The following is a 115,343-nucleotide window of genomic DNA, read 5'->3' as shown; positions in this document are numbered from 1 at the left end:
CTCGACTCGCAATACGCGAATGCAAGTTCAGCGCCATAGCAGCAGATAGCGGCGCAGCAAGACCAACACCGCCAGTAGGGCTAGTGGGGGTTGGGTCGATCACCCACGCTCCTAAGGCCTTACATTCTGGGCGCCCAGCAATCTCTGCAAGCTCCTGGGCAAGCGGTACTTCTAAGCCACCTGGGCAAACAACAAAAAATCTCATGGGGCTAACAGTCTAAAAAGATATTAAAAAAATAGGTTGTGCTTTATGGCTTGAAGAGCACCAAAGCCACAATGATGATTAGCAAGATCACTGGCACTTCGTTAAACCAACGAAACCAAACACTGGAACGCTTATTCACGCCAGCACGAAATTTCTTGAGCAAGCTAAAGCAGGCATGGTGATAACCAATCACCAGAATCACAAAAAACAATTTGGCATGCATCCACACATCTCCAGCACCAATGCCAAAATAAAGCCATAGGGTCAGACCTAGCAATACAGCTGGCACAGCCAAGATCGTCATAAATCGAAAGAGGCGATCAGCCATACCTAAAAGGCGGGCATACGCTTCGGTGTTTTTCTCTTCTGCTAGATTCACAAAAATTCTAGGCAAGTAAAACAAACCCGCAAACCACGAGGTAATAAATACGATGTGAAAGGTTTTCACCCAGAGGTAGGAATTGCTCATATGTAGTGTGCTCTATATAACTATTAACTTTAGGTGCGAATCTCGCCGTGACCCATCACTACGTATTTCAATGAAGTCAAACCGTCTAAACCAACTGGACCGCGAGCATGTAGCTTGTCATTTGAAATACCGATTTCAGCACCAAGGCCATATTCAAAGCCATCTGCAAAGCGGGTACTAGCGTTGACCATGACGCTAGCACTATCTACTTCACGCAAGAAGCGATCGGCCTGCGCTTTGTTGTTGGTGATGATGGCATCAGTATGTTTGCTACCGTATTGCTCAATATGATTCATGGCCTCATCGATATTTGCCACAGTCTTAATCGACAAAATTGGTGCCAAATATTCGGTCTGCCAATCTTCTTCCCTGGCATCCACTAAGTTCTGAAAACCATTTGCCTCAAGGGTCTTGCGAGTCAAACTGTCAACCCGCAGCTCTACACCTTTATCTTGATAAATCTTGCAGAGGGTTGGCAATACTTTCTGTGCGATCTCTTGATTGACCAACAAAGTCTCCATCGCATTACAAGGCGCATAGCGTTGAGTTTTAGCGTTATCACACACCTTCACAGCCATCGCTACATCAGCGTCGGCGTCGATATAGGTATGACAAATGCCATCTAAGTGCTTAATCATAGGCACGCGTGCTTCAGCCATGAGACGTGCTATCAAACTCTTGCCGCCGCGTGGCACGATCACATCAATATATTGAGTCATCGTGATCATCTCGCCTACAGCGCTACGATCCGTAGTTATCACGACTTGGACTGCATCCTTAGGCAGGCCTGCAGCAGCCAGCCCATCCTGAATAATTTGAGCTAACAAGGTATTAGAATCAATTGCCTCGGAACCGCCACGTAGAATCACCGCATTGCCTGACTTTAAGCACAAAGCAGCAGCATCAATAGTGACGTTCGGACGGGATTCATAAATGATGCCAATCACACCTAGCGGCACACGCATCTGACCCAGCTCAATTCCCGATGCTTGCTTTTGCAAAGCAGATATTTTTCCAATCGGATCCTCTAAGGAAACGATCTGCTCCAAACCCAATGCCATGGTTTCAATGGTTTTAGGCGTCATGGTTAAGCGATCAACAAAGGCCGCGTCTTGGCCATTGGCTTTGGCACGCTCAACATCCACCTGATTAATCTTCTGGATCTCTTCTGACTTTTGACGAACAACTTTTGCTATATGCAATAAAGCCTGATTTTTTTGCTCGCTAGATGCACGTGCCATGGCCCGCGATGCAGCGCGCGCTCGCATCCCAATGTCTTGCATCATTTCTTTAATCGCTGAACTCATTTCTTAATCTCTTATTTCCCGTTACTTCTTCATATTTAGCGTAATAAATTTCCAACCAAACGCAGCCCATCCCAAGGATCCGCTGGCAATTCGGCTGCATACAATCCTTTAACCTGACGATCCAAGCCTGCAGCCACCTGCATTGCTCTTCGCAACTTCAAAGGCTGAACCCTTCTTAATGCTGCTGGGTACAAACGTTCTTTGTTGCCCCAAATCCGGTTTGCACGCATGAGGTTTTGTACAGACTCACCTGCATCGCTAGCCGCCTTTAATTTAGATAGTATCCGAAGCTCTTCGGTTACGCTCCACAGAATCAATACCAGTGGCTCACCCTCACCTTTTAAGCCATCTAGCATACGATTTAGTCTCGCAAGATCGCCAGCAAGCATTGCCTCTGTTAATTCAAAGACGTTGTAACGCGCCACTTTCAGAATGGAGGAGCGAATTTGCTCTTCGCTTAATTTTCCAGTGGGATACAACAAGCCTAACTTCAAAATCTCTTGATGAGCGGCAATCAAATTGCCTTCTACTTGATCGGCAATAAACTCGAGTGCGCGCTGACCTTGTGGCCCTGCTTCGACTTCTTGATCCTGGCGCTTCAGTCGCCCAGAAATCCACTGCGGTAAATGACTGCGATCTAATGAATCAATCTGAATTGCCATACCGGCTTCATCTAGCGCGCTAAACCAGGCAGATGTCTTAGTCTTACCATCCAAGCGCGGCAACACAATACAAACAACCGTATCTGGACCATCAGATCCAACAGCTTGCGTAGCAATTTGAGCGGCAAATTGCTTTAAGGCGTCAGCTCCATCCCGTCCGGGCTTGCCCGTTGGAATGCGCAACTCTACCCAACGTTTATCACCAAACAACGACATGGTCTGGCCTGCATTTAAGAGAGCGCTCCAATCAAATCCACGCTCTTGCAATAAAACTTCTCGTTCAGTGAAGTTTTGTTTCTTCGCAGCAGCTCGCAATTGATCCATTGCTTCCATCATTAGCAGCGGCTCATCACCACTAAAGATATAGAGTGGCAACATTGCACCGCCAGAACTCAAAGACTTGAGGTGCACTTGCAAGGCATCTACTTTCACCATGCCTTATCTACCCTTAGAATGCTCTTGCTTGCGGCGCTCTTGCAGCAGCAGCAACGCGACGCAAGATCTGAATAGCTAAATCTTTACGCATCAGGGTTAAGAACTGCTGAATCTGAACATCGGTAGCCAATACAGTAGAAACCGTAAAGTCCATATCGCGAGTCATGTAGATCTCTGCCTCAGGAATAATCTCGGCCCCAGCCAAATCGTAAGCTCTAAAGCCAACCCGAATATTGAGGCGATAAGCTGAGACTTGGCCATTAGAGTTGTAAGCCAAAATCTCACGACCATTAATGTCGTTGGTAATTTCCAAGATGAGATCTGCGTCTTTCGGGTTGATGGCAACCTTCGCATCAGTACCCGTCAGAATAGCTGTCTGCAGATCTGCCCTGAGGGGCGGAGATGGATTGCCTGTAATCGCAATCACTTTAAATGGCAAATCCACCATACCTCGCAGACGATAGCCGCAAGCGATCAATCCACTTAACGGAGCAGTGGCAATTAAGCCTAGCATTGCGCGACGCAGGGAATTTACGCTCATATCTTCTTCTAGTTAAGCAACAATATTGACCAAGCGACCAGGTACCACAATTACTTTCTTCGGTGTGCCACCATTTAATGCTTTTTGTGCAGGCTCACTTTGCAAAGCCAAGACTTCAACTTGCTCTTTGCTTGCATCAGCAGGCACCTTAATATCACCACGCAACTTGCCGTTAATTTGCAGCATTAACGTCAGTTCTGTTTGTACTAAAGCAGCTTCATCTATAGAAGGCCAAGGTGCATCGAGCAAAGGTCCAAAAGATTTGGTGTAGCCAAGATCTTTCCACAACACATGAGTCATGTGTGGAACTACTGGATAGAGCACACGCAATAAGATACTCAGGCATTCACGCAAGACCGGCGCGCTAATAGCAGCATTCTGCTCAAGCTTGATGGGTTCAAGCGTGTTGAGCATCTTCATTGCAGCAGAGACAACCGTGTTGTACTGACGACGCTGATAATCAAAATTAGCTTGCTTCAAAATCGTATGAACTTCACGACGCAATTCTTTTTCAGCATCGCTGAGGTTGTTAGGCAAACTATCAGATGCATCACGCAAGGCACTCGCTTGACTGCTAGAGTACATCCATACGCGACGCAAGAAGCGAGAAGCACCATCTACCCCAGCGCCAGACCATTCCAACTGTTGCTCAGGCGGTGCGGCAAACATCACAAATAAGCGTGCAGTGTCAGCCCCGTATTGATCAATCAATGCTTGTGGATCTACGCCATTGTTCTTGCTCTTTGACATCTTCTCAACGCCACCAATGACTACCGGAGTATTTGAAGCGTCGCCAATGAGCTTGGCACCTTGAGGACGACCTTTTTCGTCAAGGTCTAATTCCACATCAAGAGGATTTAACCAAGTCTTTTTACCGGAAGCATCCTCAGAGTAGTAGGTTTCATTGAGAACCATACCTTGGGTCAGCAAATTCTGGAAGGGCTCATCAAACGTAATGAGATTGAGGTCACGCATGACCTTGGTCCAGAAGCGCGCATAGAGCAAATGCAAAATCGCATGTTCAATTCCGCCAATGTATTGATCCATCGGCATCCAATATTCATTACGCTCATCGACCATGGTCTTCGCATTTGGACCGGTGTAGCGCATGAAATACCAAGAGGAATCTACAAAAGTATCCATGGTGTCAGTTTCACGACGTGCAGGCTTGCCGCACTTCGGACATTTGACATTCAAAAAGTCAGCGCGTTTATTGAGCGGATTACCGCTGCCATCCGGCACGCAATCTTCCGGCAACACTACCGGCAGATCTGCCTCGGGTACAGGAACTGCACCGCAGCCAGGATTGCTCTCATCACCACAATGAATAATTGGAATCGGTGTGCCCCAATAGCGCTGACGAGAAATGCCCCAATCGCGCAAACGATAGGTGGTCTTAATTTCACCAATACCAAGTTTTTCAAATTCTTTCGCAACAGCACTCACAGCTTCTTCATGCGATAGACCATCAAACTGAGCGCTATTAAAGCAAACCACATCGTCTTTTTGGGCATACCAATCTTCCCAGCGAGTGGCATTAAACATTGGTGACTCACCTTTGAGTGCAATCACTTGTTTAATTGGCAAGTCGTACTTCAACGCAAATGCAAAATCACGCTCATCGTGTGCTGGCACGCCCATGACCGCGCCATCGCCATAGGACATTAATACGTAGTTACCAACCCAGACAGGCACAGGTTCGTGCGTCAAAGGATGCGTCACATACAAACCAGTAAACATGCCCTCTTTTTCTTGGGTAGCTAGATCAGCTTCAATCACACTACCCGTTTTGCATTTCTCAATGAATGCAGCGAGCTCTGGGTTATTGGCTGCTGCTTTAGTAGCCAAGGGATGTTCGGCAGCTACTGCACAGAAAGTAACGCCCATGATGGTATCTGCACGAGTAGTAAATACATAGAGCAAACCATCTTGAATAAAGTTGCCATGGTCATCGGCAATCTCATGCTTAAAAGCAAAACGAACGCCACGACTTTTGCCAATCCAGTTTTGCTGCATTGTCTTGACGCGTTCAGGCCAACCCAAACCATCTAAACCGGAGAGTAATGGCTCAGCGTATGCAGTGATGTTGAAGTAGTACCCAGGTATCTCGCGTTTCTCCACCAATGCGCCAGAGCGCCAGCCACGACCATCAATCACCTGCTCATTCGCTAGAACCGTTTGATCAATTGGATCCCAGTTCACTACCTGAGTCTTGCGATACGCAATACCTTTTTCTAACATCTTCAAGAAAAGCCACTGGTTCCAACGATAGTAATCAGGACTGCAGGTTGCAACTTCACGCGACCAGTCAATTGCCAAACCCATCGCAGCCATTTGCTTTTTCATATAAGCAATGTTGTCGTAGGTCCATTTTGCTGGAGGTACTTTATTCTGAATCGCCGCATTTTCTGCAGGCATACCAAAGGCATCCCAACCCATTGGCATGAGAACGTTATAGCCCTGCATGCGGAGTTGACGCGCCATGACATCATTGATGGTGTAGTTACGCACATGCCCCATGTGGAGCTTGCCAGATGGGTAAGGCAACATAGAGCAGGCGTAGTATTTTGGCTTTTGCTTGCCCTGCGCATCTACAGCGCCCTCAGTCACTCGATAGACTTGCGCAGCTTCCCAATCAGCTTGCGCTGCCGCCTCAATACTGCGGTAGTCGTAATCCTTACTCATTCTTCGACGACTCTTTTCTTCTATTTTTTAATTAATTGACAGATTACTTACGTAAGCCAAGGACATCTTGCATATCAAATAAACCATTACCTTGGTTTTGCAAGAAACGTGCGGCGCGCAATGAACCTTGAGCATAGGACTGACGGCTTGAGGACTTATGACTAATTTCAATACGCTCACCATCGCCAGCAAACAAAACAGTGTGGTCACCTACGATATCGCCACCACGAATAGTTGCGAAACCAATCGAGCCTTCCTTGCGCTCGCCGGTATGACCCTCGCGCGCATAGACAGCTACGTCATCTAGCTTTTCACCCAGAGCATCCGCAATCACTTCACCCATCTTGAGTGCGGTGCCAGAAGGAGCATCGACTTTATACTTATGATGCGCTTCAATAATCTCAATGTCATAACCTTGGTTAAGCATCTTGGCAGCGATCTCCAATAGCTTGAAGGTGGCGTTAACACCCACACTCATATTTGGAGCAAACACAATCGCTAATTTTGCAGAAGCATTTTTCAGGCTAGTAATTTGATCAGTTGTCAGGCCTGTAGTACCAATAATCATTTTGGTACCGGTCTTTTCGGCAACAGCTAAATGTGCCATCGTGCCCTCAGGTCTAGTGAAGTCAATTAAGAACTCGGCATTCGCCAATACTTGAGCAACATCAGCAGAAATCAATACGCCCGTCTTTTTACCCAAGAACGCACCAGCATCCTCACCTAATTGTGGGCAAGTGGTGTGTTCGAGCGCACCAACCAATTGAGCATCTGCCGTATTGAGAACAGCCTCAATCAGCATCTTGCCCATACGACCTGTAGCACCTGCAATTGCAATCTTCATCATGTGTTTCTTCGCTTCTTATTCAAGTGAGCCAAAACGTTAATCCTGGCATCGATACAAAAGTGTTTTCTATTACTTAGAATCAGTTGCCTTAGGCACATCATTTAAAGTGCCCGGCCCTAACTGTGGAGACTGCGCATCTGGCTGCTTATTTGAAAAGCTAAAAAAGTCCCAGAATGAGCTACTAGTATTAGCCGCAGGTATAGCCGCACCTACTGGCAAATTATCGGTCTTGCTTGTCACCAAAAGTTCTGGTTGCTGCAGTGGTGGTGTAACAGGCGGCTTATTGGCCCCAGTAATCACTTCCCAGAATGAACGCTTTGTCTTGGCATAGTTATCAATCTCAGCAACCATCTCCACTTCAGTTGGCAATGCATCGCCCTCAAATTTCACCACTTTCTCACCATCAAAAAAGATGGTGACATGACGTTCTTTGCTAATCGGCTGACCAGCACGCTTGAATTCAAAAATGTAATCCCACCGATTGGCGTGGAAATAGCTAGCCAATAATGGCGTGCCCATAATTTGGCGCACTTGTTCACGCGTCATACCTAGTTGCAATTTGGAATATTGCTCGCTAGAGATGAAGTTACCTTGTACGACATCAGGCACGTAAGGTCTAAAAATCTTATTCATCCAAGCGCGTTGGGTTTCATCAACTGCAGAAGTGCAGCCTGTCACCCCAAGCAATCCCAGTAGAGCTAAAGACACAATCCCCAACCGAACAGGGGAAGAGGCACCCCTCAAAACCGGGTTTAAAAAGCGGGTAAAAAGTTCAAGGCAATTTTGCATGGCTGGCCGTATCATTAAGACATTGATTTTAGCTCCCAATGCCATAAATATGACCCAAATCCCTACCCCTGAAGATTTACGCGATATCGGCCTAAAAGCAACTGGTCCGCGGCTGAAAATTCTGGATTTTTTCCATCAAAACGGTGGCACTCACTTCAGTGCTGAAGATGTTTTTATGGCTTTAGCTAAAGAGGACAAAGAGATCGGCCTAGCAACGGTTTACCGGGTTCTTACCCAGTTTGAGCGAGCTGGCCTGCTTCTCCGTAGCCATTTTGAATCCAGCAAGGGCGATAGCAGAGCCATCTACGAACTGAATGAGGGTCAGCACCATGACCACTTAGTCTGTATTGACTGCGGCCATGTTGAGGAGTTTGTGGATGAAGCCATTGAAAAAAGGCAGCGGGATATAGCCAAAAATCTGGGTTTTAAGCTCCAGGAACACGCCTTAGCGATGTATGGTCATTGTTTGAAGAAAAATTGCCGCAACAAACAAGCTAAATAGGCAGTTTTTACTACTCCAGACGCAAAAAAGACCTCAAATTGAGGTCTTTTTCACAAAATTAAGCCTAAAAAGAAGATTTAAGCGTTTTTTAACAACTTTTAGACACTCTTAAGTACTTTTCCTTACTTTACAGCCATCAATGCCTCTGCAGCATTGAGCATTTGAACTGAATAACCCCACTCGTTGTCATACCAAGCTAATACCTTTACCAACTTGCCATCTGCAGAAACGCGAGTCTGAGAAGCGTCATAAATACTTGGGCGTGGATCATGGTTAAAGTCGATGGATACCAACGGCAGCGTATTGAAGCCCAAAATACCTTTGAGCTCACCCTCGCTGGCAGCCTTAAGAATGGAGTTCACTTCATCCACGCTAGTAGCACGGCTTGCAGCAAAAGTCAGATCCACTACGGAAACGTTGATCACTGGCACACGCATCGCGAAACCATCAAAGCGACCTGCCAATGCTGGCAACACTAAACCAACCGCTTTAGCTGCGCCAGTTTTTGTTGGGATCATGCTGGTAACAGCAGAACGCGCACGGCGCATATCCTTGTGATAAACGTCAGTCAGCACTTGATCATTTGTGAACGCATGAATCGTCGTCATCAAACCTGATTCAATGCCAATCTTTTCTAGGAGCGGCTTAACCAATGGAGCTAAACAGTTTGTTGTACAGCTAGCATTTGATACAACAACATCGCTTGGCTTTAATACTTGTTGATTTACGCCATACACAATCGTTGCGTCCACATCTTTTTCACCAGGAGCAGAAATCAATACTTTCTTCGCGCCCTGCTGAATATGAATCATGGCTTTTTCTTTTGAAGTGAACTTGCCGGTGCACTCCAAAACTAGATCGACACCCAATTCACCCCATGGGGTTTCTGCAGGATTACGTGTGCAGAATATTTTGATGCGATCGCCATTGACCACCATGCAATCACCATCGACTGAAACCTCGGCTGGGAAGCGGCCATGCGCTGAATCATATTGAGTTAGGTGGGCATTGATAGCAATATCGCCCATCGCATTAATTGCAACGATCTTGATATCACGACGTGGCTTGCCGTTTACTTGATCCTCATACAAAGCACGCAATACCATGCGACCGATACGTCCATAACCATTAATTGCGACGCGAATTGTCATTTATTTCCCCTTACTAATATTGAATTTATTTCGATGTATTTTTATTTGGTTCGCTTTATTTCTTTGCGATGCATTCCTGTACTGTCTTTGCAATCTGATCGACTGTTAAGCCAAAATATTCATACAACACAGGTGCCGGTGCAGACTCACCAAAGGTATCAACACCATGCACTGCTGCACAACCATATTTCCACCAGAAATCACTCACACCTGCTTCAACCGCAATGCGCGGAATATTAGCTGGCAATACTTTTGCTTTGTATGCGGCATCTTGTTGATCAAAGACGGTGGTCGAAGGAATGGACACAACACGAATGCCGATTTTTCCTGCGCTGTCTTTTTCTAAACGCTCTGCAGTTTGCAATGCAAGGGCAATTTCAGAGCCAGTCGCAATAATGACCGCATCAATCTTGCCAGATGGATCACGCAAGACATAACCACCGCGTGCGATATCTTTAATTTGCGCTGCTGAACGAGATACGAATGGGCAGTTCTGACGACTAAATATCAGGGCGCTAGGGCCATTTTTACGCTCAATCGCTGAGCCCCAGGCTACAGCGCTCTCCGTGGTGTCGCAAGGACGCCAAACCATCAAGTTCGGGATCAGGCGCAGACTGGCTACATGCTCTACAGACTGGTGGGTTGGGCCATCTTCACCCAAACCAATGGAATCATGGGTAAAGACAAAGATGCTGCGTAGCTTCATCAACGCAGCCATACGTAAGGCATTACGGCTGTAGTCTGAGAAAGTTAAGAACGTACCGCCAAATGGAATATATCCGCCATGTAAGGCAATGCCATTCATGATGGCACTCATGCCAAATTCACGAACGCCGTAATTGATATGGTTGCCCCATTGATCAGCACGTACTGCTTTGCATGAAGACCAATTGGTTAAGTTAGATCCAGTGAGGTCAGCAGAGCCGCCCATAAATTCTGGCAAAGCGGGTGCTAAAGCTTCAATCGCATTTTGACTTGCTTTACGCGTAGCAATGGTCTCTGCTTTAGTTTGGCAAGTTTTTAAATATGCATTGAGTGTCGATGAAAAATCTTTGGATAAATCACCCGCCATACGACGCTGCAATTCAGAGGCGAGTTCTGGAAATTTGTTTTTATATTTCTGAAACTCTTTATTCCACTCGTGTTCTACGGCTTGACCACGCTTTTTAAAATCCCAAGCTGCATAAATATCTTTTGGAATTTCAAATGGCACATAAGGCCAATTCAAGGCTACACGTGTAGCTGCAATCTCAGCGGCACCTAATGGTGAACCGTGTACTTTATCGCTACCCGCCATGTTCGGCGAGCCTTGGCCAATCGCAGTCTTACAGCAAATCAGGGTTGGCTTATCGCTCTTTTTCGCCTTAGCAATCGCAGCAGATACAGCTTCTGCATCATGCCCGTCTACAGCACAAATGACATTCCAGCCATAGGCTTCAAAGCGCTTCGGCGTATCTTCGTTAAACCAAGAAACTACTTTGCCATCAATCGAGATGCCGTTGTCATCCCACAATGCAATCAGCTTATTCAGTTTTAATGTGCCAGCCAATGAACACACTTCATGGCTGATACCTTCCATCAAGCAACCATCACCTAAAAATACATAGGTGTAGTGATCAACGATATTGTGACCAGGACGGTTAAATTCTTCTGCCAGTAATTTTTCGGCCAATGCCATACCAACTGCATTCGAAATTCCTTGCCCTAGTGGACCAGTGGTTGTTTCTACACCAGGCGTAATTCCGTACTCAGGATGTCCTGGAGTTTTGCTGTGTAATTGGCGGAAATTTTTTAACTCTTCAATTGGCAAGTCGTAGCCAGAAAGATGCAAGAGTGAATACAACAACATGGAGCCGTGACCATTGGATAAAACAAAACGATCGCGATCCATCCAATGTGGATCTGTTGGGTTATGTTTTAAATGTTCATTCCAAAGACCGACAGCAATATCTGCCATGCCCATTGGCATACCAGGGTGTCCTGAATTTGCCTGCTGAACTGCATCCATGGATAAAGCGCGAATGGCATTGGCCATGCGAATTTGAAGGTTTGACATCGTAAAAGTGGTCTCTGGAAAATTAATTGGCTATATTTCAGTAATGCCTCAATTTTATCTTCCCGGACCATGGGAATCCCAAAAGCCAACCGCCCTCACTCCCGAGGTTGCCCACCATTTGCGCGTAAGGCGCGTCCAAGCTGGGGAATTCTTCCCAGTTTTTGACGGAAAAGGCCAAGTTGCCAAGGGGGAACTCCTCTCTTTAAGCGGAAAAACAGGTCAGGTTCAGTTAACGGACATCCGCACCGACACCCATCGCGAAACCCCATATGCGATTACTTTGGCTCAGGGACTGGCTGGCGGCGACAAAATGGATTGGATTGTCGAAAAAGCCGTTGAGACTGGCGCACAAAATATTGCTCCGATGCAGTGTGAGCGCTCTATTTTGAAACTCACTCGTTCTAGCGATCTAGAACGCGCCCAAAAACGCCTTGCTCACTGGGAAGGCATTATTCAGGCAGCTTGCGAACAATGCGATCGTACCGTCCTTGCCAACCTAGAACCCATTCAAACATTCGAAGCTTACTTAAAGGCAACTCCAAAACCCGCCCTCAAGCTACTTCTTAGCCCTGATGCAACAAAAAGCATGTATTCAGTACTTCTAGAAAATGCTCCTCAAGATATCGTCTTAATGATTGGGCCAGAAGGTGGCCACTCTCCCGAAGAAGAGGCTCAAGCAGAGGCTGCAGGCTATCAATTAGTCTCTCTGGGTGAGCGGGTTCTAAGAACTGAAACCGCAGGCGTAGTGGCCATTACAGCCGTGCACAGTGTGTGGAATGCTGAAATGCAAAATCGCCTCAAGTAGAGGCGATTTGTTGAACTTCTAGGACCTAAGCGATTAAGCGAAGGAGTAGAAGACGCGATACGGTGTACGGCGCTCAGCCCAGAAATCAACAGCATCACGGAAAACATCTAACAATGTTTCGCGAGCTTCTTTGTCAAACTTCTGAGTGCATGGCAAACCTTCAAGCACCACAACAAAACCAGGTTGTGGGCCAGACTTATCCACTGTAGTGGTTAAGGCATCCAACAATGGATCGTAGTTTTTTGCCTGTTGCTTAGTAAATGAGTAAGCAATCGCAATGGACTCCAAAACCTCACCTTTAGTCATTGCATTTGCACAATTGGCATAAATGAAGTGTTGACCTAATTCAGTTGCCGCTTCCTGCAAGTCAGGAGTACGGAAAGCACGAATAGATTGCACGATATTAGGGCGCACACTGCGCAACATTGCCGGCGGTCCGGCATCGCGAACGGCCAAAGCGGCACGCCAAGAAGCTGTCACTTTTTTCCCCGAAACTTGATTTGCTGCATAGGTTTGTAAACGAGATAAACCGCCTTCAGCATAAATGTTGGCAGCGGATGACTCAGTTTCAAGTCGATCATTGCTATCCCAACTTTCAGCGCGGCTATGTTCATCGAAGCTGGCTGTATTGCTGTTTTCAGAGCGATTATTCATGATGGGTGCTAGGTTACCCGTAACACGCCATCAAATCAAGCCCAAATACAGTGCATTTTATGTAAAGCACTGATTCATATAGAAATATTTTATGTTAGTTATTACTAACTAACATAAAATATAAGTGCCTAGGTAATGCCTCTAGCGTTGCTTGCAGCCTCAACCACTGCCAAAGTTGTCACATTCACAATACGGCGGACGGTTGCGGCCGGAGTGAGAATATGAATTGGCTTAGCGACACCCAATAACAATGGACCAATTGCAATGCCATTACCAGCTGCTGTTTTTAGCAAGTTGTAGGAAATGTTTGCTGCATCGATATTTGGCAATACCAGCAAATTAGCATCGCCCTTTAGTGATGATGAAGATACCGCACCTTCACGAATGCTTGCATCCAGAGCACTGTCGCCATGCATTTCTCCATCAACTTCTAAAGTTGGATCTGCTTTCTGAAGCAATGCCAACACTTCGCGCATTTTGACTGCAGATGGCGCATTGCTTGAACCAAAATTGGAATGGGAGAGCAATGCCACTTTAGGAGCTAGTCCTAGCTTTCTCATTTCACTTGCGGCCATGAGAGTGAGATCCGCTAACTGCTCGGCAGTAGGGTCAAGATTGATATGGGTATCCACTAAGAATACTTGTCGGCCCGGCAAAATCAAACCAGACATTGCGCCATAAACATTCGCGCCAGGCTCATGCCCAATCACTTCATCGACATACTTCAAGTGAGTGGCTATGTTGCCTACCGTGCCCGAGATCATGCCGTCTGCCATGCCTTTTTGAATCAACAGACTGCCAATCAAACTATTGCGGCGGCGTACTTCCAACTTGGCAAAGGACTGTGTAACGCCCTTACGCTCAGTAAGGGCCAGGTAGGTTTGCCAGAAATCGCGGAAGCGAGAATCATTCTCCGGATTCACAATCTCAAAGTCGTCACCCGCCTTCATGCGCAAGCCAAACTTCTCGAGGCGATGCTCGATAACAGCTGGTCGACCAATCAGAATCGGCGTAGCAAGATGCTCATCAATGATGATCTGAACTGCGCGCAATACACGCTCGTCTTCACCCTCGGCAAACACAATACGTTTTTGATTGGCTGGAACACGCTTAGCAATACTAAAGAGCGGTTTCATCAAAGTACCGGAGTGGTACACGAATTGTTGCAATTGATTGCGATATGCATCGAAATCTTTAATCGGACGTAAAGCCACGCCATCATCCATCGCTGCTTTAGCAACTGCTGGGGCAATCACCGTAATCAAACGCGGATCAAATGGTTTTGGAATTAAATACTCTGGACCAAAAGAGAGGTTCTCTATGCCGTATACAGAGGCAACCACTTCACTCTGCTCCGCTTGAGCCAACTCGGCCACAGCCTTAACCGCTGCGACTTCCATGCCACGAGTAATAGTTGTTGCACCCACATCCAAAGCACCACGGAAGATGAATGGGAAACACAAAACGTTATTCACTTGGTTTGGATAGTCAGTACGGCCAGTTGCCATCACTGCATCTGGACGAACTGCTTTCACCTCTTCCGGCAAGATTTCTGGGGTTGGATTTGCTAAGGCATAGACCAATGGCTTAGGCGCCATCTTCTTCACCATGTCTTGCTTCAATACACCACCAGCAGAAAGACCTAAGAAAATATCCGCACCTTCAATCGCTTGATCCAATGTACGCAAATCAGTGTCTTGGCAGAATGGCTCCTTCTCAGGGTCCATTAATTCTTTACGGCCTTTGTAAGCAACGCCAGCTAAGTCCGTAACCCAAATATTTTTACGCTGAATACCTAAATCAACCAATAGATCTAAACAGGCTAAGGCAGCAGCACCCGCTCCAGAAGTAACGAGCTTTACTTCTTCTACTTTTTTACCAACCACCTTCAAACCATTGAGGATAGCGGCTGCAACCACAATCGCTGTACCGTGTTGATCATCGTGGAAGACCGGAATCTTCATACGTGCTTGCAACTTACGCTCGACCACAAAACAATCAGGCGCTTTAATGTCTTCTAAATTAATACCGCCAAACGTTGGCTCTAGTGCCGCAATGATTTCAACTAACTTATCAGGATCATTTTCATTGACCTCGATATCGAAAACATCTATACCAGCAAACTTCTTAAATAGAACTGCTTTACCTTCCATCACTGGCTTACTTGCCAGTGGTCCGATATTTCCTAAGCCTAAAACGGCTGTGCCGTTTGTAATGACGCCAACTAAATTTCCGCGCGCTGTGTACTTGAAAGCATTCGCTGGATCTTTAACAATTTCTTCGCAAGGAGCTGCAACACCAGGCGTATATGCCAGCGCTAAGTCTCGTTGATTGGTCAATTGCTTGGTTGGGGCAATTTCAATTTTGCCCGGAGTCGGAAACTCGTGATACTGAAGGGCCGCCTCTCTTAAGGCTGCAATTTGTTGCTCTTTACTGTTTTCTTTGCTCATTCACTAACTCGCTAAATTCTGTCTTATCTTCATTTGTCTAAGACTTGTAAGACTTCAATTCTATTCCTCTCGGGCATTGACCTCATAACCGCCATAAAATGGGGCATGTCTTCTCGCTCCACCCCCCTCGGTGAATTTGACCTAATCGAACGTTTCTTCAAAACGGGTGCGGATTCCTTGCGTACCGACTCAGATCAAGCAATCACCCTAGGCATTGGCGATGACTGTGCCCTCATCCACCCTCAGGCAGATGAAGAAATCGCCATCACCAGCGATATGCTGGTTGAAGGTAGGCACTTTTTTGCAGGTGCCAATCCTGGGCTATTGGCCCGCAAAGCCCTAGCAGTCAACCTTTCAGACCTAGCCGCCATGGGTGCAAGACCGCTGGGATTTACTCTGGCAATCGCCCTGCCTGCGGTAGATGAGGCTTGGCTAAAAGCTTTTTCTGAAGGCCTTTTTGCCATCGCTAAAGAATATTCTTGCCCACTGATAGGTGGAGACACCACTGCAGGCCCGCTCACCATCTCTATTACCGCCTTTGGCAGTACCCCCGTCAATAAAGCCATCCGCAGATCAGGGGCAAAAGTAGATGACGATATTTGGGTATCGGGTGCTGTTGGTGATGCAAGACTTGTTCTTGCTGCACTGCGTCATGAAATAAATCTATCTACTGAAGATTTACAGCAAATCGAACATCGCATGCATCAACCAACACCGCGAATTGAATTGGGCTCTCGATTAAGAGGTGTAGCTACTGCAGCGTTAGATGTATCCGATGGCTTGCTAGGCGACTTACGCCATATCTTGCGGCAATCACAAGTTGATGCACAAATTCAGTTAGATCAACTACCAAAGTCGAGCATCCTAAAAAAACAAGAGTTGCGCATTCAAAATCAATTTGCTGCGTGTGGCGGCGATGATTACGAACTTTGCTTCACGGCCGATCAAAATCAACGCGAAAAGATTCAAGAGATTAGTAAATCACTTCATTTGCCTTTGACCTTAATTGGAAAAATACTTCCGAAAAAAGATACACAAGCAAAAGTACATTTGCTAGATGCTTCTGGCTCAGAACTGAGCAATGCAGAGGCGGCGCCCTTTCTTAACTCATTTGATCACTTTGCATCATGACTAATATTCAGCCTTCTGCACAAGTACAACCAAACTTCAAATGGGTTTTTCAAACTGCTAGTCGCACTATTGCCTTTGGCTTTGGTAGTGGACTAAGCCCGGTAGCTCCAGGCACTGTAGGCACCCTTTGGGCTTGGGCGGCCTTTCTGGTGGGTGAATACTTTCTTAGTACGGAAGACTTTCTTTGGATTATTGGTGGTGGTATTTTGCTGGGCTGCTGGATCTGTGGTCACGTTAGTGAAGAGCTTGGTAAAAAAGATTTTGGTGGAATTGTTTGGGATGAAATAATCGCATTCTGGCTAGTACTCATCTTCATCATGCCAACTAACATTTGGATGCAAATAATTGCTTTTGCACTCTTCCGCTTTTTTGATGCCATGAAACCAGGCCCTATTGGAATGATTGATCGTCACTTTAAAAACACTTCATGCGATGGTGCTGAACAATCAACTTACTTGCAAATTATTTGGCGTGGATTTGGTATTGTGGTCGACGATCTAGCTGCTGCTTTTTGTACGCTTCTTGCAATGGCCTTATTGCAGTTCTTAATGAAATAATGAGCACAAATGAATGCAACTGACCTCACCAAAACCTTAGCTCAGATTTTGCTTTCCAGAAATTGGACAGTATCTTTAGCGGAGTCTTGTACTGGTGGCCTTGTCTGCGCCACACTCACCGAATTAGCGGGCTCTAGCGAGTGGTTTGAGCGTGGTTACGTTACTTATAGCAATGAGGCAAAGACAGAGTGTCTCGGCGTCCCAGCCGAGCTGATTGAGGCTCATGGAGCTGTCAGTGAGCAGGTAGCTAAGGCCATGGCCGAAGGTGCCCGCATCCATTCAGGGAGTAATGTGGCTATTTCTATTACCGGTATTGCGGGGCCCACTGGAGGATCAGAGGAAAAGCCCGTTGGCACTGTGAGCTTTGGATGGTCTACCGAGAATCAAGTCTTAACTAAAACCATGCGCTTTGACGGAGATCGTCAAAGGGTTCGACAACAAGCAGCTGAATTCGCACTTACTGAGTTAATAGCGCTACTCAGAAGTTAAACCAAAAATCCAACTACCTATTATTTCATCCAGCCTTTGCTGTGGAAGTACCCAAGCGGGATGATTGCAGAAACTACCATTGCGCCTATCGCCATTGGATAACCCCAAGTGGCGTCTAACTCAGGCATATGTTTGTAGTTCATACCCCAGATACTTGCAAGCAATGTTGGCGGCATTAAGGCTACAGATACCACCGAGAAGATCTTAATAATCTTGGACTGGTTCAAGTTAATGAAACCGACGGTCGCATCCATCAAGAAGTTGATCTTGTCGAATAAGAATGCCGTATGGTTTTCCAAAGAGTCAATATCACGCAAAATTTGACGTGCTTCTTCTTGCTGCTCATCAGACAGCAGCTTGCTGCGCATTAGGAAAGACAAGGCTCTACGGGTATCCATCACATTGCGACGAATACGTCCGTTTGTATCCTCTTCCTTGGCAATAGTCTCTAAAACCTCTGCAGCATCAGCATCATTAATACTGTCAGAAAGTACTCGCTTACCGGCTTGCTCCAGGTTTTCATAAACCTCTTCCAAAGCATCCGCAGAATATTCGGCATCAGTTGAGTACAAATCCAGCAATACGTCTTTTGCATTGCTCACTGATCCAGGACGCAAACGCGCACGCAAGCGAACCAAGCGGAACACCGGCAAATCTTCATCATGAATAGAGAACAGCACTTGCTTGGTGAGAACGAAAGCTACTCGAACGTTACGAGAAGTTTCTTCTTCATCCAATAAGAAATCGGTACGGATATGGAGGTGGCCATCATCTGCTTCAAAGTAACGCGCAGATGCTTCCAAGTCACCCAAGTCATCCAACTCAGGCAAGAGTACGCCAAATGCCTCTTTAATCCAGATTAATTCCTCTTCTTCTGGATCAACCACGTCAATCCAGATAGGATTGGCATACTGCAACAATTCATTGCGATCTTCCACTTGCTCTTGAGAGAGGCGGCCATTTTGCAGGACGAACAAGTTGATCATGGTGAACTCCTAAGGAATGTGCGCTAGTTTATCCTATAGAACATGACAGTTTCACTAAAATAAGCCAAATCCAATGAACTCTCGCTCAAATACCTTTAACCAGCAACTCCAGTCCGCATGGGCTTCCCAAGGCAGCATGCTGTGCGTTGGTTTTGACCCAGACCCAAAGCGCTTACCCCTTAGCCTACAAGGGAAACCCGACGGTATCTATGAATTCTGTCGAGAAATCGCTGATGCCACTGCGGATTTGGTCTGCGCCTTCAAGCCCCAATTTGCTTACTTTGCCTCCCAAAGAGCAGAGGCTCAACTAGAAAAGTTGATTAAGCACCTCAAAGATAAGTATCCCCATATCCCAGTCATCTTAGATTCCAAGCGCGGGGATATTGGTAGCACCGCCGACCATTACGCTCTTGAGGCCTTTGATCGCTATGGTGCCGATGCGGTAACCGTGAACCCCTATATGGGATTTGACACGATTGAGCCCTATCTCAAACACACGGGCAAAGGGGTCATTGTCTTGTGCCGTACATCAAATCCCGGTGGATCTGATTTACAGTTTTTGAACGTAGCCCCCAATGGTGAGCCCCTGTATCTACATGTAGCCAAACTAGCTGCGCAACAATGGAATAGCACCAGTCAAATTAGCTTAGTAGTCGGCGCAACCTTCCCAGAAGAAATTGCCAAAGTGCGCGCCATTGTGGGTGATATGCCCTTATTGATTCCAGGAATTGGTGCTCAAGGTGGGGATATTGATGCCACTGTGAGCGCGGGGAAAATCATTGGCAAGCCGGGCACAGGAATGATCATCAATTCTTCCAGAGCCATTCTGTACGCCAGCTCAGACTCTGATTTTGCCCAGGCAGCTAGAACGGTTGCCATCAGCACGCGTGATGCGCTTCGCGCTGCTGCAAGCAAGTAATTCGGTAGGCAAGTAGAGACTCTTACTTCTTTGGGTAGGGCGCTAATGCCACCCGATCCATACCTTCCAAGATAAAGTCTTGGCGAGCAGAGTAATTAATACTTCCTCGACGGCAATACTCTTGCTTATCAAAACACTTGGGTGCAGGCAGGGCTGAAGCGAGAGCTGCGGCTTGCTCTCGATCCAGCGCTGCTGGACTGGTAGCGTAATAATGCTGAGACGCGGCACCAACTCCAAAAATACCCTCACCCCACTCTACTGAATTGAGATAAATCTCGTACAGCCTCTGCTTAGAGAGTATTAACTCTAAGAGCCCAGTAATGATGAGTTCCTGGCCCTTACGCAAATAGTTTTGCTCTGAAGATAGAAATAAATTCTTAGCCAACTGCTGGGTAATGGTTGAACCTCCACGGAGGACGGTTTTGGATTTACCCCCTGCTTGAGTTTTCTGTTGATTTTTCTGCCATGCTTTTTGCATATCTTCGACTCGCACACCTTTGTGCTGAAAGAAGATATCGTCTTCACTGACTAAAACAGCACGCTTGAGATTGTTCGATATCTTGTCATAAGGCGTCCAATGCGATTTCACTGAACAAGTCCAATGCCAGGTACATAAACGCCAACGCTCTGCCCTCTGAAATGCAGTGCTGCTCGGATCCAAACTAACCCACAAAGTAATTTGTAGGGCAAAAAAGATTTGCATCGCGATAAATCCCGCTAGCAAGCACTTCACTGGATAAAGAAGCCAGCGCATCAGAGCAAGTTAACTACGTAACTCCGCCAAGACTGCGCGAGGCTGAATCATGTTCGCCAGTTGCGCACCTCGCCATAGCAAGAAGGCATCCGCCGCTTGCTCAACTAGCATGCCTAGGCCATCACTGACACGTGCGCCTCTTTGCAAGGCTTGCTGCATGAAGGCAGTGGTTTTGCCGTAGACCATGTCATAAGCGAAAGAGCTGGGCACAAAAATATTACCCACGGCCTTTGATGTCAACGGAGATTCATTAGTCAAACCTGCAGCGGTAGCATTGATAACCAAATCAAATGGATATTGAGTTTTAGCAACATCCTCTAAATCAGCTAAAGTCCGCGACTCTAGTGCAACCTCTTTAGACCCAGCCAAATCTGCGAATAGCTTTACCAACTGATCCGCTTTTGCATTGGAACGATTGGCAATAATGAGTGATTTAGGGGATTGCTCGAGTAAAGGGCCAAGCACACCACGTGCGGCACCGCCAGCACCAATTAAGAGTATGCGAGCGTTATGGAGCGCAATTCCCTGTGCAAGCAAATCACGCACAAGGCCAGCGCCGTCGGTATTGTCACCAAAGATTTTGCCTTCCGTCTCCCATAAGGTATTAACAGCACCCGCTAATTGGGCGCGCGGTGTTAATACATCAGCTAAATTTTGCGCATCGAGCTTGAATGGCACGGTGACATTCATACCTTTACCGCCTGCAGCAAAAAATGCTTTAGCCGCTTGAGCAAATGAATCTAATTCAGGCTGAAGACGACCATAGTGCATCCGCTGGTTTGATTGCTCTGTAAACCGTTGATGAATTGCGGGAGATTTGCTGTGAGAGATCGGATTACCAGCGACGGCATAAACGTCAACACCAGCAAAAAGGCTGGGGTTAGTATGCAAGGTGTTGGTGTCGGCGGAACTCATCATGACTACAGAATAAGCGAATTTATGAAGTTAGTTAAATTGCTTTAATGACGCAGCTCTAGACGATCCACGCCATCGCGAGTGAACTCAAAAGTAGAGACCCAATCTAAAACGTCGATTTGGTTGCGCATTTCTGAAGGGAAAGCACCAAATGGGGCTGAAGCTCTCACAATTGCTAGGGCCTGCCTATCTAATTCAGGGTTGCCAGAGCTACGTCCAATCGAGAGTCCGTCTTTACCTTGGGCATTTGTGGTGATTCTGCCTTGGTTGTCAACGCTGACTACGATCACCAAGCTACCGTATAGAGCGCGCCCGTTCGCCCTTGGGAAAAACGCACTTCCATACGCCTCAATCTTTTGTCGCATCGCATCGTAATAATGTGCAAAGGTGACGGCCTTGGTGTTGGCACCAGTCAATACTTTACGTCTGGGCTCTCTACCATCAGCCTGAAGCCGTTTGGCTAACTCAGCCTCGAGAGAATTTAATTGCGGTGTGACTTTCTGCTCGTCGCCACTCTTTCGGCCACCCGATCGACTGCGCTGCTCGTCCAGCTTAGTGAGCATTTGTTTCTGCTGCTTTTCTAAAACTTCTAGTCGAGCCTCCGCACCTAACCTTGCGCGATGCATTGCTGTAGCTTCTTGAGTCTCTGTTTTTCCACCACCCTGTAAATCAGCTTGTGCCAACTTGTTCGCTTTTTGTGGAGGTGTTTTATTGCTGGCATTGACTAAAACCACACTCAATGGAGTATTCAGTCTGCGATTCTGAGTCTCTCCAACACCCCAACGAAATGATAAAAAAACAATGTGAATCAGTATCGAAGCACACAAAGCAAATCGAAATGGATAACGGCTCCAAGAGTCATGTAGATAACGAAAGACTCTAGCGAGCCTTTCAGGACATGGAAATTCCAGCGATTTAATCTGGGCTAGCATCTTCTTCGGAATTTTCTGATGGCTCCTGCTCTACAGCCTTTTGAGGAGCCTCTACCTTAGCTTCAATCTCCAGCACTCGAACTCCAGCACTGAGCTGTAATAAATCCACATCCGATATGACAACCTCAGCGCGAGTCATGCGTGGATGGGTTGCTAATTCAGGAATAGGTAAATGCAGGGGGACTAGCTCTACTCTAGACATGCCTTCTTTTAAATGACGAACATGAACTGTCTTAGAGTCGCTATCTTGAGTAATCCAACGTAAGCACCAATACTTCTCTAGTCGATCTTGGAATTCACCATACGCTTGATAGCAAGATTCAAAATCAGCGGCGATACCCATTAGCGCTGCATCACGCGGCGGGAAAGGAGCAACCATCTTGGCAGTTACGCCGTGCTTTGCAAGAGCAATTAATTGCCATTGATTCACTAAATCGGAGTACCGACGTAAAGGGGAAGTGCACCAGGCGTAGTAGTCCAATCCCAGGCCTTCATGAGGCCCAGGAGTTGTTTGCATACGAGTACGCAACGGACCCCAACCCTTTTGGGTTCTGAATAATCCTGGTAGGCCATGGTCTGCTAGAAGCTGACCTGAAGCGCTATTACAGAAGATCATCCATTCCGCAACGATGGCGTCCAAAATGGAGCCGCGTTGACGTGGAGTAATTTCCACACGCTTTACTCCGTCAACATCCTGGATCTGAAAATGAAAATCTCTCGCCAAGGCATTTGGATCAACAAGGCCTAACTGCTCAGCGCGCAAACCATTTGCCACACGCTTTTCTTGACGACCCGCATGAAGCAGTTTGGCAGCCTGCCACAAAGTGGCTAGCTCTTTGCGATAGGGATAATTGGCAGCCCCATCCAGCAAACTCTCTTGACTTACAAGGTGCTCGATATCCTCTAAGCGTAAATTCGCTGCCATAGGCACCATCTCAGCACGCATCTGCAAGCTAGCTCGATTCGCTACACCATCTGCATCAATATCTACATAAATCGATAGGGCTGGTCTTGGCATACCGGCATCCAATGAAAATTGCTTAATCACTGAATCTGGCAGCATCGTAATTTTGTCGCCAGGGAAGTACGCTGTAGACATACGATTACGCGCGACTTGATCCAAGGGATCATCTTTCGCAATTGCCAAGCCTGGAGCGGCAATATGAATACCTACCCGATGCCCACCCTCGATAACCGTAACGGATAGGGCGTCATCAATCTCTGTAGTGCCTGAATCATCAATCGAGAATGCCTGGGCCTGAGCAAGCGGCAGCTCAGCAATAGCGGATGCATATGCTGCTTGATCAACCCCAACAGCTGGGTTGTGATCCGCACCATTCGGAAAATGCGCCTTTAGAAACATTCCTTGGTGATAAGCCAAAGGTGAATCAATTGCGCCACAACGAATCATCAGTTGGGCGGGAGATTCGCCAGTCTCAGTGCAGGCCGCAATAAATGCCTTGTAAGCCGAAGTATTTTTATCGGGAGAAAAAAGTAATTGCTTGGCTGAAGACTTCAGTGCCTCAGGAAAATTACCCGCAACTAATTCTTGCTGCCAGGCTGATTGTTGTTCTAGCTCTTTTTGCTTGCGCTCTAAAGCAGCCAATCCAGCTTGCAACTGCTCTAGCGGCGCCCTCTGAAAGCGACCACGTCCTTTACGACGAAAGAAAACAGGCGCCCCCTGTAAAGCAATTGCCAGAGCAACTTGTTGCGGAATGCTTGCCTGCGATCCAAAGTACTCATGCGCCACATCAACCAAACCAAACTCTTCATCTGGTGCGCAATCCCATAAAAATTGCAAATCAATATCTGCTGTGAGCGTGTTCGCCTCATCTATTGCCGTTTGGGCTTCTGGCTTTTCAAAGCGCAGCCACACTTCCTTAGCTTTGAGTTTGATCTTTTTCCCGGACAGACTTGTTGCCTGCCAAGACTCCGCATCCCCCGTGCCCGATGCAGACTGGACTGTGGCGAGCTTAATATCGCCACCCTCTTCATATAAAAGATTCATACTTAGAGCGAGATCCCGCCGCTGGCTTCTAATGCCACTCCATTGATATAGCTCGCTTCATCGCTCGCCAAGAATAAATACACGTTGGCCATTTCTGTTGGAGTACCTAAGCGTCCAAGCCAGCTGCGCTTTTCAATGTCTTGCAAAATATTTTCTGGCATCGCCTTGACCATCTCTGTCGCAATGAAGCCCGGGCATACCGCATTCACTCGAATTCCCTTGGGTCCTAGCTCGCGTGCCCATGTTTTTGTAAAGCCAATCACGCCAAATTTAGTGGCTGAGTAATTGGTTTGACCAAAATTGCCATATAGACCTACTACACTGGAAGCGTTCACAACCGCACCAGAACCAGCCTCAAGCATATGCGGTACGATCAGTTGGGTGCAATTAAATACACCTTTCAAATTGACATCAATCACCGTATCAAACTGTAATTCGGTCATCTTAATTAAGCGCGCATCTTGCGTAATGCCGGCGTTATTAATCAAGATATCAATACGTCCATGCTTTTGCATTACCTGATCAACCACCGACTGAATGCTGGCTCGATCAGTCACATTCATGGCATACCCTTCGGCATTAGGAGTTTGTGACGCTGCGCCATTGACCGCTTCCTGATTAATATCAGTAATGATGACCTTTGCGCCCTCTTGTGCAAAACGCTGAGCTGTAGCAAAGCCAATACCCTTTGCGGCACCGGTAATGATGGCTACTTTGTCTTTTAATCTATCGCCCATTTTTTGCTTTCTGTATTTTTTACTTTGCCGAAATAGCTTGTAATATTTTTTGATGCACGCCACCAAATCCGCCATTGCTCATGACTAAAATGTGATCACCAGGCGCGGCTTCTTGTGCAACCGCTTTCACTAAGGCCTCGAGATCATCAAATGCGTGCGCTTTATCCCGCTCTAGCTGATTGAGTGGAGATAAAACCTCCGCCAAGTCCCAACCTAAAGATTCTTTGCCGGCATTAGCGCCATAAGCAAATACTTTGTCGGCAGCTTCTAAACTTCCAGGAAGCTGAGCCTTCATGACACCGAGCTTCATCGTATTGGAGCGTGGCTCCAATACTGCCAAGATACGCGCTTTACCAACGCGACGACGCAGACCATCAACAGTGGTCGTGATTGCCGTTGGATGATGCGCGAAATCGTCATAAACAGTGATGTTATTTGCAACACCAATGGTTTCTAAACGACGCTTTACATTTTTAAACTCTGCCAAAGCGCGTGCAGAATCCGCTGGAGAGATTCCAATGTGATTAGCTGATGCAATTGCCGCTAGTGCATTGAGCTGGTTATGTCGACCCATCACACCTGAGTCAGGCGCCCACTTCACCGTTGCCACTTCATTGCCAGACTTACGCACAATGAAGCCATCGGCCTCTTGAGAAATCAATGACCATTCATGACCTCCCTCTTGGCCAAAACGCTCTACAGGTGCCCATGCACCACGTGTAATGACATTTGCTAAAGCCGGCTCTTCGCCATTGACCACCAATAAACCTTCGCCTGGAACTGTCCTAACCAAATGATGAAATTGGGTTTCGATTGCAGCAAGATCAGCAAAAATATCTGCGTGATCAAACTCCAAATTATTTAACAAAGCAGTGCGTGGTCGATAGTGAACAAACTTACTGCGCTTATCAAAAAAAGCCGTGTCATATTCATCGGCCTCGATCACAAAATATTTGCTCTCACCCAAACGTGCTGACACTGTGAAATTCAGAGGCACACCACCAATGAGATAACCAGGCTTGTATCCGTTAAATTCCAAAATCCAAGTCAGCATGGCTGACGTAGTTGTCTTGCCATGCGTGCCAGCAACAGCCAAAACATGCCGTCCATATAAAACTTGTTCGCCCAACCACTGCGGTCCAGAAATATAGGGTAGCCCTTGATTGAGAATTGCCTCCATCAATGGATTGCCACGAGAAACCACATTACCGATTACAAATAAATCAGGCATGGTCTCAAACTGAGATAATTGATCGGGCGAGAACCCCTCAATGAGTTCAATGCCTTGAGCTTCAAGTTGCGTACTCATTGGTGGATACACGTTGGCATCGCAGCCTGTAACGCGGTGTCCAGCCTGCCTCGCGATTGCGGCAATGCCGCCCATGAAAGTACCGCAAATGCCCAAGATATGTATATGCATTAGCGAATTTTAGCGAAGGAGTTGCAATGAACCGCAGACAATGGATCATCATCGTCGCAATGAGTCTTTTGGCACTGCTTGCTGGGGTATTCACTTCGCAATGGATTTATAAAACTGGCTTAGCCAGTGACCCGGCTGTAAAAGCATTTTTTGCTAACTCTTGGCAAACGCCAGACGGGAAAACCGTCGATACCCAAAAATGGCAGGGAAAAGTCCTGGTGGTGAACTTTTGGGCATCTTGGTGCCCCCCTTGCGTTGAAGAAATGCCCACTTTAGACAAGCTTCAACAAGAGTTTTTGCAGCAAAATGTCTTATTTGTCGGTATTGGCATCGATTCCCCATCTAACATTCGTGAATTTCTCTCAAAGACCCCTGTTGGCTATCCCATCGTCATTGGCGGTCTTGAGGGCAGCAATCTTTCTAAGCAGCTGGGAAACTCCCAAGGTGCCCTTCCTTACACCATCATTATTAATGCCAAGGGTAAGGCAAGCTATAGCAAATTAGGAAAGATAAGCGAAGATGACGTTAGAAGTGCCATTAAATCTGCTTTATAAGTATTTTTAATCAGATTTAACTCCTACCCCAACCTTAGTATTCGCCTAAATATTAAGCAGTAAGTACCGTATTTTTCAACATCTACACTGAAAAGTTCGTGAAAAACCTGCTTTTGAAGCATTTTTTAAGCTTTTCCCAGCTTTAAAAAGGTATACTTTCTCTAACAAGCAATAGAGCATGAAGTTGTTTAGTAATCTACGCTTAACTGCCTCTAAAAACAGGGATCTATGTCGAAAAAAGCTTCAATTCTCGTAATTCAGGGCCCAAACCTAAACCTATTAGGCACCCGTGAACCTGAGGTTTACGGCAAAACAACCCTAGAAGACATCCATCAAAAGCTCGGTGAGCTGGCAAAAGCAAAATCAGTTGATCTGGGCACTTACCAAAGCAATCATGAAGGCGAGTTAATTGACCGCATTCAAAAAGCCAAACAAGATGGGGTTGATTTCATCATCATCAATCCAGGCGCTTTCACCCATACCAGCGTTGCCTTGCGCGACGCCCTAGCGGGAGTAGCTATCCCGTTTACCGAAGTTCATTTATCCAATATTCATCAGCGTGAAGAGTTCCGCAAACATTCTTACCTCTCCGATATTGCGACTGGGGTGATTTGTGGTCTTGGCGCTATTGGCTATGAATTAGCGCTGCAAGCAGCCATTGCACGTTTACAGAAATAAAACTACTTAAAGAATTACAAGAGAGGAAGCACTCGTATGGATCTGAGAAAACTCAAAACCTTGATCGATTTAGTCTCTGAATCAGGCATTTCGGAGTTAGAAGTAAACGAAGGTGAAGATCGCGTTCGCATCGTTAATGCAGGATCTGCTGCTCCAGCAGGTCAGGTGGTCTACGCAAATCCAGCGCCAGTACAAGCGATGCAAGTAGCGCCCGCAGCCAACGCTATTGCCCCAGCCGCAGCTGCTATTGAAGCACCCGCTGTTGAAACTGGCTTTATTGCAAAGTCTCCAATGGTTGGCACTTTTTATCGCGCCCCAAATCCAGAGTCTCCAAATTTCGTCAATATTGGTGATACCGTAAAAGTAGGTCAAACCCTTTGCATCATTGAGGCGATGAAGTTACTTAACGAAATCGAATCTGAACATGCTGGCGTGATCAAAGAAATTTTGTGTGAAAACGGTCAAGGCGTTGAATTTGATCAGCCGCTCTTCATCATCGCCTAATTCATTGCTTTTAGATTTACTCCAATTCACCGTTACTTAACTCAGAGCCGACATGTTCGATAAGATTCTGATTGCCAATCGGGGAGAAATTGCTCTCCGTATCCAACGCGCATGCCGCGAGTTGGGAATTAAAACTGTCGTGGTGTACTCCACTGCAGACAAAGAAGCGAAATATGTAAAGCTAGCTGATGAGGCAGTCTGCATCGGACCAGCCCCATCTCCACTCAGCTACCTCAATATGCCAGCAATTATTTCTGCGGCGGAAGTGACTGACGCAGAGGCAATCCACCCTGGTTATGGCTTTCTTTCTGAGAACGCCGACTTTGCAGAGCGTGTTGAGAAATCTGGTTTCGCATTTATCGGCCCCACTGCAGCATCGATTCGCTTAATGGGTGATAAGGTTTCCGCAAAACGCGCCATGATTAAAGCTGGTGTGCCTTGCGTACCAGGATCAGAAGGTGCACTTCCTGATAATCCAAAAGAAATTATTACTACCGCGAAAAAAGTTGGGTACCCAGTCATCATTAAGGCGGCTGGTGGAGGCGGTGGTCGCGGTATGCGCGTTGTCCATACTGAGGCAGCCCTCATTAATGCGGTCAATATGACGCGTGAAGAAGCTGGCCGAGCCTTTGGCAATCCAGAAGTCTATATGGAGAAGTTTTTAGAAAAACCTCGTCACGTTGAGATTCAGATTTTGGCTGATACCCACGGTAATGCCATTTGGTTGGGTGAGCGCGATTGCTCAATGCAGCGTCGTCACCAAAAAGTAATTGAAGAAGCTCCGGCACCTGGCATTGATCGTCGCCTCATCGCCAAAATTGGCGAGCGCTGCGCAGAAGCTTGTCGCAAAATTGGTTATCGTGGTGCAGGCACCTTTGAATTCCTCTACGAAGATGGCGAATTCTTCTTTATCGAGATGAATACCCGCGTGCAGGTTGAGCATCCAGTTACCGAAATGATTACTGGAGTAGACATTGTTCAAGAGCAAATTCGTATTGCCGCTGGCCTGAAGTTAAGTTATCGCCAGAAAGACATTGTTTTCCGTGGACACGCAATTGAGTGCCGGTTAAATGCTGAAGACCCGTTCAAGTTCACTCCAAGCCCAGGAAAAATTGGTTCTTTCCACATGCCAGGCGGTCCTGGTATTCGCGTTGATTCCCATGCCTATAGTGGCTATGTAGTTCCATCAAACTATGACTCCATGATTGGCAAGTTGATTTCTTACGGCAATACCCGTGAGCAAGCCATTCGTCGCATGCAAATTGCACTCTCTGAGATGGTGATTGACGGGATCACAACCAATGTCCCACTTCATCGTGAGTTGATGCTGGATCCGAACTTTATTGAGGGCGGCACCAGCATTCACTACTTAGAGCATCGCTTAGAAGAGCAAGCTGCAAGTCGCGGTAAAGCCTAAGTGATGGGAGCGCCTCATGTCTTATCGTGAACTGATATTCACGGTAGCCGCCGAAACTGCTGAGCCTTTAGGTGATGCGCTTTTGGAGTTAGGCGCCTTATCCGTCACTGTTGAAGATGACGCTGCAGGCGGCTACGATGAAAACCCACTCTATGGCGAGCCTGGGCTTCACCCAGAAGTACAAGCATGGGACCGATCAGCAGTAACTGCGCTCTTTAATCCTGGAATTGATGCATCTGGTAGCGCAACATTTATTCCAGAACTGCTGGCATCCCTCAAAGAGGCAGGCTTTCATCTAAGTCCACCTCAAGAAAAAACCGTTGAAGAGCAAGATTGGGTTCGTTTAACCCAAAGTCAATTTGCGCCCATTCAGATTGGTGAGCGTATTTGGGTCGTTCCTTCTTGGCACGATGCACCGAGTGATCCAAATGCAATTTGTCTTGCCGTTGATCCTGGCCTAGCATTTGGGACTGGAAGTCACCCCACCACGCATTTATGCCTGCTTTGGCTTGAACAACAAAATCATTTACAGAATCAAAGTCTGCTCGATTACGGTTGCGGATCAGGAATTTTGGCAATCGCCGCAGCAAAACTGGGCTGCAATCCAGTAATCGGCACTGATATTGACCCGCAAGCCATGGTTGCGGCGCGCAGTAATGCAGAAATCAACAACACCACCATTCGCTTTGTTCTTCCGAATGAGGGCGCTGCAGAGCTTGCAGCAGAAACTAAATATGACATCGTGATGGCCAATATCCTGGCTAATCCGCTCCAAGTTCTCGCTCCTGCGTTGGTCAATAAGATGAAAGTAGGCGGACGCATTGTGTTGTCCGGTGTACTTGCCCGCCAAGCAGAAGAGGTGATGGAGACTTATAGCCAATGGCTAAAGCTTTCTGTTTGGCAAGAGAGTGAAGGTTGGGTTTGCCTACACGGCACCCTAAATAAGAGCAATCAAAGTGGCACTGACAACACTTTTGCTGCACCTGCTCAAAAAAAAAGTCTTAAGTTAGCTCTATACGCAGTCTTAATGTTGCTCTTACTTGTTTTTGGTGAGCATCTTTCGAGGAATTCATTACTTCCCACATTAGCGCCGCGTGTTGATGGAACATCCAATGCAATTTCGGTGAATGCATTTCATGTTTTACAACGCATTGATGCAAAACTTTGTCGTGCACTAGGATGTCTAGATCGCGCTGTAAGCGATTTTGCTGCTTGGAAAATAACTTCAGCCGCACTATCGACAGAAAACGCGCGAGAGGGGCTTAAAAACGCTGCAAATCAATCTGTATTGCAAGTTGAGATACAAAATCGTCTAGCTATTGCAGTTTTGCCACCAAATTTAGAAATTTCTTTGACTGATGCAGAGGAATCTGAAATCAAATCACTGCAATTCAGTCCACAGGAGTGGTTACCCAAAAATTGGCAAGAGGCTCATCCTGATTTTTTAAAAAAAGGAATCGCTTCTGGCGAAATGCTGCAGCTTGATCTTCCTATTGCCCTGCCACTGAATGCCGCAGGCTATCGCGTAAGAGTGCTTTACCCCTAAATTGATTTATTACGACCACATTTACCCCCTTATTTTTTGAAAGAAAGTAATTTATGGCTAGCTTGATCTGTGGCTCTATCGCCTACGACACCATCATGAACTTTGAAGGCAAATTTGCCGATCAAATCCTGCCTGAGCAGATTCACATCCTGAACGTAGCGTTCTTAGTACCAACCATGCGTCGTGAATTCGGTGGATGTGCCGGCAATATTGCCTATAACCTGAATCTTTTAGGTGGCGACCCGATCATTATGGCCACGGTTGGTGGCGATGCTGCGCCATATATGAGCCGCCTTGAGCAATTGAAGATTGATGCAAGCCATATTCGTCAAATCGATAAAGCATTTACAGCACAGGCCATGATCACAACCGATCAAGCCAATAACCAAATTACCGCATTTCATCCAGGTGCAATGGGCGAATCTCACCTCAACCAAGTTTCTGCAGTTATCGCGGAGCGCAGCAAGAATGCTAAGGGGCCAGCTAAATTAGGAATCGTTGCCCCTGATGGCCGTCAAGGAATGTGGGAGCACTGCCATCAGCTAGCTGAAGCCAACATTCCCTTTATTTTTGATCCAGGCCAAGGCTTGCCGATGTTTAATGGCCCAGAACTGCTTGAACTAGTCGATATTGCTACTTACTTAGCAGTCAATGACTATGAAGGTGAAATGCTTTCTCAAAGAACGGGCTTGAGCTTGGCAAAAGTGGCTGAGCGAGTCAAAGCACTCATCGTTACCAAAGGTGCTGAAGGTGCTGATATCTACTTTGATGGTAAATGCATTGCCATTCCACCAGTACCAGCCGCAAAAGTGGTTGATCCAACCGGTTGCGGCGATGCATTCCGCGGCGGCTTGTTGTTTGGCCTCGAAAGCGGCATGGACTGGGAAACCACTGGTCGACTTGCTAGCTTGATGGGTTCAATCAAGATTACTCACCAAGGCCCACAAAACCACCAACTCAGCAAAGATCAGATCACTGAGCAATTTAAAACGGCATTTGGCTTTAGCTTCTAAGCACTTTATGTGCACCTCGACTCAAATCTGAGTCAATCAAACTTTAGGTAATTTTAGGCAATAAAAAAGGGGTCTCGTGAGAGACCCCTTCTAGTAACACCCGTCCAATTAAGGACGTGTGCCAGTTGGGAAGGGCCAAGCAGCGGCAGGATTCAACGCACTAGTCGCTGGTGCAGCTTTCTTAGCCGCGGGCTTTTTTACAGCAGAGCCCGCTTTCTTCGCAGCAGGCTTACTTACTTTTTTTTTGCTACTTTACGAGCAGCTTTTTTAGCAGCAGGACGCTTCTTAGCTACTTTTTTAGCAGCAGGCTTCTTAGCAGCAGCTTTTTTAGCAGCAGGACGCTTCTTAGCTACTTTTTTAGCAGCAGGCTTCTTAGCAGCAGCTTTTTTAGCAGCAGGACGCTTCTTAGCTACTTTTTTAGCAGCAGGCTTCTTAGCGGCTACTTTTTTCTTAGCAGCTGGTTTCTTTGCAGCAGGTTTTTTCTTGGCGATTGCCATATTAATACTCCTTCACGTGAGGATTAGTACAAACTACATTAAGAAGACCCGACCATCTAATTCCGCCTGGTTTTGCAACCTTTTGGAGCTGACGAGCGAGCCATTCATCGGCGCGCGGCTTGATGCTAGGCGCTGCACGCTAATGAATCCTGGAAAAAAAGCCGTGGTCCCAAAGGACAACGGCTTCTTAAATGTGCTGGAAAAAATGGAGAGAATAGCCCAGGCACCCTTGAGCAAGGGTTTTCGGATTTGAGTCTGTTTTTGCTGACTTCTTAAACTATCCAACCGTCTAATCTCCAATTTAGCCGGCTATGCGCTTACTTACTGCTTACTACTCCCAACTTAGCGCACCGCCAGTTTGATACTCAATAACGCGTGTCTCAAAAAAGTTTCGTTCTTTTTTCAGATCAATCATTTCTGACATCCATGGAAATGGATTCTCTTCATTTGGGAACATCGCGTCAAGTCCTATTTGCAAACATCTGCGATTACAGATGTATCTTAGGTACCCTTTGAACATCGGAGCGTTCAGTCCGAGCACTCCGCGAGGCATCGTATCTTCGGCATAACGGTACTCTAATTCGACTGCTTTTTCGAAGATAGATTTAATCTCGTCTTTGAACTCGGAAGTCCATAACTGCGGGTTCTCCAGCTTGATTTGGTTAATCAAATCGATGCCGAAATTGCAGTGCATTGACTCATCGCGAAGGATGTATTGATACTGCTCAGCAGCACCCGTCATTTTGTTTTGACGACCCATTGCAAGTATTTGCGTAAAACCAACATAAAAGAACAAACCTTCCATTACGCAAGCAAAAACAATCAGCGAACGGAGCAATGTTTGGTCAGCTTCTAATGTGCCAGTCTTGAAATTTGGGTTGGTAAGTACATCAATGTAAGGAATCAAGAACTCATCTTTGGCACGAATTGACTCAATCTCGTTGTACGCATTGAAGATTTCGGACTGATCTAAGCCCAAAGACTCCACAATATATTGGTACGCGTGAGTATGAATTGCCTCTTCAAAAGCCTGGCGCAATAGGTATTGGCGGCATTCTGGGGCGGTAATGTGGCGATAAGTACCCAAAACAATGTTGTTTGCTGCCAAAGAATCGGCAGTGGTAAAGAAACCGAGATTGCGCTTGATGATGCGACGCTCATCTTCTGTCAGGCCATTTGGATCTTTCCAAAGCGCGATATCACGGTTCATATTGATCTCTTGCGGCATCCAGTGGTTTGCACAACCAGCTAAATACTTCTCCCAAGCCCACTTATATTTAAATGGAACCAACTGATTTACGTCAGTCTTGGCATTAATCACGCGCTTATCAGCGGCATTGACACGCAAGGCAGCGCCGCCAACTGCAGCAGCTTGCGCTGGGGCAGTAGTAGCAACTTGAGGGGCTACTTGAGCAACCTGATCTACCTGTGGGCGTTGTGGCTCCACTGCAACCGGCTGCGGTGCAAGACCAGCTTTCGCTAGTGCTGGAGCAACTTCCTCTTCCCAATTCAACATAACTTTCTCCTAATTTCTTCTTTTCTTATATCTGACCAATAAGCAAATGGCTTATTGGCATGCTTCACATTCTTCGAAACCAGCGTCGCCTGGGCGCATTGTGCAAACTGGGCCATCAGCTTCTTGTGCGGCGGCTGCATCAGTACCATTTACACCGCCACCGCTAGAAACGGAGTTCAACTGACCGCTAGCAACTGTTGATTTCTCAACGTGGGTTGCAGCCATCGTGCGGAGGTAGTAAGTAGTCTTCAAGCCGCGCAACCAAGCCAACTTGTAGGTATCGTCCAATTTCTTACCGGAAGCGCCACCCATGTAGATGTTGAGTGACTGAGCTTGGTCGATCCACTTCTGACGACGTGAAGCAGCTTCAACCAACCAGCTTGGCTCCACTTCGAAGGCGGTCGCATACAAATCACGCAAATCCTGTGGAATACGGTCAATTTTAGACAAAGTGCCATCAAAGTACTTCAAGTCAGCAATCATCACTTCGTCCCAGAGACCGCGATCTTTCAAATCACGTACCAAGTACTCGTTTACCACTGTGAATTCGCCAGAAAGGTTGGATTTCACGAACAAGTTCTGGAATGTTGGCTCGATACAAGCAGAAACACCAATGATGTTTGAAATCGTTGCGGTTGGCGCAATTGCTACGCAATTGGAATTACGCATACCGTGTTGCTTGATACGTGCACGCAAACCGCTCCAGTCCATAGTGGAAGAATTATCCACTTCTACGTAACCACCGCGCTCGGCCGCCAACATCGCTACTGAATCCTGCGGGAGAATGTCGCGATCCCATAAAGATCCTTTGTAGGTGCTGTAAACGCCACGCTCTTCAGCTAGCTCATTAGATGCCTGATAAGCGTAGTAGCAAACTGCTTCCATAGAAGAATCCGCAAACTTCACAGCCTCATCGCTAGCGTAAGGAATACGCTGCATATGCAAGCAATCCTGGAAGCCCATGATTCCCATGCCGACTGGACGGTGCTTCAAGTTCGAGTTACGTGCTTTAGCCACTGCGTAGTAGTTGATATCAATCACGTTGTCCAACATGCGCATTGCAGTGCGGACGGTTTTTTGGAGCTTCTCGTGATCCAAAATCATCTTGCCATTGGCATCAGTTGTCATGTGAGCAGTTAAGTTCACAGAGCCTAAGTTACAAACTGCAATCTCAGTCTCATTTGTATTGAGGGTGATCTCAGTACAGAGGTTAGATGAGTGAACTACACCAATATGCTGTTGTGGGCTACGGATGTTGCAAGGATCTTTGAAAGTAATCCATGGGTGGCCAGTTTCAAACAACATACCAAGCATCTTGCGCCACAATTGCTGCGCTGGAATACGACGGAATGGCTTTAATTCACCACGATCAGCCTTTTGCTCATAGGCAACATACGCCTCTTCAAACGCTCTACCGAATTTATCATGCAAATCAGGGGTATTAGATGGTGAGAACAAAGTCCAATCGCCACCTTCCATCACACGCTTCATGAACAAGTCAGGAATCCAGTTGGAGGTATTCATGTCATGGGTACGACGACGGTCATCACCTGTGTTCTTACGCAACTCCAAGAACTCTTCGATATCTAAGTGCCATGTTTCTAAGTAGGCGCAAACCGCACCCTTACGCTTACCGCCTTGGTTAACAGCAACGGCAGTGTCGTTTACCACCTTCAAGAATGGCACAACACCTTGTGATTTACCGTTAGTGCCTTTGATATGGCTACCCAATGCACGAACATTAGTCCAGTCATTGCCCAAACCACCTGCAAACTTAGACAGCAACGCGTTTTCTTTCAACGCTTCATAGATGCCATCCAAATCATCATCCACTGTTGTCAAATAGCAGCTAGAAAGCTGAGGACGAGTAGTTGCTGAGTTGAACAATGTTGGGGTGCTGGACATGAAATCAAATGTAGAAAGGATTTCATAGAATTCGATGGCGCGACGTTCGCGATCCATCTCATTTAAAGCCAAGCCCATTGCAACGCGCATAAAGAAAGCCTGTGGCATTTCAATACGACGCTCTTCAATATGCAAGAAATAGCGGTCATACAAAGTCTGTAAACCAAGGTAATTGAACTGCAAGTCACGGCTGGCGTTCAAAGCAGCAGCCAAACGTGGCAAGTCAAACTCACGCATACGTGGATCCAACAACTCTGCAGAAATACCTTCATTGATGTATTTGGCGAAGTAAGTGCCGTATTCAGCTTGCGTATCGCCCTGCAATACTTCCTTACCAAAAATTTCTTTACGAATCACGTGCATCAAGATACGCGCTGTTACTTGGCTGTATGCAGGATCTTTTTCAATCAAAGTGCGGGAAGCCAAAATAGCGGAGTCATATACCTGCGCCATTGGTACGCCGTCGTACAAGTTCTTGATAGTTTCAGTAATGATTGGTGTAGCGTCAATATGAGTGCCCAAACCTTCGCAAGCCGCCTCAATTACGGTACGCAAAGCAGCCATATCAAGCCACTTCTCAACACCGTTATCGGTTACTTTGATGCCAGACTCGCCAGCTTGATTTGCAGATTGCGCCTCTTGGGACACTTCTTGCTGAGCAGCACGTTCTTGATTACGCTTTTCACGATAGAGAACGTAAGCACGGGCAACGTTATGCTCACCGCTACGCATCAAAGCCAATTCAACTTGGTCTTGAATATCTTCAATATGGAAAGTTCCACCATTCGGACGGCTACGCAGCAATGCGCGCACAACAGAATGGGTCAACTGCTCTACTTGTTCGCGGACACGTGCAGATGCTGCACCTTGACCGCCATTCACTGCTAAAAATGCTTTTGTTACAGCAATCGCAATTTTGGATGGCTCAAATGCCACAACTGAACCATTACGGCGAATGATTTTGTAATCAGACAATTGTGTTGCCTGAGTGCCACCAACACCACCGGCTACAAAGCCGGCAGAAGGGGTCTGATTCATTGCCCCCGCAGGACTCATTCCTGGGTTATTCGCTCCAGCGGATTGATCTGCTGTCTGTGGATTAGCGTATGTCATGTTGCTCCTGCGTCTATATATAGTTATTTGGACAAAATATCGTTAAAAAACAATGGGGTATTGCTGGACTCAGACACTACATCTAGTGTCTTAAAGCGCGTTAGGCACTAAGTATAGGGAAATATTTGATAATTGGTAAGCCATTTATGACAAATATTTATTAGTATTTTTACTAAGTTTTCTACTTATTTTGGGGTCATTTTGGTGCGGAATTTTTAGCCCTTTTAGACAAAGGCTAAAAAAGTAAGCGTACGCTCACATACAAAATCAATACTATCGAGAGCTTAGACCAAAAGGTAATTTTTCAGTCGAAATGGCTGTCTCTTTTTGGAACTTTTTCCAATCAAAAGAAATTCCAGGATCAGTTTTACGATCGGGTGCAATGTCGCTATGCCCAGCGAATTGCAAAAGTGGGTATGTGCTCATCAATTTTTTAATCAGCTTTGCCAATACTAAATACTGCGCAGCTTCGAATGGTGTATCGCCATCTCCCTCAAGCTCTATACCAATCGAAAAGTCATTACACCTTTCTCGACCCAGAAAATTCGACTTACCGGCATGCCAGGCTTTGTTCTGAGTCGATACAAACTGGATTAACTCACCTGAGCGCGTAATTAAAAAATGGCTGGATACTTTCTGACCAGCAATCTCCGCAAAATAAGGATGTCTATTTGGATCCAGCTTATTTTGGAAAAAATCAACAATGTGCTGACTAGACGATTGATTTCTAAATGCACCCGGCGGAAGGCTAATGTGATGAATGACTACTAAATCAGGCTGAACATTTTCCGGTCTCACGTCTTGATTGGGAGAAATACGCCACTGCGCATCACCAAGCCAACCCTGTGAATCCAATGCTTGAAGATGTTCTGTTGAGCAATAAAAACGCTCGTCGCAAGTGAAGGATTCTGATCTAGGAAGATGTACTTTGCAGTATTGGCATTGCACCATTACCTCAGGCGCAGTAGGCGCCCTCTCGGGCTTATTTTTATTGGGTTTGGAGGCATTTCCTGCACTCAGTTCCGCCTGCTTTTTACCCTTAATCCAAAGATACAAAAGGCCAGCGCCAGCAAACAATAAAAGCCACTTAAACAAGGATTAAGTCCTCTGCAAAATAACTTCAACTACAAAGCGACTACCAACATAAGCAAGTAACAGAGCAGTGTAAGCACTTAATACCCAGCGAATGGCAGCTCTGCCACGCAAGCCTACTCGCCAGCGCGCTATCAATAAACCTGCAAACAAAAACCACGAGACTAAAGCGAAAATAGTTTTGTGATCAAACACGAGAGGTCTGCCAAACAAAGTCTGCGAGAAGAGCAGTCCTGAGAACACAGTCAAACTCAACAGCGCAAAACCAACGTATAACAAATTGAATAAAAGACTTTCCATCGTCATTAGCGGAGGCAGATCCTCTAACCAATGAGCTAAGCGACCATTGGGAACAATGGCTAACTGACGATGCAAAGCCCGATCTTGCACACTCATGAGCATGGCATGCATAGCCGCCAGACTCAGTAAGCCCACCGCAACCGTTGCCACTACAAAGTGGCCCTTAAACCAGGGATCAGATACAGCCTTAGGCGAAAGCAAGGTTCCTGGAAAAACGGCGGGTAAAAATGCGCAAATGAGCGCAAACATTAACGCCATCCAACGCAAGCTAGAGATGGGCAAAAACCAAGACTGAAACCAATAAAAAGCCAAGCCAACCCAGGCAATCAAAGACAAATCTTGCGCAAAACCAAATACAAAACCCTGGGGAGTGAATACGGAGTCATGCAGTTGCACCCCATGAATCACCAAAATCATAAAAATAGCAGCCTGTACAAGGGCGCTGGAGAGCCGAGACTCCATGCCACTCTTGGCTTTGAAGCTCAAAACCAGCAAAAGCACTAAATAAAGTGCTGAAGGCAGCCATCCGTAACTTGAGTAACCTAAAATATCCATCTGGAAAGTCTAATCGATAAATGCTAGAAAACCTCACCGACCGTCTATCTCGCGTTGTTAAAACAATGCGGGGCCAAGCCCGCCTAACCGAAGCCAATACCGCAGAAATGCTGCGGGAAATCCGTTTAGCCCTATTGGAGGCTGACGTAGCCCTGCCAGTAGTCAAGTCCTTGCTTGAACAAATTAAATTCAAAGCCCTTGGCGAGGAAGTGGTTGGTAGCTTAAGCCCAGGTCAAGCTCTTGTTGGTGTAGTTCAGCGCGAGCTAGCCCAAGTAATGATGGGCGACACCAATCAAAGTGGCGAACTCAATTTAGCCACTCAACCGCCCGCAGTCATATTGATGGCCGGTTTACAGGGTGCCGGTAAAACAACTTCTGTTGGCAAACTGGCTAAATGGCTACAAGAAAAAAAGAAGAAGAAAGTTCTCACGGTTTCTTGTGACGTCTATCGTCCAGCAGCAATCGAGCAATTAGAGACTGTTACCAAGCAGGTTGGTGCAGAATTTTTCCCAAGCGATATTAGTCAAAAGCCAAATGACATTGCACTTGCTGCTCTTGACTGGGCACGCCGCCACTACTTTGATGTCGTCTTGGTAGATACTGCAGGTCGTTTAGGCATCGATGAAGCGCTCATGCAAGAAATCAAAACCTTACATGCCAGCCTCAATCCCATCGAAACCTTATTCGTAGTTGACGCCATGCTTGGACAAGATGCCGTCAATACTGCTAAAGCCTTCCACGAAGCCCTGCCATTGACTGGTGTGATTCTCACGAAGTTAGATGGTGACTCCCGTGGTGGCGCAGCCCTCTCTGTCCGCCAAGTGACTGGTGTACCTCTCAAATTTATCGGTGTCGCCGAGAAGATGGATGGCCTTGAAGCGTTTGATGCAGAGCGTATGGCTAACCGCATCTTGGGCATGGGCGATATTTTGGCCTTGGTCGAACAAGCTCAACAACACGTTGACGTTGCTAAAGCAGAAAAATTAGCCAGTAAGATTTCTAAAGGTGGATTTGATCTAGAAGATTTTCGAGATCAACTCATGCAGATGCAAAAAATGGGTGGCATGGCAAGCTTGATGGACAAGTTACCAAGTCAAGTTGCTCAAGCAGCCTCCAAAGCAAACCTTAGTCATGCCGATAAACAAACTACGCGTATGCGCGGCATTATTGACAGCATGACACCTCAAGAGCGCAGAAAGCCTGAATTACTGAAGGCCAGCCGTAAACGACGCATCGCCGCTGGTTCTGGAGTTGAGGTGCAAGAAGTAAACCGCCTGCTTGCTCAATTCGAGCAAATGCAAACCATGATGAAGCAATTCAAGGGCGGGAAAATGGCGCGCACCATGGCTAGCATGGCTGCAAAAGGAGCCGCCAAGGGAATTGGCGGGCTCTTTAAAAAATAATTAAATCTAAAAAAACTGAAGAGATAACTGAAGCGAGGGCTTGCTTAAACGATAGACTGTTTAGCGGTTTGTACCGCAGCAATCACCTTAGCTTTGATGTCATTTAGTGGGATGTTCTGAGACTCAGCATCAGTACGACCTTTAAATTCCACTTGAGAATCTGCCAAACCACGGTCGCCAATGACGACGCGGAATGGCGCTCCAATCAACTCCCAGTCTGCAAACATCGCACCTGGGCGTTCATTACGGTCATCCAAAATCACGTCAATGCCAGCAGCCAATAAGTCATCATGCAATTGATCGCATGCCGCTTTAACAGCTTCCGATTTCTCGTAACCCATCGGACAAATGACCACTTCAAATGGCGCCATCGAGATTGGCCAAATAATGCCCTTGTCGTCATGACCCTGCTCAATCGCAGCACCAAGCAAGCGAGTAACGCCAATGCCGTAGCAACCCATCACCATCGGCTGTGCTTTACCTTGTTGATCCAAGTAAGTGCAGCCCATGGCCTCTGAATAACGTGTGCCCAATTGAAATACATGTCCAACTTCAATACCACGGCAGATGTCTACAACACCCTTGCCGTCGGGTGAAGGATCACCAATTACGGCATTACGAATATCCAATACCAATGGCTCAGGTAAATCACGACCCCAGTTCACACCCGTTAAATGCTGACCAGCATCATTAGCGCCACAAACAAAATCTGCCATATTGGCAACGGTGCGATCAGCAACAACAGTTACATCAGCACTCACACCAACAGGACCCAAATAACCAGCTGGTGCATTACAAGCTTGTTTAATTTCTGCTTCAGTAGCAAAACGTGACTCTGCCATTCCAGGGATCTTGCTAGCCTTGACTTCATTGAGTTCGTGATCGCCGCGCACCAACAACATAAAGAGTTTTGCTGGTCCTTTTTCTTGATCAGCAGCAAACAGCAGTGACTTCACAGTGCTCTCAAGTGGAATACTTAAGAACTTCGCTACATCAGCGCAGTTGGTTTTATCGGGCGTTGGTACTTTCGTCATTGCCGCAGACGCTGCAGCACGACTAGCAATTAAAGCCAATGACTCTGCTGCCTCTAAGTTCGCAGCGTAATCAGAGCTCGGGCAATAGACAATGGCATCTTCACCAGTATCGGCAATCACGTGGAACTCTTGGCTACCAGAGCCGCCAATGGCGCCATTGTCAGCAGTCACTGCACGGAACTCTAAACCCATACGTTTAAAGATCCGAGTGTACGCATCAAACATCACCTGATAAGACTTCTTGAGACCTTCAACATCACGATCAAATGAGTAAGCATCTTTCATGCTGAACTCACGACCACGCATGATGCCAAAACGAGGGCGACGCTCGTCGCGGAACTTGGTTTGAATTTGATAGAAGTTCACAGGCAATTGCTTGTAACTCTTAATCTCATTGCGCGCTAAATCAGTAATGACTTCTTCGGAGGTTGGCTGAATCAAGAAATCACGATCATGACGATCTTTGATACGCAGCAACTCAGGCCCCATCTTTTCCCAACGGCCAGTCTCTTGCCATAATTCAGCAGGCTGAATCATTGGCATGAGCAATTCAATTGCGCCAGCACGATTCATTTCTTCGCGAATGATGTTTTCCACTTTGCGAATGACCTTCAAACCCAACGGCAAATAGTTGTATATGCCTGCGCTGAGCTTACGAATTAAACCTGCACGCACCATGAGTTTGTGCGAAACCACCTCAGCGTCGGAGGGGGCTTCTTTTAGTGTGGCGAGAAATGATTGTGAGGCTTTCATGTATGGATATAATCAAATCGTTGATTTTAAAGGATTTGAGGCACGATCATGCTTGACCGTGAAGGGTATCGCCCGAATGTCGGCATTGTCCTCCTCAACAGCCGTAACGAGGTTTTCTGGGGAAAACGCGTTGGGCAGCATTCGTGGCAGTTCCCACAGGGTGGGATTCAGCATGGTGAAAGCCCTGAACAGGCGATGTACCGCGAATTGCAAGAGGAGGTTGGCTTACTGCCGGAGCATGTCCAAATTATTGGACGCACCAGGGATTGGCTTCGTTATGACGTCCCTGAGGAATACCTACGCCGTCAAAACTCCACACGCGTCCATCGAGCAGCCTATCGAGGACAAAAACAGATTTGGTTTTTATTGCGCCTAGTAGGCTTAGATAGCGATATTCAACTTCGCGCCTCCGAGCACCCCGAGTTTGATGCTTGGCGTTGGGTGCCCTTTTGGATTCAATTAGATGCTGTTATTGGCTTCAAACGGGAAGTGTATCAATTGGCTTTGTCCGAATTGGCTCGCTATCTTTCCCGAGGTATGCGCATGCAACAACTGGCCTGGGGAACACCGCTAGATATGATCCAGTCTTTTTATGCTGACCATGAAGATCAAAACAAATCATCTGAAAAATCGGATAAAGAACATGAATAATGCTTTGCGAAAATATAGCCTCTATATAAGCTGCATCACCATTGTGAGCTTTGTTATTGGCTGCGCTGGAGACCCTCTGCAAAGTGGTCTAGACCCATTCGCACCAATGGTATTTAAGGAGGGTACGACTACTATGCCCTTAAATCCGCCCAACCCAAAAACCCTTGTGCCTTTTTATGTATCTCAACACACTATTTTCAAATTTGCGGTTGATACAGATTCCATCCTGATTGGTGCAGATGGTGTCACACGCTACATTGTTGTACTGACAAGTCCAAACGGTAATGTACAAAGCCAATATGAAGGGGTACGCTGCGACTCATTTCAGTGGCGCCTTTACGGCACCCTAGAGAACAATACTTGGCGAGAAAATCCTCTATCTAGCTGGCGTGCGATTCAAAGCAATGTGCCCAATCGATATCAAGCAGCTTTGGCCCAAGGCGCGTTTTGTAACTTCGACTCCCAAGAAAAGAATATTAAGAATATTCTGCAATCGCTCAATGCAAAAGACTTTACTGGCAGCACAAAGCCAACCAATTCGTACGGGGTTCAGTAAAACAGAATTGAAGGGTTCTTACTTGGCGCTTAAGCGAGTGCCAATCTGCTCACCTGCCATAAGACGGGTAAGAACATTGGGTTCGCGCCCAGAGGCAATAACTGTGACTGCGCCAGTTTTTACAGCAATTTTGGCTGCCAATACTTTCGTCAGCATGCCGCCTTTACTGAGCTCACTAGCCGCCCCACCAGCCATTTTTTCTAGCACTGGATCGCCAGCAACCGCCTCGGAGAGCAACGTGGCATTAGGGTTTTGACGTGGATCGGCAGTAAAGAGCCCGCCCTGATCAGTCAAAATAACCAATAAATCAGCATGAATTAAATTCGTCACCAAAGCAGCAAGACTATCGTTGTCGCCAAACTTAATTTCATCAGTGACTACGGTGTCATTCTCATTGATGATAGGGACTACACCCAACTTCAACAAAGTATCCAAAGTAGCTCTTGCATTGGCATTGCGCCCCGCATCCGCTAAGTCTGCATTTGTTAGCAAGATCTGTGCACTACGCAAATTAAAGCGTGCAAAACAACTTTCATAAACCTGCACTAGACCCATTTGACCCACTGCAGCAGCAGCTTGCAATTGATGAATTTCTTGTGGGCGTTTTGCCCAGCCCAAACGCTGCATACCCTCAGCAATCGCACCCGAACTCACCATCAACACTTCGTGACCAGCCTTCAATAGGCCTGCCATTTGCTCAGCCCACATCGCAATCGCAGCATGATCCAAGCCCTCACCATTATTGGTGACCAGGCTTGAGCCTACTTTGACAACAATTCGTTGAGTTTTTTTAGCGTTCATAGCAAAAAGTAAGTCAAATATTTAATCTGGTTTTTTATCTTCTGATTGATCTTGATAACGTGGATCTTGAGCACGCTCATCGGCATCATCACGGTCTCTACGTACAGAATCTAAATAATCTTGCAAGGAATAGCAAAGCTTATCGCAACCTAAACCCGTCAAAGCAGAGATCTCAAAAACGGGACCTTTCCACTTAAACTTTTTCACAAAGTCAGCCACAACTTTCTTGCGATCTTCCTCAGGAATCATATCGACTTTATTGAGCACCAACCAACGTGGTTTCTCAACTAAAGCTTCATCATACTTACGCAACTCGTTCACAATCGCGACTGCATCAGCCACTGGATCAATATTCTCATCAAATGGCGCAACATCCACCAGATGTAAAAGTACGCCAGTACGCTGAAGGTGCCTTAAGAATCGATGACCTAGACCAGCACCTTCTGCTGCACCTTCAATCAATCCAGGAATATCAGCAATGACAAAGCTGCGTTCAGCACCCACGCGCACTACACCCAAATTTGGATGCAAGGTAGTAAATGGATAATCCGCAATCTTCGGACGAGCATTCGACACAGCAGTAATCAAAGTAGATTTACCGGCATTTGGCATACCCAACAAGCCTACGTCTGCCAAAACCTTCAACTCCAGTTTCAGCTTGCGACGCTCGCCTTCTTTGCCATTCGTCTTTTGACGTGGCGCTCTATTCGTGCTGCTCTTAAAGTGAATATTGCCCCAACCACCAACACCACCTTGGGCTAAACAAAGTCGTTCGCCATGTGTAGTTAAGTCAGCAATTGGCTCGCCAGTTTCATAGTCAGCAATGATCGTACCAACTGGCATACGCAACTCGATATCATCGCCAGCGCGACCATAGCAATCGGCGCCACGACCGGGCTCACCATTTTTTGCAGTGTGTGTCTTTGCGTAACGATAATCAATTAAGGTGTTGATGTTGCGATCGGCTATCGCCCAAACGCTTCCACCTTTGCCGCCGTCACCACCATCTGGACCGCCAAATTCAATGAACTTTTCGCGGCGCATGGAGGCACTTCCGGCACCACCTTGCCCGGCAATTACTTCGATACGTGCTTCGTCTATAAATTTCATGAATAAAAAAGGCCTCGCTTAGCGAGGCCTGTTCCTAAGAGTTAAATTCGGAATAAATCTGAATCAAACGTGTCTCAGTCAGGCGCCTTATGAACGAGGCAAGACTGAAACTTGGGCCTTCTTCAAAGCACCCTTAACGCCGAATTCCACTTGTCCGTCAATTAAGGCAAACAAAGTGTGATCCTTACCAATACCAACGTTAGCACCTGGATGAACGCGTGTGCCACGTTGACGAATGATGATGCTGCCAGCATTAATGTGCTCGCCGCCAAATACCTTAACGCCTAAGCGTTTCGATTCTGAGTCGCGGCCATTTCGTGTTGAGCCGCCGCCTTTTTTCTGTGCCATATCTTTCTCCTACCCTGAATTAGGCTTTAATCGTGTTGATCAAAATTTCAGTGAAATTCTGACGATGGCCTTGGTGCTTTTGATAATGCTTGCGACGGCGCATCTTAAAGATTGTCACTTTATCGTGACGTCCCTGGGAGACGACAGTGGCCATCACAGCTGCACCATTAACCAATGGATCACCTAATTTCAGTGAAGCGCCTTCGCCAACGGCGAGGACTTGGTCAAGAGTGATTTCGCTGCCGATTTCCGCTGGTATCTGTTCTATTTTCAATTTTTCGCCTGCAGCAACTTTATACTGTTTGCCACCGGTTTTTATGACCGCGTACATGGTTTGAAACCTCAATTAATATCTACATTTAAGCTAATCCACCCTGGACCAGCTAAGCCCATTATTATATCTTGCATGCCCAGCACTGTCAAAATCAATGACTTAAGCCAAATCCTGGCCCCAATTGCCTTAGATTTCAAGGCCTTAGACGAGGTCATTCGCCAGCGCTTGGCCTCAAAAGTGGCCTTAATTGACCAAATTTCGACCTATATCATCCAAGCCGGCGGAAAACGGGTCCGGCCCGCTTTATTGATGCTGGTGGCTAAAGCCTTAGCCAATGGCCAGGAAACCCTCCACACCTTGGAAATGTCTGCTGTAGTTGAATTCATCCACACCGCTACCCTCTTGCACGATGACGTCGTTGATGAATCCACCCTCAGAAGGGGGCGCGAAACTGCTAATGCTGCCTTTGGCAATGCTGCCAGCGTACTAGTGGGTGACTTTTTGTATTCCCGAGCCTTCCAGATGATGGTAGGGCCGAATGATCTTCGGGTGATGCAAATTTTGTCAGATGCAACCAATACGATTGCTGAAGGCGAAGTATTGCAACTTCTGAATATGAATGACCCAGAAGTAGATGAGGCTAGCTATCTTCAGGTGATTCGTTATAAAACTGCCAAGCTCTTTGAAGCCTCAACAGAACTCGGTGCCATTCTGGCTAATGCCACAAATGCGCAACGCGAACAAGCCGCTGCATTTGGGCGTCACATTGGTACTGCTTTTCAACTGATGGATGACTTGCTGGATTACACCGCCAATGCAGCGCAGATGGGGAAAAACGCTGGTGATGATTTGCGCGAAGGAAAGCCTACCCTGCCACTGATCTACTTATTAGAAAACGGCAGCAGTGAAGAGCGTCTTTTAGTACGCGCGGCAATTGAGCAAAACCAAGATTTACCAGAGGATGTCTTTGTACAAATTCTGGCTGCAGTACAAAACTCTGGCGCGCTCGATTACACACAAGCGGCAGCCAAACGTGAGGCTGACTTAGCATTAGCCTGCCTGAAAGACTTCCCCGCAAATGAGGCCAGTAAAGCGCTGGAAGCACTGTGCGCTTACTCTCTGACGAGACAGACCTAAGATCCTAGGTTGTTAACCCTAAGCTCACGCGCAGTAATCCGAGCTTGTTCCGCCTCTTCACGCAAGCGTGTGATTTCTTGCGCAGATAAGCTCTCAAGATTTGAGTAATCCAATTTCCATGCTGGATCGGTTGACCAAATTAGCGGTGACTGAACCGTTGTGCGAGCAGTAGGAGCAGACTCTAGGATCTGCAAAGCCAACTCAAAATTAAGATCCTGTGAAGCAATGTCATTTGGTTTTGCAGCTGCATTTCCTAAAGGAAAATCGCTAAATAAAAATCGTGGCACACCGCAATACTCAACAATATCTTTAGCCGCGCCCATCAGCACAGTTGCAATTCCCGCTGATTCCAAATAACGCGCAAGCAAACTTTGACTCTGATGGCAAATCGGACAATTCGGAATTAATACGGCCACATCTACACCATCCGCCTGGAGCATTTCTAAAATACGAGGGGCATCTACCTCTAAGGTGTGTCGCTGACTTCGATTGGTAGGAAGTCCATAAAAATGGTCTGAAAGCGCACCCACTCTTCCCGCTGCAACCCCTCGTTTAGCAGCACCCAATGGAAACCAACAAGAAGTGTCTTCCATATTGGCGTTCTTGCGATCGATTCCCACATGCGCAATTCGTAAATCAATGCTGCTATCGATAGATAGTCGATAAGGCTGATAAAACTTGGCTGCAGCATTGTATGGAGCGCCCTGGCCTTGAAGCCCCTTGTCAGGATCATAGGGAACAGCAGTAGTGACCAATCCCAACACAGACTGAGCCAGAGGCTTCTTCAATCGGCTAAATGGGACATCAATGTAGTGTGCCCATACATAAGGATTCTCATAGCCTAAGCCTAGGTAATAGCTTCGAGTGCGCTCCATGTAGCGTACTGGCTGATCCTGCTCTGGTGCAAACGTGAGCTCAGAAGTCTTAGACATCAATTCATCCCTGTAAGATATTGCATATCAAATATTTAACCTCATAGGAACTTATTATGGCTCAGTGGCTTAGATTTCAGCACCAAGGAAAAAGTGGTTTGGGGCAAGTAGAGGGCGACCAAATTGCCGTGTATGAAGGCGACTTATTTAATGGGGCCAAAGCCACCGGTACTTCCCTCAAACTATCCGACGTGAGCATTGATATCCCCTGCACTCCTTCTAAGATGGTTGCGATGGTGGATAACTTCCATGCATTGGTAACCAAGCTTGAGCATGCTGTACCTGCTGAGCCTTTGTACTTCCTCAAAGGCAACAACTCTTTCTTGGCAGCAAACCAAGTCATTCGCACTCCGAAGTCCTATTCCGGAAAAGTAGTTTATGAAGGGGAGCTTGGCATTGTGATTGGCAAGCGCTGCCATGAAGCTGATGAAGCAGAGGCAGCAAAAGCGATCTTTGGCTACACCTGCATTAACGACGTGACTGCCATTGAAATTCTCAACCGTGACCCTGGTTATGCACAGTGGACCCGCGCAAAAAGCTTTAACACCTTTGGTGTCTTTGGTCCTTACATCACCACCGATGTTGATCCCAGCAAGCTCACGATCAAGACCATTCTGAATGATCAAGAGCGTCAAAACTACCCTATTTCAGATATGATTTTCTCGCCCGCTAAATTGGTGAGCCTAATTTCTCAAGATGTACCACTCTCGCCAGGAGACATCATTGCTTGCGGCACTTCAGTAGGCGTTGGCTCCATGAAACCTGGCAGCAATGTCAGCATCATTATTGAAGGCGTGGGGCGTCTCGATAATCGCTTCGAGTAATTTAGGTTTGTATAAAACAAAATCCCTTGCTAGGTTCACTAGCAAGGGATTTTTTATTTGAAGAATCTTTGCTTTTTAGTAACCAGAAACAGATGGCAACGCTAAGCTGCCTTTCGAAGCCTGTACATTTTCATCCAAGTATTTAGTCAAAGCAAATACAGTGTTCAAGCAAGGCGTTGGAGTTTGAGTGATCTTGCCAAGCTCAATAACAGAACCCAACAACGCGTCAATCTCTAGGCTGCGACCTGCTTCTAAGTCTTGCAACATAGAAGTTTTATGCTTACCAACTTTCTCGGCACCAGCGATACGGCGCTCAATATCAACACGGAAAGTAACGCCCAATTTCTCAGCGATGGTCTGAGCTTCAGCCATCATGCTACGCGCTAATTCTTTAGTCAAAGGATATTGGCATATGCCTTCCAAGGTACCATGAGTTAGCGAGCTGATTGGATTGAAAGTCATATTGCCCCAAAGCTTGAGCCAGATTTCGGAACGGATGTCATCCAAGATTGGAGACTTAAATCCTGCCGCGCCCATCATCTCGGACATCTTCTGAATGCGCTCAGAATTCTTGCCGTCCAACTCACCCAATGGGAAACGATTACCTTCAACGTGGCGAATCACGCCAGGGGCTTGTGTAAAAGTTGCTGGATACACAACGCAACCAATAATGTTGTTTGGATTAATCATGTTCTTAGCAACACCACCAGCATCCACCGTTTCAACTGAATGATCTTGATATTCACCACCCAGCTTTTGGAAATACCACCAGGGAATTCCGTTTTGCATTGGAATCAAAATAGTTTCTGGACCTATGATGGCTGCTAAGTCATCAATGATGGGCTCAACTTGATGCGCTTTCACCGCAAGAATGACTACGTCTGGAGTCTCGGCATCACGAATTTTTTCCACGGCCTTTACTTGAGCAACTAAAGGCTCTGGCTGGTCATCCATAATTAAAGCGAGGCCACGTTCTTTAATTGCAGCCAAAGTAGCGCCGCGCGCAACCACGGTGACATCGTTACCTGCTCGCGCCAACATGACAGCCAAGTAGCCGCCAATAGCACCACCCCCACCGATCACACAGATTTTCATAGGAACTCCATAAGAACTAAAAATTTTGTATTACGACTATTCTAGTTTGGATTTTGCGGTGCAGCAATTTTAAATGCCTAATTTTTAAGCAATTAGCGCCTTAAACGGCCTTTAAGGAGTCTTTTGGTACCAGGCTACCCAAAATCATGCCTGCCATACTGGCAAATAGACCTGCCAATTGAGGGGGGAGAATCGCATTAGGCGCCAAAATTTCACAACTAATCCAAATAGTTAACCCCCCCACCACGGCCAATAATCCACCAAGTGAATTGGCTCTTGACCAATACACGCCAAATGCCAATGGGACAAAAGCGGCCACTAAAGTTACTTTGTAAGCGCTCTCAACCATTTTGAAAATAGAAAGTTCGGAGTTCACTGCAAAGAAAGTCACGACTACAGCAAAACATAAAACCGTGATCCGCATTACCTTCAACAAATCATGATCAGACAAATGCTTAAAAAAGCCCCGCACAATATTTTCAGCAAAAGTTACTGATGGTGCCAATAGGGTCGCACTGGCACAACTCTTAATCGCAGACAGAAGTGCGCCAAAGAACATCACCTGCGCAATTAAGGGGGCGTGATTTAGAATCAACTTAGGCAGAATCATTTGCGGATCAGTATTGAGATACTTACTGACTAAATCTGGACTAATTAAAATTGCAGAGTAAGCCAAATACATTGGCACAAAAGCAAAAATAAAATAGAGTACGCCACCAAGCAACGCTGCTTGAACTGCAATGTTGACGTTCTTAGAAGAGGTGATGCGCTGGAAAACATCTTGCTGAGGAATAGATCCGAGCATCATGGTGCAAAGGGCAGCAACAAAGCCCAAGATTGAAGCCAAATTCATATCCGGCCAGAAGTTACTGAATTGACCAGCAGCGGCCGCATGCTCAATAACCACGCCGATGCCGCCAGTCTGAGCCGTCATCTCACCGCCGATGTACAGCATGCCAATGACGATGATGATCATCTGAATGAAGTCCGTAATGGCAACTGACCACATTCCCCCAAACAAGGTGTAGATCAACACACTAGCGGCGCCAATCATCATGCCGCCCGTCTGGCTAATACTGCCTTCTGAGACCACATTAAATACGAGGCCCAAGGCTTTAATTTGCGCAGCTACCCAACCCAAATACGAAACAACAATGCAGAGTGTTACCAACACCTCAACTGTTCGGCCATACTTTTCGCGAAAAAAATCACCAATGGTTAACATGCGACGGTTATAAAGATGGCGCGCAAAAAAGAGGCCCACCAAAATCAAACAGAGAGAAGATCCAAAGGGATCAGCAACCACCCCTCCCAAGCCTTCTTTGAGGAAAGTAGCCGGAATACCTAAGACAGTTTCAGAACCGAACCAGGTAGCAAACACCGTTGCAGTCACAATTGGTAAAGGAAGGCTATGACCCGCCGCAGCAAAGTCAGCAGTATTTTTGACTCTGAGGGCTGCCCATAGGCCAATGCCAACCGAGATAACCCAGTAAATAATGACGAACCAAATGAGCACGCCTAAATACTCCTTCTGAAATTTGATGAAATTATATGGCCATGTCACTTTTGACAGATAGTAAAAAGGGCTTATTTGGAGCACCCCGCGCAAGAGGATGGTCTGACATAATTCAAGAGTGAGAGCACCCAAGCAAACCCCAATATCTAGCCCAGCCGCTGACGTGGCTTACCAAAAAGCCATTCTGGGTTCTGTATCACGTACTTTTGCCCTCACCATCCCGCTTTTACCCCCTAGCATCGAGAAAGTCGTTGGCAATACCTATTTGCTCTGCCGAATTATTGACACTATTGAGGATGCGTCCGACTTAAGTCCTCAGACTAAACAATCACTATCGGCGCTCTTTTTAGATGCCGTACTAGAAAAGACGCCCGTAGAAAATTTTGTGCAGCCCTGTCTAGATGCATTTCAGAATTACAGCAATCAAGATGAGTTGGATTTAATTGCACACACTCCAACTGTTTTGCGTATTTTGCATACCTGCTCCAGCCAAGATCAACAGGCAGTTAGTCGCTGTGTTTCCATCATGTCAGAAGGGATGTCCTATTTTCATGGGAAACAAAATCAAGCCGGCCTTCAAGATCTTGCTCAGTTTGAACAATATTGCTATGTAGTCGCAGGCGTTGTCGGCGAACTACTAACCACTATTTTCAGTAATCATTCCCATGCCTTTAAAGAAAAAATGGCTGGGCATGAAGATTTAGCAATTGCTTTTGGACAAGCGCTGCAAATGACTAATATCCTGAAAGACTCCCCGGAAGATAAAGCGCGCGGAGTATCCTGGAAGCCAAGCAATATAAGCCAGGAAGCTCTTTTGCACATTGCTTACCAAAAGCTACAAGATTCTTTACATTACATATTATTGATACCCAAACAAGAGCAAGGAATGAGGCGTTTTTGCTTTTTAGCCTTTGGCTTAGCGGTGATGACTCTTTCCAAAATTGCCACACGAAAAGAATTTGATCACAAAGATGAAGTTAAGCTTTCTAGAAGCACCGTAATGAGTTTCTACGGCTTTACGCAGTGGGCCGTTAAAAGCGATCTATTGATGAAGACTTTTTTCTACCTCAGCAGCAGATCGCTAGCCAAATAGATTTGGCTACAAAACACCTTCGTGCTCTAAAAGCCAGAATTTAATTTGGCGATATAGGCCGGGAGCATTTTCTTTCATAAAGCCACCAATTCCTTGGGCCGATACCACTCGATGGCAAGGTGTTATTAAGGGATAAGGATTAGCGCCGCATGCTGTACCTACTGCACGCGCCCCACTTTTAATCTTTTTAGCGACTTCACCATAAGTTCTTGTCTTACCAACGGGTATATCTTGAGTGCTTGTCCATACTTTTCGCTGGTGCTCGGTACCCACCGGTTTAGTAGGTAAATCAAACTGCCAGTGAGGATCCTTAAAGTATGCATTGCACTGTCGCGCAATCTCTTTGGCCAGCTGGTTCTGTGGTGCGACCAAAACCGCGTTGGAAGGTAAATAATCAATTCTGGAAAGCATTAAGCTGCCCTCCACTAATTCCGTCGAAATGCCCAGACATCCAAAAGGTGCTTTGATAACACAGTAGCTAGTGACGTTTGGGTTGGATAGGGTTGGCAAGGAAGTCATATCAGGCAATTCTCACATAAATTCACAAGGGGGATTACAGGCCTTTGTTTCATGGCTATAGCTTGCGAAATGCCACTTTGATATATTGACTCATCATTACTTTTTTCAGGCAGACCTCATGGACACCTTTTTTGACGATTGGCCCTTTTATGGCCAAGTTGCTCTAGTCCTATTTTTACTTGCACTTTCTGGCTTTTTCTCAATGGCAGAAACCAGCATGCTGTCTTCAAACCGCCATCGCCTGCGTGCAATGGCCAATGGCGGTAATGCAGGTGCAGCGCTAGCCGAAAGACTCTTAAAACGCATTGACTCTCTGCTATCCGTTCTACTGATATCCAATAATCTGATCAATACGATTTTGCCTATTTTGGTAACTGGCATTGCCCTGCATATATTTGGTGACAGCGGACTGGTCCTCTCCATTGCCACCTTGGTGGTTGCGCTTCTCATCATCATCTTTAGCGAAATTACCCCTAAAGTTATTGGTGCCGCATTCCCCGAAAAGATTGCCTCGAATGTGGGCTGGTTTATTTTGCCGCTTACCTTCGTGCTCAAGCCATTACTTTGGTTTATCAATAGCTTTGTTTCTGGCCTGATGAAAGTATCTGGTCTGCAAGCGTCTTCAGATAGTAGAGCTATGAGCAAAGAAGAGTTGCGCAGCCTAGTACTGGAATCAAATCGTTTTGTCTCGAATCATCATCGCAATATTCTGCTTAATCTATTCAACCTAGAAAACATTACCGTTGATGATGTGATGACACCAAGATCTAAGATTGAAGTCCTGGATCTTTCAAGGCCAATTGATGAGGTAGTTCAGCAACTAGAAACCTGCTATCACAATAAATTGCCAGTCTGTGATGGCGACTCTGAACGCATTATCGGCATTCTCTCCGTCAAAAAGGCCTTGTCCTTATTGGGCGATACAGATTTGAAACATGAAGACTTTAGATCTCTGGTTAATGAACCCTACTTCATTCCAAGTGGCACGCCCGTATTGCAGCAAATGCAATTTTTTCAAGATAACCAACAACGCTTGAGTTTGGTTGTGAATGAATATGGTGAAGTTCTGGGCTTAGTGACCTTTGAGGATATTGTTGAAGAACTGATAGGCGAGTTCACCACCTCTTTTTCCAATCTATCAACCGATCCTCGCTGGCTTGCTGATGGCACCTATCTCGCAACGGGAAGCGCCTCATTGCGAGACTTAAATCGTTTGCTCAACCTGAATCTTCCACTAGATGGACCGCGAACACTGAACGGCCTCATTCTCGAAAAGCTCGAGGCTATTCCTGATCATGATGTCAGCATTCGGATTGCCGGCATCGTGATGGAAATCATTCAATTTGATGAGCAAGGCGTAAAAACCGTAAAACTTTATCGCCCCGCCACCCTGGCTCAAGAGCAAGATTGAGCGTTGTCTCCGATGACTCACTAATCATTCGCACTTGGTATGAAATTACTGCTCATGCTTTAGATTCCAGAGCGAGTGATATTCATATAGAAGCTGGAATACTTGCCACACTTATACGCATTCGAGTGGACGGGCTCCTACAAATCCAATCGCACTACCCGATTGAGTTTCACGATCGTCTCATCACGCGCATTAAGGTTCTTGCACGTTTAGATATTGCTGAAAAACGCCTCCCGCAAGATGGGCGACTATGCATTGGGCATGACTTCTCCAAGCCTAATATTGATTGCCGCGTCTCGATTTTGCCAACCCTCCATGGAGAAAAGGCAGTCATTCGTATATTGCCAAGTTGCGTTGATGATCTTGATCTTCAAGAGCTCGGTCTTCTACCAGAGCAGCTAGAGATATTCCAGCAAACACTCTCTCAATCTAATGGACTTATCTTGGTTACAGGCCCAACAGGAAGCGGCAAGACACGAACGCTCTATAGCTGCTTGCGTCAACTCAATCAAAACCATCGCAATCTTTGCTCAATTGAGGACCCGATTGAAATTCGTCTCGCAGGAGTGAATCAAGTAGCCTATCACCCGAGAGCTGGATTAGATTTTCCGACCATCATTCGCGCCCTGCTTAGGCAGGACCCCGACGTCATCATGATTGGAGAGATACGAGATAGCGCCACTGCTCAGCTAGCCATTCAGGCAGCGCAAACTGGACATCTTGTTCTCAGTACATTACATACTCGCAATGCTGGTGGCGCAGTGCCCAGACTTAAAAACCTTGGGGTTGATCAGGAATCTCTTGAGTCCTGTCTTTTAAGTGTTAGCTCGCAACGCTTAGTTCGTAAGAACTGCCCTGAATGCTTTGGACAAAGTGCAATTGCAAGGCCTCAATGCTTTGCCTGTAAGGGCAGTGGTTACTTTGGGCGCATTGGTGTTCATGAGGTATTGAACAAAGCCCATTTATTGAATTCATCTGCTTCATATATGAGCATGCGAGAAGCGGGATTACTACACATACAAGCAGGACATATCAATCTAGCAAACCTGGATGCAGAAGTAGGCACATGGCATTAAGCAAACAGGATCAACTTCAATTTGCCGAGCAACTCTTGACGCTTTTAGAGGCTGGACTTCGCCTCCTAAATGCAATTGAGTTGATTTATTTAAGTGCCCCAAAGGACTGGCTCTCCTGGATTAATAGCATTTACTCACAACTTAAAAAGGGAGAAAGCTTTTCTCAATGCCTGCGTAGCCAAAAAAATTTATTCTCAATGGAGTTTATTAATCTCATTCGCGTCAGTGAGAGAACGGGCGACTTTAATTTGGCGCTGAAAACGATTTGTCAGCAACTCGAAGCTCAAATTGAATTACGTCGGAAAATTCAACAGGCACTGAGTTACCCCATCATCACCCTCACCAGCTCCTGCCTTCTGGTGATTGTGATGATGATTTGGGTTGTGCCTGTTTTTAAAGATGTTTTTGCTCATTTTCAAGCGGAGCTACCAACCCCAACTAAAGCTTTAATTCAAGCATCATCCTGGCTTGAAGAGTTCTATATTGGTATTGCCGCTGGTCTAGCCGGCTTCTTCGGTATTTTTATTCTTGCGTGGATCAAGCTTCCTAGACTGCAAAAATATTGTGATCGCATGAGCTTTTACATACCGATGATTGGTCAACTACTGAGATTGGCAACCCTTACCTACTGGTGCCGAACACTGGGCCATCTTTTGAAGTCAGGCCTACCCCTTCCAGACGCACTTAGGGTTACTGCGCAATCTTCTAACCACTGGCTCAGTCACGATTTTAGCGCTGAGATATTTAAACACCTGGCCCGCGGTTGGCCCCTTGGCGATGCAATTGTGAAAGCAGATCCAAAATACACATTGTTTGATCTGGAAACAGTACAGCTATTACGAATAGCATCAGAAAGTGGCGCACTCCCCGACATGCTGCAACGGCGTGCATTGGTATTGGGCTCTCAATTAAGCAATCGGCTCAATACCTTAAGTCAAAGCTTGGAGCCCTTATTAATTATTATTGTTGGACTCATCATTGGAAGTCTGGTCATAATCTTGTATCTCCCCATCTTTAACCTAGGACAGATTGTTTAATGGGTAATTTTGTTTTACTCGATTGGATCAGAATATTCCTAATATTGGTCTTGATATATTCGGCCTATATTGATTTACGCACCTTCCGATTGCCAGATGCCATCACCCTCCCCTTAATCCTATCTGGCTTGTTGCTTAACGGTTTTTCTCACTTAGGATTTATTTCTTTTCAGGACTCAATCATTGGGGCAGTTCTGGGCTACATCTCTCTTTGGCTCCTCAACCTCCTATATCGACTAGTTAAAAAGCAAGATGGCATTGGTATGGGGGATGCCAAGCTACTAGCGGCATTGGGCGCATGGTTTGGCTGGTATACCTTGCCCAGCCTTCTGCTCATAGCATCCCTCTCTGGATTGATAGGCGGGTTCATTTGGCTGCAATGGAACAAACAAAATCATCGCTCCGCATTTCCGTTTGGTCCTTTTCTTGCCATTGCTGGCATCATTGAGTTGTTATGGCCACAGACACTACAAACCCTTCTTCTCAGCAAGCTGGCTTAGGCATACTAAAAGGGCACACGCCCTTTGTTGGCCTTACTGGTGGCATTGGTTCCGGGAAATCTGCTGTCAGCGATCGGCTTGCCCAATTGGGTGCGGGCATTGTTGACACTGATCTGATCGCCCATCAGATTACCGCTCCCAATGGGGTGGCAATCCCCTTCATTGAAAAACAGTTTGGCCCTGAGTTTATTGACTCCAGGGGGTCGCTGGATAGAGCGAAGATGCGCAGCCTAGTGTTTGCCGATCCCGAGGCCAGAAAAGCATTAGAGATGATTACCCACCCCCTCATTCGGGAAGAGACAATTCGGCAAGCTCAGCGGCTCATAGAAGAAAGTACCCCTTACCTTGTTTTTGTAGTGCCTCTATTAATTGAATCTGGGAATTGGCTATCTCTTCTGGATTACCTTGTAGTGGTCGATTGCCCGGAGGAGCTCCAGATTGAGCGGGTGACGCACCGCAGCAAATTACCCCGAAATGAAGTCGAGAGAATTCTCAAGGCCCAAGCCAGCCGACAAGAACGTATTGCCCATGCGGATATGGTCATTGAAAACCAAGGCAGCCTGGATCACTTACAAGCCCAGGTTTTGGAATTGCACCAAAAAATCCTACAGATTCAGAAAGATCGCAGCAGTTCGTCATAGAATATGGGCTTGTGATTGTCTACGAATACCCCTTCAATGAATTAGTTCGAAGCATGCTTCGACTGGAGTATTTGTTCGCCCGCTTCAACCACTTTGTTCGCTCAGATGATCCTGAGTTGCACCACAATGCCATCTCCATCTTGTTCGACCTTGGCGATATTGGGGCACGTGGTGATATCAAGTCTCTCTTACTCAAAGAATTTGAACGTCAAAAATACGCACTCAATGGATTGAAGTCATCACAAAAAGTTGATCAAGAGGCACTCTCACAAACGCTTTCCGAAATTGATGCCGTTGCTAGTAGCATTAATCAATCCGCAGGCAGACCTAACTCAGCTATTACCGAAAGTGAATGGTTAAACGCAATTCGCACTCGATTAAATATTCCAGGCGGCACTAGTCCGATTGATTTACCAAGTTATCACGCTTGGAAAAATAGTCCGACATCCGAGCGCCGCGAATTGTTAGAAAAATATATTGGACCGCTATTGCCATGGCATGAAGCATGTCAATTGTTTTTAAGATTGCTTCGTCAATCAGGCGAAGCAAAAGATGTTGTTGCGCACAATGGGTCTTTCCAACAAGCGCCATCTGGGAAGGTGTACCAGTTAATGCGCATCGCAGTTGAAGATGACACGCTATTCTCAGAGATTAGTGCCAATAAATATTTACTCTCTGTCCGTTTCTTAAAGTCCGAGCGGGATAAAAAAGCGCAATTGGTGAATGCTGACGTACCGTTCAAACTCACCCTCTGCCAGTTTTAAGGCAAAAGGCCTCTAAGCCTTTCCAGCATTGGCCAGGCGGCCGGCAATAAAGGTTCTACGCTAGGCTTTTCAGCAGCAAGCAACTCCCACGATAAGGCTTGGTTCTCACAACCTTTGGGGGTACCAATCCAATTACGAATAATGCTTACATGCAAGCGAACATAGGCGTGCGGATAATCATGCTCTAAAACAGTAAGCTCTTCACTTGACTGAATATCAATGCCAAGCTCTTCTTGTAATTCGCGCTTGAGCGCTTCGAAAACGGACTCCCCTTTTTCGATTTTTCCACCAGGTACTTCCCAGTATCCAGCGTATGGTTTACCTTCAGGCCTCTGCCCTAAGAGATAGCGACCTTGAGTATCAAGCAATATTCCCGCGGCCACTTCGGTAACAGGGCGTTTAAGGTCAGTCATAAATGTAATAACTTAGGCTTTTGAACCAGCCCAATGCTTGGCAAATTGCCAAGCAACGCGCCCTGAACGTGAGCCACGTTCCAAAGCCCAAACCAAGGCCTCAGAACGAGCCGCTTCAATCTGTGTAGCGCTCAAGCCGAAATGTTGCAGCCAATGCGCCACGATTGCTAAATATTCATCTTGCTTTGGTGGATAAAAAGATAACCAAAGACCAAAACGTTCTGATAAAGAAATCTTCTCTTCAACCACTTCGCCAGGATGAATTTCACCATCATCACTGTGCATATAACCTTCGTTGTCTTTCATGTACTCAGGCAGTAAATGACGACGATTCGAGGTGGCGTATATCAAAATATTGTCGACTTGAGCCGAAACAGAGCCGTCCAAGGCTGATTTCATGGCTTTGTAGCCGGATTCACCATCTTCAAATGACAGATCATCGCAAAAAATAATGAAGCGCTCTGGACGCTCAGCCAATAGCTCGGTAATGTCAGCCAAATCAGCCAAATTTTCTTTCTCAACCTCAACCAGACGCAAACCTTGGCTAGCAAACTCATGCAAACTTGCCTTGATGAGTGAGGACTTTCCAGTACCTCTAGCGCCAGTGAGCAAAATATTATTGGCTGGTTTTTTCTGAATAAAGTTTTTAGTGTTGTCGCGTATCGCATCACGTTGACGGTCAATATTCTGTAAATCCTCGAAAGTGATATCGGATACATGCTTTACTGGCTGCAAAAAACCAATGCTGCCAAAAATACTATCGCGACGACGCCATCTAAATGCAGTAGATGATTTCCACTGCTCCTCAGTTAAAGGCTTGGGTAAAAAAGTGTCGAGATGATCTAAAAGACGATCTAATTTTTCATTCATATTTCTAACCGTCTTTTATGAGCGATAGTCTGCATTAATGGATACATAGTCATGTGATAAATCACATGTCCACATCGTTTGTGTAGCGTTACCGCGCCCCAAGTCAATCTTGACCGTAATTTCTGATGCCTGCATGACGCGTTGACCGTCCGCTTCTTGATAATCAGGATTGCGCCCGCCATCCTTGGCTACCCATACATCACCTAACCACATCTGCACACGATTGACATCTAAATCCGCAATACCCGCATAGCCAATTGCGGCAAGGATACGACCTAAATTAGGGTCACTAGCAAAGAAGGCTGTTTTTACCAATGGTGAATGCGCAACAGCCTTAGCAACCAGGCGACATTCTTCCGCGGTTTTTCCACCAACAACTTCAATAGTCATAAATTTAGTAGCGCCCTCGCCATCACGCACAATCATCTGAGCCAGCTTTCTGGCTAGAGCAACTAACGCGTCCCGCAAGATTGGATAACTAGGATCGTTCGCTGATTGAATTTGTACTGCCGACTGACCCGTCGCCATAATGATGAAAGAGTCGTTAGTAGAGGTATCGCCGTCAATGGTGATGGCATTAAATGACAGATCAGCGATCTCACGAGTGAGGTTACCTAAGAGGCCTGGAGCAAATCCTGCATCAGTAGCAATAAAACCCAGCATGGTCGCCATATTGGGATGAATCATCCCAGCCCCTTTGCAGATGCCAGTAATAGTGACTGCGCCACTAGGTGTTTCAATCGTGACTGATGTCGCTTTAGGCTGAGTATCCGTAGTCATGATGGCTTCAGCAGCATCAAACCAATTGTCTTCACCTAAATTTGCTACGGCTTTTGGTAAGGCGGAAATAATTTTTTCAATCGGGAGCGGCTCAAGAATGACCCCCGTTGAAAACGGCAAAATCTGCTCTGGATTGATCTTAAGATCTTTCGCTAGGGCTGCACAAGTCTCCAAGGCATGCTTCATGCCAGACTCACCTGTACCAGCATTAGCGTTACCTGTATTAACTACAAGAGCTCGAATTTCACCGTTACGACCCTCTTGTGCCAAATGTTCACGACAAACCTGTACAGGTGCAGCACAAAAACGATTCAAAGTAAAAACACCAGCAACCTGTGAGCCAGGGGCTAAAGTCATTACCAATAAATCTTTGCGATTTACTTTTTTAATGCCTGCTTCGGCGATGCCCATTTCAAAACCTTTAACAGGTTTGAGATCGGCTTTTTGGGGGAGGGGTAGATTAACTGTCATGATTTGACAATTGTAGATGAGCAATTACAGGGATGTTGAATAAACATCCCTGTATAAAACGTTAACTTAGTGCGCCGCAGCAGTTCTTGTATTTCTTACCGCTACCGCAGGTACAAGGATCATTGCGCCCGATCTTTGGTCCAACGCGAACAGGAGCGGGCTGGATATCGACCGCAGCACCACCATCACCAGTTGAGCCTGCCACTTCCCTCTCAGGATCAGCATGCTGATACTGAACATCAGAAAGCTTGGCTAAATCATCATTCATAGATTCGGAAGCTTGATCTAACTCACTTGCACTGCGAATTTGGACTGTCATGATGCTCTTCACAACATCATTCTTGATGACATTCAGCAATTCACCATAAAGCTCGAATGCTTCACGACGGTATTCTTGCTTAGGATCTTTTTGAGCATAGCCACGCAAATGAATACCTTGGCGCAAATGATCTAAGGCTGCCAAATGTTCACGCCAATGGCTATCTAGGCTATATAAGAGTACGGAGCGTTCAAAACTAGCGAAGGATTCACGACCAGAGAGTTCGACCTTTGCATCATAGGCATCTTTAGCAGCCTGCAATACACGCTCAACAATTTCTGCGTCATCTACAGTCTGGGCATTCTCAACCCAACTCCTTAGATCGATCGTAAGACCCCACTCGCTGGCAAGAACATTTTCCAGCCCAGCTAAGTCCCACTGCTCTTCCATGGACTCAAGAGGAACATAAACCGAGCAAACGGAACGCAAAACATCTTCACGTAAATTAGCAATTAACTCGCCAATATCTGCACTCTCAAGTACTTCATTTCTGAGTCGATAAGTTTCTTTGCGCTGATCATTGGCTACGTTGTCATATTCCAGCAATTGCTTACGAATATCAAAGTTACGACCTTCAACCTTGCGCTGTGCAGACTCGATCGAGCGAGTCACCATGCCAGCTTCAATCGGCTCACCATCTGGCATCTTGAGTCGATCCATCACGGCACGCAAACGATCGCCCGCAAAAATACGGAGAAGAGCATCATCTAAAGAAAGGTAGAAGCGAGACGAACCTGGATCACCCTGACGACCAGAGCGGCCTCTTAACTGGTTATCAATACGACGACTCTCGTGACGCTCGGTACCAATAATATGTAAACCACCAGCCGCTAGAACTTGGTCATGAATACTCTGCCACTCATCCTGCAATTGCTTAATCTTGGCTGCTTTATCTGCGTCAGAAAGAGCGCTATCAGCCTCAATCAAGGATGACTGCTTGCCCACATTACCACCCAAGACAATGTCAGTACCACGACCTGCCATATTAGTGGCAATCGTAATCATCTTAGGACGACCAGCTTGTGCAATGATCTCTGCCTCGCGAGCATGCTGCTTTGCATTTAAGACTTGGTGCGGTAACTTGCGTTTATCCAGCAAGCCAGCAATCAACTCAGAGTTCTCAATCGAGGTGGTGCCCACTAATACTGGCTGACCACGCTCAAAACAATCCTCAATATCTTTAATTACTGCGTCATAGCGTTCACGAGAAGACTTGTAGATCTGATCTTGCTTATCTTTCCTTTGGCTAATGCGATTTGGAGGAATCACAACCGTTTCTAAGTTGTAGATTTCTTTAAATTCATATGCCTCTGTATCAGCAGTACCAGTCATACCTGCCAACTTGCCATACATACGGAAATAATTTTGGAAGGTGATCGTCGCTAAAGTCTGATTCTCGTTTTGAATCTGCACGCCTTCTTTTGCTTCTACAGCCTGATGCAATCCATCAGACCAACGACGACCTTGCATTAAGCGACCAGTAAATTCATCAACGATGATGACTTCGCCATTTTGTACGACGTAATGCTGATCACGGTGATACAGAGAATGCGCACGCAGTGCTGCATATACGTGATGCATCAATGTAATATTTTGTGGCGCATAAAGAGAATCGCCATCATTTAGTGCGCCCAGCTGAACCAATACAGCCTCAGCCTTGTCATGACCTAACTCAGTCAAATAAACCTGTTGAGACTTCTCATCAACCCAGTAGTCGCCAGGCTTTTCAACGCCAGTACCATCAGCCTTCTCTTCGCCAATTTGACGCTCTAAATGAGAGGGCAGGGCATTAATCTTGATATACAGATCCGTGTGATCTTCTGCCTGACCAGAGATGATTAATGGCGTACGAGCCTCATCAATCAGAATGGAGTCTACTTCGTCAACGATTGCGTAAGCTAGGCCACGCTGAACGCGCTGACCCAAATCCTGCACCATGTTGTCGCGCAAGTAATCAAAACCAAATTCATTATTGGTGCCGTAAGTAATATCGGCAGCATATGCCTCTTGCTTGGTGGTGTGATCCATCTGGGATAGATTCACACCCACCTTCATGCCCAAGAAGTTATACAACGTGGACATCCATTCAGCATCGCGCTGTGCCAAATAATCATTAACCGTTACTACGTGCACACCTTTGCCGGTCAACGCATTTAGATAAACTGGAAGCGTTGCCGTTAATGTTTTTCCTTCGCCCGTGCCCATCTCAGCAATCTTGCCGTGATGCAAGGCCAAACCACCAAGCATCTGAGCATCGAAATGACGCATCTTCATTACGCGAACACTTGCCTCGCGAACTACCGCAAAAGCTTCTGGCGTAATGTCGTCTAAGGACTCTCCTGCAGCAAGACGTGACTTGAATTCTGCAGTCTTTGCAGAAAGTGCAGCATCATCCAAAGATTGCAGGCTCGCTTCAAAAGCGCCGACCTTGGCAACGACTTTGCGATACTGTTTTAAGAGGCGGTCGTTACGACTGCCGACCAGGGTTTTAAGAAGACCGATTACCATGGGATATTGAAGAAAATTAAGTCCTTGAGTTTATCACCCGCAACCCCATTTTTTATGAACTTTGCCCCTAAAACACCCCGCAAGCGCACAGCTCACGACTGGATGGATTACTTACGAGAATCCGATGGTCTGGGGGGAATTTTGGCCAAAACCGAAGACCTCGCCAAACTCAAGATAGCCCTAAACTCAGCCCTGACAAGGCTTGATCTGGATCATTTGAGCTCAAAGATAGAGGCTGGCTGGCGCTCTGGCTCACAAGATGAGCTTTTTTTACTAGTCAACAGCGCTAGCATTGCAACCCGCTTACAGCAAATATTACCTAGTTTAATCAATGAGTTAGCTAAATCTGGGGTGGCCTGCAAGACTATAAAGGTGCGCGTAAAACCAGCGCCACCTGCCTGGGAAGTGAAGCCACGCCAAAATCAGCGCGAGAAGCCAAAGGGGCTAAATGAGGTGGCCAAAAAGTCTTGGGAATCACTATTAGAGAAGTTAGGACCAGACTCGTGCTTACGCTCCTCTATCGAGAAGCTGCTTAAAAACAAACCGAAGTAGCTTAAAACGCCTTCGGATTACATTAACCCCATCAGAAAAAGAGGGGCTGACTTTCTTGGGAATAAGCTCCCGGAGCCTTATTTTCAGCAAAAGAGCTGATTTCATAAGAACTGGGGTCTTCCAAAAGCTTCCGTAAAAGCGCGTTATTGAGAGCATGCCCTGACTTCTCGGCAACATAAGCCCCAACAATCGGGTGGCCAATCAAATACAAGTCACCTATTGCATCTAAGATCTTATGACGTACAAATTCATCTTCGTAACGAAGCTCTTCGTTATTCAAAATGCGATGCTCATCCAAAACAATCGCGTTATCTAAACTACCGCCGCGCGCTAATCCCATTTCGCGCAATGCCTCTACTTCATGTGCAAAACCAAAAGTGCGTGCACGACCAATTTCACTGCGATAAGCTTGTTCTGCAAAATCCACTACAAAGCGTTGGCCAGTTTTATCTACAGCCGGATGTTTGAAGTCAATTGTGAAATCTAACTTAAACCCAAAGAATGGCTCTAAGCGAGCTAGCTTGTCGCCCTCGCGCACTTCTACTGTTTTTTTAATCACCACAAATTGACGTGGCGCTTCTTGTTCAGCAATGCCAGCTGATTCAATTAAGAATAAGAATGAAGCAGCGCTACCATCCATGATGGGCACTTCTTCACCATCCAACTCTATCAATAAGTTATCAAGACCGAGACCAGCGCAGGCTGAGAGCAGATGCTCAACCGTCGATACGCGAATACCATCTTTTTGAATGACAGAAGCAAGTCTTGTATCGCACACTGCTAAAGCAGTTGCTGGTACAACTGACTGCTCAGGCGTATCTACCCGAACAAATTGAACCCCTGAATTTACTGGCGCAGGCTTAATAGAAATCGTTACCTTGCGACCAGAATGCAAGCCAATCCCCACGGTTTTAACCGGAGTGGCGATAGTGCGTTGCTTCATCATATTTGGATATCTAAATTCAGGGGGTATTCGTTATGCAGAAATTGAAATTACAGCTTTTTCAAGATAGAAGCAGCATCGCTGACTTCAAACTTGCCAGGAGCTTCGCGATCTAATGACTTCACGACACCATCTTCAATAATCATGGCATAGCGATCAGAACGCACACCCAGTCCTCGAGAAATTAAGTCCAACTCTAGACCAAGCTTTTTGGTGAACTCAGCACTACCGTCACCCAACATGCGAATCTTTTTGCCAACTTTTTGGTCACGTCCCCATGCACCCATCACAAACGGATCGTTTACAGAAACACACCAAATCTCGTCAACGCCTTTAGCTTTAATAGCATCGTAGTGCTCAACGTAACCAGGCACATGCTTTGCAGAGCAGGTTGGCGTAAACGCACCGGGCAATGCAAACAATACAATCTTTTTTCCAGCAGCTATCTTTTCAACTTCAAAAGCATTTGGCCCTAAGGAGCAGCCTTCGCTCTCTTCATTAATAAATTCATAAAGAGTAGCGTTAGGTAATTTTTGTCCAACTTCAATCATGACATCTCCAATAAATAATTGTTAGTAAGCATGCCAACGCAAGCGCGGGATTCGTCGTCCGGAGGGGCGCCGCGCTGGCATTTTGCAATTACCTATTGTATTAAGCAGTCAATTAATCTGCTTGTTTACGCAAAAAGGCTGGGATTTCATAGTAATCAGCCCCTTTATCCAACATGGATTTAGCCTGAGGAGAACTATCTGCACCTAATGTAGGCGCAGGAGTCGCTTCACGAGAGCTACGAAAAACCCGCGGCAAATCATATTGGCTGTAGTCAACACCAGAGCTTGCTGGCTGAGCTGCCATTGCTGGAGTACTACCAGTACCAGTTAAAGCTAAGCCTGCACTCGTGCTCAAAGGGGAGTCCAAACTCACCTTGCTAATGGCTGCTGATGCACTAGCAGGAGCAAAACTATTGAGATCCGCCATTGTTGGCATTGCATCATGCGTACCAGTAGCCTGTCTCCAAACTACTTCAGGCTGGTTGTTTTTACGAGCCTGAGGATTATTCAAGCCAGTAGCAACTACAGTTACACGCAAAGCATCACCTAAGCTCTCGTCATACACGGTACCGAAGATGACAGTTGCATCATCCGCAGCATAGCCACGAATTGCAGCCATGACTTCACGAGTCTCAGACAACTTCAATGAACGGCTAGCAGTGATATTTACCAATACGCCACGTGCGCCAGATAGATCAACACCTTCAAGCAATGGTGAAGCAACTGCAGCTTCAGCAGCTAAGCGAGCGCGATCCATGCCGGAAACAGTTGCCGTGCCCATCATGGCTTTACCTTGCTCACCCATCACTGTCTTCACGTCTTCAAAGTCAACGTTAATCAAACCTTGAACATTGATGATTTCTGCGATGCCAGAAACAGCGTTATGCAATACATCATCTGCACAAGCAAACGCTTTGTCGAACTCAGCATCTTCACCCATCACTTCAAAGAGTTTTTCATTGAGTACAACAATTAATGAATCTACATAAGATTCGAGTTCTGAAGCGCCATTCTCAGCAACTTTCAAGCGCTTTACGCCCTCGAAATCAAATGGCTTGCTGATGACACCAACGGTGAGAATGCCCATTTCTTTCGCTACTTGAGCCACGATTGGAGCTGCGCCAGTTCCAGTGCCACCACCCATACCAGCAGTAATGAACACCATATGAGCGCCTTGCAATGTATCTGCAATACGTGCGCGAGCCTCTTCAGCAGAAGCTGCGCCGATTTCTGGCTTCGCACCAGCACCTAATCCGCTAGAGCCCAGTTGCAAATTCACAGATGCCTCAGAACGCTGTAAAGCGCCAGCATCGGTGTTCATGCAAATGAACTCTACGCCATTAACACCGCGACGGATCATGTGCTGAACAGCATTACCGCCAGCGCCACCGACACCAACCACTTTAATAATGGTCTTGCCAGCTGTTTCTTGATCTAACATTTCAAATTCCATATACCCTCCTAGGTAAATACGTACTACATTGACGACGACGAAAAAAACTAAAAAATTACTTAAAAATTTCCTGCGAACCATTCCTTCATGCGCGTAATAACACTCTGAAACGCGCCTGATTGAGAAACACGACGGCCGCGCAATAGCTGCGCTTGGCCTTCCATCAGCAAGCCAATGCTGGTGGCATATCTAGGGCTACGTAATACTTCATGTAAATGTCCACGGTACTCAGGAGTGCCCATACGAGCTGGTCTTAAGAAGACTTGCTCAGCTAACTCGACCATGCCAGGCATTAATGCTGTGCCGCCTGTCAAAACAATTCCAGAGGAAACCATATCTTCATAGCCAGAGTCGCGTACTACGCCTCTTACCAGGGTAAATAGCTCTTCAACACGGGGTTCAATTACTGCAGCCAATGCTTGTTTAGACATTGGGCGTGGTTCACGATCACCTACACCAGGAACATCGATCATCACAGTTGGATCAGCCATCTCTTGACGAGCAATACCGTGCGCAATCTTCAAATCCTCTGCATCAATTGTTGGGGTACGTAATGCCATCGCAATGTCATTAGTGATTTGATCGCCTGCAATAGGAATCACAGCAGTATGACGAATTGAGCCCTGGCAATAAATTGCTATATCAGTTGTACCACCACCAATATCCACCAACACTACGCCAAGCTCTTTTTCATCCTCGGTTAATACCGCCAAACTTGATGCTAAAGGCTGCAATATCAAGTCATTTACTTCAAGACCACAGCGACGTACACACTTCACAATATTTTGTGCAGCACTTACAGCGCCAGTCACAATATGCACTTTCACTTCTAAGCGTAGACCACTCATACCAATTGGCTCGCGGACATCTTCCTGTCCATCAATAATGAATTCTTGAACAAGAATGTGCAAAATCTGTTGATCGGTTGGGATGTTGATTGCTTTTGCTGTTTCGAGAACGCGCTCGACATCTCCAGAGCCAACTTCTTTATCTCGTATGGCAACCATACCGCTTGAGTTAAAGCTCACGATGTGATTACCAGCGATTCCAGTAAAGACTTGTACGATTTGACGATCAGCCATTACTTCAGCCTCTTCAAGCGCCTTCTGAATCGACTGAACGGTTGCTTCAATATTGACTACAACGCCCTTCTTTAAACCCTTAGATGCCGTTTGTCCAACACCAACTACGTTGAATTGACCATCAGGAGCTAATTCAGCAACCAAGGCAACCACCTTGGAAGTTCCAATATCTAAACCAACCAAAATATCGCGATTGTCTTTACTCATTGCCATTCCTCATTGCTTCAGCTCACTTTTTTTGCCGTCTACTTCATTCTTTTTCAAACTTGCAGAAGCAAGATGAACTGCGAAACCATTTGCATAACGCAAATCAACTGCGTCAACTCTATTCGCCCACTTTTCTTGCACCTGGGGCCAATACTTAAATAAGCGAGCAACGCGCTCTTCAGTCAAATTTTTATCGGAACTTTCTTCGTCGCGTCCAAATTCAACCTTCATACCATTCGAAAGCTTTACATGCCATGCATATCGCTCAGTGAGGGCCAGACTAGTTACTTCAGCACCCCATGGCTTAAACCAATTGTTTGCTTTTTCATAAAGACTCATCACTTCCTTACCAGCATCTGCAGGCCCAGAAAAATCGATTAAACGTACATCGTCGCTTACCTCTGATACGCGCCCAGTAAAGAGTTCGCCATGGGTATTCATGAGAGTATGGCTATCAGCCCCACCCCAGGTTCCAAAAGGCTTTTGCTCTTCAATACTGACAACCAATCCATTCGGCCAGACACGACGTACATTGACATGTCGCACCCAAGGCATGCTTTCAAAGCCACGCTTCACATCCTCTAGGCGAACACTGAAGAAATTGCCTTGCACTGTTTCGAGAACCTGTTGCTTAACAATAGGCTTATTAATATGCTTCAGAGTTTGACCGGCAACTGGCTCAATTTGAATTTGCTTCAAAGCAAATACTGGGCGTTGACTTAGCCAAACTAAAATCCCAATGACTAACATCACCACAAAACAACGGATCAAGAAACGGCTCAATTTCTCCATGCGATCTGAGTGGTTCCAAAGAGGAGCCATTAACATCGAGAAAATTTCACCAAAGCGATCCATGAAGTTGCTCATTTAGAGGCACCCTCTTTTTGCTGCAATGTTTGACTTAGCAACCAAATGACCAAGTCAGCGTACTCAATACCAGCTGCCTTGGCAGCCATTGGCACCAAGGAGTGAGAGGTCATGCCAGGAGAGGTATTCATTTCCAATAAGTAAGGTTTGCCAGTCTTCTGATCGAGCATCACATCAGCACGACCCCATGTTCGGCAACCTAAAGCTCTGTATGCAGCCAATGCCAACTCCTGAACTGCAGCATTTACTTCAGGCGCTAATCCAGTGGGGCACAAGTACTGAGTTTCGTCAGAGAAGTATTTATTATGAAAATCGTAGTTCGCCTGTGGTGGAATAATTTTGATCACAGGTAACGCTTCGGCTGTTTTACCGAAACCAACCAATGGGCAAGTAAGTTCATCTCCAATGATGCAGGTTTCTGCAATGACTTTTTTATCCAATCCAGCGGAAAGCTTATAAGCAGCCGGCAACTCATCCACCGATTTCACCTTGGTCAATCCCAAAGATGAACCTTCGTGCGCAGGCTTAACAATGAGTGGCAAGCCCAAATGCTTCACAACTGCATTCCAGTCGCTATCAGCAGTTAACTCTTCGTACTCAGGCGTAGCGAGTCCATTACTAATCCATACTTGCTTTGTAACAATCTTGTCGATTGCTAGAGCAGAGGCTAATACAGCGCTGCCGGTATAGGGTAGCCCTAATAATTCAAGTAGACCCTGAATGGTTCCATCTTCACCAAAGCGACCATGGAGAGAAATAAAGATACGATCGAAATTTTCTTTAGCTAATTCTGTTGGGCAACGTAAGCCTGTATCAAAAGCGTGTGCATCAACACCTTTTGAACGTAATGCTTCTAGTACGCCATTACCTGACATGAGGGAAATTTCTCTCTCGCCAGATTTACCGCCTAGCAAAACGCCAACACGACCCAATGACTTGAGGTCCAAGCTAGCTAAGCTAGTCCTTACCCGATCGCCCCAGGAACTCAAATTAACACCTACCTTAGACATTCTTTGCCTCCGACAACGTATTTGGCAAAGCAGAAATCGATCCTGCGCCCATCGTGATTAATACATCCCCATCTTTTAAAACTTGACTCAATTTTTCTGGCATCTCGGCAATACTTGCAGCGTAGGCAACGGCACCGGAATTCAATAAGACTTTAGAAGTCTTATCTTCAGCAATGGCGGCCTTCATCAAACTCTTGCTATCAGCACCTGGAATTTTTGCTTCGCCCGCTGGATAGACATCAGTCAAGACCAAGGCATCAAAACTTCGAAGAACCTGCACAAATTCACCAAAGCAATCACGCGTTCTAGTAAAGCGGTGTGGTTGGAATGCCAATACCAATCGACGATCTGGATATGCACCTCTAGCCGCAGCTAAAGTTGCTGCCATTTCTACTGGATGATGTCCATAGTCATCAATCAAAGTAAAGCTACCGCCCGATGCCAATGGAATCTCCCCATAGCGCTGGAAACGGCGGCCTACTCCGCTAAATTCGGAGAGGGCTTTAGTAATAGCTTCGTCGCCTACACCTAACTCTGTTGCAATACCAATTGCAGCTAAAGCATTACGCACGTTGTGTAATCCGGGCAAGTTCAGTGTGATATTGAGTGGGCCAGGCTTATTGCCATGTCTGCGCACCGTGCGACGATCAACTGTGAAATGCATCTGCGTGCCATCTGCGCGTACATTACTTGCACGAATATCCGCATCATCAGACAGTCCATAACGCAGCACTGGCTGAGATACAAATGGAATGATGTCGCGTACATTAGCATCATCAATACAAAGCACCGCAACACCATAGAACGGCATGCGCTGAATAAACTGCACAAATGCTTGTTTTAATCGAGCCATATCGTGCTGATAAGTATCCATATGATCAGCATCGATATTGGTAACCACTTCCATTGCAGGAAATAGTTGTAAGAAAGAGGCATCTGACTCGTCTGCTTCAACCACAATAAAATCACCGCGCCCCAGGCGTGCATTAGCACCGGCTGAATTGAGTTTGCCGCCGATTACAAATGTGGGATCCAGACCACCTTCAGCTAAGACTGAGGCAACTAAGCTAGTAGTGGTTGTTTTGCCATGCGTTCCAGCAATTGCAATGCCTTGCTTGAGGCGCATTAACTCACCCAACATCACTGCTCGCTGAATCACTGGAACCTTTGCAGCACGGGCAGCCAAGACCTCGGGATTATTGCCAGCTACCGCAGTTGAAATGACAACTGCCTCAGCAGTGCCAATATTTTTTGGATCATGTCCAATGTGAATGACAGCACCCAAGTCTCGCAGACGCTTAGTAACTACTCCATCGGCAAGATCAGACCCTGAAACTTGATACCCCAAGTTCAAAAGCACTTCTGCAATGCCGCTCATACCCGCGCCACCGATACCAATGAAGTGAATTTGCTGAACGATATGCTTCATATTCCCACCCCCGCACAGTCTGCACACACTTCAGCTACTCGCTGGGTTGCATTTGGCTTTGCTAAATCATGCGCACGCAATGCCATCTCTTTTAAATCCGTACGATTAAAGTTTTGAATCATTAATGCCAAATCTTGTGGGTTCAGCAATGGCTGCGGCAATAAAACTGCTGCATCTGCATTTGATAAAAACTGTGCATTAGCAGTTTGATGGTCATCAATTGCATGAGGAAAAGGAATGAGGCAAGAAGCAACGCCACAAGCAGCTATTTCAGAAACTGTCATAGCCCCTGAACGGCAAATCACTAAATCAGCCTGTGAATATGCGGCCGGCATGTCGTCAATAAATGGACGAATATCTGCAGTCACACCTAAGTCAGCATATCTTTTTTGCAGATCTGCTAAATGTTTATCACCCGCTTGGTGAATCACATTAGGACGCGAATCCTCTGGAATTAATGCCAACGCAGCAGGAATGTTTTCATTTAGAGCGGCGGCTCCCAAACTTCCGCCCACAACCAAAATAGACAAAGGCCCTTGACGCTGCTCATAGCGAGCTGCAGGCGCAAGCATGCGATCAAACTCTTCGCGTATCGGATTGCCAACCCATTCTGCATTTGCCATCGTATTGGGAAATCCAGTGAGAGTCCGCATAGCAATTTTGCTCAACGCACGATTGGCGCTGCCAGCGACTGAATTTGCTTCATGCAAGACTAATGGACGTTTCAACAACTTGCTGACCAAACCACCAGGGAAAGTAATATAGCCACCCATTCCCAAAACAACATTTGGTTTAACGCGGCGCATGATCTTCCAACTTTGAAAGCAAGCGCGCATGAGGTTGATCGGCAGCATCAACTTTGCTTTTAAACCTTTGCCGCGAAGACCGCCAAACTCGACCGCCTCAAATGGAAAATCACAAGACTTCACAAGGCGGTACTCCATGCCAGCTTGATTACCCAACCAAGAAACTTTCCAACCGCAAATCCGCAAATATTCAGCGACAGCAAGCCCTGGGAAAATATGCCCACCAGTACCACCAGCCATCACAAGAATTGAGGGTTTTGTCAAAGCTTCCCCCCGCGCATGAGAATGCGATTTTCAAAATCAATACGCAGCAACATTGCTACAGCCACTGCATTCATCAAAATTCCAGAGCCGCCATAACTGACCAATGGCAAGGTTAAGCCTTTGGTTGGTAACAGCCCAAGGTTTACACCCATATTAATGAAGGCCTGCCAACCAATCCAAATGGCAACGCCCTTAGCAGCAAGGCCTGCAAAGCTACGATCTAGTTGCAAGGCGGTACGACCAATTAAGAAGGCGCGACGTACGATCCAATAGAACAAGAAGATCATGACGACTACCCCAACAAAACCGAGCTCCTCACCAATCACAGCCATGATGAAATCAGTATGCGCTTCTGGTAAATAGTGCAATTTTTCTACACTACCGCCAAGACCCAAACCAAACCATTCGCCACGACCAAACGCCATGAGTGAATGAGTCAATTGATATCCCTTATTGGCAGCGTTATCCACTTGCCATGGATCCATAAACGCCAGCATGCGTCCACGACGGAAAGGGGAAAGCGCAATCATCGTTGCGGCACTCATCAAGCCAACCAGGATCAAACCACCAAATAATTTTGCGTTGATACCGCCCAAAAAGAGAATGCCAAATGCAATCAAGGCAACCACTACAAATGCACCCATATCTGGCTCAGCCATCAACAAACCACCGACTAGAGCAACCGCAATACCCATCGGTAGCATGCCCTTCACAAATGAATGGAGGTATTCCTGGCGTTGAACGGTGTAACTTGCTGCAAAAATTACTGCAGCGAATTTCATTAACTCGGATGGCTGAAAGTTCATTAAGCCCAAGGGAATCCAGCGCTTAGCGCCATTAACACCCTTACCTACACCGGGAATCAAAACTGCGATGAGCAGCAAAACGGTAAATCCGAAAATTACCGGCGAATAACGATCCCATACCTTGGTAGGAATCTTAAAAGTCCAGATTCCAACGCCGATCGCAATCGTCAAGGAAATGACATGGCGAATAAGGAAAAAGTTGCTGCTGTAATTAGCGTACTTAGGACCGTCAGCCAGAGTAATTGAGGCAGAGTACACCATCACCAAACCAATTAACATCAGCGAAAGAACTGCCCATACGAGTAACTGGTCATAGTCCATCATGCGTGAACGGGTCTGTTCTACACCGGATACAGCATCTCGCAAACCAGTGCGGAAGTTATCAATCCCACCTCGAGAAAAATTCCAGAAACGGTTTAACCCAAGACGATTTTCAGGAAATAATTTCTCTTTTAAGTTCATGCCTGAACTCCTTCAAAATGCATTCCTAGTTCTTCGACTTCTGCAGCAAACACTTGAGCGCGTTCCTTATAGTCACGGAACTGATCCAAACTTGCGCAAGCAGGTGATAACAACACTAAATCCCCAGATATGGCTTGGGCTGCTGCTGCCCGGACTGCTAAAGCTAAATCACCGCAATTAGTACTTGGGATTCCTAAGCCTAGAGCTTCACCGATCTCAGTACCATCCTTGCCGATGAGGAAAGCGCCCTTAACAAAACGTAAAGCAGGCTCACGTAGTGGACTGAAATCTTGACCTTTACCATCGCCACCAGCAATCAGCCAAATACGTTTTCCTGACTCATTGCTGCCTAGGCCATTTAATGCGGCAACCGTTGCGCCCACATTAGTACCCTTGCTGTCATCTACATACTCAACGTCTCTAACGATTGCAATGCTTTGTACACGGTGTGGTTCACCATGGTAGTCACGTAAGCCATGCAAAAGTACGTTCATTGGCAAGTTAGCTGCACGAGCTAAGGCAAGTGCAGCCAATGCATTTAAGGCATTGTGGCGACCACGAATTCTTAAGGCATCGGCTGGGATCAAACGCTTGAGTCGCAATGGCTCTTCTTCCTCAATGGCTGCAGACTTCCGACGGCGCTTGGGCTTAGGTTCTACGTCTTCGTCAACTTCTGCCCATACTAGCCAATCAATTCCGCCGGCACGTAAGTCGTGCTCAATACCAAAAGCACCCTGCTCATCTGGTCGATTAGAACCAAAAGTCACTATAGACTTCTCTGCTTTTTGCTCCTCTGAAAGTAAGCCCATAACTAATGAGTCATCACGATTCAGAATGCACACCGTATCAGCACCAAATATTCTTAACTTAGCGTCTGCATAAGCCTGCATATCGCCATGCCAATCTAAATGATCTTGAGTAATATTCAACACTGTTGCTGCTGTAGCGTTCAATGTGTGGGTATAGACCAACTGAAAGCTGGATAACTCTAATACCCAAACATCTGGCATATCCACAATTTGATCCGCTGTATCCAAACAACTCATGAGCTTTTCAAGAGCGGCAGGGCTAATGTTTCCTGCAACAGCAACCTTCTTACCGGCGCGTTCGCAGAGTTGGCCAGTCAATACAGTGGTCGTTGTTTTCCCATTGGTACCAGTAATGGCCAATACTGAAGCCGTATAGCCTAACTCTTGCGCTTGTGCCATACGACTTAAAGCGGAGATCGCGCGCGCAAAAAATTCAATCTCGCTCCATACATCAATTTCGGCTTCTTCAGCTTTTACCAAGAAAGAATAAGTCGGGTCTTGGACTGGTGAAAGTCCCGGACTGATGCCAATCACATCAATTTCCTTCAGCAGGTCATCTTGCAAAGGACCAAAACAAATATCTTTTAGGCCGGCAATACGAAGTTCTTCTAGCCAAGCATTTTGACGCTCAGTAAATGTTGATTGATCACGTGTATCTGCTAGACGTACCTGTGCACCATTACGCAAACACCACTTCGCCATGGCTACACCAGACTCACCTAAACCCAAAATCAGGAATCGGTTAGGTGCTTGATAGCCTTCATCAGCCATAAAAGCTGAATTTGCAAAGGTATTTTCTAAGGTCAACATATTTTCTTTTGGATTACCGTAACTTCAAGCTAGACAAGCCAATTAAGACTAAAAGAATGGTGATGATCCAGAAACGAACAACTACCTGCGTTTCTTTCCAGCCACCTAATTCAAAATGGTGATGTAATGGCGCCATCCGGAAAATTCGACGGCCTTCGCCAAAATGTTTTTTTGTGAACTTGAACCAAAATACTTGCAACATTACTGAAACTGTTTCTGCAACAAAAATACCGCCCATCACAAACAAGACAATTTCTTGTCGGACAATAACGGCGATCGTGCCAAGCGCTCCACCCAAAGCGAGTGCACCCACATCGCCCATAAATACTTGCGCTGGGTGCGTGTTGTACCAAAGAAATGCTAGCCCAGCACCGCCCATGGCACCGCAGAAAATCATTAATTCACCAGCGCCCGGAATATATGGGAAGAGAAGGTACTTTGCATAAATCGCATTACCCATCACATAGGCAAAAGCACCTAAAGCTGCACCCACGAGAATTACCGGCATGATGACGAGACCATCAAGCCCATCAGTCAGATTGACAGCATTACTACTACCAACAATCACCAAATAACTCAAAATAATGAAACCCATGATTCCTAGTGGGTAGCTCACTTCTTTCATGAACGGTATTAATAAATCGGTTTTTGCAGGTAGGTCCAGAGCAAAGCCACTTCTGAGCCACTCATAGAACAATTGCAGCACTTTGAGGTTATTTACTTCAGAAACTGAAAATGCAAGATAGATGGCAGCAAATAAACCAATTAAGGTTTGCCAGAAGAATTTCTCCCTCGAAGCCATTCCCTTAGGGTCTTTGTAAACTACCTTGCGATAATCATCCACCCAACCCACTAGTCCAAATCCAAAAGTAACGATCATCACAATCCAAATAAATCGGTTGCTGAGATCGGCCCACAACATACATGAGATGAACATGCCAATCAAAATCAATACACCACCCATGGTTGGGGTACCTGATTTAACTAAATGCGTCTGAGGACCATCGGTACGTACCGCCTGGCCCATCTTCAATGCAGCCAACTTACGAATAACCCAGGGCCCAGCTGCCAAACCAATTAATAATGCAGTAACCGTTGCCATCACCGCTCTAAAGGTGATGTAGTTAAATACCCGGAAGAATCCGAAATCATCTTGTAGCCACTGCGCCAACATTAAGAGCATGTTTTAGCCTCCTCTAACAAGGCCTGCACTACACGCTCCATGCGCATAAACCGTGAACCTTTAACCAAAATATTGAGATGTTGATTGCTGCCGCTAGACTGCGCATGTAGTGCATCTCTTAGTTGCACAATCAGACTATCCATATCTGCAAAATGTTTTGCATGGGCTGTAGTTGCGCCGTCCTTATCTGCCTCATTAAATCCCTGAAGGGCAAACTGGCATTGCTCTCCCAAAACAAAAAGTTTGGCAACTCCCTGTTCGGCCGCATAAGCACCGACCTCGCGATGGAACTCTGGACCTTGATTACCAACTTCACCCATATCGCCCAAAATCAACCAAGATAAATTACCGGATTGTTTTAAAGCATCAATTGCTGCTCTAACTGAATCAGGATTGGCGTTATAGCTATCATCAATGAGGGTGCGATTAGAGTCGATCGCCTTAGCTTGCATGCGACCATTTACCGGTGAGAATGATTCAAGACCCTGTTTAATTTTTTCAAGACTTACGCCGGCCGCAATACCAACAGCGCTTGCTGCTAATGCATTACGAACATTGTGACTACCCAAAGTGTTTAGCTGAACTTCAATAGTTCCTTGCTCTGTTTGGATTTGCACATGCCCATTACTTAATAAACTTCCAGTCACGGCAGCGGATGCCTTGGTCTGAGCGGATGCCAGAACAAAATCAATTACCTTACGACCAGCAGCGGCCTGATGCCACACGCCTGCAAACTCTGAATCTGCAGGGAAAACAGCAACTCCATCGCTTTGTAAAGCACGAATAGCATCTGAGTGCTCTTCTGCCACTGCTGCTACGGTAGCCATGAATTCTTGATGTTCGCGTTGAGCATTGTTTATTAATGCAATGTTCGCTTGAGCAATTGCAGCCAACTGCGCTGTTTCACCAGGGTGATTCATACCGAGCTCAACTACCGCAAGGCGATCGCTTGAACGTAATTTCAATAGTGTTAACGGCAAGCCAATATCATTATTTAAATTGCCTTTGGTTACCAAAGTATTTTGCTCACCGACTGCGGCCTTGAAAATCGAAGCAATCATTTCCTTAACAGTGGTCTTACCATTGCTACCAGTAACCAATGCCAAAGGAATAGGGTGGTTAGCGCGCCATGCTTTTGCCAAGTTTCCTAGACCAACACGGGTATTTGAAACGCAAATTGCTGGCAAATCCGCTGGGCATTTATCTTGATTACTAATCAGAGCAGCACTTGCACCTGCTTTCGCAACATCAGACAAGAAATCGTGCGCATCAAATCGTTCACCAACCAGAGCCACAAATAATTCATTGCGTTCGATCTGACGACTATCTGTGCCCACGCGAGAAATAGATAGCTCTTGAGCAGTATTTCCAGACGCGTTAAGCAACGTACTTCCAGGCAACATGGCCTGTGCTTTAGCAAGTGTTGTCATGATGGACATTAGATTCCACCTCCTGCGGCCAAGCGAATATGCTCCTGATCAGAGAAATCAAATTTCTTGCCATTGATTTCTTGAGTGGTTTCGTGACCCTTACCAGCAACTAAGACAATGTCGCGAGCATCCGCATGGCGAATAGCGGCCATAATCGCAGCCGCACGGTCTACAATCATTTGCACATTTTTTGCATCGCTCGAAATACCGCTACGAATCATCTGCATGATGACTTGCGGGTCTTCTGAGCGGGGATTATCACTTGTGATCAGAATATGGTCGGCATTGCGTTCGACAACGGCGCCCATAAGAGGCCGTTTACCAGCATCCCGATCACCACCACAACCAAATACGCACCAGATTTGTCCGCCACGCTCTTGTGCAATGGGGCGCAAAGCCTGCAAGGTTTTCTCTAAAGCATCCGGAGTATGTGCGTAATCTACAACCGCTAGCAAACCGTCTGTTTTTTGAGATTTACTGAGGCGAATTAATTCCATGCGGCCAAGCACTGGATTTAATTGACTGATCTTTTTACTAGCAGCATCACAATCAATACCCTGTGTAAGTAATACTGTCCATACGGCAAGTGCATTACTTAAATTAAATTCGCCCAATAATGGAATGTGCAGTTGAACACCGCCGATATCCCCACAAACAAAAGTGGAGTTGTAGCCTGCACCAGTCAGCACAGTGTCTAAAGCGTATATACGTTGTAGGCGATCGCCAAATTTTTCAAAGCCCACAAATGCATTTTGTGACAACGCATATGCCCAAACTTTGAAGCCATCCTTCGCTAATAAATTCATAGCCAACTCACGACCAAATGCATCATCTAAATTGATAACTGCATTCTTAAGGCCGGTTTGCTGAAATAACTTAGCCTTTGCCTCAGCATATTCCGCCATACTGCCGTGGTAATCCAAATGGTCTTGCGTCAAATTAGTAAAAACAGCGCAAGAAATTTCTGTTCCTGCAATTCGATCTTGCTGCAATGCATGTGAAGATACTTCGATCGCAACTTGTTTTGCGCCAGCGTTACGTAATTCTGCTAGCTGTGTTTGCAGCTTCGGAGCGTCTGGAGTTGTATACCCGGTCTGAACCAATGCTCCGGGGAAGCCAGTACCTAAGGTACCCAAAACTGCCGTGCGATGATTGCTAGCATCCAATGCTTGAGCAAGCCACTGAGTAATACTTGTTTTTCCATTTGTACCGGTAACGCCAATGACGTTTAATTCCTTGCTGGGGTGGTCATACCACTGTGAGCATAGCTGGCCAGCTTGCGTAGCAAGATTTTCTACTGCAATGCACTGTGGATGATCAACAAATTGATTGTCCATACCGACTGGATCAAACACCACAGCTGCTGCACCATTCTCTAGAGCTGCTTTAATAAACTGGCGGCCATCGCATAATGCATTGCCATGTCCTACGGGATATGCAAAAAAGATATCGCCAGATTGAATCTGGCGACTGTCCGCACACACTTTGGCGGAAGAATTCGCTAGGGTGTGTAAGTGGTCAATCAAATGATTGGTGTCTATTTTCAACGCCACCCTCATCGCTTTAGAACCACATGTTGAGCTTGTGCGTTTGCAGCTTGAATCTCCTGCGGATTCCGATCCTGCAATACCATTTGCTTGACTTTGCTATCTGGCAAAACATTTAAAGTATGCAATGTTTCACTCACAATGGTTGAGAACACGGGTGCTGCTACGTCACCACCGTAATGGCTACCGCCAGTAGGCTCATCAATCATTACTGCAACAACAATCCGGGGTGCGCTAATGGGTGCTAAGCCTGCAAAGTAAGCGCGGTATTTATTGCCATACCCTTTACCAACTAACTTATGTGCTGTTCCAGTTTTTCCGCCAACACGGAAACCTTCGGCCTGCGCCTTAATTGCAGTGCCTCCAGGCTCAGTTACCGACTCCATCATGTTGCGCATTTCAATCGCGGTTTTTGGAGAAAGCACTTTTGTGCCCGGTTTGAAATTTGGGCTACGTTCAATTGTCAACGGCACTAATTCGCCATCACGCGCAAAAACGGTATAAGCCCGCGCTACCTGAAACAGCGATGCAGAAATGCCGTAACCAAAAGCAATACGCGCCTGATCCGTAGGCATCCATTTTTTGAAGGGATGCACTGTACCAGCGACAGCTCCAGGGAATCCAATTTTTGGCGCTTGACCCAAACCAACTGCTGTGTAGAAATCCCACATCTCTTCAGCAGAGAGATTATTCATCGCAATTTTTGCAGTTCCAATATTGCTAGACTTTTGAATAATTTGTGCAACCGTTAAATTTCCATACGGATGTGTATCTGTAATTGGCTTAGGACCAACCAAATATTTCGCACCAATTACCATATTGGTATCGGGCTGAACCGCACCTTTTTCCAAAGCAATAGCAATGGTTAGAGGCTTCATCGTTGAGCCAGGCTCAAAGGTATCAGTCAACACACGATTACGTAATTGTTCGCCAGTTAAATACCTACGATCATTTGGGTTGTAGCTTGGATAATTTGCTAAGGCTAAAATCTCGCCGGTTTGCGTATCCAGGACAACAGCGCCACCTGCCTTAGCATGATGCTTCTCAACTGCATCTTTCACAGCGTTATAAGCCAGGAATTGAATCTTGCTATCAATCGACAAATTAAGATCTTTTCCGTTTTGCGGCAACTGCAAGATGGCAACGTCTTCAACCACACGACCTAAGCGGTCCACTACTACGCGTCTTTGGCCAGGATGACCCGCAAGTTCATTCTCGCGAGAAAGCTCCATGCCTTCCTGACCCTTATCGTTCACATTGGTAAAACCAACTACATGGGCCATCGCCTCGCCTTCTGGATAGAAGCGACGATATTCATTATTTAAGCCAATGCCCGGAATTTCTAATTGCTTAATCTGTTGTGCAACAGCTGGATCTACTTGACGCTTTAAGAAGATTTGCTTGCGCTCCTCTTTTAGCTTCTTGCGTAAATCAGATTCACTCATCTGTAATAAAACCGCCAACTTCTGCACTTTGTCAGCAGCCAAATCGTCAGGTACCGTGTCGTTATAAGCAATGACTGACTTTGCTTCGAGGCTTGTTGCAATGACTTGACCATTGCGATCCAAAATTTTTCCACGGCTAGCGGGCAGCTCTAATTCACGCTGCGTACCACGCACACCCTTAGCTTCATAAAATGCATTACCTGGACCCTGAATCCAAAATGCTCTTAGCAATAGCATCATGAAAACAAAGAACAAAAGGAATAGCATCAAGCGCGAACGCCACATTGGCAGACGCAATACTAGGTTTGGCGTAGTAGAAAAACCAACCGGTCTCATTTAGCCTCCTTCAAGTACAAGGTACGCTCAGGAGAAATCGGGGACATACGCAATTGATTGCGCGCTACGTCACGAATACGTGCAGACTTTGAAAGATTGCGCTGCTCATATTCAAGACGCAACCATTCTTGATTTAACTTGCGCTCTTCAATCTGTGCACGCTCTTGCAAAATAAATAACTTACGCGCACGTTGCTGGGCTGCCACTAATGAAAGGGCGCAAATTAATAGCAATGCGAGCAAAGTCAGAGTGGCGCGATTCATGCGGATGTTCCCATACGCTTTTCGGCGACACGCATAATGGCTGAACGTGCACGAGGATTTTCGGAGACTTCAGCATCGCTTGGTTTAATACGACCAATAATCTCAAGGGCGCTTTGTGGTAAATCTCTGTCGCGCACAGGCAAACCACGCGGCACTTCTACTTTTGCATGGGCTTGCATGAACTGTTTCACGATACGATCTTCAAGCGAGTGAAAACTGATCACCGCCAGTCTTGCGCCAGGCTTTAATAATTTCAAAGCCGCTTTTAAGCCGAGCTCTAAATCTTCCAGCTCGCGGTTAATAAAAATACGTAAGGCTTGAAATGTTCGTGTTGCAGGATCTTGACCTGCTTCACGTGTACGCACAACACTTGCTACTAGACTAGCTAACTCTGTCGTAGTTTTTGGGGACAAGCCTTCTTCACGCTTAGCCACAATGGCCTTCGCAATCTGAAATGCAAAGCGCTCTTCTCCGTAAGTCTTAATCACGTGTGTGATTTCCTCGGGTGGTGCTTGCTCCAACCACTCTGCTGCAGTTAAACCATGATCGGTATTCATACGCATATCGAGCGGACCTTCGCGGCGAAACGAAAAGCCACGATGTGCTTCGTCCACCTGCGGTGAACTGATGCCCAAGTCTAATAAAATGCCATCGACTGATGCTGGTTCTGCGTACTGATCCATCTGCGCAAAACTGTCGTGCACAATCCTCAAGCGAGGATTGTTGATTTGTTGCGCTACTGCGATCGCATCTAAATCCTTGTCGAAAGAAATCATGCGTGCTGATGGATTCAATTCTTTGAGCAGTGCTTGTGTATGACCGCCGCGCCCAAAGGTTCCATCGATTACCAAAATTTGTTTTGACGTATTTTGATTTTGAATTAGCGGACCGCCAACTAGCGCCGTCACCGCCTCGGCCAGCAACACTGGGCGATGAGTTATGTTCATGGCACCCTGTCATCAAAAATTAAATTGCTTGAGTGCTTCAGGCATGCCTAGTGCAATGGCAGCCTGTTCTTTTGCAGCGTATGTTGCTGCATCCCACAACTCCAAGTGACTACCCATGCCGAGCAAAATCACTTCTTTTTCAATTCCCGCTGCTGCACGTAATTCTGGACTCACTAAGACACGACCTGCGCTATCCAAATCCATCTCTGCAGCATTACCTAAGAAAATTCGACGCCACCAATGTGCATCCATCGGGAGTTGTGCAACTCTTGCCCTGAAGGTTTCCCACTCAGGTCTTGGAAAGAGAAGTAAGCAGCCATCGGGGTGTTTTGTGAGCGTGATTCGACCCTCGCCCTGTACCAACAAGGCGTCACGATGCTTAGCCGGCACAGACATGCGGCCTTTTGCATCTAAATTGAGAGCTGACGCACCTTGAAACACCATTTACCCCACTTTTTCACACTTCCTCCCACTTTAGAGGATCGCACTAAGAGGGTCAAGTGTTTTTAGGAGTTTTTTTGGGAATTTCCCTAGTGTTTACAAACACTTAGCGTCATGTGTTGAGAAAATGGTGATAATAAAATAGCTACTTGAAACAATGGCTTGGAAAATATACTTAAGAATAGATCTTAGCTATTGGGCTAGATAATGCCTAAATATACTGTGTTTAAAAACAGTAATGCTTAAAAAAATATATCAAAATTAATCAGAAATGGATTTTGCGACTTCAATCGAATTTCAGTTTTAAATTTTGTAAGCAGTTGTGGTCATTACCTTGGACATTGCCTGCATTATTTTCTGAATTGGCTCTGGCAAATTTGCGCCGCCTGCATTTTTTGCAGCTTGCCCATGATCAATTTCATCGCTGCGCATTTGCTCAACAATTGCACGTGAACGTTGGTCATCTTTTGGTAATTTTTCGAGATGACTTTCTAAGTGATTCTCCACTTGTTTTTCTGTTTCAGCAACAAAACCTAAACTCCACTTATCACCCGCTAACCCTGCTACCAAGCCGATTGCAAAGGATCCAGCATACCAAATCGGATTGAGATAACTAGTGTGTGATCCAAGTTCTTGAAGACGAGTTTCACACCATGCAAGATGATCCATTTCTTCTCGACCAGAGTGATCTAACATCTCCTGAATTTCTGGATTTCGTGCGACTAATTTTTGTGATTGATACAGCGCTTGTGCACAAACTTCACCGACGTGATTTACGCGCATGAGTCCAGCCGCATGTTTGCGCTCGGCAGTATCTAATCCAGACTTACCCCCAAAATCAGATCCCGGTGTTGGTCTATGAGCACTAGCTCCCCCAACCACCGACCGAAGGGCGGTATCAAATTCCAGAATAAAACGATCTATCGGAGACATTTTTGGGGGATTTAGACCAAAACCTCTGCTTTGCAGCTTTGTTTGGTTTTCAAGCCCAACTCGGCCAAAAGTGCGCGGTCTTGTTCTGCCTCGGGATTACCGGTAGTGAGCAGTTGCTCACCATAGAAAATAGAATTAGCGCCAGCCATGAAGCACATAGCCTGAACAGCCCTGCCGAGCTCCTGGCGACCAGCAGATAGGCGCACGCGCGCCTTAGGCATAGTGATCCTAGCAACCGCAATAGTTCTGACAAACTCAAGTGGATCCAACGGTTTTTGCTCAGCCAAAGGCGTGCCTGCAACTGGTACCAAATGATTAATAGGCACCGATTCTGGATATGGACTCAAATTGGCAAGACGAGCTAAAAATGCTGCTCGCTGCTCTCTAGACTCACCCATGCCTACGATGCCGCCACAACAAACTGACATGCCGGCAGCGCGGACATTCGAAATCGTATCTAGACGATCTTGATAGCCTCGGGTTGAGATCACGGAGCGGTAAAAATCTTCACTGGTGTCCAAGTTATGGTTATAGAAGTCCAAGCCAGCCTCTTGAAGTGCCTGAGCTTGATCAGCCTCCAGCATGCCTAGGGTGGCGCAAGTCTCTAAACCAAGCGCTTTTACGCCCTTGATCATGGCAGTTACTTTTTCAATATCGCGATCTTTAGGTTCGCGCCAGGCGGCACCCATACAAAAACGGTTAGAACCAGCCGCTTTAGCCGCTTTAGCAGCCTCCAGAACCTCTTCTAAGCCCATCAACTTCTCGGCCTTGACGTCGGTGTCATAACGAGCTGCTTGAGGGCAATAGCTACAGTCTTCAGGGCAGCCGCCTGTCTTGATTGACAGCAAAGTGGCCAGCTCCACATCACCCTCTGGGAAATAGGTCTTGTGGGCATCTTGAGCTTTCAACATCAATTCATTGAAAGGTAGAGCAAACAAGGCCTCAATTTGAGCCACCGACCACTCACCTGATGCTTCGATCCCCGAATTTGCACCCTCATGCAAATCAGCCTTCGATTTGAACTGGGTTAAGGGTTTTTCAACGGTTTGAGTGTCCTGCATAGCTAAATTCCAGAAATTAGGTAGATTCAAGGCATAAACATAACAGATACAGGCCTGAATTTGGAAAAACTAGTGGTCAAATATCAAACATGAAGGTTATTTCTGATTTAAATCAAGTCCCCCTCGTTGATCGCAGCCTGGCAGCAGTTTGGCACCCATGCACTCAGATGAAACAGCATGAGTCCTTTCCATTGGTTGCAATTGCAAAAGGTAAGGGCGCCTGGCTTTATGACGAAAACGGAAGAGCCTTGCTCGACTCCATTAGTTCGTGGTGGACCAATTTGTTTGGCCACTCTAATCCACGCATCAATCAAGCGATTACAGCGCAACTAGAAAAAATTGAGCACGTCATGCTCGCAGGATTTACTCATCCACCAGTAGTGGAGCTGTCCGAAAAACTTTCCGCATTAACCGATCACAATTTGGGTCACGTCTTTTATGCATCCGATGGAGCCTCTGCAGTAGAGATTGCACTAAAGATGAGTCATCACTACTGGCAACTCAATGGCAAGTCGCAAAAGAAAAAGTTTGTTTGCCTAGAAAATGGATATCACGGAGAAACACTGGGTGCATTAGCGGTAACTGATGTAGCTATTTTCCGAGAAGCATACGGATCACTCTTACAAGATGTATTCACAATTACTTCGCCAGATGCACGTAAAGCAAAAGCAGATGAGAGTGCAGAAGATGTAGCAAAGGATGCAGCCAAGCAACTTGAAGAATTGTTTATCAGAGAGCATCACAACATTGCCGCCATCATTATTGAACCGTTAGTGCAATGTGCAGGACAAATGGCTATGCATTCTCCTGAATACCTTCGATTAGTGAAGGGCTTATGCAATCAATACGAAGTGCACCTCATTGCAGATGAGATTGCGGTAGGCTGTGGGCGCAGCGGCAAGTTCTTTGCCTGCGAACATGCCGGTATCTGGCCAGACTTTTTAACCCTCTCAAAAGGCATTAGTGGCGGCTATTTACCGCTATCACTCTGCCTTACCACTGACAAGATTTACCAAGCGTTTTATGGCGATCAAACATCACAAGGATTTTTGCATTCCCATTCATACACTGGCAATCCACTGGCATGTGCCGCAGCATTGGCCTGTCTAGAAATTTTTGAAACTGACAAAGTATTAGAAAAGAATATTGAACGCTCTAAAGATTTAGCCAAAGCATTCGCTTGGGCAAAAACAGATTCTCGCATTGAGCATTGGCGCCAACAAGGAATGATTTTGGCATTCGATGTTAAAAATGCTTACCTTAAAGACCCGAAAACATTTGCACGTACTATGTTTGCGAACAGCCTAGACAAAGGTGTATTAATCAGACCTATCAGTAATACGATTTATGTCATGCCTCCGTATATTTTGTCGCCAGAAGAAACAACGCAGTTAGGCAATGCTGTTCAGAGTGCCCTTGAGAAAACATTGGCATGACGAATACCGCAAACGTATTTAATGCCCTGCATTTAGCGCAAGAGCAAATTGCAGATCTTGAGACGCAACTACTAAAACGAAAACTCAGGGCAACTACGACCCCATGCGACATCAAAGCTTTGGTTGATGAACGAGAGCTAAAAGCGTTTTGCAGCAACGATTACTTGGGTCTTGCGAACCATCCTGAGCTGATTAAAGCGCTTGCTGAAGGTGGTGAGAGGTATGGGGTAGGCAGCGGAGCTTCGCATCTCATCAGCGGCCATAGCATTGCTCATGAGTTACTTGAGAAACAGTTGGCCTCCTTTCAAAAGCTACACATACCGGATGCAAGAGCACTCTTTTTTAGTACCGGCTATCTTGCTAATCTGACGGCTATCACGGCACTAGCAAGACTGGCGCCGCAAGGATCTACTAGTATTTATTCTGCAAAGTTAAATCACGCCTCCCTCATCGATGGGGTACGTTTGGCCGCTGCGCAGTCTAAAGCAAGCGTTATCTTGTTTGACCACAAACAGGTAGATACCTTAGCTGAATTGCTGAGAGCCGATACAAATTCTCTGAAGATAATCGTGATTGATGGTGTCTTTAGTATGGATGGTGATGTCGCCCCTACCAAGAAATTATTGGACCTTGCAGAACAATACGATGCACTGTTATTAGTAGATGACGCCCATGGATTCGGTGTTTTAGGAAAACATGGTCATGGCATTTTGGAGCAAGAAAATATCTGCTCTGATCGCATTATTTACGTTGGCACTCTTGGAAAAGCTGCTGGCGTCAGTGGTGCCTTTGTCTGCGCGCAGAGAACCTTTATTGAATGGCTTATCCAAAAGGGTCGTCCTTTTATTTACAGCACAGCAACGCCACCAGCAATAGCGCACACCCTTTCCAAGAGTTTAGAAATCATTGATGGTGATGAAGGAAGCAAGCGTCGCGCTCAACTCAATAATCTGATTGGTATCTGGCAAGATGAAATGCATTTTTCTCAATGGGAAAAGGTTCCCTCATGCACTGCTATTCAGCCCGTGATCTTAGGCAGCAATGCCAACGCCTTACTTGCTGCCAAGTTACTAGATGAAGCGGGTTATTGGATTCCTGCTATTCGCCCACCCACCGTTCCGCAGGGAAGTGCGCGATTGCGCATTACGTTCTCAGCCAATCACAGTGAAGCTGATGTACGTCAACTCATTGCCACTCTGAATGCCATTGAAAAACAGATCATCGATAAGGCAGCTCATGAGTAAGCCCAATGGTTTCTTTGTCACGGGTACCGATACCGAAGTTGGTAAAACTTTAGTAAGCGGGGCACTGATTCTGAAATTACGCGAACAAGGGGTGAATGCTATCGGCTTTAAGCCCGTGGTCGCCGGAACTTATAAAGATGCGCAGGGCTTTACCCAGAATGAAGATATCGAAACGCTGCGCATTGCATCAAATCTAAGCTCTGATGAATTGAGTCTGTGTCCTTATGTGCTCGATCAGCCGGCAGCCCCTCACCTCGTAGCGAAGCACCAAGGCTTAAAGCTTGAAATGGCCGTGATCACTGAAGCGTTTCGAAATACCCAAAAGCATGCTGACTGCATCGTTGTTGAGGGTGCCGGTGGCTTACTCATCCCCTTAAATGAAGATGAGAATTTAAGTGATTTCGCAAAAGAAATTCATTTACCCGTCATTCTTGTGGTCGGCATGAAGTTGGGCTGCATAAATCACGCCCTCTTAACTTATGAAGCCATCAAAGCGCGCAACCTCAATATTGTTGGATGGGTGGCCAATGCCCTTTCAGAAGAAATGCCACTTCTTCAAGAAAACCTGCAGACCTTGCAAACCAGAATGAATACTCCTTTTTTAGGGCTTATTTCAGCACTCCCAAAAGAATTGCAAAAGCCTGTAAACAGCCCGTATTCGATTGAGGCCCTGACTTTTGCTGCAAAGCACATTCAATTACCTAGTAATTAAGAAGCTATAACTTACTTCAGAAGACATATCAAAAGACTTTCGGATAAGATGAAGGGATGCATTTAATTCCTGAAATTACTGAGTCCGCAGAAGCTATTCAAGAAATTCGCCGCAATATTCATGCTCACCCTGAATTGCGTTTCGAAGAAAATCGCACATCTGATCTAGTGGCGGAAGCACTTTCCAGCTGGGGAATTACTGTTTATCGTGGCATGGGAAAAACTGGTGTGGTCGGTCGTCTGGATGGTGACTTAGGACCAGGCAAGATGATTGGCCTACGCGCTGATATGGATGCGCTGCCATTACAAGAGCACAACAACTTTGCTCATGCTTCAAAAAATCCAGGCAAGATGCATGCATGCGGACATGATGGTCACACGGCAATGTTGCTTGGCGCCGCACAATATTTATCTAATCATCGCGAGTTCAAAGGCACGGTGATTTTTATTTTCCAGCCAGCCGAAGAAGGCGGTGCTGGTGCGAATGAAATGATTAAAGATGGACTCTTTAAAGAGTTTCCATGTGATGCGGTCTTTGGTTTACACAACTGGCCCGGTTTTCCGGCAGGTCACTTTGGTGTTACTGCCGGCCCCATGATGGCCTCTAGTAATGCTTTTGAAATTACCATCACAGGCAAAGGTGGTCATGCTGCGCTACCCCATAACAGCGCAGATCCAGTATTTGCCGGCGCCCAAGTAGTGCTTGCCTTGCAAAGCATCATTACGCGCAATAAGCGCCCTGTTGATGCTGCGGTTTTATCCATTACCCAGTTTCATGCGGGAGAAACTAGCAATGTCATTCCTGATAGCGCCTTCATCGGCGGTACGGTTCGCACATTTACATTGGATGTCTTAGATCTGATTGAACAACGTTTGCGAGAAATTGCTCATAGCGTTGCAGGCGCATTTGATTGCCAAGCGGAGATTGCCTTTTCCAGAAATTACCCGCCCCTCATTAATCACGCCAATGAAGTGAAATTCGCCACAGAGGTAATGAGTGAGTTAGTGGGTGAACAAAACGTCAATAGCTCTGTGGATCCAACGATGGGCGCCGAAGACTTTGCATTTATGCTGCTCGAAAAGCCAGGTTGCTACGTGTTCTTAGGCAATGGCGATGGCGATCATCGCTCGGTAGGCCATGGCATGGGCCCATGCCATCTTCACAACCCTTCGTACGACTTCAATGATTCTTTGATTCCAGTAGGCGTGAGCTATTGGGTCAAACTAGCTCAGCGCTTCCTAGAAAAAAACTAAATTCTTTTTGAATTACTGACTTAAGAGTTCGTAAATTTGGCTGGACGTTTTTCCATAAACGCAGCCATGCCTTCTTTTTGATCGTTCGTTGCAAAGCAGGCATGAAAGAGACGGCGCTCAAAATGAATACCCTCAGACAAAGTAGTCTCATAGGCAGTGTTGATACTTTCTTTCACCATCATTGCAGTTAATAAAGGCATATCTGCAATCCCTTTAGCAATTGCTTTAACTTCTTTCAGCAAATCCGCTTGAGGGAAAATTCTGGCGACTAAACCTGAACGCTCAGCTTCAGCAGCATCCATCATGCGGCCTGTTAATGCCAAGTCCATCGCTTTGGCTTTTGATACAGCACGTGGCAAACGTTGCGTGCCGCCAGCCCCAGGAATAATGCCCAGCTTGACTTCAGGTTGCGCAAACTTTGCGTTGTCCGCAGCCATGATGGTGTCGCACATCATGGCCAACTCACATCCGCCACCGAGTGCATATCCTGACACAGCAGCAATTACAGGCTTACGCACTTTTTTAATCTCTTCCCAATTGCGGGTAATAAAGTCGCCGCGATAGACATCTTTCAAACCGTACTTAGCCATAGATGCGATATCAGCACCAGCTGCAAATGCTTTTTCACTACCAGTTACGATCATGCAGCCGATATTGTCATCAGCATCAAACGCTAATAATGCCGCGCCCAACTCCTCCATGAGTTGATCGTTCAGCGCATTCAATACTTCAGGACGATTCAAAGTAATGGTGGCAACCTTGCCGTCGACTTCAGTCAAAATTGTTTTGTAGCTCATGAATTTCTTTCAGTGAAATGAATTTGATTAACGTGGAAGCAATAACCACATCCTGCCATTTTGTTTCATGCGACCCGCCATCTCTCCAGCAGAATCCCCAGAACCCCAATAGTAGTCTGCCCTTACGCCACCCACAATGGCCTTGCCCGTATCTTGGGCCATCACGAGTTTTTGCAAAGTCTGACTACTGAGGGGTTTAGTGGTTGCCAAAAAGACAGGCGCGCCCAATGGCATCGCTTGTAAATCAACCGCAATACTGCGCTCGCCCGTTAGCGGAACACCTAAAGCTCCATTGGGACCCAAGTCTGCAGCTACATTGCCTGGCAATTCTTTAAAGAAAACAAAACGAGGGTTTGCATTCAGCATGTCATTTACTTGGCCGGGATTACGCTTAGCCCATTGCGAGATGCCTTGCATCGTCGCTTCGCTACGGGTTATTTCTTTCCGATCTAACAGCCACTGAGCAGAAGATTTAAAAGGTTGATCATTGGTGCCAGCAAAACCTAAACGCAAGATGCGCCCATCTTCAAGACGAATCTTTCCCGACCCCTGGATTTGCATTGAGGCTGCCTCAACAGGGTCTTGCACCCAAGCAATTTCTGACCCTTTTAAAACTCCTGAACTGATTAACTCTGCACGCGTTGGGCCTGGATTAGGTTTCGATTTGCGCCATGCATTTGGGTAACCATAAAGTGGCACATTGTAAGTACTGGTGCGGGTTAGCGAGCCATTCATAAGCGGCTCGTAATAGCCAGTAATTAATCCTGTATCACTTCCAGAGCTGTTACGAATTTCATAGGCTTGAAAATTACTTTCAAAATATTTACGAACAGCTTGTATGTCACGGCCTGAAACATTACTCGCTTGGGCACATACCTGCCGCCAATTTATTTCACTGCTCTTTTTGCGTAAGGCATCACAGCTTTTTAACCATGCAGGCCAAGCTTGAGATAAATCATCCTCTTGCCAGCCAGGCAGGGCTTGCCAAGAAACAGCGCTAAAGCTAGCAATAGAAGAGCTGTAGGTAGATGGTGATGCACCAGAACCACTAGAGCGATACCCCGTTCCGCGAGTTGGGGGCGCAGAACATCCAGCAATCAAACTCGCTAGAAGAATTGCGAATACACTTAACGAGACAAATTTAAATTTAGAAATCATGATTGCCAATTTACTCGATGAATACCCAATGCTGCTTTTTGTCTTTGAAGGCGCTGTTGCCTTAGGACTTTTATTATTTATTGTCCTTTGGACGGGCAAAGGTAAAAAATAGGATTTCGGATACCTTGTTTTAATGCAGGGTACGCGGCATCACCAGAGCAAATTCTGGGATAGGGGCCTGAAAGAACTGAGCGTCCTCTGTCACGCAAAAGTACTCCCCTCGCATTGTTCCTGCAGGAGTGGGCAAAGTAGCCCAGCTGGTGTACTCAAAATGCTCGCCAGAACGCAATAAGGGCTGTTGCCCAACAACGCCTAGACCTTTTACTTCCTGGACATCGTTATCCCCGTCCGTAATGAACCAATGACGGGCAATTAGCTGAATACTGGCCGTTCCGGTATTGCGGATGGTGACGGTGTACGCAAAGGCAAATTGGCGATTATCGGGGTCGGATTGGTCGGGAAGGTACTGGGCTTTGACCGTAATGCTCATTTCGTGGGGATTCATGCTCGAATTCTGCTCCATCCTTAGGCCAACTGCAAGCTAGAATCTAGGGATGGAAAGCCAAAAATCATCCCCAAATAGTCAATTTGTGATTGCCCCATCTATTTTGTCTGCCGACTTTGCCTGCCTAGGCAAGGAAGTGCAGGACGTTTTAGTCGCAGGGGCTGACTGGATTCACTTTGATGTGATGGATAACCACTACGTACCTAACCTCACTATTGGCCCCTTGGTGTGTGAGGCTATTCGTCCTTATGCAAATAAAGATGGGAAACCTGCAGTGATCGATGTTCACTTAATGATCGAGCCAGTAGACCGCATCGTTCCTGATTTTGCTAAAGCAGGCGCTAATTTAATTAGCTTTCATCCTGAAGCCAGTCCTCATGTCAATCGCACGCTGAACTTGATTCGCGACCAGGGGTGTCAAGCTGGTCTTGTACTCAATCCAGCTACACCACTTGATCATCTTGATCACACGTTGGAATTACTCGACCTTGTATTACTCATGTCAGTAAACCCAGGGTTTGGTGGTCAATCATTTATTCCGAGCACTTTGCAGAAGATTACGCAAGTACGCGCACGCCTCGATCGCTATCAAGCTGAGACTGGGCGACACATTCGCCTTGAAGTAGACGGTGGCATTAAGGTCGACAATATTGCGGCAGTAGCACAAGCAGGTGCTGATACTTTTGTTGCTGGCTCAGCAATCTACGCACAAGAAAATTACGCACAAGTAATTCAAGCAATGCGCACTGAGTTAGGAAAGTCAGGAAAAGCGTAATGCAGCTTGAAGAATTTAATGCCCTAGCTAAGCAGGGTTTCAATCGCATCCCCCTAATTAAGGAGGTTTTGGCTGATCTTGAGACCCCACTATCACTCTACGTCAAGCTCTCTCAAGCATTTGGCAAGACCAATACCTATCTATTGGAGTCTGTTTTAGGTGGTGAGCGTTTCGGCCGCTTCTCCTTTATTGGCCTGCCTGCCAAGACTATCGTGAGAACTGTTGGCACACCTACTGCACCAGTAAATGAAGTCGTAACAGACGGAAAAGTTGTTGAGGCGAATACTGAGAATCCGCTCGACTTTGTTGATACTTATTTCAAGCGTTTCAAGGTAGCTGTACAAGCTGATATGCCGCGCTTTTGTGGTGGTCTTGCTGGTTACTTTGGTTATGACACCGTTCGTTATATTGAGTCACGTTTAGCCAAACATCAACTACCGGATGAATTGGGCGTACCCGATATTCAACTCATGTTGACTGAAGAGTTAGCGGTCATTGATAACGTTGCTGGAAAAATTTATTTCATTGTTTATGCAGACCCAAGCATTGCAGGTAGCTTTGAAAATGCACAGGGTCGTTTAAAAGAATTGCTCGCCTGCCTTGGTAAGCCTGCAAATATGCCGGCCTCTTTACCAAGCACTAAAACCGATCTCATTCGTAAATTTAAAGCGGCTGATTTTGAAAACGCCGTACTCAAAACTAAAGAATATATTTTGGCCGGCGATTGCATGCAGGTCGTCATTGGTCAGCGTATTAGCAAGCCATTTACAGATTCTCCATTAGCTCTATACAGAGCTTTACGCTCTCTTAATCCATCGCCTTATATGTATTTCTATGATTTTGGCGATATGCAAATCGTAGGCTCATCTCCAGAGATTTTGGTGCGTCAAGAAAAACGCGCTGCCGAGAAGATTGTCACCATACGACCACTTGCCGGAACCCGCCCTCGTGGAGCCAATCCAGAAGAAGATGAGCGCTTAGCTAAAGAGCTCTTGGCGGATCCCAAGGAAATCGCCGAGCACGTCATGCTGATTGATTTAGCCCGCAATGACGTAGGTCGCATTGCCAAAACTGGCTCAGTCAAAGTAACTGACTCCATGTCTATTGAGAAGTACTCACATGTTCAACATATCGTGAGCTCAGTAGAAGGTGATCTTTTAGACAATATGAGCAATATGGACGTACTACGAGCCACCTTCCCAGCAGGTACCCTTTCAGGTGCCCCAAAAATTCGGGCCATGGAAATCATCGATGAGATGGAAATTGTGAAGCGCGGCGTATATGGTGGCGCAGTAGGCTATCTCTCCTTCTCGGGGGATATGGATGTAGCGATTGCCATTCGTACGGGCGTGATCCGTGACGGCATGCTGCACTCGCAAGCTGGAGCAGGTGTCGTTGCTGATTCTGATCCAACTGCCGAATGGAAAGAAACCGAAGCCAAGGCGCGTGCAGTCTTAACAGCTGCAGATTTAGTACAAGGAGGACTTGATGCTCCTAATGATTGATAACTACGATTCATTTACTTACAACCTCGTTCAGTACTTTGCAGAACTCGGTGAAGAAGTAAAAGTATTTCGCAATGATGAAATTGCCGTTGAAGAGATTGCTAAGCTCAATCCGGCTCGTATTTGTATCTCTCCAGGACCTTGCAGCCCTTCAGAGGCAGGCATCTCAGTGGAGACCATCAAACGTTATGCAGGGCAAATTCCAATCCTAGGAGTTTGTTTAGGACATCAGGCCATCGGTGAGGCGTTTGGCGGCAAAGTGATTCGTGCCCAAAAGGTCATGCACGGTAAGACTGATAGCATTCATCACACCGGCGTAGGTGTATTTAAGAATTTGCCCGATCCGTTTAAGGTGACTCGCTATCACTCTCTTGCGATTGAGAAGAGCTCCTTGCCGGCAATGCTAGAAGTAACTGCCACCTCATCCGATGGTGAGATCATGGGTGTACGTCATAAAGAGCTTGCTGTTGAAGGCGTGCAATTCCACCCCGAATCCATTCTTTCTGAGCATGGCCATGCCCTGCTTAAGAATTTTTTGCAAAACAAATAAAGTCTGTCAATAGCGCCATGTCAATTACTCCGCAAGAAGCATTACAACGCTGCATTGAACATCGCGAGCTCTTTCATGATGAAATGACGGCGATGATGCGCCTCATCATGAGCGGTGAAATGTCGCCTGAGCTAGTTGCTGGGTTGCTGGTTGCACTCCGCACCAAAAAAGAAACTGTTGGTGAAATTGCTGCTGCCGCACAGGTGATGCGCGAGTTTGCAACCTCAGTTGCGGTTGACGACCGCACTCATTTAGTAGATGTCGTCGGCACAGGTGGTGATGGTGCCCACACCTTTAATATCTCGACCGCTGCTATGTTTGTAGCTGCAGGTGCTGGCGCAAAAATTGCTAAACATGGTAATCGCAGCGTGAGTAGTAAATCAGGAAGTGCAGATGTATTAGAAGCGCTTGGGGTCAATCTAGCCTTATCTGCGGATCAGGTTGCTGCATGTATATCAAGCGTTGGTGCAGGCTTTATGTTTGCACCAAATCATCACCCGGCAATGAAGAACGTAGTGCCAATTCGTAAACAACTTGGTGTGCGAACCATCTTCAACATTCTTGGACCGCTTACCAATCCTGCAGATGCCAAACGTATCTTGATGGGCGTATTTCATGCTGACCTCGTTGGCATTCAGGCGCGTGTATTACAAGCCCTAGGAATGGAGCATGCCCTTGTGGTCTACGGACGCGATGGGCTTGACGAGATTTCTTTAGAAGGTCCAACATTGGTTGGTGAACTTAAAGATGGCGTAGTGCGTGAATATGAAATTCATCCAAAAGACTTTGGATTAAGTACAGCTCCGACTAATAGCTTCAAGGTGGCAAATGCTGAAGAGTCTAAGAAAATAGTTTTAGACGTACTCGATGGCAAGCCAGGTCCAGCAAGCGATATCGTCTGCCTCAATGCAGGTGCCACGCTTTATGTGGCTGGTGTAGCTAAAGATATTGCCAGCGGCATTGCATTAGCCAAGACTGCCATTACGTCAGGAGCTGCCCGTCAAAAGCTTGACGCCTTTGTTGCAGCAACACAATCTAAATAATTTATCCTTCATGAGCGATATTCTCGACAAAATTGTTGCAACCAAAAAGATTGAAGTTGCCAGCTGCCTACAGAAACTCTCACTTGCCAATCAACGCGAGCAGGCTGAAGCGAATAATCAAGATGTCCTTCTGAAGCCGCGAGGCTTTATTCAGGCCATTGAGAACAAGATCGCTGCTGGTAAAGCCGGGGTCATCACTGAAATTAAAAAAGCAAGCCCAAGCAAAGGCATTTTGCGCGAGAACTTCTTACCTGCAGCGATTGCACAGTCCTATGAAAAACATGGCGCCGCTTGTTTATCGGTTCTGACTGACAAGGATTACTTTCAAGGCTGCAATGCTTATCTACAAGAAGCACGCGCTGCATGCCAAATTCCAGTGCTACGCAAAGATTTCACAATAGATCCATATCAGGTCTATGAAGCACGCGCCATTGGTGCTGATGCGATCTTATTAATTGTGGCTTGCTTGGAACTGAATCAAATGAAAGATCTCGAAGCTTGCGCCCATGAACTAGGCTTAGATGTTTTAGTTGAAGTTCACAATGCACCAGAGTTAGAGCAAGCACTGGAACTTAAAACACCATTACTTGGCATTAACAATCGCAACCTCAAGACTTTTGAGGTCACACTGCAAACCACCCTTTCTCTTCTATCCATGGTTCCAGACAACAAAACCTTGGTAACGGAGTCAGGGATACTGAGTCGCACTGATGTAGATCTCATGCGCAACAATCAAATCAATGCTTTCTTGGTCGGCGAGGCTTTTATGCGCGCCGCCGATCCCGGTGCAGCCCTTAGTGAGCTGTTCTCCTAATCTTTCTCAATAGATCTAAGCAGTATTTGATCAAGGAGATTAGTAGCAGTGAACCTAGTACATCACCTATAAACATCACTACGAAGTGATTTACGCTACCCGTATCTTCTAGAGTCATCGTAGAGAACCACCATTGATGAAGGCCCGCAGAAAGTAGGGAATAAATCAAAATACAAGCAATCAGTTTTGGGAAGTCTAAATTACTTAAGTCTGATTCGAGGCGAATATTGCTAAAAACAAAATATCTAGCCAAGTAAGGGGCAAATCCAGAAATAAGCCCAACACCAATACATAACGTTAAGTCATGCGGAAAATCGCCGTAATAACTAATTAAGAAAGATGCTGCAGCGATACCGATAGCGCCCGGCAAACCAAAAATTAACGTTAAAAATAAGCGTAGGCCGGCTGGCAAATAAATCCAACTTACTCCCAAGCCAAAAGTAATGCCGTTAGTTAGCCAACTATTAAAATAAAAAAGTAGTGCGTACGCTATCGCACTAATAGCGCATCCGATAAACCATTCTGATGAAATTTTGAGCAATTTAAACATTGCAGTAAGTATGGATTATTTTTATTTGACGCACGTCAATTGCTAAAATGAGACTAAGGGAATACACTGACATTAGCCTTAGAGCTAATATTAAATAATCGTCATCCAATATGCCAACTCCAAAAACTTCTCCCTATATTAAATTTCTCAATCTGATTGATGCCATAGATCGCATCAATCCAGGGAAAAAACTAGACTGCATCGAAGAGAGTTTGCTCGATAAGATTGTTGCTTGCGCTCACGCAAAACAGGCAATACTGGTTGGCGATTTGATTTCGCTTACTGACCTAGGATCACAAGCTACTTTGCATGGTCGCCTGAAAAATCTCAGTGCGATGGGTTACGTCAAAATGGCAGCCAACGCAGATGGTCGCAAAAAAGAAGTAGTTCCTACCAAGATGGCGATTAAACGCTATGAAGAAATTTCTAAATGCCTGGAGAAGGCAGCGAAAGCAGTTTAAATAACTTAACTCTTCAGCTCCATAAGCAAAAAGCCCTTTTCAGGGCTTTTTATTTTGCAAAGATAAGATTGTTTTAGACGTTAAACAAGAAGTTCAATACATCACCGTCTTTCACAACATACTCTTTACCTTCGGCTCGCATCTTGCCAGCTTCCTTAGCGCCAGACTCACCCTTGAACTGAACGAAGTCATCGTACGAAATCGTCTGTGCACGAATAAAGCCCCGCTCAAAGTCGGTATGAATGACGCCCGCTGCTTGCGGCGCTGTATCGCCCACATGAATAGTCCAAGCGCGAACTTCTTTCACACCTGCCGTGAAATACGTTTGCAAACCCAGCAATGAATAGCCAGCACGAATCACGCGATCCAAACCTGGCTCTTCCATACCTAAGTCAGCCAAGAACTCAATCTTGTCAGATTCTTCCAAGTCTGCAATTTCTGCTTCAATTGCGGCGCACACGGCTACTACAGGAGCATTTTCTTTTGCAGCATGTTGCTTAACCGCTTCAAGATGTGGATTGTTAGAGAATCCATCCTCTTTTACGTTTGCAACATACATTGCGGGTTTAGCCGTAATCAAGCACAAAGGTTTAATCAATAATTTTTCATCATCACTCAGATTGAGGCTGCGTACTGGCAAAGCAGAATCCAAATGCGCTTGAACTTTCGTGAGAACAGCAACCAAGGCTGCAGCCTCTTTGTCATTGCCAGACTTAGCAGCCTTGCTTGAGCGGTTCAGGGTTTTCTCCACCGTTGCCAAATCAGACAAAGCCAATTCAGTATCGATCACACCAATATCGGCGATAGGATCAATTTTTCCAGCAACGTGAATCACGTTGGGATCCTCGAAACACCGCACGACATGAGTAATAGCGTCGGTTTCACGAATATTCGCCAAAAATTGATTGCCGAGGCCCTCGCCTTTTGAGGCGCCAGCTACGAGACCAGCAATATCGACAAATTCGACGGCTGCCGGCAGGATGCGCTCAGGCTTCACAATCTCAGCCAAGGCGGCTAGACGGGGGTCAGGAACCTCAACAACGCCCACATTAGGCTCGATCGTGCAGAAAGGATAGTTTTCCGCTGCGATTCCAGCCTTGGTAAGCGCATTAAAGAGGGTAGATTTGCCGACGTTAGGCAGGCCGACGATGCCACATTTCAAAGACATGTTCGTATTGTAAAGGGGCTTGTTTCGATATCATCGAGTTATGTCAGAAGTTCAGCAAAATTCTCCCTCAAAGCCCTCGATCCCGAGCTCCCAAAACCGCACTGCAGATGTTGTGGTGGTTGGGGGCGGCATTGTTGGTAAGGCTTGCGCCCTAGGCCTGGCTCAGCTTGGCCTACAGACCATCGAGATTGCTCCCGATCTAGGGCAGAATGTCTCAAACCCACAGGGTCCTCAATGGGGGCAAAGAATTTATGCCTTTTCTCCAAGCACTCAGAAATTACTAGCTCACTTGCAGATTTGGGACGCCCTGGATCATGGTCGCCTACAACCAGTTCGAGATATGCGCATCTTCGGAGATCGCGGCGAAAAAAATGATCAACTCCATCTTTCCGCGTTTGAAGCTGGTGCCCCGCAACTTGCCTGGATTGGAGAATCCAATTTAATTGAGCACACCATTGATCAAGCATCGCGCTTTCAAAATAAATTAGAACGCATGAGCGATGCCGTAGAAGAGATCGCTGTTGACGCCGATGGCAGTACCCTTCACTTAAAAAATGGTGGCAGTATTCGTGCGCGACTCGTCATTGCAGCCGATGGCGCTAACTCACCTATTCGCGATCAAGTTGGCATTAGTGCAAGCGAAGAAAGTTACTCACAAAGTGCAGTGGTTGCCAACTGGCTTTGTTCCTATCCACATCTAGAAACTGCCTTTCAGTGGTTCTTGCCGGGCGGCGATATTGTTGCCATGTTGCCTCTACCCGGAAAGCAAGTCTCTATGGTGTGGTCAACCTCGCCAGAACATGCGGCAGACTTATTAAAACTGGATCAAGCCCAATGGCTTGAACGATTTACATCCATTGCCAATGGCGCAATTGTTAAACAATTAGGTGAGTTAACCCTCAACTCAAGTCCAGCCACCTTCCCCTTAAGAAAAATTCGCGCTACGCGATTTATTGGTCCTGAAGCATGCCCAAAGGTAGTCCTCATAGGCGATGCAGCCCACGTTATGCATCCACTGGCCGGCCAGGGACTTAACCTGGGACTTCGAGATGTAGCAGTACTCCTAAACATTTTAGGCAAGAGGGAGTCTTTCCGATCGCCAAGCGACTTAGTGCTGCTTCGTCGCTATGAGCGTCAGCGTCAAGGTGATACCAGCGCGTTGTTATGGGTAACCGATAAACTGAAAAAATTATTTTCTGCAAGCAGCAATACAGAACGACAACTTCGTAACTGGGGTCTAGGTCTTGTGAATAAAAGCCATTTTATAAAACAGCGCTTAATAGAACGCGCTTTGGGAGAGATTGATTTTGAGTAAATTCTTATCTGCGATTGCTTTTATCAGCGCAACCTTACTTTGTGCAGGGCAACTACACGCACAACCAGAGCAGCAAGTAAAAGCTGAAATCCAAAAGAAGCTGGGTGCGAATGCTAAGGTGAAAAGTGTTACACCAGCCCCCGTTACCGGTCTATATGAAGTATTGGTTGGTAATGATATTTTTTATACCGATGCTTCTGCAAAATATCTCATCCATGGTGAAATCATAGAGCTCGCATCCGGTAAAAATCTTACTGAGCAAAGACAGACTGATTTAAACAAGATTAAGTGGAGTGACTTAACGCCTGCTAACGCCATCAAAAATGTGCGCGGCAACGGCAGCCGTCAACTAGCGGTCTTCTCAGATCCCAACTGTGGCTACTGCAAGCGCCTAGAGAAGTCCCTACAACAGCTCGACAACGTCACTATTTACACCTACCTCATTCCGATCCTATCGCCAGATTCCGCACAGAAATCAAAACAGATTTGGTGCTCCTCCGATCCCTATAAGGCCTATATTGATTGGATGATTAACGGTATTGCACCAAGCGGCAAAGGCGAGTGCAGTACGCCCCTAGATAAGAATATGGCTTTTGCTAAGACTTATGGAGTTACCGGCACCCCAACTTTATTCTTCACCGATGGCAGCCGCTTCCCTGGCGCTGTACAAATCACCGATATTGAAAAGAAATTTAGCTCTCTGAAATAAATATCATGAACTATGCCGACTTACCCGCAATTCAATATACGGTCTGGCCGGCAGATCTGCACGGCCATCATTTTCGCGTCAAGCTGCTGATTACTGATCCAGATCCCAATGGTCAGGTATTGCAAATGCCAGCCTGGATTCCGGGTAGCTATTTAATTCGTGATTTCAGTAAGCAGATTGAATCGATTGAAGCATATTCAATTGCAGGCACTAGAAAAAAAATTATTCTCGAGCGCATCGACAACGATCATTGGCGCTTACCACCCGTTAATGGCGCCATAGAAATCCTAACAACCGTTTACGCTTATGACTCTTCAGTTCGCGCCGCCTATTTAGATACTGAACGAGCCTTCTTTAACGCGACTAGCTTGTGCTTAGCCGTTAAAGGGCAAGAGCATTTACCTTGCTCACTCGCAATCACCGCACCAGAGCTTGCATTTGCAGATCACTGGACAGTGCAAACCACCTTAATGGTGGCTAAAACGGATGAGCGTGGATTTGGTTTTTATCTAGCGAAAAATTATGATGACTTGCTAGATCACCCAGTAGCCATGGGCGAGTTCCAGCTGGTGCATTGGAAATCAAATGGTATTGCCCACCGAATGGCAATCCAAGGATGCAATCACATTGTTGATACCAAGCGTCTCGCAGAAGATCTTCAAGCCATCTGCACTAGCACCATCAATCTCTTTGAACCTAAAACAAAGCTTGCCCCATTCGGGGAATATCTCTTCTTGGTTAATGCAGTTTTGAATGGCTATGGAGGCCTTGAGCACCGCGACAGCACGGCATTACTATGTAGACGCGATCAAATACCCCAAGAAAATATTCTTTTTGAAGAGTCTGCTTATCGAGAATTTCTGGGCTTGTGTAGTCACGAGTATTTCCATGCATGGTTGGTCAAGCGTATTCAGCCGAAAGCCTTTCAGCCCTACGATCTAGCTAAACGTAATCACACTCGCTTGCTCTGGCTGTTTGAAGGCTTTACTAGTTACTACGATGACCTCCAGCTATTGCGCAGCAAACGCATCGACCTCAAGACCTATTTAAAGTTAGTGGCGGATAACTGGAATGGCATCTTGCGCGGCCCCGGCCGTCACAAACAAAGCCTTGCTGATAGCTCCTTTGATGCTTGGACCAAGTATTACCAAGCGGACGAGAACACCCCCAATGCAGTAGTTAGCTATTACGGTAAGGGTGCATTACTGGCGCTTGGTCTGGACCTACACATCCGCGCTTTCTCTCAAAACAAACAATCTCTAGACGACCTCATGCGCCTGCTATGGCGCAAGCATGGAAGCGAGGGGATTGCAGAAGAAGGGTTAGATGCATTAATTTTTGAGCTACTTGGCAGCGGCTTTAGCAAAATCTGGGCTGATATAAAAGCTCGATATATTTTTGGCGTTGAAGATATTCCGTTACAAAAGTGGATTGGCTCAAACCTCATCTCTGTCAAACCAAAGTCTCTATCAGCACTAGAAAAACTCAAGTTGCAATTTGGTATGCGCCATGCGGATGTCAATGGCTGGCTCAAAGTTACGCACGTTCTCGATGGTGGTGTTGCCCAGGCAGCAGGATTGGCGGCTGGAGACTTACTGGCCAGCATTGATGGGCAGCGTATTACCAGTGCGCGCTGGGATAGGGTCTTAGGAAGCCTTGCTGAGAATTCCCACACTCGTATCACTTTCTACCGAGATGACCTAGAGCATGAGCGCATGGTCTCACTGAAGTCTGTTCAGATACCTACGCAATATGATCTGGCGCCTAAGAAAGATGCTTAATCTAAATTGAAGGCGCTATTTACAAAAGACGATATTCCTAGTGATTGGCGCGAATTACTGGGTGATTATTTCGAGTCGACCGACTGGCAGTCTCTAGAGCAAAACTTACAGACCGTTTTAAATCTTGACTCAAGCGTTGTCAGGCCTGAGCCTCAACACTTTTTTAAAGCCCTCAAACTTACGCCAGTGAATTCAGTAAAGGTAGTCATTCTGGGTCAAGATCCTTACCACTCCCCAGGACTGGCACAAGGCTTAGCTTTTTCTATTCCAGAAGATATTGCGGTGATCTCCCGAGCATTTCCCAGCTCGCTGCGCAACATTAGCAAGGCGCTGGCACTAGAAGGCTTTGGTCAGCTACCTAATGGCGATCTGCACGGCTGGGCTAGGCAAGGAGTGCTTCTGCTCAATACCGCGTTGAGTGTCAAATTGGGTGAAGCTGGTAGCCATACCAATTTAGGATGGAAGAGTTTGATTGATCACTTAATTGCTGCACTCTCTAAATCAAAGCCATATTTAGTCTGGATGCTATGGGGAGGTCATGCTCAATCCAAACTTCCATTGATTGAAATCGGCAAAGACCAATTGGTTTTGCAATCCTCTCATCCCTCTGGTCTTGGCGTATACAAAACAGACAAGCCTTTTTTGAAACCAGGCGGAAAAGGTAGTTGCGGACATTTCACCAAAACCAATCAATGGCTAATTGAGCATCAGGACTCACCCATTCGGTGGGTGGAAACCACTCAAACGGATTTATTTAGCTAAAGCAGTAAAAAGACATCCCAGTGCACAAGAGGCAAAAATGGCACTAACCCACTCCATCATTTGCCCCGACTGAAAAAATCCCCAATATTGGCCCAAATACGAGCTAGAAGCGGCTGCAACAAAGCCTAGTAAGAAGGCTACAAGGATCTTGCCGGGCTTAAGCCCAGAGGAAGGGCCGGGGTAAAAAATCCAAGCCGATGCCCCAGAAATACCCCCAATCACCAGAAAAGCCAAAAACCCCATTGATACCCCCATTAATGCTGCCATCAAATCTATAATCGCCATTATGAAGTTGTTGACACTTGGCATCAATCATCACACAGCGCCGCTAGCCGTTCGGGAAAAAGTCGCCTTTGACCCTGAATTTCTTCAAGAAGCGTTACACGATCTTCGCCAACACTTAGTTGGCGCGAATCAGGCTGGGCTGCCCGAAGCTACCATTTTGTCAACTTGCAACCGAACTGAAGTCTACTGTGCCGCAAATGATGCAAGCGCTGCAGGCCTCTTACATGAAGCTACTTTTGACTGGTTAGCTAAAACTCAGCAACTTGCACCAAGCAGTCTTGAGCCACATATTTATTCACTACCCCAATCAGATGCAGTGCGACACGCATTCAGAGTTGCCTGTGGTTTAGATTCGATGGTGATTGGCGAGACTCAAATATTAGGTCAAATGAAAGATGCAGTTCGCACTGCAAACGATGCGGGTGTTTTGGGAACCTATCTCAACCAACTCTTTCAGAAAACTTTTGCAGTAGCTAAAGAAGTGCGGGGCTCGACTGAAATTGGAGCTCATTCTATTTCAATGGCAGCAGCATCAGTTCGTCTTTCTGAGCGAATCTTTGAAAAAATCTCAGATCAAAAGATTTTATTTATTGGCGCTGGTGAAATGATCACCTTATGTGCCACTCATTTTGTATCACGCAAACCCAAAAATGTAGCAATCGCCAATCGCACAATTGAGCGTGGCCAAGAGTTAGCGGATTCAATTTCTGCACAAGACGTTGAAGCTGAATCCTTCAAACTCTCAGAGCTACCAGGCCGCCTTCACGAGTTTGACATCATTGTGTCTAGCACCGCTTCATCCCTACCGATTATTGGTCTTGGCATGGTTGAAAGCGCCTTGAAACAGCGGCGCCATAAGCCTATGGTGATGATTGATTTAGCCGTACCACGGGACTTTGAACCAGAGATTTCTAGACTAGATGACATCTATCTCTACACCGTGGATGATTTAGGGGTGATGATTCAGACAGGCGCTAACTTACGTCAAGCTGCGGTAAGCCAAGCTGAAGCAATCATCGAAGATCGGGTTGGTAACTTCATGCATTGGATGCAAGGTCGCAATGCTGTGCCACTGATTCAGGATATCCAGCAGCAAGGCGAGCGTTTACGTCAACTGGAACTAGAACGTGCAATGAAGCGATTAATGCGCGGGGAAGATCCTCAAGAAGTTCTTAATGCGATGGCTCAAGGCCTCACTAATAAATTTTTGCATGGTTCACTCCATGCGCTGCAACACTCTAATGGCGCCGAGCGTGACGCCTTGATTAAGCTGTTACCTAAACTATTCGCCTCGCATTCCAAACTAGAAGACCATTAGATGAAGCCCAGCATGCGGGCTAAGCTAGACCATCTAGACACGCGCTTAGCCGAACTTAACTCCTTATTAACCTCCGAAGAAGCAACCAAGGATATGGATGCTTATCGGAAGCTCACGCGCGAACATTCTGATATTGCCACGGTTGTTGAGCAATTTGGTCTTTACAAACAAGCCGAAGCAGATGCGCAAGCAGCAGAGGAAATGCGCAAAGATCCTGAAATGAAGGACTTTGCGGATGATGAGCAAAAGCAGGCGCTAACAATCATGGAAGCCCTAGAAGGCACGCTACAAAAGCTCCTACTTCCTAAAGATGAGAATGATGAACGTAATGTCTTCTTAGAAATTCGCGCAGGTACTGGCGGAGATGAAAGCGCCCTCTTTGCAGGTGATCTACTGCGCATGTATACCCGCTTTGCAGAGCGCCAAGGCTGGAAGGTAGAGGTAGTTAGCGCTGCTGAATCCGACTTAGGTGGATACAAAGAAGTAGTCTTGCGCCTCGTCGGCCAATCCGTTTATTCGCGCCTTAAATTTGAATCCGGTGGTCATCGCGTGCAACGTGTGCCCCAAACAGAAACGCAAGGACGTATTCATACTTCTGCGTGCACTGTGGCTGTGATGCCTGAAGCAGATGAGCTTGAAGCAGTCAAAATTAATCCAGCAGAATTACGTATTGATACCTTCCGCGCCTCGGGCGCTGGTGGTCAGCATATTAATAAAACTGACTCGGCAGTTCGCATTACCCACTTACCTACGGGCACAGTAGTTGAGTGTCAAGATGATCGCAGTCAACATCGCAATCGCGAACAAGCAATGAAGGTATTGGTGTCTCGCATCATGGATGCTCGCGAACGAGAGAAACATCAACTCGAAGCGCAGACTCGGAAGTCCCTTGTTGGCACAGGCGATCGCAGTGATCGCATTCGTACCTATAACTTTCCCCAGGGTCGCATTACTGATCACCGCATTAATCTAACTCTTTACAAGATTGATGCCATGATGGATGGTGATATCGATGACCTCTGCAATGCCCTTGCATCTGAACATCAAGCAGAGTTGCTTGCTGCCCTAGGCGATAGTTAATCCATGGGGGAAGCCTGCCTGCGCTCCTTGCTAAGCGCCTCTGAGCTCGCTCCCAGTGAAGCCAAGATCCTTATGGCCCACATCCTTGAAAAGCATTACCAACTTCCGCGTTCCGCCCTGCTATCCCGTGATGATTTAGAGCTCAACGCTGAGGCGCTGACAGAGTGGAAAACACTAGAGTCCAAAAGATCTCAGGGCGAACCGATTGCCTACTTGATTGGGAAAAGAGGTTTTCACAATATCGAGCTTTATGTCGCGCCCGGTGTTCTGATTCCGCGCCCTGAAACTGAGTTGCTAGTTGAGATTGGCTTACGCGAAATAGCGCGACTGGATATCCCCACAAGAATTTTGGATTTGGGTACAGGCTCTGGAGCGATCGCATTAGCCATTGCGCATGAAGCACCTCAAGCGCTGGTTACTGCCACCGATCAGTCTAATGAAGCTCTAGCGATTGCCAAAACCAACGCTAAGCAATTGAATATTGCTGAACGAGTGCAGCTTTTGCAAGGAAGCTGGTATGAGGCATTAAATACAGATTTGCCTTTTGACATCATTCTGAGCAATCCACCTTATATTGCCTCCAACGACTCTCACCTTAGCCAGGGTGACCTACGCTTTGAACCGATTTCAGCTCTCACCGACCACGGTAATGGGCTTGCTTGTTTAGAGGCCATCATCCTGGGCGCCAAACTGCACCTTAATTCCAATGGCTTATTAGCCGTTGAGCATGGATTTGACCAATCTGCGGCAGTGGTGGCGCTGATGGAGTCTGCAGGCCTTCGCGACATTCAAACCCATCTGGATTTAGGCGGCCATTACCGCGTAGCCTCAGGCAGAAAATAGGTCCCAATAACCTTTTTTCACATTAAGTCTTAAAATCAACTAAACCCTATTTTCAAACCGTCTTTGCAATAAGACCGCCGTAGTAGAAACCTTGTAGAAAGAATGTATGGACACACAAGCTCAAATTAAAGAAATCGTTACTAGCCACCCAGTTGTATTGTTTATGAAGGGAACTGCCCAGTTTCCACAGTGCGGCTTTTCTGGAAACGCAGTCAATATCTTGCGTGCTAGCGGTGTTGAAAACCTACATACTGTGAACGTCTTAGAAGATGCCGGTATTCGCCAAGGCATTAAAGAGTTTGCAAATTGGCCAACCATTCCTCAGCTCTACATCAATGGTGAATTTGTTGGTGGCTCCGACATCATGACTGAAATGTTTCAGTCTGGCGAACTTCAAAAACTCGTTAAAGCTTAATCAAGATTTTCATTGAGACTTTAACGCTGTGACTTTTGATTTAAGCTCTCTTCTACTGTTTGGCCTGCCATTTGGAGTTTGTGCAGGCCTTTTAGTTTATGCACTGAACTTACGCTCCACTCTTGCTCGTGTTGAGCTGCAAGCCCAAACAGAGCTTGCCCTAGCAGTAAGCCTGCGCAGCGAGCGTGACCAAGCATTGCAAAATGCTATTCGCCTAGAAGCAGAATTAGACTCTGAACGCAAACAAGGTCTAGGCAGAATTGAATCGCTCAATGAAGCAAAAGAAGCCCTCACAAATCAGTTCAAAAATTTAGCCAATGAGATCTTGGAAGATAAATCTAAGCGTTTTACGGAGCAAAATACTGCTAGCTTAGATGCCTTACTCAAGCCCTTGCAAACTAAGCTCACTGAATTTAAAGAGCAAGTCAGCACTTCATATGGCAATGAAGCTCGTGAACGCCACGCCCTCAAAAGTGAAATCGAGCGTCTAGCCAATCTCAATTTACGCATGTCTGATGAAACGCGGTCCTTAACCCAAGCTCTAAAAGGCGACTCTAAGGTTCAAGGTAATTGGGGTGAACTCGTGCTGGAGTCCATCCTCGAATCCTCTGGCTTGCGTAAGGGCGAGGAGTATCTCGTACAAGATAGTCATACTCAAACCGATGGCTCACGGTTGCAACCAGACGTTGTCATCAAGCTTCCTGAAGGTAGAAGCCTAGTAGTCGACAGCAAGGTATCGATCACTGCTTATGCGCGACATGCTGAAACTACTGATCCTGTAGTTGCCGAGCAAGAACTAGCTGCTCATATTCAGTCACTACGCCAGCATATCCAAGGCTTATCTGGAAAAAACTATAGCGCCCTCTATGGAGCGGGCTCAGTAGATTTTGTGCTTATGTTTGTGCCCATCGAGCCAGCGTTCTTGCTTGCATTAAAAGCTGCGCCTAACTTGTATCAAGAAGCGCTAGCGAAAAATATTGTGCTGGTATGTCCAAGCACTCTCATGGCGACGCTACGAACCGTTGCCCATCTATGGCGACAAGACCATCAAAATCGTAACGCTCTAGAGATCGCAAAACAATGCGGCAATCTTTACGATAAGTTTGTTGGATTTGTGGATGACCTAGAGAAGTTGGGGCAACGCTTAGATCAAGCGCAAACTAGCTATCACGATGCCTTCAATAAATTGAAAACCGGCAAAGGTAATCTCATTCGCTCCGCAGAAAAAGTACGCGAATTAGGCGTTAAGCCCAGTAAAAACCTAGCTTCACCCTTGATTGAGTCTTCTGCTGACTTCGAATAAATTCAGGTTGTTGTCGTAAATAATATTTGATATTTAGACAAACAAAAACCCCGCCTAGTTTGCACTAAGCGGGGTTTCTTTTTGAGACTTACTGCTAGATCTAACTCTCTGCGAGTTACTAATTAAGCAGATTTACGGCTACGTGATGCAGGTGTAGCAGATTTCTTAACTTGAGCGATTTGACCTTGTACAGTTTCGAGCGCTTGTTCAGCAGTTTTTTCTGCAGTTGCAAAAGCTTCTTTGCTAGCAGCGCGGAACTGTTCAAAACCCTGCAATGCACTACCGTATACAGTCTTGAATGAAGACAAGAAAGCATCAGAACCTGCAGGTGCATTCGCAGCAACAGTGTTAATCCACTCTTGGAAACCATCTTGCAACTGGTCGATGCTTGCATCAACCACATTTACAAATTCTTTATTGCCATCACGCAATACTTTAGTTACTTTCTTTTGGTAAGCAGTAGCTTGATTGCCAGCAGATTGCAAAGTTTCAGCGCTTAACAACTCAGTTACTTGCTTTGGATCTTTTGCTGTCAAAACTTGTTGAATGCCGTCTTGAGCATTTACCAAAACATCTTTAGAAGCAGCGTAGTTCAACTCAGCCAATTTTTGAGCATTCTCTAGAGCAGCTTCGCTCAAAGAAAAAGTAGCCTCGAGGCCTTTGCTATTAATTTGGGACAATTTAGCGGTGATTTGATCTTGGTTCATGTATTTCTCCAGAAATTAAGTGGTACAACTGTCAATTAAGTGCATTTAAGGAGATTTCAGATACCTTAAATATTGCACTGCACCATGAAACTGTAACTGAAGGAATATGACAAATCAAGCAATTTTTGCTGCTGTGCAACAAATATATTCCTTATATAAAATAAACGTAATATAATCAACAACTTAATGGAAAATCAGAACCCCCACTCGTATCGAAAAGTAGCCATCGCAGCCTGCTTTGGTACCTTTTTGGAATGGTATGACTTCCTCACCTTTGCCACCCTGGCAGTTGTTTTTGCACCCCTTTTCTTTCCCTCTACAGATCCTAATACAGCGCTTTTAGCGAGCCTAGCGACGTTTGGCGTTGGAATGGTAGTGCGGCCTATAGGAGCCGCTCTTTTTGGCTCTATGGGCGATCGAATAGGTCGCAAACCCGTCTTTATGATCACTATTGTATTAATGGGGCTTGCTACTGTGAGCGTTGGCTTTTTACCGACCTATGCCCAAGTGGGAATATGGGCACCAATTTTTCTGGTGGGATTACGTCTACTTCAAGGCTTATCCGCTGGCGGTGAAATCGGAGGAAGTGCCGTCTACCTTACAGAACATGCTGGCAATGAATCTCGAGGATTTAAAACAAGCTTTCTGCAACTGATGGGACCACTTGGTATTTTGTTCTCCACCCTACAAATTGCCCTACTGAGAAACTACCTATCACCAGAAGAATTTCAGTCTTGGGGCTGGCGTGTGCCTTTCTGGATTTCGTTTGCTCTTCTGCTGATTGCATTTAAAGCTCGCATGGCCTTAGAAGAAACACCTGTATTTTTAGAGCTGAGTAAATCACATCAGCAATCTGCAAATCCATTGCTGAATAACTTTCGTGATCCACAAACACGCAAGCGCATGTTTTTGCTTTTCTTCTGCATCTCTGCAGGCGGAGCAGTAATGTTTTTTTGTGTGCAAGTCTATACGGCAATTTTCTTAAAAACTTCTGTGAAGCTTGCGCCAGAGCTGGTAGATCAGCTCAGTATTTACGGTACCTTAGCCTTATTTCCGCTCACTATTTTTGCTGGCTGGCTGTCGGATAAGATTGGCCGCAAACCTGTAGTGGTTTGTGGGCTCTTCTTGGGTGCCCTGTTTATATTGCCGGCATTTCATCTACTCAAGAACATTGGTATGGCATATCTCCATAACCCAACAGATACTCTCAATCTTATGTTGATTGGCTTGCTGTTGATGGGCCTATCTTTATCTCTTGCTTTAGTAGTTGGACCTCAGGCTGCAATGCTGGCAGAACTCTTTCCCGCCAAATCTAGAAACAGTGCGGCAACCCTTCCACACAATCTCGCTGCTGGATGGATTGGGGGGCTACTTCCTTTGATTGTGACCTGGTTAAATCAACGCTGGCAAAGTGATAGTGCTGGACTGTGGTATCCCACTTTATTTTTAGCATGCGCTGCTATTGTGGCTCTTTTGTATTTACCAGAGACCAGAAAAACGAATCTGCATCTATAAGCAATCAACTAAAGAAAAAAGCTTCTAAGTCATTTAACTTAGAAGCTTTTGTATTTTTGGTGCCCCTTGTCCGACTCGAACAGACCACCTACTGATTACAAATCAGTTGCTCTACCAGATGAGCTAAAGGGGCAACGGTTAGTATTTTATCCTATTTCACAATCTTCAAGGACGGTCTTGTGGTTTTAGGTTTTTCGGGGGCCTGATCTTCAGAATCGGCAACATGAAGATCTCGGGCCTGAGCTGGATCAAATGGGAAAGACATGCCCTGACCATTTTCCCTGGCGTAGATTGCAAGAACATGGGTGACTGGGACCATGATCTTCCTTGGAATTCCACCAAATCTCGCTTGGAAGCTTATCCAATCATTCTCTATCGCAAGCTGATGGCATGCCTCCAGGGAAAGATTCAGAACAATCTCGTCGTTCTTCACAAATTCCATGGGAACCTCTACCCTAGCATCCACAAAAACCGCTATGAAGGGCGTAAAACCAAAATCCGTGCACCACTGATGTAGGGCACGGATTAGATAGGGTTTGTTGCTTGGAACGTCAGACATTCTGACTAATAATGAACCGCTAGGAAAGCTTAGCGGCGCATTACCTTCTCTGAAGGTGTCAAAGCCTCAATGTAAGCAGGTCTGCTGAAAATACGCTCAGCGTATTTCAAAAGGGCTGCAGCATTACGAGAAAGATCGATGCCATAGTGCTCAAGACGCCACAACAATGGTGCAATCGCAACGTCAAGCATAGAGAACTCATCACCCAACATGTATTTGTTCTTAACAAAAATTGGTGCCAACTGAGTCAAGCGATCACGAATCGCTAAACGCGCTTTTTCATGAACCTTTTCAGCGGCTTTACCTTTTTCATTTTCCAATGCGGCTACGTGCACAAACAACTCTTTCTCAAAATTGAAGAGGAAGAGACGTGCGCGTGCGCGTGCTACAGGATCAGGCGGCATTAACTGTGGATGAGGAAAACGCTCATCAATATATTCATTGATGATATTTGACTCATACAAAATTAAATCACGCTCAACCAAGATAGGAACTTGGCCATATGGGTTCATTACTGAGATGTCTTCAGGCTTGTTAAACAAGTCGACATCGCGGATTTCAAAATCCATGCCTTTTTCAAAGAGCACCAAACGGCAGCGTTGCGAGAATGGGCAGTTAGTACCCGAGTACAACACCATCATAAATTTATTTCCTTAAATTTCTACTTCAATACAACAAACGCACAACAGCGTTAAATCTTTTCACTAATGGATCCTAGTATCAGGACCCATCACACTCAATTAGTGAACGTCTTTCCAATAAGCTTTGTTCAAACGCCAAGCCAAGAGGGTGAAGATTGCCAAGAACAAGAGAACCACTACACCAAGACGCTTACGTTCTAACTGAACTGGCTCAGCCATCCATGACATGAAGGCAACTAAGTCGGCGATGTTGTCGTCGTACTCTTCTGTCTTCATGGTTCCTGGAGTTAACTGCTCAAAGCCTACAAATACCTTTTCCATTCTGCCTTCGTCATGAGGATCTTTACGCTCCTCAAACTTTGCAGCACGCTCACCCTGTAACTGCCAGAGTACATGTGGCATACCTACGTTCGGGTATACCAAGTTATTCCAACCAGTTTGCGTGGTGTCGTCTTTATAGAAAGTACGGAAGTAGGTATAGAGCCAATCAGTTCCACGAGCACGAGCCTCAACTGATAAGTCAGGCGGGTTCTTACCAAAGAAAGCTTTACCTTCTTTTGGTGTCATGGAGATAGTCATCAAGTCCCCGACTTTGGCATCGGTCAAAATGAGGTTATCTTTGATTTGTTGGTCGGTCAAACCAATATCGCGCAAACGGTTGTAACGCATGCTTGAAGCCGCATGGCAGTTCAAGCAGTAGTTCACAAATAACTTTGCTCCGTTTTGCAATGAGGCATTGTTACTTACGCGATTAGGGGCTTGATCCAATGGAAAGCCACCTTCATTTGCATTGGCGTTCAAGCCAAAGCCGAGGGCCGCAACCAATACTGTTGCTTGGCAGACGCCCATCAAAGTTTGCAGAATTCGTTTCATACTAGTTCCTAGTTTCTCTGTGGTATCTGAATTAATGGGACTCAAAAGTAACGCGCGTTGGAACTGGCTTGAATTTACCAAGCGTGCTCCAGAACGGCATTCCCAAGAAGAAGCCCAGATAATAAATAGTGCATACCTGAGAAATCTTTTCAAACACTGGTGAAGGTGGCTGGATACCTAAGTAACCCAAGATCACAAAGCTCACCACAAACACACCATAAATATATTTATGGAACTGAGGGCGATAGCGAATCGATTTCACTGGTGAATTATCGAGCCAAGGCAAGAAGAACATGATCACAACAGAACCACCCATGATCACAACACCCCAGAACTTAGCATCAAACAAGAAAAAGCCAGCTGCCAAAACTAAAGCGATTGCAGCGCAAGCGCCCTTCACCTTAATGTTTTTACTCTTCAGCGCAAACATTCCAAGAATGACTGCCAAGAAAATCCACAAAGGCAACAAGAAGTTTGTTGTAGTTGCACGCAACATTGAGTAGAACGGCGTGAAATACCAAACTGGGGCAATGTGTGCAGGTGTTTGCAATGGGTTTGCAGGAATGAAGTTATTTGCTTCAAGGAAATAACCGCCCATTTCTGGAGCAAAGAACACGATGCAGGCAAAGATCATCAAGAAACCGCCCAGGTACATCACATCATGCACGCTGTAGAAAGGGTGGAATGGAATGCCATCAACCGGATGACCATTCGCGTCCAAGTTCTCTTTAATTTCCACGCCATCAGGATTGTTTGAACCCACTTCGTGGAGAGCCAAAATATGGGCTGCTACCAAGCCAATCAAAACCAATGGAATTGCAATCACATGGAATGCAAAGAAGCGATTCAGAGTTGCGTCACCCACAACATAATCACCGCGTAACCACAGAGATAAGTCAGGACCAATGAATGGGATTGCAGAGAATAAGTTCACAATTACTTGGGCGCCCCAATAGGACATCTGACCCCATGGGAGCAAGTAACCGAAGAATGCCTCACCCATCAAGCACAAGAAAATTGCACAACCGAAAATCCAAATGAGCTCACGTGGCTTGCGATAAGAACCGTAGATCAAACCACGGAACATATGCATATAAACCACCACAAAGAATAAAGATGCGCCAGTGGAGTGCATATAGCGAATCATCCAACCCCATGGTACTTCGCGCATGATGTATTCAACGGACTCAAAAGCCTTTGCAGCATCAGGCTTGTAGTTCATGGTTAAGAAAATACCGGTCAGTATTTGGTTTACCAACACTACGATGGCCAATGCGCCAAAAATGTAGAAGAAGTTTAAATTCTTCGGCGCGTAATATTCGCTCATATGGCGCTTAAACGCTTCTGTTACGGGAAGACGTGAGTCAACCCAAGCCATTAACTTTTGCGCTGCGGAGGCGTCTGCTGGGACTTGTTTTTCTTGGAATGCCATTTATCTCTCCTTAGGCCTTCTTATCGTCGCCGATCAGAATCTTGGTGTCGCTCAAATACATATGTGGCGGCACTTCAAGATTATCTGGGGCTGGTTTGTTCTTAAATACACGGCCTGCCATATCAAATGTAGAGCCATGACATGGGCAAAGGAAACCACCTGGCCAAGTATTTGGCAGTGATGGCTGAGCACCGGATTCAAATTTCGGAGTTGGAGAGCAGCCCAAGTGGGTGCAAATGCCAACAACTACGAGGTACTCCGGCTT

General features: G+C 46.2%; 111 protein-coding genes, 1 tRNA gene and 3 pseudogenes (2 of these 115 only partly in view). 46 read left to right on the top strand and 69 right to left on the bottom strand.

Going from position 1 to position 115,343, the window contains the following annotated elements; genetic code table 11:
• From AOC21_RS01225 to AOC21_RS01190, 8 genes are all read right to left on the bottom strand, one after another.
• Positions 1-205: the 5' portion of a class I SAM-dependent RNA methyltransferase gene (locus AOC21_RS01225; RefSeq protein WP_215392006.1), read on the bottom strand. It extends 1,232 nt beyond the left edge of the window; the window shows 205 of its 1,437 coding nt (coding positions 1-205); it begins with the start codon at positions 203-205; the stop codon falls past the left edge of the window.
• 43 nt (positions 206-248) lie between these two features.
• Positions 249-674, bottom strand: a complete 426-nt coding sequence (locus AOC21_RS01220) for a CopD family protein (RefSeq protein WP_215392005.1) — start codon at positions 672-674, stop codon at positions 249-251.
• Positions 675-703: 29 nt separating this feature from the next.
• Positions 704-1,981 carry a glutamate-5-semialdehyde dehydrogenase gene (locus AOC21_RS01215; protein ID WP_215392004.1) on the bottom strand — a complete coding sequence of 426 codons (1,278 nt, stop codon included), beginning with the start codon at positions 1,979-1,981 and terminating at the stop codon, positions 704-706.
• Between the two features lie 35 nt (positions 1,982-2,016).
• Entirely contained in the window at positions 2,017-3,078 is a 1,062-nt protein-coding gene (gene holA, locus AOC21_RS01210) for a DNA polymerase III subunit delta (RefSeq protein ID WP_215392003.1), read from the bottom strand.
• Between the two features lie 13 nt (positions 3,079-3,091).
• Positions 3,092-3,619 carry an LPS assembly lipoprotein LptE gene (gene lptE, locus AOC21_RS01205; RefSeq protein ID WP_215392002.1) on the bottom strand — a complete coding sequence of 176 codons (528 nt, stop codon included), beginning with the start codon at positions 3,617-3,619 and terminating at the stop codon, positions 3,092-3,094.
• 12 nt (positions 3,620-3,631) lie between these two features.
• Complete coding sequence (leuS, locus tag AOC21_RS01200) at positions 3,632-6,304, bottom strand: leucine--tRNA ligase (protein WP_215392001.1); 2,673 nt, start codon at positions 6,302-6,304, stop codon at positions 3,632-3,634.
• A gap of 43 nt (positions 6,305-6,347) precedes the next feature.
• Entirely contained in the window at positions 6,348-7,148 is an 801-nt protein-coding gene (gene dapB, locus AOC21_RS01195) for a 4-hydroxy-tetrahydrodipicolinate reductase (RefSeq protein WP_215392703.1), read from the bottom strand.
• Between the two features lie 72 nt (positions 7,149-7,220).
• A complete protein-coding gene (locus AOC21_RS01190) occupies positions 7,221-7,859 on the bottom strand; it encodes an outer membrane protein assembly factor BamE (RefSeq protein WP_251371528.1) in 639 nt (212 codons plus the stop codon).
• Between the two features lie 139 nt (positions 7,860-7,998).
• Between AOC21_RS01190 and fur the strand changes: the two genes are divergently transcribed.
• Positions 7,999-8,442: a ferric iron uptake transcriptional regulator gene (gene fur, locus AOC21_RS01185; RefSeq protein WP_215392702.1), complete on the top strand. Its 444-nt coding sequence runs from the start codon at positions 7,999-8,001 to the stop codon at positions 8,440-8,442.
• A gap of 122 nt (positions 8,443-8,564) precedes the next feature.
• Here fur and gap read toward each other — a convergent pair whose 3' ends face one another.
• Positions 8,565-9,593, bottom strand: a complete 1,029-nt coding sequence (gap, locus tag AOC21_RS01180; protein WP_215391998.1) for a type I glyceraldehyde-3-phosphate dehydrogenase — start codon at positions 9,591-9,593, stop codon at positions 8,565-8,567.
• A 55-nt stretch (positions 9,594-9,648) separates the two neighbouring features.
• Positions 9,649-11,649 carry a transketolase gene (gene tkt / locus AOC21_RS01175; RefSeq protein WP_251371527.1) on the bottom strand — a complete coding sequence of 667 codons (2,001 nt, stop codon included), beginning with the start codon at positions 11,647-11,649 and terminating at the stop codon, positions 9,649-9,651.
• A 43-nt stretch (positions 11,650-11,692) separates the two neighbouring features.
• Here tkt and AOC21_RS01170 point away from each other — a divergent pair, with 43 nt between their 5' ends.
• Positions 11,693-12,454, top strand: a complete 762-nt coding sequence (locus AOC21_RS01170) for a 16S rRNA (uracil(1498)-N(3))-methyltransferase (protein WP_215391997.1) — start codon at positions 11,693-11,695, stop codon at positions 12,452-12,454.
• Positions 12,455-12,487: 33 nt separating this feature from the next.
• On the opposite strand, the gene AOC21_RS01165 is transcribed toward AOC21_RS01170, so the two are convergent.
• A complete protein-coding gene (locus AOC21_RS01165; RefSeq protein WP_215321414.1) occupies positions 12,488-13,108 on the bottom strand; it encodes a barstar family protein in 621 nt (206 codons plus the stop codon).
• Positions 13,109-13,236: 128 nt separating this feature from the next.
• Positions 13,237-15,558 (bottom strand): NADP-dependent malic enzyme, encoded by a 2,322-nt coding sequence (locus AOC21_RS01160; protein WP_215391996.1) that lies wholly within the window; start codon positions 15,556-15,558, stop codon positions 13,237-13,239.
• Positions 15,559-15,663: 105 nt separating this feature from the next.
• Here AOC21_RS01160 and thiL point away from each other — a divergent pair, with 105 nt between their 5' ends.
• Genes thiL through AOC21_RS01145 form a run of 3 tightly spaced genes read left to right on the top strand, consistent with a single transcriptional unit; the run spans position 15,664 to position 17,735 of the window.
• A complete protein-coding gene (thiL, locus tag AOC21_RS01155) occupies positions 15,664-16,689 on the top strand; it encodes a thiamine-phosphate kinase (RefSeq protein ID WP_215391995.1) in 1,026 nt (341 codons plus the stop codon).
• Positions 16,686-17,246, top strand: a complete 561-nt coding sequence (locus AOC21_RS01150) for a phosphatidylglycerophosphatase A (RefSeq protein WP_215391994.1) — start codon at positions 16,686-16,688, stop codon at positions 17,244-17,246. The genes thiL and AOC21_RS01150 overlap by 4 nt, the downstream gene beginning before the upstream one ends.
• A gap of 9 nt (positions 17,247-17,255) precedes the next feature.
• Positions 17,256-17,735 (top strand): CinA family protein, encoded by a 480-nt coding sequence (locus AOC21_RS01145; protein WP_215391992.1) that lies wholly within the window; start codon positions 17,256-17,258, stop codon positions 17,733-17,735.
• Between the two features lie 20 nt (positions 17,736-17,755).
• Here AOC21_RS01145 and corA read toward each other — a convergent pair whose 3' ends face one another.
• The gene (gene corA / locus AOC21_RS01140; RefSeq protein WP_215391991.1) at positions 17,756-18,721 is read right to left on the bottom strand and encodes a magnesium/cobalt transporter CorA; all 966 of its coding nucleotides are present in this window, start codon (positions 18,719-18,721) and stop codon (positions 17,756-17,758) included.
• A 73-nt stretch (positions 18,722-18,794) separates the two neighbouring features.
• Here corA and pyrF point away from each other — a divergent pair, with 73 nt between their 5' ends.
• Positions 18,795-19,640, top strand: a complete 846-nt coding sequence (gene pyrF, locus AOC21_RS01135) for an orotidine-5'-phosphate decarboxylase (RefSeq protein WP_215391990.1) — start codon at positions 18,795-18,797, stop codon at positions 19,638-19,640.
• A gap of 22 nt (positions 19,641-19,662) precedes the next feature.
• Here pyrF and mtgA read toward each other — a convergent pair whose 3' ends face one another.
• The 6 genes from mtgA to mpl all read right to left on the bottom strand — a co-directional run bounded on the left by mtgA (position 19,663) and on the right by mpl (position 26,406).
• Positions 19,663-20,394, bottom strand: a complete 732-nt coding sequence (gene mtgA / locus AOC21_RS01130) for a monofunctional biosynthetic peptidoglycan transglycosylase (protein ID WP_215391989.1) — start codon at positions 20,392-20,394, stop codon at positions 19,663-19,665.
• Positions 20,395-20,403: 9 nt separating this feature from the next.
• Positions 20,404-21,309, bottom strand: a complete 906-nt coding sequence (gene aroE, locus AOC21_RS01125) for a shikimate dehydrogenase (RefSeq protein WP_215392700.1) — start codon at positions 21,307-21,309, stop codon at positions 20,404-20,406.
• 44 nt (positions 21,310-21,353) lie between these two features.
• Positions 21,354-22,043 (bottom strand): energy transducer TonB, encoded by a 690-nt coding sequence (locus AOC21_RS01120; RefSeq protein ID WP_251371526.1) that lies wholly within the window; start codon positions 22,041-22,043, stop codon positions 21,354-21,356.
• 181 nt (positions 22,044-22,224) lie between these two features.
• Complete coding sequence (locus AOC21_RS01115) at positions 22,225-24,249, bottom strand: ribonuclease catalytic domain-containing protein (RefSeq protein ID WP_215391987.1); 2,025 nt, start codon at positions 24,247-24,249, stop codon at positions 22,225-22,227.
• Positions 24,250-24,251: 2 nt separating this feature from the next.
• Complete coding sequence (gene fabG / locus AOC21_RS01110) at positions 24,252-24,986, bottom strand: 3-oxoacyl-ACP reductase FabG (protein WP_215391986.1); 735 nt, start codon at positions 24,984-24,986, stop codon at positions 24,252-24,254.
• A gap of 19 nt (positions 24,987-25,005) precedes the next feature.
• Positions 25,006-26,406, bottom strand: coding sequence for a UDP-N-acetylmuramate:L-alanyl-gamma-D-glutamyl-meso-diaminopimelate ligase (gene mpl, locus AOC21_RS01105; protein ID WP_215391985.1), 1,401 nt, complete (start codon positions 26,404-26,406; stop codon positions 25,006-25,008).
• A 26-nt stretch (positions 26,407-26,432) separates the two neighbouring features.
• On the opposite strand from mpl, the gene AOC21_RS01100 reads away from it, so the two are divergent.
• The 7 genes and pseudogenes from AOC21_RS01100 (at position 26,433) to AOC21_RS01075 (ending at position 32,118) form a co-directional block, all read left to right on the top strand.
• Positions 26,433-26,960 (top strand): TlpA disulfide reductase family protein, encoded by a 528-nt coding sequence (locus tag AOC21_RS01100; protein ID WP_215391984.1) that lies wholly within the window; start codon positions 26,433-26,435, stop codon positions 26,958-26,960.
• 228 nt (positions 26,961-27,188) lie between these two features.
• Positions 27,189-27,638, top strand: a complete 450-nt coding sequence (gene aroQ, locus AOC21_RS01095; RefSeq protein ID WP_215391982.1) for a type II 3-dehydroquinate dehydratase — start codon at positions 27,189-27,191, stop codon at positions 27,636-27,638.
• A gap of 36 nt (positions 27,639-27,674) precedes the next feature.
• A complete protein-coding gene (gene accB / locus AOC21_RS01090; protein WP_215391981.1) occupies positions 27,675-28,142 on the top strand; it encodes an acetyl-CoA carboxylase biotin carboxyl carrier protein in 468 nt (155 codons plus the stop codon).
• A gap of 52 nt (positions 28,143-28,194) precedes the next feature.
• Positions 28,195-29,559: an acetyl-CoA carboxylase biotin carboxylase subunit gene (gene accC, locus AOC21_RS01085; RefSeq protein WP_215391980.1), complete on the top strand. Its 1,365-nt coding sequence runs from the start codon at positions 28,195-28,197 to the stop codon at positions 29,557-29,559.
• Positions 29,560-29,575: 16 nt separating this feature from the next.
• Positions 29,576-30,511: pseudogene (gene prmA, locus AOC21_RS10105) on the top strand (50S ribosomal protein L11 methyltransferase); the annotation flags it as partial.
• 75 nt (positions 30,512-30,586) lie between these two features.
• Positions 30,587-31,105, top strand: coding sequence for a DUF3426 domain-containing protein (locus AOC21_RS10100; protein WP_251371589.1), 519 nt, complete (start codon positions 30,587-30,589; stop codon positions 31,103-31,105).
• Positions 31,106-31,158: 53 nt separating this feature from the next.
• Positions 31,159-32,118 (top strand): carbohydrate kinase family protein, encoded by a 960-nt coding sequence (locus AOC21_RS01075; RefSeq protein WP_215391978.1) that lies wholly within the window; start codon positions 31,159-31,161, stop codon positions 32,116-32,118.
• Between the two features lie 108 nt (positions 32,119-32,226).
• Here AOC21_RS01075 and AOC21_RS01070 read toward each other — a convergent pair.
• The 5 genes and pseudogenes from AOC21_RS01070 to AOC21_RS01050 all read right to left on the bottom strand — a co-directional run.
• Positions 32,227-32,609: pseudogene (locus AOC21_RS01070) on the bottom strand (histone); the annotation flags it as partial.
• Between the two features lie 337 nt (positions 32,610-32,946).
• The gene (locus AOC21_RS01065; RefSeq protein WP_215391977.1) at positions 32,947-34,131 is read right to left on the bottom strand and encodes a ribonucleotide-diphosphate reductase subunit beta; all 1,185 of its coding nucleotides are present in this window, start codon (positions 34,129-34,131) and stop codon (positions 32,947-32,949) included.
• Between the two features lie 51 nt (positions 34,132-34,182).
• Complete coding sequence (locus tag AOC21_RS01060) at positions 34,183-37,149, bottom strand: ribonucleoside-diphosphate reductase subunit alpha (protein WP_215391976.1); 2,967 nt, start codon at positions 37,147-37,149, stop codon at positions 34,183-34,185.
• A 273-nt stretch (positions 37,150-37,422) separates the two neighbouring features.
• The gene (ampD, locus tag AOC21_RS01055) at positions 37,423-38,244 is read right to left on the bottom strand and encodes a 1,6-anhydro-N-acetylmuramyl-L-alanine amidase AmpD (RefSeq protein ID WP_371817792.1); all 822 of its coding nucleotides are present in this window, start codon (positions 38,242-38,244) and stop codon (positions 37,423-37,425) included.
• Positions 38,245-38,247: 3 nt separating this feature from the next.
• Positions 38,248-39,096, bottom strand: coding sequence for an inner membrane protein YpjD (locus tag AOC21_RS01050; protein WP_215391975.1), 849 nt, complete (start codon positions 39,094-39,096; stop codon positions 38,248-38,250).
• Between the two features lie 20 nt (positions 39,097-39,116).
• Here AOC21_RS01050 and ffh point away from each other — a divergent pair, with 20 nt between their 5' ends.
• A complete protein-coding gene (ffh, locus tag AOC21_RS01045) occupies positions 39,117-40,499 on the top strand; it encodes a signal recognition particle protein (protein WP_215391974.1) in 1,383 nt (460 codons plus the stop codon).
• 44 nt (positions 40,500-40,543) lie between these two features.
• Here the strand turns inward: ffh and AOC21_RS01040 are convergent, their stop codons facing one another.
• Positions 40,544-42,286, bottom strand: a complete 1,743-nt coding sequence (locus tag AOC21_RS01040; RefSeq protein WP_215391973.1) for a proline--tRNA ligase — start codon at positions 42,284-42,286, stop codon at positions 40,544-40,546.
• A gap of 48 nt (positions 42,287-42,334) precedes the next feature.
• Here AOC21_RS01040 and AOC21_RS01035 point away from each other — a divergent pair, with 48 nt between their 5' ends.
• Both AOC21_RS01035 and AOC21_RS01030 read left to right on the top strand, forming a co-directional pair.
• Positions 42,335-42,937, top strand: a complete 603-nt coding sequence (locus AOC21_RS01035) for an RNA pyrophosphohydrolase (RefSeq protein ID WP_215391972.1) — start codon at positions 42,335-42,337, stop codon at positions 42,935-42,937.
• A complete protein-coding gene (locus AOC21_RS01030; RefSeq protein ID WP_215391971.1) occupies positions 42,930-43,493 on the top strand; it encodes a CNP1-like family protein in 564 nt (187 codons plus the stop codon). Before AOC21_RS01035 ends, AOC21_RS01030 begins: the two co-directional genes overlap by 8 nt.
• 21 nt (positions 43,494-43,514) lie before the next feature.
• On the opposite strand, the pseudogene proB reads toward AOC21_RS01030, so the two are convergent.
• The 4 genes and pseudogenes from proB to rplU all read right to left on the bottom strand — a co-directional run.
• A pseudogene (proB, locus tag AOC21_RS01025) lies at positions 43,515-44,294 on the bottom strand (glutamate 5-kinase); the annotation flags it as partial.
• A gap of 21 nt (positions 44,295-44,315) precedes the next feature.
• Positions 44,316-45,404, bottom strand: a complete 1,089-nt coding sequence (obgE, locus tag AOC21_RS01020; RefSeq protein WP_215391969.1) for a GTPase ObgE — start codon at positions 45,402-45,404, stop codon at positions 44,316-44,318.
• Positions 45,405-45,491: 87 nt separating this feature from the next.
• Positions 45,492-45,752: a 50S ribosomal protein L27 gene (gene rpmA, locus AOC21_RS01015; protein ID WP_011902041.1), complete on the bottom strand. Its 261-nt coding sequence runs from the start codon at positions 45,750-45,752 to the stop codon at positions 45,492-45,494.
• Positions 45,753-45,771: 19 nt separating this feature from the next.
• The gene (rplU, locus tag AOC21_RS01010; RefSeq protein ID WP_011902040.1) at positions 45,772-46,083 is read right to left on the bottom strand and encodes a 50S ribosomal protein L21; all 312 of its coding nucleotides are present in this window, start codon (positions 46,081-46,083) and stop codon (positions 45,772-45,774) included.
• A gap of 75 nt (positions 46,084-46,158) precedes the next feature.
• Here rplU and AOC21_RS01005 point away from each other — a divergent pair, with 75 nt between their 5' ends.
• Positions 46,159-47,163, top strand: coding sequence for a polyprenyl synthetase family protein (locus AOC21_RS01005; protein ID WP_215391968.1), 1,005 nt, complete (start codon positions 46,159-46,161; stop codon positions 47,161-47,163).
• Here AOC21_RS01005 and AOC21_RS01000 read toward each other — a convergent pair.
• A complete protein-coding gene (locus AOC21_RS01000) occupies positions 47,160-48,095 on the bottom strand; it encodes a reductase (protein WP_215391967.1) in 936 nt (311 codons plus the stop codon). The genes AOC21_RS01005 and AOC21_RS01000 overlap by 4 nt on opposite strands.
• 56 nt (positions 48,096-48,151) lie before the next feature.
• On the opposite strand from AOC21_RS01000, the gene AOC21_RS00995 reads away from it, so the two are divergent.
• A complete protein-coding gene (locus AOC21_RS00995) occupies positions 48,152-48,919 on the top strand; it encodes a fumarylacetoacetate hydrolase family protein (RefSeq protein ID WP_215391966.1) in 768 nt (255 codons plus the stop codon).
• Between the two features lie 75 nt (positions 48,920-48,994).
• On the opposite strand, the gene AOC21_RS00990 is transcribed toward AOC21_RS00995, so the two are convergent.
• Together AOC21_RS00990 and AOC21_RS00985 are read right to left on the bottom strand one after the other, a co-directional pair.
• A complete protein-coding gene (locus AOC21_RS00990) occupies positions 48,995-50,014 on the bottom strand; it encodes a 2-dehydropantoate 2-reductase (protein WP_215391965.1) in 1,020 nt (339 codons plus the stop codon).
• A 100-nt stretch (positions 50,015-50,114) separates the two neighbouring features.
• Entirely contained in the window at positions 50,115-51,530 is a 1,416-nt protein-coding gene (locus tag AOC21_RS00985; RefSeq protein WP_215392698.1) for a sodium:solute symporter family protein, read from the bottom strand.
• A gap of 118 nt (positions 51,531-51,648) precedes the next feature.
• On the opposite strand from AOC21_RS00985, the gene AOC21_RS00980 reads away from it, so the two are divergent.
• Positions 51,649-52,623: a squalene/phytoene synthase family protein gene (locus tag AOC21_RS00980; RefSeq protein WP_215391964.1), complete on the top strand. Its 975-nt coding sequence runs from the start codon at positions 51,649-51,651 to the stop codon at positions 52,621-52,623.
• A 6-nt stretch (positions 52,624-52,629) separates the two neighbouring features.
• Here the strand turns inward: AOC21_RS00980 and AOC21_RS00975 are convergent, their stop codons facing one another.
• Positions 52,630-53,142, bottom strand: coding sequence for a methylated-DNA--[protein]-cysteine S-methyltransferase (locus AOC21_RS00975; RefSeq protein WP_215391963.1), 513 nt, complete (start codon positions 53,140-53,142; stop codon positions 52,630-52,632).
• A gap of 118 nt (positions 53,143-53,260) precedes the next feature.
• Here AOC21_RS00975 and AOC21_RS00970 point away from each other — a divergent pair, with 118 nt between their 5' ends.
• Genes AOC21_RS00970 through zapD form a run of 6 tightly spaced genes read left to right on the top strand, consistent with a single transcriptional unit; the run spans position 53,261 to position 58,571 of the window.
• Positions 53,261-54,553 carry an HlyC/CorC family transporter gene (locus AOC21_RS00970; protein ID WP_215391962.1) on the top strand — a complete coding sequence of 431 codons (1,293 nt, stop codon included), beginning with the start codon at positions 53,261-53,263 and terminating at the stop codon, positions 54,551-54,553.
• The gene (locus AOC21_RS00965) at positions 54,550-55,629 is read left to right on the top strand and encodes a GspE/PulE family protein (protein ID WP_215391961.1); all 1,080 of its coding nucleotides are present in this window, start codon (positions 54,550-54,552) and stop codon (positions 55,627-55,629) included. Before AOC21_RS00970 ends, AOC21_RS00965 begins: the two co-directional genes overlap by 4 nt.
• Positions 55,620-56,666: a type II secretion system F family protein gene (locus AOC21_RS00960; RefSeq protein ID WP_215391960.1), complete on the top strand. Its 1,047-nt coding sequence runs from the start codon at positions 55,620-55,622 to the stop codon at positions 56,664-56,666. The genes AOC21_RS00965 and AOC21_RS00960 overlap by 10 nt, the downstream gene beginning before the upstream one ends.
• Positions 56,666-57,166, top strand: a complete 501-nt coding sequence (locus AOC21_RS00955; protein ID WP_215391959.1) for an A24 family peptidase — start codon at positions 56,666-56,668, stop codon at positions 57,164-57,166. Before AOC21_RS00960 ends, AOC21_RS00955 begins: the two co-directional genes overlap by 1 nt.
• Entirely contained in the window at positions 57,121-57,807 is a 687-nt protein-coding gene (gene coaE, locus AOC21_RS00950) for a dephospho-CoA kinase (protein WP_215391958.1), read from the top strand. The genes AOC21_RS00955 and coaE overlap by 46 nt, the downstream gene beginning before the upstream one ends.
• Positions 57,808-57,818: 11 nt before the next feature.
• On the top strand, positions 57,819-58,571 hold the full coding sequence (gene zapD, locus AOC21_RS00945; RefSeq protein WP_215391957.1) for a cell division protein ZapD: 753 nt from the start codon (positions 57,819-57,821) through the stop codon (positions 58,569-58,571).
• On the opposite strand, the gene AOC21_RS00940 is transcribed toward zapD, so the two are convergent.
• From AOC21_RS00940 to secA, 4 genes are all read right to left on the bottom strand, one after another.
• A complete protein-coding gene (locus tag AOC21_RS00940; RefSeq protein WP_215391956.1) occupies positions 58,568-58,984 on the bottom strand; it encodes an NUDIX domain-containing protein in 417 nt (138 codons plus the stop codon). The genes zapD and AOC21_RS00940 overlap by 4 nt on opposite strands.
• Before the next feature lie 12 nt (positions 58,985-58,996).
• The gene (locus AOC21_RS00935) at positions 58,997-59,854 is read right to left on the bottom strand and encodes an ATP-binding protein (RefSeq protein WP_215391955.1); all 858 of its coding nucleotides are present in this window, start codon (positions 59,852-59,854) and stop codon (positions 58,997-58,999) included.
• A 15-nt stretch (positions 59,855-59,869) separates the two neighbouring features.
• Positions 59,870-61,105, bottom strand: coding sequence for a bifunctional glutamate N-acetyltransferase/amino-acid acetyltransferase ArgJ (argJ, locus tag AOC21_RS00930; RefSeq protein WP_215391954.1), 1,236 nt, complete (start codon positions 61,103-61,105; stop codon positions 59,870-59,872).
• Between the two features lie 61 nt (positions 61,106-61,166).
• A complete protein-coding gene (secA, locus tag AOC21_RS00925; protein WP_215391953.1) occupies positions 61,167-63,932 on the bottom strand; it encodes a preprotein translocase subunit SecA in 2,766 nt (921 codons plus the stop codon).
• Positions 63,933-63,986: 54 nt separating this feature from the next.
• Here secA and AOC21_RS00920 point away from each other — a divergent pair, with 54 nt between their 5' ends.
• Complete coding sequence (locus AOC21_RS00920; RefSeq protein WP_215391952.1) at positions 63,987-64,484, top strand: hypothetical protein; 498 nt, start codon at positions 63,987-63,989, stop codon at positions 64,482-64,484.
• Between the two features lie 31 nt (positions 64,485-64,515).
• Here the strand turns inward: AOC21_RS00920 and lpxC are convergent, their stop codons facing one another.
• From lpxC to bioB, 19 genes are all read right to left on the bottom strand, one after another.
• Complete coding sequence (gene lpxC / locus AOC21_RS00915) at positions 64,516-65,430, bottom strand: UDP-3-O-acyl-N-acetylglucosamine deacetylase (RefSeq protein ID WP_215391951.1); 915 nt, start codon at positions 65,428-65,430, stop codon at positions 64,516-64,518.
• Positions 65,431-65,477: 47 nt separating this feature from the next.
• On the bottom strand, positions 65,478-65,978 hold the full coding sequence (locus AOC21_RS00910) for a peroxiredoxin (protein ID WP_215391950.1): 501 nt from the start codon (positions 65,976-65,978) through the stop codon (positions 65,478-65,480).
• Positions 65,979-66,090: 112 nt separating this feature from the next.
• Positions 66,091-67,431 (bottom strand): cell division protein FtsZ, encoded by a 1,341-nt coding sequence (gene ftsZ, locus AOC21_RS00905; RefSeq protein ID WP_215391949.1) that lies wholly within the window; start codon positions 67,429-67,431, stop codon positions 66,091-66,093.
• 59 nt (positions 67,432-67,490) lie between these two features.
• Positions 67,491-68,720: a cell division protein FtsA gene (gene ftsA, locus AOC21_RS00900; protein ID WP_215391948.1), complete on the bottom strand. Its 1,230-nt coding sequence runs from the start codon at positions 68,718-68,720 to the stop codon at positions 67,491-67,493.
• Between the two features lie 9 nt (positions 68,721-68,729).
• Positions 68,730-69,587 (bottom strand): cell division protein FtsQ/DivIB, encoded by an 858-nt coding sequence (locus AOC21_RS00895; RefSeq protein WP_215391947.1) that lies wholly within the window; start codon positions 69,585-69,587, stop codon positions 68,730-68,732.
• A complete protein-coding gene (locus AOC21_RS00890; RefSeq protein ID WP_215391946.1) occupies positions 69,584-70,597 on the bottom strand; it encodes a D-alanine--D-alanine ligase in 1,014 nt (337 codons plus the stop codon). Before AOC21_RS00890 ends, AOC21_RS00895 begins: the two co-directional genes overlap by 4 nt.
• The gene (gene murC, locus AOC21_RS00885; RefSeq protein WP_215391945.1) at positions 70,590-72,026 is read right to left on the bottom strand and encodes a UDP-N-acetylmuramate--L-alanine ligase; all 1,437 of its coding nucleotides are present in this window, start codon (positions 72,024-72,026) and stop codon (positions 70,590-70,592) included. Before murC ends, AOC21_RS00890 begins: the two co-directional genes overlap by 8 nt.
• Entirely contained in the window at positions 72,023-73,096 is a 1,074-nt protein-coding gene (gene murG / locus AOC21_RS00880) for an undecaprenyldiphospho-muramoylpentapeptide beta-N-acetylglucosaminyltransferase (protein ID WP_215391944.1), read from the bottom strand. Before murG ends, murC begins: the two co-directional genes overlap by 4 nt.
• On the bottom strand, positions 73,093-74,364 hold the full coding sequence (gene ftsW, locus AOC21_RS00875; RefSeq protein ID WP_215391943.1) for a putative lipid II flippase FtsW: 1,272 nt from the start codon (positions 74,362-74,364) through the stop codon (positions 73,093-73,095). Before ftsW ends, murG begins: the two co-directional genes overlap by 4 nt.
• Positions 74,361-75,944, bottom strand: a complete 1,584-nt coding sequence (gene murD / locus AOC21_RS00870) for a UDP-N-acetylmuramoyl-L-alanine--D-glutamate ligase (RefSeq protein WP_215392697.1) — start codon at positions 75,942-75,944, stop codon at positions 74,361-74,363. The genes ftsW and murD overlap by 4 nt, the downstream gene beginning before the upstream one ends.
• 52 nt (positions 75,945-75,996) lie before the next feature.
• Positions 75,997-77,166 carry a phospho-N-acetylmuramoyl-pentapeptide-transferase gene (mraY, locus tag AOC21_RS00865; protein ID WP_215391942.1) on the bottom strand — a complete coding sequence of 390 codons (1,170 nt, stop codon included), beginning with the start codon at positions 77,164-77,166 and terminating at the stop codon, positions 75,997-75,999.
• Positions 77,157-78,605 (bottom strand): UDP-N-acetylmuramoyl-tripeptide--D-alanyl-D-alanine ligase, encoded by a 1,449-nt coding sequence (gene murF / locus AOC21_RS00860; RefSeq protein ID WP_215391941.1) that lies wholly within the window; start codon positions 78,603-78,605, stop codon positions 77,157-77,159. The genes mraY and murF overlap by 10 nt, the downstream gene beginning before the upstream one ends.
• A complete protein-coding gene (locus AOC21_RS00855; protein WP_215391940.1) occupies positions 78,605-80,155 on the bottom strand; it encodes a UDP-N-acetylmuramoyl-L-alanyl-D-glutamate--2,6-diaminopimelate ligase in 1,551 nt (516 codons plus the stop codon). Before AOC21_RS00855 ends, murF begins: the two co-directional genes overlap by 1 nt.
• Positions 80,152-81,924, bottom strand: coding sequence for a penicillin-binding protein 2 (locus AOC21_RS00850; protein WP_215391939.1), 1,773 nt, complete (start codon positions 81,922-81,924; stop codon positions 80,152-80,154). Before AOC21_RS00850 ends, AOC21_RS00855 begins: the two co-directional genes overlap by 4 nt.
• Positions 81,921-82,187: a cell division protein FtsL gene (gene ftsL / locus AOC21_RS00845; protein ID WP_215391938.1), complete on the bottom strand. Its 267-nt coding sequence runs from the start codon at positions 82,185-82,187 to the stop codon at positions 81,921-81,923. The genes AOC21_RS00850 and ftsL overlap by 4 nt, the downstream gene beginning before the upstream one ends.
• Positions 82,184-83,134, bottom strand: a complete 951-nt coding sequence (rsmH, locus tag AOC21_RS00840) for a 16S rRNA (cytosine(1402)-N(4))-methyltransferase RsmH (protein WP_215391937.1) — start codon at positions 83,132-83,134, stop codon at positions 82,184-82,186. The genes ftsL and rsmH overlap by 4 nt, the downstream gene beginning before the upstream one ends.
• 12 nt (positions 83,135-83,146) lie before the next feature.
• The gene (gene mraZ, locus AOC21_RS00835) at positions 83,147-83,575 is read right to left on the bottom strand and encodes a division/cell wall cluster transcriptional repressor MraZ (RefSeq protein WP_215392696.1); all 429 of its coding nucleotides are present in this window, start codon (positions 83,573-83,575) and stop codon (positions 83,147-83,149) included.
• 303 nt (positions 83,576-83,878) lie between these two features.
• Positions 83,879-84,508, bottom strand: a complete 630-nt coding sequence (gene coq7 / locus AOC21_RS00830; protein WP_215391936.1) for a 2-polyprenyl-3-methyl-6-methoxy-1,4-benzoquinone monooxygenase — start codon at positions 84,506-84,508, stop codon at positions 83,879-83,881.
• Between the two features lie 11 nt (positions 84,509-84,519).
• Entirely contained in the window at positions 84,520-85,569 is a 1,050-nt protein-coding gene (gene bioB, locus AOC21_RS00825) for a biotin synthase BioB (protein WP_215391935.1), read from the bottom strand.
• Between the two features lie 89 nt (positions 85,570-85,658).
• Between bioB and bioA the strand changes: the two genes are divergently transcribed.
• From bioA to AOC21_RS00805, 4 genes are read left to right on the top strand one after another with little or no spacing between them, the layout of a single operon-like run.
• Positions 85,659-87,005: an adenosylmethionine--8-amino-7-oxononanoate transaminase gene (gene bioA / locus AOC21_RS00820; RefSeq protein ID WP_215391934.1), complete on the top strand. Its 1,347-nt coding sequence runs from the start codon at positions 85,659-85,661 to the stop codon at positions 87,003-87,005.
• Positions 87,002-88,249: an 8-amino-7-oxononanoate synthase gene (locus AOC21_RS00815; RefSeq protein ID WP_215391933.1), complete on the top strand. Its 1,248-nt coding sequence runs from the start codon at positions 87,002-87,004 to the stop codon at positions 88,247-88,249. The genes bioA and AOC21_RS00815 overlap by 4 nt, the downstream gene beginning before the upstream one ends.
• On the top strand, positions 88,242-88,961 hold the full coding sequence (gene bioD / locus AOC21_RS00810) for a dethiobiotin synthase (RefSeq protein WP_215391932.1): 720 nt from the start codon (positions 88,242-88,244) through the stop codon (positions 88,959-88,961). The genes AOC21_RS00815 and bioD overlap by 8 nt, the downstream gene beginning before the upstream one ends.
• Before the next feature lie 56 nt (positions 88,962-89,017).
• Positions 89,018-90,214 carry a M20 aminoacylase family protein gene (locus AOC21_RS00805; RefSeq protein WP_215391931.1) on the top strand — a complete coding sequence of 399 codons (1,197 nt, stop codon included), beginning with the start codon at positions 89,018-89,020 and terminating at the stop codon, positions 90,212-90,214.
• Between the two features lie 20 nt (positions 90,215-90,234).
• Here the strand turns inward: AOC21_RS00805 and AOC21_RS00800 are convergent, their stop codons facing one another.
• The 3 genes from AOC21_RS00800 to apaG form a co-directional block, all read right to left on the bottom strand.
• Positions 90,235-91,011, bottom strand: a complete 777-nt coding sequence (locus AOC21_RS00800; RefSeq protein WP_068320268.1) for an enoyl-CoA hydratase — start codon at positions 91,009-91,011, stop codon at positions 90,235-90,237.
• Positions 91,012-91,038: 27 nt separating this feature from the next.
• The gene (locus AOC21_RS00795) at positions 91,039-92,169 is read right to left on the bottom strand and encodes a murein transglycosylase A (protein ID WP_215391930.1); all 1,131 of its coding nucleotides are present in this window, start codon (positions 92,167-92,169) and stop codon (positions 91,039-91,041) included.
• A gap of 130 nt (positions 92,170-92,299) precedes the next feature.
• Positions 92,300-92,674, bottom strand: a complete 375-nt coding sequence (apaG, locus tag AOC21_RS00790) for a Co2+/Mg2+ efflux protein ApaG (protein WP_215391929.1) — start codon at positions 92,672-92,674, stop codon at positions 92,300-92,302.
• 49 nt (positions 92,675-92,723) lie between these two features.
• On the opposite strand from apaG, the gene rpe reads away from it, so the two are divergent.
• From rpe to trpC, 5 genes are read left to right on the top strand one after another with little or no spacing between them, the layout of a single operon-like run.
• Positions 92,724-93,449 (top strand): ribulose-phosphate 3-epimerase, encoded by a 726-nt coding sequence (rpe, locus tag AOC21_RS00785; RefSeq protein WP_215391928.1) that lies wholly within the window; start codon positions 92,724-92,726, stop codon positions 93,447-93,449.
• A complete protein-coding gene (gene trpE, locus AOC21_RS00780) occupies positions 93,449-94,954 on the top strand; it encodes an anthranilate synthase component I (RefSeq protein WP_215391927.1) in 1,506 nt (501 codons plus the stop codon). The genes rpe and trpE overlap by 1 nt, the downstream gene beginning before the upstream one ends.
• A complete protein-coding gene (locus tag AOC21_RS00775) occupies positions 94,938-95,504 on the top strand; it encodes an aminodeoxychorismate/anthranilate synthase component II (RefSeq protein ID WP_215391926.1) in 567 nt (188 codons plus the stop codon). Before trpE ends, AOC21_RS00775 begins: the two co-directional genes overlap by 17 nt.
• Positions 95,505-95,521: 17 nt before the next feature.
• Positions 95,522-96,547 (top strand): anthranilate phosphoribosyltransferase, encoded by a 1,026-nt coding sequence (trpD, locus tag AOC21_RS00770; RefSeq protein WP_215391925.1) that lies wholly within the window; start codon positions 95,522-95,524, stop codon positions 96,545-96,547.
• Between the two features lie 10 nt (positions 96,548-96,557).
• Positions 96,558-97,361 carry an indole-3-glycerol phosphate synthase TrpC gene (trpC, locus tag AOC21_RS00765; protein ID WP_215391924.1) on the top strand — a complete coding sequence of 268 codons (804 nt, stop codon included), beginning with the start codon at positions 96,558-96,560 and terminating at the stop codon, positions 97,359-97,361.
• Here trpC and AOC21_RS00760 read toward each other — a convergent pair.
• Complete coding sequence (locus tag AOC21_RS00760; protein ID WP_215391923.1) at positions 97,342-97,911, bottom strand: hypothetical protein; 570 nt, start codon at positions 97,909-97,911, stop codon at positions 97,342-97,344. The genes trpC and AOC21_RS00760 overlap by 20 nt on opposite strands.
• Before the next feature lie 110 nt (positions 97,912-98,021).
• Between AOC21_RS00760 and AOC21_RS00755 the strand changes: the two genes are divergently transcribed.
• The gene (locus tag AOC21_RS00755; RefSeq protein WP_215391922.1) at positions 98,022-98,372 is read left to right on the top strand and encodes a hypothetical protein; all 351 of its coding nucleotides are present in this window, start codon (positions 98,022-98,024) and stop codon (positions 98,370-98,372) included.
• A 73-nt stretch (positions 98,373-98,445) separates the two neighbouring features.
• On the opposite strand, the gene ychF is transcribed toward AOC21_RS00755, so the two are convergent.
• Positions 98,446-99,540 (bottom strand): redox-regulated ATPase YchF, encoded by a 1,095-nt coding sequence (gene ychF, locus AOC21_RS00750; protein WP_215391921.1) that lies wholly within the window; start codon positions 99,538-99,540, stop codon positions 98,446-98,448.
• A gap of 40 nt (positions 99,541-99,580) precedes the next feature.
• Between ychF and AOC21_RS00745 the strand changes: the two genes are divergently transcribed.
• Genes AOC21_RS00745 through AOC21_RS00730 form a run of 4 tightly spaced genes read left to right on the top strand, consistent with a single transcriptional unit; the run spans position 99,581 to position 104,107 of the window.
• Positions 99,581-100,855: an FAD-dependent monooxygenase gene (locus AOC21_RS00745; RefSeq protein WP_215391920.1), complete on the top strand. Its 1,275-nt coding sequence runs from the start codon at positions 99,581-99,583 to the stop codon at positions 100,853-100,855.
• Positions 100,848-101,564: a DsbC family protein gene (locus AOC21_RS00740; RefSeq protein WP_215391919.1), complete on the top strand. Its 717-nt coding sequence runs from the start codon at positions 100,848-100,850 to the stop codon at positions 101,562-101,564. Before AOC21_RS00745 ends, AOC21_RS00740 begins: the two co-directional genes overlap by 8 nt.
• 5 nt (positions 101,565-101,569) lie before the next feature.
• Complete coding sequence (locus AOC21_RS00735; protein WP_215391918.1) at positions 101,570-103,345, top strand: M61 family metallopeptidase; 1,776 nt, start codon at positions 101,570-101,572, stop codon at positions 103,343-103,345.
• Between the two features lie 6 nt (positions 103,346-103,351).
• Positions 103,352-104,107, top strand: a complete 756-nt coding sequence (locus AOC21_RS00730; RefSeq protein WP_215391917.1) for a uracil-DNA glycosylase — start codon at positions 103,352-103,354, stop codon at positions 104,105-104,107.
• Here AOC21_RS00730 and AOC21_RS00725 read toward each other — a convergent pair.
• Positions 104,096-104,392: a hypothetical protein gene (locus AOC21_RS00725; protein ID WP_251371524.1), complete on the bottom strand. Its 297-nt coding sequence runs from the start codon at positions 104,390-104,392 to the stop codon at positions 104,096-104,098. The two genes, AOC21_RS00730 and AOC21_RS00725, sit on opposite strands and share 12 nt — an antisense overlap.
• Before the next feature lies 1 nt (position 104,393).
• On the opposite strand from AOC21_RS00725, the gene hemA reads away from it, so the two are divergent.
• The 5 genes from hemA (at position 104,394) to rmuC (ending at position 109,351) form a co-directional block, all read left to right on the top strand.
• Positions 104,394-105,710, top strand: coding sequence for a glutamyl-tRNA reductase (gene hemA, locus AOC21_RS00720; RefSeq protein WP_215391916.1), 1,317 nt, complete (start codon positions 104,394-104,396; stop codon positions 105,708-105,710).
• On the top strand, positions 105,711-106,790 hold the full coding sequence (prfA, locus tag AOC21_RS00715) for a peptide chain release factor 1 (RefSeq protein ID WP_215391915.1): 1,080 nt from the start codon (positions 105,711-105,713) through the stop codon (positions 106,788-106,790).
• 3 nt (positions 106,791-106,793) lie between these two features.
• Positions 106,794-107,633: a peptide chain release factor N(5)-glutamine methyltransferase gene (gene prmC, locus AOC21_RS00710; RefSeq protein ID WP_215391914.1), complete on the top strand. Its 840-nt coding sequence runs from the start codon at positions 106,794-106,796 to the stop codon at positions 107,631-107,633.
• 106 nt (positions 107,634-107,739) lie between these two features.
• Positions 107,740-108,048, top strand: coding sequence for a Grx4 family monothiol glutaredoxin (gene grxD / locus AOC21_RS00705; RefSeq protein ID WP_215391913.1), 309 nt, complete (start codon positions 107,740-107,742; stop codon positions 108,046-108,048).
• A 28-nt stretch (positions 108,049-108,076) separates the two neighbouring features.
• Complete coding sequence (gene rmuC / locus AOC21_RS00700) at positions 108,077-109,351, top strand: DNA recombination protein RmuC (RefSeq protein WP_215391912.1); 1,275 nt, start codon at positions 108,077-108,079, stop codon at positions 109,349-109,351.
• A 122-nt stretch (positions 109,352-109,473) separates the two neighbouring features.
• On the opposite strand, the gene AOC21_RS00695 is transcribed toward rmuC, so the two are convergent.
• Positions 109,474-110,058, bottom strand: coding sequence for a phasin family protein (locus AOC21_RS00695; RefSeq protein ID WP_215391911.1), 585 nt, complete (start codon positions 110,056-110,058; stop codon positions 109,474-109,476).
• Between the two features lie 186 nt (positions 110,059-110,244).
• Here AOC21_RS00695 and AOC21_RS00690 point away from each other — a divergent pair, with 186 nt between their 5' ends.
• The gene (locus AOC21_RS00690) at positions 110,245-111,573 is read left to right on the top strand and encodes an MFS transporter (RefSeq protein WP_215391910.1); all 1,329 of its coding nucleotides are present in this window, start codon (positions 110,245-110,247) and stop codon (positions 111,571-111,573) included.
• Between the two features lie 57 nt (positions 111,574-111,630).
• Here AOC21_RS00690 and AOC21_RS00685 read toward each other — a convergent pair.
• The 6 genes from AOC21_RS00685 to petA all read right to left on the bottom strand — a co-directional run.
• Positions 111,631-111,706: transfer RNA gene (locus AOC21_RS00685), tRNA-Thr, on the bottom strand.
• Positions 111,707-111,724: 18 nt separating this feature from the next.
• On the bottom strand, positions 111,725-112,132 hold the full coding sequence (locus tag AOC21_RS00680) for a ClpXP protease specificity-enhancing factor (protein WP_215391909.1): 408 nt from the start codon (positions 112,130-112,132) through the stop codon (positions 111,725-111,727).
• 29 nt (positions 112,133-112,161) lie between these two features.
• Positions 112,162-112,773, bottom strand: a complete 612-nt coding sequence (locus tag AOC21_RS00675) for a glutathione S-transferase N-terminal domain-containing protein (protein WP_068320223.1) — start codon at positions 112,771-112,773, stop codon at positions 112,162-112,164.
• Positions 112,774-112,872: 99 nt separating this feature from the next.
• Positions 112,873-113,646: a cytochrome c1 gene (locus AOC21_RS00670; protein WP_371817791.1), complete on the bottom strand. Its 774-nt coding sequence runs from the start codon at positions 113,644-113,646 to the stop codon at positions 112,873-112,875.
• A 31-nt stretch (positions 113,647-113,677) separates the two neighbouring features.
• Entirely contained in the window at positions 113,678-115,078 is a 1,401-nt protein-coding gene (locus AOC21_RS00665) for a cytochrome bc complex cytochrome b subunit (RefSeq protein ID WP_215391908.1), read from the bottom strand.
• A gap of 10 nt (positions 115,079-115,088) precedes the next feature.
• On the bottom strand, positions 115,089-115,343 hold the final stretch of the coding sequence (petA, locus tag AOC21_RS00660) for a ubiquinol-cytochrome c reductase iron-sulfur subunit (RefSeq protein WP_215391907.1). 348 nt of this gene lie beyond the right edge of the window; the window shows 255 of its 603 coding nt (coding positions 349-603); the start codon falls outside the window, past its right edge; its stop codon occupies positions 115,089-115,091.

It is taken from the genome of Polynucleobacter sp. VK25, assembly GCF_018687355.1.
Classification (GTDB): Bacteria; Pseudomonadota; Gammaproteobacteria; order Burkholderiales; family Burkholderiaceae; genus Polynucleobacter.
The sequence above is the reverse complement of the archived record's forward strand: the minus strand, read 5'-3'. Positions and strand labels throughout refer to the sequence as shown.

Bases quoted from the DNA above. Each gene is read 5' to 3' on its own strand.
- AOC21_RS01220 (WP_215392005.1), bottom strand. From the start codon at position 674: ATGAGCAATTCCTACCTCTGGGTGAAAACCTTTCACATCGTATTTATT.
- AOC21_RS01215 (WP_215392004.1), bottom strand. From the start codon at position 1,981: ATGAGTTCAGCGATTAAAGAAATGATGCAAGACATTGGGATGCGAGCG.
- holA (WP_215392003.1), bottom strand. From the start codon at position 3,078: ATGGTGAAAGTAGATGCCTTGCAAGTGCACCTCAAGTCTTTGAGTTCT.
- lptE (WP_215392002.1), bottom strand. From the start codon at position 3,619: ATGAGCGTAAATTCCCTGCGTCGCGCAATGCTAGGCTTAATTGCCACT.
- leuS (WP_215392001.1), bottom strand. From the start codon at position 6,304: ATGAGTAAGGATTACGACTACCGCAGTATTGAGGCGGCAGCGCAAGCT.
- dapB (WP_215392703.1), bottom strand. From the start codon at position 7,148: ATGAAGATTGCAATTGCAGGTGCTACAGGTCGTATGGGCAAGATGCTG.
- gap (WP_215391998.1), bottom strand. From the start codon at position 9,593: ATGACAATTCGCGTCGCAATTAATGGTTATGGACGTATCGGTCGCATG.
- tkt (WP_251371527.1), bottom strand. From the start codon at position 11,649: ATGTCAAACCTTCAAATTCGCATGGCCAATGCCATTCGCGCTTTATCC.
- AOC21_RS01170 (WP_215391997.1), top strand. From the start codon at position 11,693: ATGCCTCAATTTTATCTTCCCGGACCATGGGAATCCCAAAAGCCAACC.
- AOC21_RS01165 (WP_215321414.1), bottom strand. From the start codon at position 13,108: ATGAATAATCGCTCTGAAAACAGCAATACAGCCAGCTTCGATGAACAT.
- AOC21_RS01160 (WP_215391996.1), bottom strand. From the start codon at position 15,558: ATGAGCAAAGAAAACAGTAAAGAGCAACAAATTGCAGCCTTAAGAGAG.
- thiL (WP_215391995.1), top strand. From the start codon at position 15,664: ATGTCTTCTCGCTCCACCCCCCTCGGTGAATTTGACCTAATCGAACGT.
- AOC21_RS01150 (WP_215391994.1), top strand. From the start codon at position 16,686: ATGACTAATATTCAGCCTTCTGCACAAGTACAACCAAACTTCAAATGG.
- AOC21_RS01145 (WP_215391992.1), top strand. From the start codon at position 17,256: ATGAATGCAACTGACCTCACCAAAACCTTAGCTCAGATTTTGCTTTCC.
- corA (WP_215391991.1), bottom strand. From the start codon at position 18,721: ATGATCAACTTGTTCGTCCTGCAAAATGGCCGCCTCTCTCAAGAGCAA.
- pyrF (WP_215391990.1), top strand. From the start codon at position 18,795: ATGAACTCTCGCTCAAATACCTTTAACCAGCAACTCCAGTCCGCATGG.
- mtgA (WP_215391989.1), bottom strand. From the start codon at position 20,394: ATGCGCTGGCTTCTTTATCCAGTGAAGTGCTTGCTAGCGGGATTTATC.
- aroE (WP_215392700.1), bottom strand. From the start codon at position 21,309: ATGAGTTCCGCCGACACCAACACCTTGCATACTAACCCCAGCCTTTTT.
- AOC21_RS01115 (WP_215391987.1), bottom strand. From the start codon at position 24,249: ATGAATCTTTTATATGAAGAGGGTGGCGATATTAAGCTCGCCACAGTC.
- fabG (WP_215391986.1), bottom strand. From the start codon at position 24,986: ATGGGCGATAGATTAAAAGACAAAGTAGCCATCATTACCGGTGCCGCA.
- mpl (WP_215391985.1), bottom strand. From the start codon at position 26,406: ATGCATATACATATCTTGGGCATTTGCGGTACTTTCATGGGCGGCATT.
- AOC21_RS01100 (WP_215391984.1), top strand. From the start codon at position 26,433: ATGAACCGCAGACAATGGATCATCATCGTCGCAATGAGTCTTTTGGCA.
- aroQ (WP_215391982.1), top strand. From the start codon at position 27,189: ATGTCGAAAAAAGCTTCAATTCTCGTAATTCAGGGCCCAAACCTAAAC.
- accB (WP_215391981.1), top strand. From the start codon at position 27,675: ATGGATCTGAGAAAACTCAAAACCTTGATCGATTTAGTCTCTGAATCA.
- accC (WP_215391980.1), top strand. From the start codon at position 28,195: ATGTTCGATAAGATTCTGATTGCCAATCGGGGAGAAATTGCTCTCCGT.
- AOC21_RS10100 (WP_251371589.1), top strand. From the start codon at position 30,587: ATGTTGCTCTTACTTGTTTTTGGTGAGCATCTTTCGAGGAATTCATTA.
- AOC21_RS01075 (WP_215391978.1), top strand. From the start codon at position 31,159: ATGGCTAGCTTGATCTGTGGCTCTATCGCCTACGACACCATCATGAAC.
- AOC21_RS01065 (WP_215391977.1), bottom strand. From the start codon at position 34,131: ATGTTGAATTGGGAAGAGGAAGTTGCTCCAGCACTAGCGAAAGCTGGT.
- AOC21_RS01060 (WP_215391976.1), bottom strand. From the start codon at position 37,149: ATGACATACGCTAATCCACAGACAGCAGATCAATCCGCTGGAGCGAAT.
- AOC21_RS01050 (WP_215391975.1), bottom strand. From the start codon at position 39,096: ATGGATATTTTAGGTTACTCAAGTTACGGATGGCTGCCTTCAGCACTT.
- ffh (WP_215391974.1), top strand. From the start codon at position 39,117: ATGCTAGAAAACCTCACCGACCGTCTATCTCGCGTTGTTAAAACAATG.
- AOC21_RS01040 (WP_215391973.1), bottom strand. From the start codon at position 42,286: ATGAAAGCCTCACAATCATTTCTCGCCACACTAAAAGAAGCCCCCTCC.
- AOC21_RS01035 (WP_215391972.1), top strand. From the start codon at position 42,335: ATGCTTGACCGTGAAGGGTATCGCCCGAATGTCGGCATTGTCCTCCTC.
- AOC21_RS01030 (WP_215391971.1), top strand. From the start codon at position 42,930: ATGAATAATGCTTTGCGAAAATATAGCCTCTATATAAGCTGCATCACC.
- obgE (WP_215391969.1), bottom strand. From the start codon at position 45,404: ATGAAATTTATAGACGAAGCACGTATCGAAGTAATTGCCGGGCAAGGT.
- rpmA (WP_011902041.1), bottom strand. From the start codon at position 45,752: ATGGCACAGAAAAAAGGCGGCGGCTCAACACGAAATGGCCGCGACTCA.
- rplU (WP_011902040.1), bottom strand. From the start codon at position 46,083: ATGTACGCGGTCATAAAAACCGGTGGCAAACAGTATAAAGTTGCTGCA.
- AOC21_RS01005 (WP_215391968.1), top strand. From the start codon at position 46,159: ATGCCCAGCACTGTCAAAATCAATGACTTAAGCCAAATCCTGGCCCCA.
- AOC21_RS01000 (WP_215391967.1), bottom strand. From the start codon at position 48,095: ATGTCTAAGACTTCTGAGCTCACGTTTGCACCAGAGCAGGATCAGCCA.
- AOC21_RS00995 (WP_215391966.1), top strand. From the start codon at position 48,152: ATGGCTCAGTGGCTTAGATTTCAGCACCAAGGAAAAAGTGGTTTGGGG.
- AOC21_RS00990 (WP_215391965.1), bottom strand. From the start codon at position 50,014: ATGAAAATCTGTGTGATCGGTGGGGGTGGTGCTATTGGCGGCTACTTG.
- AOC21_RS00975 (WP_215391963.1), bottom strand. From the start codon at position 53,142: ATGACTTCCTTGCCAACCCTATCCAACCCAAACGTCACTAGCTACTGT.
- AOC21_RS00970 (WP_215391962.1), top strand. From the start codon at position 53,261: ATGGACACCTTTTTTGACGATTGGCCCTTTTATGGCCAAGTTGCTCTA.
- AOC21_RS00960 (WP_215391960.1), top strand. From the start codon at position 55,620: ATGGCATTAAGCAAACAGGATCAACTTCAATTTGCCGAGCAACTCTTG.
- AOC21_RS00955 (WP_215391959.1), top strand. From the start codon at position 56,666: ATGGGTAATTTTGTTTTACTCGATTGGATCAGAATATTCCTAATATTG.
- coaE (WP_215391958.1), top strand. From the start codon at position 57,121: ATGGCCACAGACACTACAAACCCTTCTTCTCAGCAAGCTGGCTTAGGC.
- AOC21_RS00940 (WP_215391956.1), bottom strand. From the start codon at position 58,984: ATGACTGACCTTAAACGCCCTGTTACCGAAGTGGCCGCGGGAATATTG.
- AOC21_RS00935 (WP_215391955.1), bottom strand. From the start codon at position 59,854: ATGAATGAAAAATTAGATCGTCTTTTAGATCATCTCGACACTTTTTTA.
- argJ (WP_215391954.1), bottom strand. From the start codon at position 61,105: ATGACAGTTAATCTACCCCTCCCCCAAAAAGCCGATCTCAAACCTGTT.
- secA (WP_215391953.1), bottom strand. From the start codon at position 63,932: ATGGTAATCGGTCTTCTTAAAACCCTGGTCGGCAGTCGTAACGACCGC.
- AOC21_RS00920 (WP_215391952.1), top strand. From the start codon at position 63,987: ATGAACTTTGCCCCTAAAACACCCCGCAAGCGCACAGCTCACGACTGG.
- lpxC (WP_215391951.1), bottom strand. From the start codon at position 65,430: ATGATGAAGCAACGCACTATCGCCACTCCGGTTAAAACCGTGGGGATT.
- AOC21_RS00910 (WP_215391950.1), bottom strand. From the start codon at position 65,978: ATGATTGAAGTTGGACAAAAATTACCTAACGCTACTCTTTATGAATTT.
- ftsZ (WP_215391949.1), bottom strand. From the start codon at position 67,431: ATGGAATTTGAAATGTTAGATCAAGAAACAGCTGGCAAGACCATTATT.
- ftsA (WP_215391948.1), bottom strand. From the start codon at position 68,720: ATGAGTAAAGACAATCGCGATATTTTGGTTGGTTTAGATATTGGAACT.
- AOC21_RS00895 (WP_215391947.1), bottom strand. From the start codon at position 69,587: ATGAGCAACTTCATGGATCGCTTTGGTGAAATTTTCTCGATGTTAATG.
- AOC21_RS00890 (WP_215391946.1), bottom strand. From the start codon at position 70,597: ATGTCTAAGGTAGGTGTTAATTTGAGTTCCTGGGGCGATCGGGTAAGG.
- murC (WP_215391945.1), bottom strand. From the start codon at position 72,026: ATGAAGCATATCGTTCAGCAAATTCACTTCATTGGTATCGGTGGCGCG.
- ftsW (WP_215391943.1), bottom strand. From the start codon at position 74,364: ATGAACTTAAAAGAGAAATTATTTCCTGAAAATCGTCTTGGGTTAAAC.
- murD (WP_215392697.1), bottom strand. From the start codon at position 75,944: ATGGCTGATGAAGGCTATCAAGCACCTAACCGATTCCTGATTTTGGGT.
- mraY (WP_215391942.1), bottom strand. From the start codon at position 77,166: ATGCTCTTAATGTTGGCGCAGTGGCTACAAGATGATTTCGGATTCTTC.
- murF (WP_215391941.1), bottom strand. From the start codon at position 78,605: ATGTCCATCATGACAACACTTGCTAAAGCACAGGCCATGTTGCCTGGA.
- AOC21_RS00855 (WP_215391940.1), bottom strand. From the start codon at position 80,155: ATGAGGGTGGCGTTGAAAATAGACACCAATCATTTGATTGACCACTTA.
- AOC21_RS00850 (WP_215391939.1), bottom strand. From the start codon at position 81,924: ATGAGACCGGTTGGTTTTTCTACTACGCCAAACCTAGTATTGCGTCTG.
- ftsL (WP_215391938.1), bottom strand. From the start codon at position 82,187: ATGAATCGCGCCACTCTGACTTTGCTCGCATTGCTATTAATTTGCGCC.
- rsmH (WP_215391937.1), bottom strand. From the start codon at position 83,134: ATGAACATAACTCATCGCCCAGTGTTGCTGGCCGAGGCGGTGACGGCG.
- coq7 (WP_215391936.1), bottom strand. From the start codon at position 84,508: ATGTCTCCGATAGATCGTTTTATTCTGGAATTTGATACCGCCCTTCGG.
- bioB (WP_215391935.1), bottom strand. From the start codon at position 85,569: ATGCAGGACACTCAAACCGTTGAAAAACCCTTAACCCAGTTCAAATCG.
- bioA (WP_215391934.1), top strand. From the start codon at position 85,659: ATGAAGGTTATTTCTGATTTAAATCAAGTCCCCCTCGTTGATCGCAGC.
- AOC21_RS00815 (WP_215391933.1), top strand. From the start codon at position 87,002: ATGACGAATACCGCAAACGTATTTAATGCCCTGCATTTAGCGCAAGAG.
- bioD (WP_215391932.1), top strand. From the start codon at position 88,242: ATGAGTAAGCCCAATGGTTTCTTTGTCACGGGTACCGATACCGAAGTT.
- AOC21_RS00805 (WP_215391931.1), top strand. From the start codon at position 89,018: ATGCATTTAATTCCTGAAATTACTGAGTCCGCAGAAGCTATTCAAGAA.
- AOC21_RS00800 (WP_068320268.1), bottom strand. From the start codon at position 91,011: ATGAGCTACAAAACAATTTTGACTGAAGTCGACGGCAAGGTTGCCACC.
- AOC21_RS00795 (WP_215391930.1), bottom strand. From the start codon at position 92,169: ATGATTTCTAAATTTAAATTTGTCTCGTTAAGTGTATTCGCAATTCTT.
- apaG (WP_215391929.1), bottom strand. From the start codon at position 92,674: ATGAATCCCCACGAAATGAGCATTACGGTCAAAGCCCAGTACCTTCCC.
- rpe (WP_215391928.1), top strand. From the start codon at position 92,724: ATGGAAAGCCAAAAATCATCCCCAAATAGTCAATTTGTGATTGCCCCA.
- trpE (WP_215391927.1), top strand. From the start codon at position 93,449: ATGCAGCTTGAAGAATTTAATGCCCTAGCTAAGCAGGGTTTCAATCGC.
- AOC21_RS00775 (WP_215391926.1), top strand. From the start codon at position 94,938: ATGCTCCTAATGATTGATAACTACGATTCATTTACTTACAACCTCGTT.
- trpD (WP_215391925.1), top strand. From the start codon at position 95,522: ATGTCAATTACTCCGCAAGAAGCATTACAACGCTGCATTGAACATCGC.
- trpC (WP_215391924.1), top strand. From the start codon at position 96,558: ATGAGCGATATTCTCGACAAAATTGTTGCAACCAAAAAGATTGAAGTT.
- AOC21_RS00760 (WP_215391923.1), bottom strand. From the start codon at position 97,911: ATGTTTAAATTGCTCAAAATTTCATCAGAATGGTTTATCGGATGCGCT.
- AOC21_RS00755 (WP_215391922.1), top strand. From the start codon at position 98,022: ATGCCAACTCCAAAAACTTCTCCCTATATTAAATTTCTCAATCTGATT.
- ychF (WP_215391921.1), bottom strand. From the start codon at position 99,540: ATGTCTTTGAAATGTGGCATCGTCGGCCTGCCTAACGTCGGCAAATCT.
- AOC21_RS00745 (WP_215391920.1), top strand. From the start codon at position 99,581: ATGTCAGAAGTTCAGCAAAATTCTCCCTCAAAGCCCTCGATCCCGAGC.
- AOC21_RS00735 (WP_215391918.1), top strand. From the start codon at position 101,570: ATGAACTATGCCGACTTACCCGCAATTCAATATACGGTCTGGCCGGCA.
- AOC21_RS00725 (WP_251371524.1), bottom strand. From the start codon at position 104,392: ATGGCGATTATAGATTTGATGGCAGCATTAATGGGGGTATCAATGGGG.
- hemA (WP_215391916.1), top strand. From the start codon at position 104,394: ATGAAGTTGTTGACACTTGGCATCAATCATCACACAGCGCCGCTAGCC.
- prfA (WP_215391915.1), top strand. From the start codon at position 105,711: ATGAAGCCCAGCATGCGGGCTAAGCTAGACCATCTAGACACGCGCTTA.
- prmC (WP_215391914.1), top strand. From the start codon at position 106,794: ATGGGGGAAGCCTGCCTGCGCTCCTTGCTAAGCGCCTCTGAGCTCGCT.
- grxD (WP_215391913.1), top strand. From the start codon at position 107,740: ATGGACACACAAGCTCAAATTAAAGAAATCGTTACTAGCCACCCAGTT.
- AOC21_RS00695 (WP_215391911.1), bottom strand. From the start codon at position 110,058: ATGAACCAAGATCAAATCACCGCTAAATTGTCCCAAATTAATAGCAAA.
- AOC21_RS00690 (WP_215391910.1), top strand. From the start codon at position 110,245: ATGGAAAATCAGAACCCCCACTCGTATCGAAAAGTAGCCATCGCAGCC.
- AOC21_RS00680 (WP_215391909.1), bottom strand. From the start codon at position 112,132: ATGTCTGACGTTCCAAGCAACAAACCCTATCTAATCCGTGCCCTACAT.
- AOC21_RS00675 (WP_068320223.1), bottom strand. From the start codon at position 112,773: ATGATGGTGTTGTACTCGGGTACTAACTGCCCATTCTCGCAACGCTGC.
- AOC21_RS00670 (WP_371817791.1), bottom strand. From the start codon at position 113,646: ATGAAACGAATTCTGCAAACTTTGATGGGCGTCTGCCAAGCAACAGTA.
- AOC21_RS00665 (WP_215391908.1), bottom strand. From the start codon at position 115,078: ATGGCATTCCAAGAAAAACAAGTCCCAGCAGACGCCTCCGCAGCGCAA.